General features: G+C 39.5%; 94 protein-coding genes and 3 riboswitches. Of the genes, 8 read left to right on the plus strand and 86 right to left on the minus strand.

The features are described 5' to 3' along the window. Nucleotides 1-30: 30 nt before the first annotated feature. The 16 genes from tagD to HMPREF0877_RS01950 all read right to left on the minus strand — a co-directional run bounded on the left by tagD (nt 31) and on the right by HMPREF0877_RS01950 (nt 15,525). A complete protein-coding gene (tagD, locus tag HMPREF0877_RS01875; protein ID WP_040760268.1) occupies nt 31-477 on the minus strand; it encodes a glycerol-3-phosphate cytidylyltransferase in 447 nt (148 codons plus the stop codon). 25 nt (nt 478-502) lie between these two features. Next, a complete protein-coding gene (locus HMPREF0877_RS09800; RefSeq protein WP_050755303.1) occupies nt 503-4,492 on the minus strand; it encodes a CDP-glycerol glycerophosphotransferase family protein in 3,990 nt (1,329 codons plus the stop codon). 19 nt (nt 4,493-4,511) lie between these two features. Further along, complete coding sequence (locus HMPREF0877_RS01885; RefSeq protein ID WP_002827474.1) at nt 4,512-5,249, minus strand: hypothetical protein; 738 nt, start codon at nt 5,247-5,249, stop codon at nt 4,512-4,514. Between the two features lie 57 nt (nt 5,250-5,306). Continuing rightward, complete coding sequence (locus tag HMPREF0877_RS01890) at nt 5,307-5,693, minus strand: hypothetical protein (RefSeq protein WP_002827475.1); 387 nt, start codon at nt 5,691-5,693, stop codon at nt 5,307-5,309. Between the two features lie 11 nt (nt 5,694-5,704). Further along, nucleotides 5,705-6,529 (minus strand): ABC transporter permease, encoded by an 825-nt coding sequence (locus HMPREF0877_RS01895; protein ID WP_002827476.1) that lies wholly within the window; start codon nt 6,527-6,529, stop codon nt 5,705-5,707. A gap of 5 nt (nt 6,530-6,534) precedes the next feature. After that, nucleotides 6,535-7,815: an ATP-binding cassette domain-containing protein gene (locus tag HMPREF0877_RS01900; RefSeq protein WP_002827477.1), complete on the minus strand. Its 1,281-nt coding sequence runs from the start codon at nt 7,813-7,815 to the stop codon at nt 6,535-6,537. 15 nt (nt 7,816-7,830) lie between these two features. Further along, nucleotides 7,831-8,700, minus strand: coding sequence for a hypothetical protein (locus HMPREF0877_RS01905; RefSeq protein WP_002827478.1), 870 nt, complete (start codon nt 8,698-8,700; stop codon nt 7,831-7,833). Continuing rightward, on the minus strand, nt 8,693-9,526 hold the full coding sequence (locus HMPREF0877_RS01910; RefSeq protein WP_040760271.1) for a LicD family protein: 834 nt from the start codon (nt 9,524-9,526) through the stop codon (nt 8,693-8,695). The genes HMPREF0877_RS01905 and HMPREF0877_RS01910 overlap by 8 nt, the downstream gene beginning before the upstream one ends. 263 nt (nt 9,527-9,789) lie before the next feature. Beyond that, complete coding sequence (locus HMPREF0877_RS01915; protein ID WP_002827480.1) at nt 9,790-10,125, minus strand: heavy metal-binding domain-containing protein; 336 nt, start codon at nt 10,123-10,125, stop codon at nt 9,790-9,792. A gap of 29 nt (nt 10,126-10,154) precedes the next feature. Further along, a complete protein-coding gene (locus tag HMPREF0877_RS01920) occupies nt 10,155-11,108 on the minus strand; it encodes a hypothetical protein (protein ID WP_002827482.1) in 954 nt (317 codons plus the stop codon). 122 nt (nt 11,109-11,230) lie between these two features. After that, nucleotides 11,231-11,881 (minus strand): hypothetical protein, encoded by a 651-nt coding sequence (locus HMPREF0877_RS01925; protein ID WP_002827483.1) that lies wholly within the window; start codon nt 11,879-11,881, stop codon nt 11,231-11,233. Continuing rightward, entirely contained in the window at nt 11,833-12,696 is an 864-nt protein-coding gene (locus HMPREF0877_RS01930) for a helix-turn-helix domain-containing protein (protein ID WP_040760275.1), read from the minus strand. Before HMPREF0877_RS01930 ends, HMPREF0877_RS01925 begins: the two co-directional genes overlap by 49 nt. 101 nt (nt 12,697-12,797) lie before the next feature. After that, entirely contained in the window at nt 12,798-13,751 is a 954-nt protein-coding gene (locus tag HMPREF0877_RS01935; protein WP_002827485.1) for an NAD(P)-dependent oxidoreductase, read from the minus strand. Nucleotides 13,752-13,862: 111 nt separating this feature from the next. Next, a complete protein-coding gene (gene msrB / locus HMPREF0877_RS01940) occupies nt 13,863-14,300 on the minus strand; it encodes a peptide-methionine (R)-S-oxide reductase MsrB (RefSeq protein ID WP_002827486.1) in 438 nt (145 codons plus the stop codon). Beyond that, a complete protein-coding gene (msrA, locus tag HMPREF0877_RS01945) occupies nt 14,287-14,832 on the minus strand; it encodes a peptide-methionine (S)-S-oxide reductase MsrA (RefSeq protein ID WP_002827487.1) in 546 nt (181 codons plus the stop codon). The genes msrB and msrA overlap by 14 nt, the downstream gene beginning before the upstream one ends. A gap of 45 nt (nt 14,833-14,877) precedes the next feature. Next, nucleotides 14,878-15,525: a hypothetical protein gene (locus tag HMPREF0877_RS01950; protein ID WP_002827488.1), complete on the minus strand. Its 648-nt coding sequence runs from the start codon at nt 15,523-15,525 to the stop codon at nt 14,878-14,880. 158 nt (nt 15,526-15,683) lie between these two features. Between HMPREF0877_RS01950 and HMPREF0877_RS01955 the strand changes: the two genes are divergently transcribed. Continuing rightward, nucleotides 15,684-16,922 carry an aminopeptidase gene (locus HMPREF0877_RS01955; protein WP_040760277.1) on the plus strand — a complete coding sequence of 413 codons (1,239 nt, stop codon included), beginning with the start codon at nt 15,684-15,686 and terminating at the stop codon, nt 16,920-16,922. 61 nt (nt 16,923-16,983) lie between these two features. On the opposite strand, the gene HMPREF0877_RS09805 is transcribed toward HMPREF0877_RS01955, so the two are convergent. From HMPREF0877_RS09805 to HMPREF0877_RS02185, 46 genes are all read right to left on the minus strand, one after another. Then, on the minus strand, nt 16,984-18,090 hold the full coding sequence (locus HMPREF0877_RS09805; protein ID WP_002827490.1) for a CAP domain-containing protein: 1,107 nt from the start codon (nt 18,088-18,090) through the stop codon (nt 16,984-16,986). Nucleotides 18,091-18,237: 147 nt separating this feature from the next. After that, nucleotides 18,238-19,131, minus strand: a complete 894-nt coding sequence (locus HMPREF0877_RS01965; RefSeq protein ID WP_002827491.1) for an RluA family pseudouridine synthase — start codon at nt 19,129-19,131, stop codon at nt 18,238-18,240. A gap of 84 nt (nt 19,132-19,215) precedes the next feature. After that, nucleotides 19,216-19,416: a cold-shock protein gene (locus HMPREF0877_RS01970; protein ID WP_040760279.1), complete on the minus strand. Its 201-nt coding sequence runs from the start codon at nt 19,414-19,416 to the stop codon at nt 19,216-19,218. Nucleotides 19,417-19,675: 259 nt separating this feature from the next. Beyond that, a complete protein-coding gene (locus HMPREF0877_RS01975) occupies nt 19,676-20,428 on the minus strand; it encodes a DUF4811 domain-containing protein (protein WP_002827493.1) in 753 nt (250 codons plus the stop codon). Nucleotides 20,429-20,433: 5 nt separating this feature from the next. Next, on the minus strand, nt 20,434-21,981 hold the full coding sequence (locus HMPREF0877_RS01980) for an MDR family MFS transporter (protein WP_040760281.1): 1,548 nt from the start codon (nt 21,979-21,981) through the stop codon (nt 20,434-20,436). Nucleotides 21,982-22,289: 308 nt separating this feature from the next. Then, nucleotides 22,290-23,072 carry a LysM peptidoglycan-binding domain-containing protein gene (locus HMPREF0877_RS01985; RefSeq protein WP_002827495.1) on the minus strand — a complete coding sequence of 261 codons (783 nt, stop codon included), beginning with the start codon at nt 23,070-23,072 and terminating at the stop codon, nt 22,290-22,292. 369 nt (nt 23,073-23,441) lie between these two features. Next, nucleotides 23,442-24,386: a type I pantothenate kinase gene (gene coaA / locus HMPREF0877_RS01990; RefSeq protein WP_002827496.1), complete on the minus strand. Its 945-nt coding sequence runs from the start codon at nt 24,384-24,386 to the stop codon at nt 23,442-23,444. 6 nt (nt 24,387-24,392) lie between these two features. Continuing rightward, nucleotides 24,393-26,675: an RNA polymerase recycling motor HelD gene (gene helD, locus HMPREF0877_RS01995; RefSeq protein WP_002827497.1), complete on the minus strand. Its 2,283-nt coding sequence runs from the start codon at nt 26,673-26,675 to the stop codon at nt 24,393-24,395. Between the two features lie 126 nt (nt 26,676-26,801). Beyond that, entirely contained in the window at nt 26,802-27,947 is a 1,146-nt protein-coding gene (gene recA, locus HMPREF0877_RS02000; RefSeq protein ID WP_040760284.1) for a recombinase RecA, read from the minus strand. An 87-nt stretch (nt 27,948-28,034) separates the two neighbouring features. After that, nucleotides 28,035-28,508: a nicotinamide-nucleotide amidohydrolase family protein gene (locus HMPREF0877_RS02005; RefSeq protein ID WP_002827499.1), complete on the minus strand. Its 474-nt coding sequence runs from the start codon at nt 28,506-28,508 to the stop codon at nt 28,035-28,037. 142 nt (nt 28,509-28,650) lie between these two features. Further along, nucleotides 28,651-29,235 carry a CDP-diacylglycerol--glycerol-3-phosphate 3-phosphatidyltransferase gene (pgsA, locus tag HMPREF0877_RS02010; RefSeq protein ID WP_002827501.1) on the minus strand — a complete coding sequence of 195 codons (585 nt, stop codon included), beginning with the start codon at nt 29,233-29,235 and terminating at the stop codon, nt 28,651-28,653. A gap of 21 nt (nt 29,236-29,256) precedes the next feature. Beyond that, the gene (locus HMPREF0877_RS02015) at nt 29,257-30,207 is read right to left on the minus strand and encodes a helix-turn-helix domain-containing protein (protein WP_002827503.1); all 951 of its coding nucleotides are present in this window, start codon (nt 30,205-30,207) and stop codon (nt 29,257-29,259) included. Nucleotides 30,208-30,268: 61 nt separating this feature from the next. Then, nucleotides 30,269-31,558, minus strand: a complete 1,290-nt coding sequence (gene yfmH, locus HMPREF0877_RS02020; protein WP_138075718.1) for an EF-P 5-aminopentanol modification-associated protein YfmH — start codon at nt 31,556-31,558, stop codon at nt 30,269-30,271. After that, nucleotides 31,548-32,813, minus strand: coding sequence for an EF-P 5-aminopentanol modification-associated protein YfmF (gene yfmF, locus HMPREF0877_RS02025; RefSeq protein ID WP_002827505.1), 1,266 nt, complete (start codon nt 32,811-32,813; stop codon nt 31,548-31,550). Before yfmF ends, yfmH begins: the two co-directional genes overlap by 11 nt. A gap of 231 nt (nt 32,814-33,044) precedes the next feature. Continuing rightward, nucleotides 33,045-34,547 carry a gluconate:H+ symporter gene (locus tag HMPREF0877_RS02030; protein WP_002827506.1) on the minus strand — a complete coding sequence of 501 codons (1,503 nt, stop codon included), beginning with the start codon at nt 34,545-34,547 and terminating at the stop codon, nt 33,045-33,047. A gap of 178 nt (nt 34,548-34,725) precedes the next feature. Continuing rightward, complete coding sequence (locus HMPREF0877_RS02035) at nt 34,726-36,480, minus strand: DUF2207 family protein (RefSeq protein WP_002827507.1); 1,755 nt, start codon at nt 36,478-36,480, stop codon at nt 34,726-34,728. Beyond that, nucleotides 36,462-37,019: a LemA family protein gene (locus tag HMPREF0877_RS02040; protein ID WP_002827508.1), complete on the minus strand. Its 558-nt coding sequence runs from the start codon at nt 37,017-37,019 to the stop codon at nt 36,462-36,464. The genes HMPREF0877_RS02035 and HMPREF0877_RS02040 overlap by 19 nt, the downstream gene beginning before the upstream one ends. Nucleotides 37,020-37,110: 91 nt before the next feature. Beyond that, nucleotides 37,111-38,556, minus strand: a complete 1,446-nt coding sequence (locus HMPREF0877_RS02045; protein ID WP_040760287.1) for a PH domain-containing protein — start codon at nt 38,554-38,556, stop codon at nt 37,111-37,113. Then, on the minus strand, nt 38,546-39,013 hold the full coding sequence (locus tag HMPREF0877_RS02050) for a PH domain-containing protein (protein ID WP_002827511.1): 468 nt from the start codon (nt 39,011-39,013) through the stop codon (nt 38,546-38,548). The genes HMPREF0877_RS02045 and HMPREF0877_RS02050 overlap by 11 nt, the downstream gene beginning before the upstream one ends. A 143-nt stretch (nt 39,014-39,156) precedes the next feature. Further along, nucleotides 39,157-40,689, minus strand: coding sequence for a gluconokinase (gntK, locus tag HMPREF0877_RS02055; RefSeq protein WP_002827512.1), 1,533 nt, complete (start codon nt 40,687-40,689; stop codon nt 39,157-39,159). Between the two features lie 97 nt (nt 40,690-40,786). Further along, the gene (locus tag HMPREF0877_RS02060; RefSeq protein ID WP_002827513.1) at nt 40,787-41,755 is read right to left on the minus strand and encodes a 3'-5' exoribonuclease YhaM family protein; all 969 of its coding nucleotides are present in this window, start codon (nt 41,753-41,755) and stop codon (nt 40,787-40,789) included. 9 nt (nt 41,756-41,764) lie between these two features. Next, nucleotides 41,765-44,101: an ATP-binding protein gene (locus tag HMPREF0877_RS02065; protein WP_040760289.1), complete on the minus strand. Its 2,337-nt coding sequence runs from the start codon at nt 44,099-44,101 to the stop codon at nt 41,765-41,767. Next, complete coding sequence (locus HMPREF0877_RS02070) at nt 44,091-45,284, minus strand: metallophosphoesterase family protein (RefSeq protein ID WP_002827515.1); 1,194 nt, start codon at nt 45,282-45,284, stop codon at nt 44,091-44,093. The genes HMPREF0877_RS02065 and HMPREF0877_RS02070 overlap by 11 nt, the downstream gene beginning before the upstream one ends. A gap of 321 nt (nt 45,285-45,605) precedes the next feature. After that, a complete protein-coding gene (locus tag HMPREF0877_RS02075; protein ID WP_002827516.1) occupies nt 45,606-45,950 on the minus strand; it encodes a YlbF family regulator in 345 nt (114 codons plus the stop codon). Nucleotides 45,951-46,002: 52 nt separating this feature from the next. After that, complete coding sequence (locus HMPREF0877_RS02080) at nt 46,003-48,195, minus strand: transglycosylase domain-containing protein (protein ID WP_002827517.1); 2,193 nt, start codon at nt 48,193-48,195, stop codon at nt 46,003-46,005. 1 nt (nt 48,196) lies between these two features. Next, entirely contained in the window at nt 48,197-48,664 is a 468-nt protein-coding gene (locus HMPREF0877_RS02085) for an arginine repressor (protein ID WP_002827518.1), read from the minus strand. 349 nt (nt 48,665-49,013) lie between these two features. Beyond that, a complete protein-coding gene (gene argS / locus HMPREF0877_RS02090; RefSeq protein WP_002827519.1) occupies nt 49,014-50,699 on the minus strand; it encodes an arginine--tRNA ligase in 1,686 nt (561 codons plus the stop codon). Next, nucleotides 50,699-51,001: a hypothetical protein gene (locus HMPREF0877_RS02095; RefSeq protein ID WP_002827520.1), complete on the minus strand. Its 303-nt coding sequence runs from the start codon at nt 50,999-51,001 to the stop codon at nt 50,699-50,701. Before HMPREF0877_RS02095 ends, argS begins: the two co-directional genes overlap by 1 nt. Nucleotides 51,002-51,104: 103 nt before the next feature. Then, on the minus strand, nt 51,105-52,631 hold the full coding sequence (locus tag HMPREF0877_RS02100) for a UDP-N-acetylmuramoyl-L-alanyl-D-glutamate--2,6-diaminopimelate ligase (RefSeq protein ID WP_040760290.1): 1,527 nt from the start codon (nt 52,629-52,631) through the stop codon (nt 51,105-51,107). 33 nt (nt 52,632-52,664) lie between these two features. Further along, complete coding sequence (locus tag HMPREF0877_RS02105; RefSeq protein ID WP_002827522.1) at nt 52,665-53,270, minus strand: non-canonical purine NTP pyrophosphatase; 606 nt, start codon at nt 53,268-53,270, stop codon at nt 52,665-52,667. A gap of 1 nt (nt 53,271) precedes the next feature. Next, nucleotides 53,272-54,570: a bifunctional folylpolyglutamate synthase/dihydrofolate synthase gene (locus HMPREF0877_RS02110; RefSeq protein ID WP_002827523.1), complete on the minus strand. Its 1,299-nt coding sequence runs from the start codon at nt 54,568-54,570 to the stop codon at nt 53,272-53,274. Between the two features lie 251 nt (nt 54,571-54,821). Continuing rightward, nucleotides 54,822-55,772: a diacylglycerol kinase gene (locus HMPREF0877_RS02115; protein WP_002827525.1), complete on the minus strand. Its 951-nt coding sequence runs from the start codon at nt 55,770-55,772 to the stop codon at nt 54,822-54,824. A gap of 96 nt (nt 55,773-55,868) precedes the next feature. Next, a complete protein-coding gene (gatB, locus tag HMPREF0877_RS02120; protein WP_002827526.1) occupies nt 55,869-57,314 on the minus strand; it encodes an Asp-tRNA(Asn)/Glu-tRNA(Gln) amidotransferase subunit GatB in 1,446 nt (481 codons plus the stop codon). Continuing rightward, on the minus strand, nt 57,314-58,771 hold the full coding sequence (gene gatA, locus HMPREF0877_RS02125) for an Asp-tRNA(Asn)/Glu-tRNA(Gln) amidotransferase subunit GatA (protein ID WP_002827527.1): 1,458 nt from the start codon (nt 58,769-58,771) through the stop codon (nt 57,314-57,316). The genes gatB and gatA overlap by 1 nt, the downstream gene beginning before the upstream one ends. Beyond that, on the minus strand, nt 58,771-59,082 hold the full coding sequence (gatC, locus tag HMPREF0877_RS02130; RefSeq protein ID WP_040760292.1) for an Asp-tRNA(Asn)/Glu-tRNA(Gln) amidotransferase subunit GatC: 312 nt from the start codon (nt 59,080-59,082) through the stop codon (nt 58,771-58,773). The genes gatA and gatC overlap by 1 nt, the downstream gene beginning before the upstream one ends. Nucleotides 59,083-59,133: 51 nt before the next feature. Beyond that, a complete protein-coding gene (locus HMPREF0877_RS02135; RefSeq protein WP_002827529.1) occupies nt 59,134-60,534 on the minus strand; it encodes an RsmF rRNA methyltransferase first C-terminal domain-containing protein in 1,401 nt (466 codons plus the stop codon). A 179-nt stretch (nt 60,535-60,713) separates the two neighbouring features. Then, the gene (locus tag HMPREF0877_RS02140) at nt 60,714-61,532 is read right to left on the minus strand and encodes a Cof-type HAD-IIB family hydrolase (RefSeq protein ID WP_002827531.1); all 819 of its coding nucleotides are present in this window, start codon (nt 61,530-61,532) and stop codon (nt 60,714-60,716) included. 42 nt (nt 61,533-61,574) lie between these two features. Continuing rightward, nucleotides 61,575-63,941: a Xaa-Pro dipeptidyl-peptidase gene (locus tag HMPREF0877_RS02145; protein ID WP_002827532.1), complete on the minus strand. Its 2,367-nt coding sequence runs from the start codon at nt 63,939-63,941 to the stop codon at nt 61,575-61,577. 178 nt (nt 63,942-64,119) lie between these two features. Then, nucleotides 64,120-64,929, minus strand: a complete 810-nt coding sequence (locus HMPREF0877_RS02150) for a DUF4097 family beta strand repeat-containing protein (RefSeq protein ID WP_002827533.1) — start codon at nt 64,927-64,929, stop codon at nt 64,120-64,122. A gap of 1 nt (nt 64,930) precedes the next feature. Beyond that, the gene (locus HMPREF0877_RS02155) at nt 64,931-65,548 is read right to left on the minus strand and encodes a DUF1700 domain-containing protein (protein WP_002827534.1); all 618 of its coding nucleotides are present in this window, start codon (nt 65,546-65,548) and stop codon (nt 64,931-64,933) included. Then, nucleotides 65,541-65,855 (minus strand): PadR family transcriptional regulator, encoded by a 315-nt coding sequence (locus tag HMPREF0877_RS02160; protein WP_002827535.1) that lies wholly within the window; start codon nt 65,853-65,855, stop codon nt 65,541-65,543. The genes HMPREF0877_RS02155 and HMPREF0877_RS02160 overlap by 8 nt, the downstream gene beginning before the upstream one ends. A 188-nt stretch (nt 65,856-66,043) precedes the next feature. Further along, complete coding sequence (locus tag HMPREF0877_RS02165; RefSeq protein WP_002827536.1) at nt 66,044-67,438, minus strand: Nramp family divalent metal transporter; 1,395 nt, start codon at nt 67,436-67,438, stop codon at nt 66,044-66,046. 448 nt (nt 67,439-67,886) lie between these two features. Then, nucleotides 67,887-68,375 (minus strand): DUF1456 family protein, encoded by a 489-nt coding sequence (locus tag HMPREF0877_RS02170; protein ID WP_002827538.1) that lies wholly within the window; start codon nt 68,373-68,375, stop codon nt 67,887-67,889. Between the two features lie 2 nt (nt 68,376-68,377). Further along, nucleotides 68,378-69,301 carry a ribokinase gene (gene rbsK, locus HMPREF0877_RS02175; protein ID WP_002827539.1) on the minus strand — a complete coding sequence of 308 codons (924 nt, stop codon included), beginning with the start codon at nt 69,299-69,301 and terminating at the stop codon, nt 68,378-68,380. A gap of 93 nt (nt 69,302-69,394) precedes the next feature. Further along, nucleotides 69,395-70,384, minus strand: coding sequence for an aldo/keto reductase (locus HMPREF0877_RS02180; protein ID WP_002827540.1), 990 nt, complete (start codon nt 70,382-70,384; stop codon nt 69,395-69,397). A gap of 33 nt (nt 70,385-70,417) precedes the next feature. Beyond that, nucleotides 70,418-71,389 (minus strand): ribose-phosphate diphosphokinase, encoded by a 972-nt coding sequence (locus HMPREF0877_RS02185; protein ID WP_040760293.1) that lies wholly within the window; start codon nt 71,387-71,389, stop codon nt 70,418-70,420. A 172-nt stretch (nt 71,390-71,561) separates the two neighbouring features. Continuing rightward, a riboswitch (TPP riboswitch) is annotated at nt 71,562-71,653 on the plus strand. Between the two features lie 119 nt (nt 71,654-71,772). Between HMPREF0877_RS02185 and HMPREF0877_RS02190 the strand changes: the two genes are divergently transcribed. Genes HMPREF0877_RS02190 through HMPREF0877_RS02200 form a run of 3 tightly spaced genes read left to right on the plus strand, consistent with a single transcriptional unit; the run spans nt 71,773 to nt 74,417 of the window. After that, nucleotides 71,773-72,336 (plus strand): ECF transporter S component, encoded by a 564-nt coding sequence (locus HMPREF0877_RS02190; RefSeq protein ID WP_040760294.1) that lies wholly within the window; start codon nt 71,773-71,775, stop codon nt 72,334-72,336. 4 nt (nt 72,337-72,340) lie between these two features. Next, nucleotides 72,341-73,756 (plus strand): ABC transporter ATP-binding protein, encoded by a 1,416-nt coding sequence (locus HMPREF0877_RS02195; protein ID WP_002827543.1) that lies wholly within the window; start codon nt 72,341-72,343, stop codon nt 73,754-73,756. Next, on the plus strand, nt 73,749-74,417 hold the full coding sequence (locus HMPREF0877_RS02200) for an energy-coupling factor transporter transmembrane component T family protein (RefSeq protein WP_002827544.1): 669 nt from the start codon (nt 73,749-73,751) through the stop codon (nt 74,415-74,417). Before HMPREF0877_RS02195 ends, HMPREF0877_RS02200 begins: the two co-directional genes overlap by 8 nt. Before the next feature lie 77 nt (nt 74,418-74,494). Here the strand turns inward: HMPREF0877_RS02200 and HMPREF0877_RS02205 are convergent, their stop codons facing one another. The 12 genes from HMPREF0877_RS02205 to HMPREF0877_RS02260 form a co-directional block, all read right to left on the minus strand. Next, nucleotides 74,495-75,658 (minus strand): metal-dependent hydrolase family protein, encoded by a 1,164-nt coding sequence (locus HMPREF0877_RS02205; RefSeq protein ID WP_002827546.1) that lies wholly within the window; start codon nt 75,656-75,658, stop codon nt 74,495-74,497. A gap of 15 nt (nt 75,659-75,673) precedes the next feature. After that, entirely contained in the window at nt 75,674-77,281 is a 1,608-nt protein-coding gene (locus HMPREF0877_RS02210; RefSeq protein WP_002827547.1) for a peptide ABC transporter substrate-binding protein, read from the minus strand. A gap of 335 nt (nt 77,282-77,616) precedes the next feature. Next, nucleotides 77,617-78,315, minus strand: coding sequence for a hypothetical protein (locus tag HMPREF0877_RS02215; protein ID WP_002827548.1), 699 nt, complete (start codon nt 78,313-78,315; stop codon nt 77,617-77,619). Continuing rightward, nucleotides 78,308-79,039, minus strand: a complete 732-nt coding sequence (aroD, locus tag HMPREF0877_RS02220) for a type I 3-dehydroquinate dehydratase (RefSeq protein ID WP_002827549.1) — start codon at nt 79,037-79,039, stop codon at nt 78,308-78,310. The genes HMPREF0877_RS02215 and aroD overlap by 8 nt, the downstream gene beginning before the upstream one ends. Further along, the gene (locus tag HMPREF0877_RS02225; RefSeq protein ID WP_002827550.1) at nt 79,014-79,541 is read right to left on the minus strand and encodes a shikimate kinase; all 528 of its coding nucleotides are present in this window, start codon (nt 79,539-79,541) and stop codon (nt 79,014-79,016) included. Before HMPREF0877_RS02225 ends, aroD begins: the two co-directional genes overlap by 26 nt. A 1-nt stretch (nt 79,542) precedes the next feature. Beyond that, complete coding sequence (gene aroA, locus HMPREF0877_RS02230; protein WP_002827551.1) at nt 79,543-80,835, minus strand: 3-phosphoshikimate 1-carboxyvinyltransferase; 1,293 nt, start codon at nt 80,833-80,835, stop codon at nt 79,543-79,545. 25 nt (nt 80,836-80,860) lie between these two features. Next, nucleotides 80,861-82,039, minus strand: coding sequence for a chorismate synthase (aroC, locus tag HMPREF0877_RS02235; RefSeq protein WP_002827552.1), 1,179 nt, complete (start codon nt 82,037-82,039; stop codon nt 80,861-80,863). 3 nt (nt 82,040-82,042) lie between these two features. Further along, nucleotides 82,043-83,107, minus strand: coding sequence for a 3-dehydroquinate synthase (gene aroB, locus HMPREF0877_RS02240; protein ID WP_002827553.1), 1,065 nt, complete (start codon nt 83,105-83,107; stop codon nt 82,043-82,045). Between the two features lie 9 nt (nt 83,108-83,116). Continuing rightward, entirely contained in the window at nt 83,117-84,097 is a 981-nt protein-coding gene (gene aroF / locus HMPREF0877_RS02245) for a 3-deoxy-7-phosphoheptulonate synthase (protein WP_002827554.1), read from the minus strand. A gap of 1 nt (nt 84,098) precedes the next feature. Next, nucleotides 84,099-84,911, minus strand: a complete 813-nt coding sequence (gene aroE, locus HMPREF0877_RS02250; protein WP_002827555.1) for a shikimate dehydrogenase — start codon at nt 84,909-84,911, stop codon at nt 84,099-84,101. Between the two features lie 168 nt (nt 84,912-85,079). Continuing rightward, entirely contained in the window at nt 85,080-85,694 is a 615-nt protein-coding gene (locus HMPREF0877_RS02255) for an ECF transporter S component (RefSeq protein WP_002827556.1), read from the minus strand. 196 nt (nt 85,695-85,890) lie between these two features. Then, a complete protein-coding gene (locus HMPREF0877_RS02260) occupies nt 85,891-87,084 on the minus strand; it encodes an aminotransferase class I/II-fold pyridoxal phosphate-dependent enzyme (protein WP_002827557.1) in 1,194 nt (397 codons plus the stop codon). Between the two features lie 235 nt (nt 87,085-87,319). Here HMPREF0877_RS02260 and HMPREF0877_RS02265 point away from each other — a divergent pair, with 235 nt between their 5' ends. Next, complete coding sequence (locus tag HMPREF0877_RS02265; protein ID WP_002827558.1) at nt 87,320-88,057, plus strand: M15 family metallopeptidase; 738 nt, start codon at nt 87,320-87,322, stop codon at nt 88,055-88,057. 271 nt (nt 88,058-88,328) lie between these two features. Here the strand turns inward: HMPREF0877_RS02265 and HMPREF0877_RS09810 are convergent, their stop codons facing one another. From HMPREF0877_RS09810 to alr, 9 genes are all read right to left on the minus strand, one after another. Then, complete coding sequence (locus HMPREF0877_RS09810) at nt 88,329-89,117, minus strand: hypothetical protein (protein ID WP_002827559.1); 789 nt, start codon at nt 89,115-89,117, stop codon at nt 88,329-88,331. Nucleotides 89,118-89,599: 482 nt separating this feature from the next. After that, nucleotides 89,600-90,670, minus strand: a complete 1,071-nt coding sequence (locus HMPREF0877_RS02275; protein ID WP_002827560.1) for an aspartate-semialdehyde dehydrogenase — start codon at nt 90,668-90,670, stop codon at nt 89,600-89,602. A gap of 29 nt (nt 90,671-90,699) precedes the next feature. After that, nucleotides 90,700-91,881, minus strand: coding sequence for an aminotransferase class I/II-fold pyridoxal phosphate-dependent enzyme (locus HMPREF0877_RS02280; protein ID WP_002827561.1), 1,182 nt, complete (start codon nt 91,879-91,881; stop codon nt 90,700-90,702). 38 nt (nt 91,882-91,919) lie between these two features. After that, on the minus strand, nt 91,920-92,660 hold the full coding sequence (gene dapB / locus HMPREF0877_RS02285; protein WP_002827562.1) for a 4-hydroxy-tetrahydrodipicolinate reductase: 741 nt from the start codon (nt 92,658-92,660) through the stop codon (nt 91,920-91,922). 4 nt (nt 92,661-92,664) lie between these two features. Further along, a complete protein-coding gene (gene dapA, locus HMPREF0877_RS02290; protein ID WP_002827563.1) occupies nt 92,665-93,540 on the minus strand; it encodes a 4-hydroxy-tetrahydrodipicolinate synthase in 876 nt (291 codons plus the stop codon). Nucleotides 93,541-93,554: 14 nt separating this feature from the next. Next, nucleotides 93,555-94,706: an N-acetyldiaminopimelate deacetylase gene (locus HMPREF0877_RS02295; RefSeq protein ID WP_002827564.1), complete on the minus strand. Its 1,152-nt coding sequence runs from the start codon at nt 94,704-94,706 to the stop codon at nt 93,555-93,557. A gap of 11 nt (nt 94,707-94,717) precedes the next feature. Continuing rightward, complete coding sequence (gene dapD, locus HMPREF0877_RS02300; protein ID WP_002827565.1) at nt 94,718-95,428, minus strand: 2,3,4,5-tetrahydropyridine-2,6-dicarboxylate N-acetyltransferase; 711 nt, start codon at nt 95,426-95,428, stop codon at nt 94,718-94,720. Between the two features lie 30 nt (nt 95,429-95,458). After that, nucleotides 95,459-96,745, minus strand: a complete 1,287-nt coding sequence (gene lysA, locus HMPREF0877_RS02305) for a diaminopimelate decarboxylase (protein WP_040760301.1) — start codon at nt 96,743-96,745, stop codon at nt 95,459-95,461. Nucleotides 96,746-96,764: 19 nt separating this feature from the next. Further along, entirely contained in the window at nt 96,765-97,880 is a 1,116-nt protein-coding gene (gene alr, locus HMPREF0877_RS02310; RefSeq protein ID WP_040760303.1) for an alanine racemase, read from the minus strand. Nucleotides 97,881-97,973: 93 nt separating this feature from the next. Beyond that, nucleotides 97,974-98,146: riboswitch (Lysine riboswitch) on the minus strand. Nucleotides 98,147-98,255: 109 nt separating this feature from the next. On the opposite strand from alr, the gene HMPREF0877_RS02315 reads away from it, so the two are divergent. Next, on the plus strand, nt 98,256-99,611 hold the full coding sequence (locus HMPREF0877_RS02315) for an aspartate kinase (protein WP_002827568.1): 1,356 nt from the start codon (nt 98,256-98,258) through the stop codon (nt 99,609-99,611). Between the two features lie 239 nt (nt 99,612-99,850). Here HMPREF0877_RS02315 and HMPREF0877_RS02320 read toward each other — a convergent pair whose 3' ends face one another. Both HMPREF0877_RS02320 and rbsR read right to left on the minus strand, forming a co-directional pair. Beyond that, nucleotides 99,851-100,873, minus strand: coding sequence for a DUF3114 domain-containing protein (locus HMPREF0877_RS02320; RefSeq protein ID WP_002827571.1), 1,023 nt, complete (start codon nt 100,871-100,873; stop codon nt 99,851-99,853). Between the two features lie 38 nt (nt 100,874-100,911). Then, nucleotides 100,912-101,904, minus strand: coding sequence for a ribose utilization transcriptional repressor RbsR (gene rbsR, locus HMPREF0877_RS02325; RefSeq protein ID WP_002827572.1), 993 nt, complete (start codon nt 101,902-101,904; stop codon nt 100,912-100,914). Between the two features lie 220 nt (nt 101,905-102,124). Continuing rightward, nucleotides 102,125-102,217: riboswitch (THF riboswitch) on the plus strand. A gap of 38 nt (nt 102,218-102,255) precedes the next feature. On the opposite strand from rbsR, the gene HMPREF0877_RS02330 reads away from it, so the two are divergent. Continuing rightward, a complete protein-coding gene (locus HMPREF0877_RS02330) occupies nt 102,256-102,795 on the plus strand; it encodes a folate family ECF transporter S component (RefSeq protein ID WP_002827574.1) in 540 nt (179 codons plus the stop codon). A gap of 144 nt (nt 102,796-102,939) precedes the next feature. On the opposite strand, the gene HMPREF0877_RS02335 is transcribed toward HMPREF0877_RS02330, so the two are convergent. Then, nucleotides 102,940-103,239: a hypothetical protein gene (locus tag HMPREF0877_RS02335; RefSeq protein WP_002827575.1), complete on the minus strand. Its 300-nt coding sequence runs from the start codon at nt 103,237-103,239 to the stop codon at nt 102,940-102,942. Nucleotides 103,240-103,441: 202 nt separating this feature from the next. On the opposite strand from HMPREF0877_RS02335, the gene HMPREF0877_RS02340 reads away from it, so the two are divergent. Next, complete coding sequence (locus tag HMPREF0877_RS02340) at nt 103,442-104,098, plus strand: metal-dependent transcriptional regulator (RefSeq protein WP_002827576.1); 657 nt, start codon at nt 103,442-103,444, stop codon at nt 104,096-104,098. Nucleotides 104,099-104,140: the final 42 nt, after the last annotated feature.

Genomic DNA, 104,140 nt, shown 5'->3' on the forward strand with positions numbered 1-104,140 from the left:
ATAGTCCCCATCTCTGGTTAGTCTTAATAATTAGTTTCCGGATACATCAATTTTAGATGTATCAACATCTGTAGATAACTTTTTCTTATTCAAATCATTTTTAATCTGTGAAGTTGAGATTTCTGGCGTCCGTGGCAGATAGACAACTTCTGTTTCTGTTTGTTCTTCAATAAAGTCAAACTTACCAGACCAATCATCTCCCATAACTAAAGTATCTACATGGTACTCTTTCATATCAGAAATTTTTTGATCCCAACTGTTCTCAGGAATAACTAAATCAACGTAACGAATAGCTTCGAGCAATTGCTTACGCTTCTCATATGAGAAATACGTTTTCTTCTGCTTGGATTCCCAATTAAATTCATCCGATGACAAAACAACGATTAAATAATCACCCAATTGCTTTGCCCGACGCAATAAATTTATGTGACCGTAGTGCAACATATCAAATGTTCCGTAAGTAATAACTCTCTTCATAATTCCCGACTCCTCTTGATATTTATTATTTAAGTATAGCATGGAACGCCCGGCGTGCATGTTTTTGGTATGTCTCAATGTTAAATTTTGCTAAGTTAGTTTGTTTTTCCATGACAAACAACATTAATCGTTCAAATGCTCGTGATGTCACATCTTTAGTTACTAACCCATATTCTTGGTTTCCTAACACGCCAATATTTGCGGCAATGTTGGTCGCAATAATCAAACGTTGTTGCATTAGTGCCTCTAGCAAAACCATTGGTTGACCTTCATATAGTGACGGATGTACAAAGACATCTGCTAGCGCAACATAATCAGCCGGATTGTCAACTTGTCCGGTAAACAACACAACATTAGCAATTCCTAGAGCAACAGCTTTGTTTTCTAATTCATCACGGCTAACCCCATCGCCAACAATAATTAACTCCGCTTCTGGATGCTTCACATAAACTTTTGCAAAAGCATCTAACAGCATTGTTTGATTTTTTTCTGGTGATAGACGGCCAACAGCCACGAAAACAAAATGATCATAGGTTGCCCATTGACGACCATTACGATACAGTAATGTATCTGAAGCTGCCTGTTGCACATCAGAGGCTAATGTTGATTCACCCGTATTAGTTAGTAAGGTGGTTTGTCCATTTTGGCGCTGAAGTTGTGTGTAATGTTTGCCTGCTTCATGGACTGAAACTTTTCGTGTAATCCAAGGTTGATTAATTTTTACAACTGGTTGGATATCATTCACTGGCAAAGTGTCTGCCTCTAATTGCACACCTGAATGTTCATCTGGCAGAATATTTTCTTGCACCACTAATTGCTTTACATGATCACTGGTCAATACTGATTCATCAAACCAACCAAATTTATTAACGAAGTACCCATAAATCATGAACGATTGTGTTTGCCAATTCCAGACACGGGCTAATTCAACTAAGGAATCTTTAATGTTAATTTGTTGTGATTGTTGACTTAACAGCATACTTTGATAAGTTATTGTTGTTTCACGACTGATAGCATAAACTTCATTAAAATGTGATGTATCTAATACAATGACATCATTTACCGAAACCATCATTGATTCACCAAATTTTGCCGAATATAACTGGTAAACAGACTGATTATCGATAAAATTAGCATTACTGTACCCTGCAATTATCATCAAATCATCTGGTAATGTGCCAAGTTGTGTACGAACAAGCTGCTCACTATGTTGATTGAATATTAACGACTGGTTCAAAGGTACTTCTAAATAGTCACTCAAATTAATTTGGTAATTATCAGATAGTGGCACATTAATTATCTGTTTATTAATGTCATGTTCATCAATCCACCACTGTTTCTGACCGATTTGAATTCTGAAATAATTTCCCGTAAGCGTTTGCGCAAATGCAGTTGCTATATAGAGTTTATTGACCGTTTTTAGCTGGCGTTGTTTTAGACCTCGTTTGCTTAAGCCTAATGGCTGGTTGGTCAAAACAACTTCATGTGTAATCGTAAATAATTGCTTGATCCCGACATGATAAGCTTGTTCAGTAACCTTATTTGACAAGCAATTCCATAACCATTGATACATGGCAAAGTGCGGTGAAACTTGCATTGGTAAAATACTTGATGCTTTTATCCAAGCATCTTGCTGACTTTTTGGTAATTTTACCTGATAGTAACGACCATCCCCAGTTTCAGCTTGCGCAACAATTTTTACAAATGTATGATTGAGCCATTTTGCCTGCCCTATCACATCACTTGCATCATTACCTTTCAGGTAAGGTGTTTGGAATAAACGACGTTTATTGTTATAAACCCAGCCAATTTGATGCACTGGTGCTTGATACAACAATTCATTCACTTCATAAACTTCAACCGACTTCGCCGCAACCCAACTGCTTGGTAAATCATTAACTGCAAGCTTGTAAAAGGTGGAATGATTAATTTGGGCACGTCCAAGGACACGAACATGTTCATTAGCACTTATCTCTTTGGTAACAGCTTTGCCGTGTACTATGTCCGTCAGAGACATAAACATTTCAACCGTTTGTTGACGCATACTTGCAGCTGCTTGATAATCTTCAATTACAGGTGAGTCAGCCAACTCTTCATCTATGCCAGTAGGTACGGTCAATGAATTTGGCACAGCAACCATCTGCTCTGGTCTAATATATTTCGCTAACTTTGTCTCATTAATTTGCTTCAGAGTTTCCGAAACGGAAATGATTTTATCGAAAACTTGATAGAGTGTGAATAGAGCTCCAAGTTTCTTGGCATGCACTTGCTTCCCCTTAATGATTTTCTGTGAGTCTGCGTACAAATCATTATGTTGATATACAATTAATTGCTTTCTCGGCATGACTGCAAATAATTTTGACCCATTAAATGAATAACCGGAAAAATCAATCAAATCATCAAATTGCACACTATTGAATAAGCGATCTGCCTCTCGTTGATAGCCAGTTTTTGGAATGTTGGTATCAGACCATGATTTGATACCATGTTCACTAATATAACGGTCTTGTTTGTGTTCTGGTCTTGTCAGTGCGGTGACACCAAAACGGTATATTACACGCACACGATCATCTAGTTGATCGACATTATGAACAATTTCTTCATTATCGCTATCCCATAACAAATAGGTCACATCGTACTTATCATAATCAAGATTTCGACTAAGATTAATCGCACTGGTGGTAATACCGTTATTACCCATACCTCCTGGATAAATTAATAGTTTCGTTTTAGCTGAATCATTCGCCTTTAAATGCTTAATACCAGGTACTAATTGTTGATCAAAAATCGTTTGCACAATGCGTTCAGTGACTTGACCATCATCATAGGCAACAATCTTTTCTTTTAACTGCTGATATTTTTGCTGATATTGTGTGTGAACTTGATCAATAACTTGTAAAGTCCGCCCAACTGTCATAATATCCTCTATAATTGGACCGGGTAGCTCGTCATCGTCAAAATACATTCCCCGATAACTACTATATAGTTCATGATCCCATGCGTAGAAAATAATTGGCTTGTCAGTTACTAAATAATCAAAGAAGATACTTGAATAATCAGTAATTAAAATATCTGTGACGCCTAAGATTAAATTAGCATCCATTTCATCGGGAACCAGATATTGATGCAATTTCTCATGTCGCTTGGCTAATTGATAAGCATATGGATGTACTTTTACAAGGATGTTTTTATCTGGATTTAATTGCTTCAAACACTTAATTTCTTCGAATATTTGATTAATACTACCTGACGGATTGGTGATTGAAGTTCCCTTCCAGGTAGGTGTGTACATGACGATTGGTTTGTCCCTATCTATTCGTACACCACTTTGTAATAAATAAGCAATGGTTTGTGCTTGATCATGACCATACGTCAAATCAATTCGTGGATACCCACTTTCAAGGACTTCTCCCTGATATAAACCATTTAGTTTATAGCGATCTAAAAACACATAGGATGTATGTGCATTCGGTGAAATAATATAATCCGCCATCAATAAATTACGCTGCACATTTTTTAAAGAGGTTTTCGAACCTGGTATATCATAGCCCATGTATTTTAAGGGTGTCCCATGCCAAGTGTTCACATAAATTTGGTCAGGCTTTTTATGCCAAAATGACTGAAAGGTTGAATTGGTAATCAGAAACTTGGCCTTTAATAACCACTTTGCATACGCAATCGTATTACGTTTGACCCAAATAATATTATCCTGCATGTTACTGGGTATATTAGCAACCATTCGAGCTAAGTTTTCTGGACTATTATCAGTCACAACCCACACGTGTTTTAAATGCTGATATCGTTCATGGTTGTTTAAATATCGAAAAATTGCTAGTGGTGAATCTGTCATTGACTGACCATCACGAGCTTCATACAAAATGGTCTGTTCATCAATGGTTGACTGATCATAATGGCGAATATAGTACTCCCGCGTCTTCTTCAAAGCAGAATACTTATAAGTCATCGCCACTTCAGAAATATGTGCCAGGCGTTTTACTTTTTTCTTTAAATCCATATCAATTGCCACCTAGTTACTACATCAGAAAGACTTTTGTTACGTCGTGCTTATCTTCAAACAAGACATCATAATGGCGATTTAGGCTAATCACATAGTCATCTGGCTGAATTACCCGATTAAACCATTGTTCATACAAATCAACTTCGCTATAGACAACTGGCTCATCCCAACCAACTAACTGATAATCTGCACGCAATCCACGCTCATCAAAGTGGACCAGCATTTGTGTATTTAAATCAGTGTCTAGATATTCATCTAACACTGGCAAATGTGTTTTCTCATCAAAATGACGAAGTACTTGAATATTGCCAGAAGAATTCACAGATACCCGTTGATGTGGTCTTTTTTGACCTGGTTTCGCAAAGTCAACCGCTGTCACTTTTCCAGCTTGGTTTGTGATAATGGCAATTCTGACTTCACCATTTTGCATGAAGAGCCGTTGGCTGTCTTTCTTCTCAACCGTAAATTTCTGATCACCAATGTAGTCTGTCGTAAACTGATTGACGTTGTCACGTCGCTCACTTTGTAAATATTGTGAAACATAAAAGCTATTGATTTGTACATCAGGAAAATCAACTGCAAGTTGTTCATAGCTATTAATCAACTGATTATAGTCACCCTTATAACGTGGATCCAAAATTGTTAATGATAAGTCGGAACCAATTAGTTGACGCAGATTGGCAACATATTGCTTAATCCTATTAATTTCAGAAGCATCTAACTTATCAATTATGACTTTTACATGATTTTCCATATGAATGTCCCTCTATTTTTTATATGTATCCAGAACAACAAGTCTGGTTTTAGTAAGTTAGTTAGCATATATAATAAAATCCGAATTATGATCTGGTTTCCCATTTATAATTGGACTTACCTGCCATCCCTCTTTAATTTTTGTAACATAATATGCCCAAGCCCTTGTACCACTTCTTTTACCCGTGATAACTAAGCGTCCGTTCTTCCTATTAGTATATCTATTATCAACGATAACACTCTCATTTGCCTCAGATTTAAAATTATTATTATTCAATGTTATTTTCTTCCATGCATTTGTACTAGTTGTTTTATAAGTCCCGTTCGGAATAATTGGAGTGTTATCCGCATAACCAAACACATGACTCCGTTCAGCAAATGCACCAATCATGATTCCAATAATTAAAATCGCTAATACTTGAATAATGCCTAATTTCTTTTTCATTTTGTCTTCCTTTATACAAAGTCCATGAAACGATTGCGAAAACGCATGTGGATATGTGCACCGATGATTAGTAGGATGATTACAATCCCCCAGAATACCATGTTAGCAGTTATATTATGCCAAAACCAGATTGGCCTTTCCATCAAGGTTTCTCTAAAACCTTGGATAATATAATATAATGGATTAATTTTTAAAATATTCGATAATAACACTGGAAAACTGGGACTATCTACTGGAATAATTACACCAGAAACCCACATACTAACCCGTAATACTGCTACATATGCATTATAGAAATCGGGTACTAATACTGTAACCGTTGAAGTTACTAACGATAGCGTATATAAAAATATGATCATCGCAAAAAAATAGTAAAAGAATTGTAGCCAATAAATGGATGGTTTAACATTCACAAACAATAGTGCAAAAAATGCCATTCCTAACATCACAAAATAACGTCGTAACTCAGTCACAATTTCAGTCATGGGAATTGCTGACAATGAAAATTTCATGCGTGATAACATATTAATCTGTGATTGAATACTCTTTGCGGACTTCTGCATCGCTGACTGCATGAAAAAATAAGTGACCATTCCTAAAGCAATCCAGGCAATATAACCTGCAAGGCCTGTTGCATGTGGATTACTCTTATCACCACCACCACGAACCGCAAACATGAGAATCATGACACCAATTTGCAATGCTGGATCAGCAAAGTGCCAAAAATCCCCCAGATAATTTTGACGGTAAACTTGGTCATTATTGTAACGAGCAATTCGTTGAACCACTGGCCAACTCTTTACTAGTTCTTTAAAAATTTTCCAAATATCTTTCACAATAACTACCTCTCAACCGGCAAAATAATTACTTGCCCTGGATTAACCACTTGATCTGTCATATGATTTGCTTGCATGATGGCTTCAACCGAAATATTTGCTTTTTCAGCAATCCCAACGAGGGTTTCCCCATCTTTTACAGTGTACGTATTTTGCGTTGCAGTATAGACTGGCGTCTCAGCTGGTTTAGGTGACCCCGTCCGACCATGTCGCTGATCAAGTTGCGCCAATTTTGATGGTGCAAAATTCGTAATTAAATGCGTTGGGTGTGCCATTACATTTGCCCATGACATATTTAACAACTGTTTGTTCATCAAGCCGACTGTTAATATCGTAATCACTAGCAAAAAGGCCCGTGTGAACCAGCCCATCTTTTCACTACCCTCAGTAAAGGCATGCTCATCTTCTTTTTGTCGCTTTAAAGCGGTCGAAGGATCAAGCAACATCTGACGATTACGTTCCAATTGCTTTAAGTGTGCCAACGTAAATGTTTTTTGCGCATCCTTATAACGCTTTTGATAAGCTAAGCGCTCATTTTCTGAAAAACGATTAAACCGCTTCAAGAAACGTTCATACTCTGGCATAACTTTATCAAAAGGACCATCCATCCGAATATCACCATAATGCATCCAAATCACACGATCTGCCATTTGCCGCATTTGTGCCGCCGAATGTGACACGAAGAAAATCGTCTTGCCTTCTTCTTTAAAACGCTTTGTCCGTTCCATTGACTTTTGCGTAAAAGTTGGATCACCAACTGATAAAGCCTCATCAATAATGACAATATCAGCATCTGAATACACTGAAATCGCAAAGCCTAATTTTGACTTCATACCTGATGAATAAGATTTCACGGGTTGATCAATAAAATCACCTAATTCAGAAAACTCAATGATGTCATCCATCTTGGCGTCAATTTCTTTTTCTGTCATCCCCTGCATCAAGGCTTTTAAACGAATGTTTGCGCGACCCGTTAATTGCGGACGCATTCCTGCCCCAATCGCAATAATTGATGTCGAACCATTAATGGTCATGTGACCACTAGTTGGTTGAGTCAAACCAGCCACCATTTCTAGCAGTGTTGATTTACCCGATCCATTCGTTCCAATCACACCAATCGTTTCACCGGCATGTGCTTCAAAAGAGACCCCTTTTACTGCCCAGAAATTAGGAATGCCTTTGCCCCAAAACTTGAAGACAGCTTTTACTTTATCTGATTGTCGTTCAGCCAAATCAAATCGTTTTGTGACGTGATTTGCTGCAACGGTTACTTTTTTTTCAACCATTTTTCTAACCTATCTTCATTGTGCTGTATTACTACTATCACCAGTTGCATCCGATGTACTTGTTGATTCTCCAGTGCCACTCGTTGAATCACTTCCTTGAGTACCAGTATCAGCTGAACCATCACCGGTCGTTGTACCCGCCCCGGTTGCTGGTGTCGTGGTCGTTGTCCCTGATGAAGTATCTGGTGTCCAAGTTGGTGTGTAGTCATACGATGGTGTGACATCAGTCGTTGTTGTATCGGTCGCAGCACTATCAGCTAAGGCAGGATCGACAACGGTTTCTTCTGTGCTTGTTTCTTCAGACACTGCCGAATCGTCCACAACTGGCTCACTAGATGTTTCTTCTACAACTTCACTCGATGAGGAACTTGTACTAGTTGATGCCGTCACCTTTTTATGATTGTCTTTACTTACCGTAATATGCTTGATAATCCGATTTTGCCCTCGTGTCGCTTTTACCGTGTACTTACCTGGCATGACAAAAGTGATTTTGATATCTTTTTTACTATTATTAGGCTTATACTCTAAGTCATGCAGTTGTTCATGATTACTGTATATCTTCACCGCTGTATTTTTTGACACATGAATAGTTACTTTGGCTTCGCCATCTTTAATAGTTACTTTTTTAGCACTCAAATGAATCAATTCAGCATCATAAATTTGTTCTGCTTGAATTCTTTTTTGATGGTCTTCAGCTGCTTGATGAGCTTCTTTTTCTTTATTGATTGAAAAGCCCGCAAATAAAGCGACAATCACACCAAAAGTCAGAAAAAAATGACCCATGCGTTTTGAACGATCGATTTTTTTAACGTGTGCAAAAATAGTTACAAATAAGCCAAAGATGGCGACAATACTAGCGATGAGTAGTATGTATAAACTAATCATGTACTTCTACTCCTTTATAATAGAAACGGGCGTGCGTTTTTTGTTTATTTTTTGGTGGCAAAGCCTGCCAGTTATCATACATCTGTGTCAAATAGACCTGACTGGCTGCCGGTATGTATACAGTCAAATTTTCAAACGGTACTTGTTGCCGATGCTGATAAATGGCTAACGGAAAATTTTCCCTCGTCTTATTTAAGCCCTGAACAATATACAAGCTATATATATTCGAACGATCGACCTGCTGTTGGTTCATCTTTTGAGCCAATTTATCCATCCGTTGCACCCACCAACCAGTCGTATGGCGTTGTGCATATTTGATCAACAAGGGTTTCAGCCACCAACCGGGCTCTTGCTTTGAAATAGCAATTCGCCGGGTCGAATTACGCATAACGTCTAGATACTTCATGCGATAATAGGCCATTTTTTGTCCAGCCTTAGATTTGGGTACCGCGTCGATTGGAAAAACATCAACATAAACACCGTTATTAACCATTGCCCATTTACCACTGGCTTGGGTCTGTGTATCACTCACCCGGGCATATGCGTAAAGCCAATTTTCAGTATTATATGGTGTTAACAATTCATACTGCGAATTGCTTGGTCGATATTCACGAATAAACCGTTCGTACTCAACGCGTGGTAATGCAACATCCGCGTCATCATCCCACGGAATAAAACCATGATGACGAACCGCTCCTAATGCACTACCTCCGGTTAAGACATAGTGGTAATTATGTTCATTAAAATATTTAATCATGTCAGCCAAAATAGCTAACATGATTTTCTGCACCTCAGGTACAGTTAAATATTTTAATTGTTCGCCCATTTTTTTACCCCAATCTTTGCATCGATTAATGTTGATGCCCATCAACATTAATTATCTTTTGATCTCGAAAATTTTTACAATCGTGACAATACCCATAAAATAGGAAATAAATTGTAAAAATAAATAATAACGTTTTAAGTTTATCTCAATTTCATTTTATACGCAACTAGAAACCAGTGCCTGTTTACAAGGGTTTCGGCCATTTTTTCGCACTAAAAAACGCCAATGGCTTTAGTCACTGGTGTTGTCATATTCTTTACAAATTAATCAATATCTTTTTCAATTTTAACAGCTGTACCATATGCAGCGACGGAATCGCCAATAGCACCTGATGATGAATCAAAGCGCATCATCAAAACGGCATTCGCATCTACTTCGGCAGCGGCTGTCTTTAATCGATCAATGGCTTCATCACGGGCCGTATCTTGTAACTTGGTATAGCCTTTGATTTCACCACCAACAATGGTCTTTAATGATTGACCGACACTTGATACCACGTTACGTGAACGTGTGGTTAGCCCAAATACTTCACCCATTGTTTCCACAACATGGTAGCCCGCAATGGTTTCTGTGGTCACTACTAATACTTTTTCAGACATACACATTCCTCCGTATTTATCACTATTGACTACGCATCCAAGATATCATCACTTGTTGATGAGCTATCTGTTGATGAATTAAATTCATCAATTGTTGAACCAATTTGATCACTATAATAATCCAACATCTTGTCTTGCAACAATGCTGTCAGCTGTGACTCAGTTTTAATCAATGACTTTGCCGGCATTTTTACCTTCAAGTTATTGTCACGCTTTGTGTTGACTTTAAAGGTCAAACGTTCTTTGCGATTGTTTTCTTTTACCGAAAAATCAATTCCAAATGACTTGCCCTTGTCACCAACAGTTAATTTGAGCTTGAAGTTTTTCACTGGATCAAGTGATGATTTTGCTTCTTTCCATTCTGACTTTGAAAGTTCTTTACCTGACTTTGTCTTTGAAATCTTCGTCATCAAACTCTTCATATCAGCTTTATTCAAGTTAACTTGATAACCATTAGACACCTTTTTGAACTTACTACTATCTAAATCTTTAAACCATTCCGTAACACTGGTTGCATCTGACCGGACTTCTTTCGTCTTAATGGGACTATACGTGTCTTCTAATGACACACTATGTGAAGCATCCAGCCAATACTTATCCAATGACTTTGTCACTTTAGTCAGTCCTTTTGAACCATATGCCTTCACTGAACTGGTCAGGATATCTGCAGAAACATAAACATGTTTTTTATCCATTTTAATATTCATTGTTTCCGGCGTATTTTTATCATTTACTTTTAAATGTACCGCCAGATTATTTTCATTCTGCGCATCTGCCTTCAGTGTACCACTAGCACTGCCAGTATCATCCCCCGTGCCACTAGCTGTTACGCGAAAATCTGCAACATTATCATTGCTTTTGGTCATCTTTACGAGATTAGATGCAAACTGTCGTTTTGGCGTATGCAAAACGGCATATGTTCCCCCACCAGCGGCTGCCACGATAACCACAACGGCAGTGCCGACGACAACTGTTTTATTCATGATTTTCCCTCCTCTTGCAACTGCTCCATTGAAATCATCACACCATATCCCTCTTTAGATATAATGATTTAATACAATTGTAACAAAAGTGTGGATTAATCACCAATTATAATACTTATGTATTACAATTTGTAGAACCTACGAGTTGTTAGATCAATCATTTGTTGCCGTAATGCCAACTGTTCCGACCACTCTGGGATTGACTGCCAAGCAAAACCAGGTATTTTTTCACTGATCATCACATTAGAAAGGTAAAAATCTGTTTTCTTCGTCAATTGATTCGTAATGCGCAGATTCAATGTATCCCATTGTGCGACCATTTGGGTCAAATAATTCTCTAAGGCTGGCATGTCAATCAAATCTATTGTCACCGTGATTAATGGGAAAATTTCACGAACATCAAATACCTTAATAAAGGCGTTAAGCAAAGGGTTGAATAATATCGACATCAATTGTTGTTCATCATAATCAAAACGCCTCGTAAAAATGTGAACCACTTGCTTCGTAAATGCCGTATGAATCGGATATGTTTTCATCTGAAAATCGATATCTGGCAATGGTTGAATATCATATGGTGGAAAATAACATAAACGAATCAACGCTGGTCCCATTAAATCTTTGATTGCTTGTTTTTGCTCTTCCGGCAATTGTTTCATAAAGTAATGACCATAAGCTCGCCCAATTCGTTGAATTGCCCAATCAACTTTTTCTTGATTTTCATCGGTTAAATCAGATAGATAGTCTTGTGTATGCCAATGCCCAGCGCGTAACAAACGGCAACACCGTAACGTAATTCGTCCTCAACCCAATCATCTTCAGGATCTAATCGGAATTTTAAATAGGATGCAAATTTCCCCATTAAGTGCTTCGTTGGACACTGTAACTGTTCAGTTGGTCGAAGCAAGTTTTCATCGGTTGGTTGAATATGATGATGATTTGACACACGAGTATGCCACACACCAATCGTAATTTCCAACACACGTTTGATGGTTGCTCGTTTTGTGAGTAATGGAATGACATCATGCTGAACTTGTTTCACATAATTTAGGGTTGCCGCACTAAATGGTAACTGTTCATTTGCAAAAGCAATATAGATTTGTTCAACCATCATCGTGCGAATTTGGCGTTCATCGCCAACTAACTTATAATTATCGGCAATATTAATGCCTTGCAATAATAGTTGATCACGCACTTCTTCTTTCATTGTTCGCACAACCGTGGTACTAGATGAATGGCGGAAAGCAATGGTTTCATTAGAATGGACATCTTCTAAAAAAACATCCAGCAGGAGTTCAAATTTTAACGATTGTCGTAAATAATACCCCTTTAACGCACCCACACTGATTAACTGTAAATTATGCAAGGTCATTGTGCGATTGGCGTCAGCAATCGTAATGAAGGTTTGCGATGATTTGGTAATGGCTTGATAATCAACATTTAGCTGTTGCACAGCTTGCAAAACGAGATATCTAGACCAGTTCATTGCCTTTATCAAATCTTTAATCAGAAAAGTCTTACTATGATGTGTGATTAGATACTGATGTAGCGCCAATCGTTCCTCATCTTTTTTTGAAAGTAACCAATTCATTTTGTTCGCTCTCTCCATTTAGTTAGTCATAAGACAATCATACTTGATTTAAAAATTTAATTTCGCTAGTTTTTTACCTAACGAAAAAAATAAAGTCACTCTTAGTAGCCCTTGGTTAGATCCACCACATTCTCAATTAATGGCTCATGATTAAGATAAGCTGATAGATTGGTTGATAAAATGCGGAAAACATCCCCCGAGCGTCGTTCCGGATAAGTATGATTTGCCCAAGAAGTGTGTTGTGTCAAAATGAGATTACGTTGTTGCCAAAGCATCGAATCGGCAGGCACCGGTTCCACCTCCGTCACATCGAGTGCCGCATAACGAATTCGTCCTGACTGCAACGAAGCAATCAGTTCTTTTTCATCAACCGTACCACCTCGACCGACATTAACCAACAAAAAGAGTTCGCCCCAAATTTTATGATTTTGCGAATTAAAGTAATGATGGGTTGCTGGTGTATCAGGCAAGGTGTTGATAATGACTTGAATACCTTCTGGCCAGACAGACAATAAATCATTCAGCGCAAACACTTTGTCAAAACCAGGTACTTGTTTACCGGATGAGTTCACACCATAAATGGGCATACCATATGGTGATAAATAAGAGGCAATTTTTTGACCAATTTTACCTGTACCGAAAATGACTGTTGGTAACTCATCTAACGTATATTGATCTTCATATTCGTGCCAAAGATGTTGTTCCTGATAAACATGCAATCCTCGTGCAAAATGCATTAAATAACTCACCACGGTTTGGGCAATTTGTGGTGCTTTCACCCCACTGGCATTCGTCACCAAAATTTGTCGTTCCGCAAAGGCTGCTAATGGTAATAAATCAACCCCTGCTCCTTGATATTGGACCCAGCGAAGTTGATTATCTGATTCAGCCAAAATACGATTGCCGAGCTCTGGCGACCATCCATAACTAATGGTGACATTTTTTAATTGTTCGTATGTCACTAGTTCTGGGGTTACAATCTCAATGCCCTGATTAATCAAAATAGTTGATTCTTGTTCAGTCAATGGCTGAACAGCCAACAATAACTCTGTCATCTTTCAATCCCTCACTTCTCAAATTAATCACGAGTCAAAAACCACCTTCATGACGATACCCATGAAAGTGGTTTTAACACAGTTGCTCACTGTTTAACTGAATAATCATTCTTATTTGAATAACGATTCGTATTCGCCATATCCTTGCGCTGCCAAGTCAGCAACCGGAATAAATTTTAACGCAGCCGAGTTGATACAATAGCGTAACCCACCTGCTGCAATCGGTCCATCGGTAAACACATGCCCCAAATGTGAGTCGGCATCAGTTGACTTGACCTCTGTTCGATACATACCATGCGAGGTGTCGAGATGCCGCTTCACAGATTTTTTATCAATTGGCTTAGTAAATGACGGCCAACCACAACCAGCATCATATTTGTCTAAGGAGCTAAACAGTGGTTCACCGCTGACGATATCGACATAGATACCGTCTTCAAACCAATCATCATACTGATTATTGAACGGTGCTTCCGTTGCCGCTTCTTGTGTGACCGCATATTGCTCTGATGTTAATCGATCACGTAAATCTGTCTCATTAGGCTTTGCCATGGCTGGTGTCCTCCTTATCTGACCAATACTTGTGCTGATACTTTTTTCTCGGTATCATCATTAACATTTCACGTAATGGATTTTTCTTATAAAATTGTTGATGCTCTTCTTCAGCATCATAAAATGGTTTGGCATCTTCAATCGTTGTCACAATTGGTTGATCAAAACGACCTGATGCTGCTAACGCTTGTTTAGAAGCAGTCGCAATTTGGCGTTGGCCATCATCTTTCACAAAAATAACCGGGCGATAGGTATCACCACGATCAGCGAACTGTCCCATCGCATCAGTTGGATCGGCTAATTGCCAATAAAGTTCAACCAAAGATTCATATGAAACAATATCATCATCAAACCAAATTTTGACTGCTTCTGTGTGACCTGTCATGTGGGCAGCTACTTCATCGTAGGTTGGATTAGCAACTGTACCCCCTGTATAGCCTGAGCGAACTTTTTCAATACCTGGTAGATTTTCAAATGGTTCAACCATACACCAAAAACATCCACCGGCAAAAATAGCTGTTTGCATTGTCATTTATCATACCCCCTTAATTATAGGATACACCGTTAACCCCATTTTTTACTTTTCATCGTCTTTACTACTTGAACTTGATGACGACTTCTTCGCATCATCAGCTGCTTTTTGTGAAGCAGATGCTGCCGATGAGGCTTGTTTGTTCGCAGAATCTGCCGTTGCCTTCGCATCAGCAATTGCTTGAGAAGCTGAACTCTGGGCTGCCAGAGCTGAAGCTGTTGACTCACTCATTTGTTTCTGTAATGCCTTGAGTTCACTATCCTTTTTATCAACAGATTTTTGCAAGGATGAGGCCGATGCTTGATACTTACCAGTATCTTGCTTGGCTGTCACAAAACGTTGATTTGTTTTAGCGGCCTTTTTTAATAGGGCAACCCCACCATCGGTATCAATTGCCCGCTGATACAAACTTTGGGCTGATTGCCAATTTTGCTTTTTTATAGCTGCATCTGCCCGTTCTAAATCAGTTAATTGTTCACTAGCAGTTCGATTTTCAACCGAAACACGAACCTTACGTGATGCTTGATAATGCTTTCTAGCTGTCTCCCAATCTTGGACGGCAACTGCATCCCGGGCTTTATTTAATTCTCGCGAATAAGTTTGATCATCGCTAAACCACATCATGGCCGCGTAACCAGCAATAATGAGCACGACGAGCCCAAACACAGATAACATTATTCTTTTTCGACTCATGTTATACTCCTTCAATAAGTATTTGTTGCATTATATCATGATTTACAATTGACCAACAATTCATTCCGTTAACATTGCTTACAATTATTAAGTTACGGTTTCACGAAATCGTTATTTCCTGTAAAATGAAGCTTATCTTAGAAAACGGAGAAAAAATTATGGCAATTAAAAATTTCGATCAATTATTAAGTAAGTACGCTGATTTAATTACCAGTGTCGGTGTCAATGTTAAGCCAGGTCAGGATATCATTATCTATGCTGAAATCGACCAGGCTGAACTGGTTCACCGTATCATGGAGGCAGCTTATCAGTTAGGTGCTAACCAAGTAATCGTCGAATGGCAAGATACAATGCTAAAGCGTGAATTTTTGAAACATGCCAGTGAGGCAACCCTAACGAACATTCCAGCTTGGGTATCTGTACGTGCTGAATCTTTGATGGCTAATCAAACATCACGCATCTCAATTGTATCTAGTGATCCTGATGGGTTCAGTGATGTGCCTAGCGATCGTGTTTCATTGTATGAACAAGCCTATCAAAAAGCCAATGTTGCCGTTCGTCAAGCAACCATGAATAATGATGTCGCTTGGTTAGTTGTTTCAGCAGCTGGTAAGGAATGGTCACAAAAAGTCTTTCCAGATGCAACATCTGATGAAGCGCAAGACAAACTCTGGCAAGAAATCTTTAAAATCAACCGCATCGCCTTAGATAATGATGTGATTGCTGACTGGCAACAACATATTAATACACTAAATGAAAAGGCAGCCTGGTTAAATGAGCAAAATTTCAAAGCTTTGCAATATCATTCAGCAAAAACCGACTTAACCATTGGCTTAGCGGAAGATCATGTCTGGGAAGCCGCTGAATCGTTCAACAAAGCTGGTAACCGTTTTGTTCCAAACATGCCGACTGAAGAAGTCTTTACATCACCCGACTACCGCCATATTGATGGCACGGTGCAATCAACCAAGCCATTATCATATGCGGGCGTCTTAATTACAGACATCAAGCTGACATTCGCTGATGGTCAGGTAGTTGCTGCTGAAGCAACCTCTGGTCAGGATGTTTTACAACAATTGATTCAAACTGATGCAGGCGCTGCCTCACTTGGCGAAGTATCACTCGTACCCGATAATTCACCGATTTCTAACTCAGACATTGTTTTCTATACGACTTTAATTGATGAAAATGCTTCTGACCACTTAGCACTTGGCGCTGCCTACCCTTCAAATATTAAAAACGGTACGCAACTGTCAGTTCCTGAGCGACAAGCGAAAGGTCAAAATGATTCAATCGTGCACGTTGATTTCATGATTGGCTCTGCTGACATGACAATTGACGGCGTCACCCAAGACGGTCAACTTGTACCAGTTTTCCGTCAAGGAAACTGGGCATAAACGTCATATGACTAAAAAACGAGATTTGGATGTTAAAGTCCAAATCTCGTTTTATTTTTCACTAATCAGAAATACCAACAATAACATTACCAACTTGGGCAAAACCAAAGTGGGTTGAGCTTGCACGCATCTCCCAGTCGCGATGACCAGTTCCTGATGCCGTCGTCATGTTCGTTTCATTATACCAAGCGTTAACAACTGATGAACCGGCACCAAAACCAATTGAAATAACTTCATTGGCATTGCTCCAGTGTTCACTAGGAATTGAACCACCATTGTTAGCAATTTGTTGTGCGCGTGCTTGGGCTTGAGCAGCCAAATCAGATGACCATTCAGTTGTCATACCACTACGCAAAGATTTCAATGCATTCAAAGTTGCATTATCAACATTACCAGCTGTTGATGAAGTAGCCGTTGTCGCAGTTTGTGATGATTGTTGGTTAGCCGTTACTTGACTGGCAGCGTTTGCCTGTGATGAGGCAACTGCAGCAGCACTAGCAGCTGCTACTGATGATGATACGGAAGCAGCAGATTGCGCAGCCGCACTTGATTGTGCTGCAGCAGCAAGCGCTTGTGATTCTGCAGCTTTAGCAGCAGCTTCACTAGCAGCAGTTGCATGAGACTCTGCAGCTGCCATTGAAGCAACGGCAGCTTGTGATGAAGCAACGCTGGCAGCAACTGAGGCAGCATACGCTTCAGACGCTGCTTGTGATGAGGCAGCTGCTTGACTTGCAGCCGCTTCAGATGCCGCTGCATCGTTTTCAGCAGATGTGGCTGAATCGCTTGCTGCTGGTGTATAAGCCGTTTGCGTTGGGGCAGCCGCAGATGCTGATGTTGCTGTGGCTGCAGTCGCACCATTAAATGATTGACCAGCAATAATTAAATCTGGGTTGACAATACCGTTGACAGATGCAAAATGAGCAACTGAATCATTGGTTGCCATAGCTAGTGCCCAAACAGTATCACCATTTTGAATTTGGTAATTATTAATCCCACCGTTTGCTGATACCTGTGCTGCAACTTGATCAACAGGGTTAGCTTGCCATACATCTGCAGAAGCAGACTCATTAGCAGCGACGAAGGCAACACCTGCTGCAGTAGTTGCTACTGCAACTGATACCCATTGCTTACCTGCCTTATACATTTTCTTGTGTGACTTGATTTCCATTGAAGAAGTTTCCCCTTAATCCGTTACGCTTTTATGCGCATTTAATTTCCGTTTAATTTACAACGTTTCTTAATAATAACAGAACTTCTTAACAAATTCATTACAAATTAAAGGTAAATTTTGAAATTTCTTAATAAATTCGGGCAATTACTTAAGATTTACTGGGAAACTAGCTGGCAACGGGGCACCAATCGATTTTATTTCACTTGAAAATGGCATTGGTAATTGCACACTAGCAGAATGTAATAATAATCCGTCTGCATACGCCGATTGTTGATTATACAAATCATCCCCCACCAACGGATGACCAATTGCGGCCATGTGAAGACGGATTTGATGCGTGCGCCCTGTCTCTAACTGCAAACGTACTAACGTTTGCTGATAGACTGATTTAATCTTTGTCCAGTGTGTGATGGCTGGCTTTGCATTGGCACCGTCGATCTGTCGCAACCGAGAATTAGTGGGATGATCTCCAATGGCTAACGTAATCGCCCCCGTCGAATCTGTTAAATGCCCATCAACCCATGCTAAATAAGTGCGTTTGATTGTTTTATCATGTAGCATCTGATTCAGGATTGGCACAACATAAGGTACCTTCGCAATGATGAGCGCGCCAGTCGTTTGCCCGTCTAAGCGATGAACCATGTAAGCCCGTTTATCTTGTTTCATTAAATATGCTTGAGCAAAATTCATCATTGTGCCATTCTCACCTGGTGAATTAGGATGTGTTTTCACCCCTTTGCGTTTATTAACAACCATTAACTCATCATTTTCGTATAAGACTTGCAATGATTGCGAATCATCAGGAACATACTGTGAATCCGGTGTCATAAAGTCTTCGGGCAACCAATTCAAAGTCAGGACATCATATGGTTTTAGAATTGTTGAAGTCGGTTGATATTGACCATTAAGATAGATACGCCGTGCCATTCGAAAATTTCCCCGTACCCGCCGCGGAATGCGCCAATCTGTCAGTTGTTCTTTAATTGAAACTGCTGGCTGATCTGCTGGTAATTTTATTTTCTTTGTCCATCCTGCCATTGCGCTCACTCCATAAATATGTACCAAAATAAAAGAGTCTAGGAAATTTCCCAGACTCTTTTATTGTTTTAAAGTTGTCTAATATTACAACTTTGAAACGTTAGCAGCTTGCAAACCGCGGTCACCTTGTTGTACTTCGAATGATACAGCTTGACCTTCTTCTAATGACTTGAAGCCATCAGTTTGGATTGCTGAGAAGTGTACGAATACATCGTCACCTGACTCGCGTGAAATAAATCCGTAACCCTTGTCTGCGTTAAACCACTTTACTGTTCCTTGTTCCATGTCTGAAACCTCCTGGCATCTTGCCATAAAAATTAATAATCCAAAACGAAGATGCCCTTATTTCTTAGAAACATAAAACAAAATCTTTCAAACTATGTTTTAAGTATAACACGTGTCCGTACTGAATGATACAAACATTTTAATTGATAGCTAAATTATTATCAAATGTTTGTCTATTATACCAGTCATACCAAGCAATAAAATTAATAATAAAAAAACATTTACTAAGCAGTAATCGCTTAATAAATGTTTTCCATAATTACTTTAACATTTGTTTCATAGCACTTGCTGTCATTTCAGCAGTTGCTTCTTTAGAGTAATTTGCAATGTCGTTTGCACTAGCCTTAGGGTTCGCCTTAATGTAGGCAGCGACCTTGGCTTGAGCGGCATCACGCATCTGCTTTTGTTGCGCAGCTGCCGCCGCTTTGTTTTGACTAGCAGCCTTTTGCTTTGCTGTCACTTGTTTTGCTTGCTGTGCACTCAAAACGACCCAAGTCTTCTTAGGTACTGTAACAGTCGTGGTTTGCTTTGCTAACGAGTGTCCCTCACCACCAAATTCTAGCAACCACTTAAAGAAATCGTTTTTCCATTCCCAACGTGTTGTAACTGTCTTAACAGTCGCTTTTTTAACATCAGCAGTCCTATAAGTTGCCCGCTTATGGATCGCTTCTGTTATTTTCTTCTTATTAGGAACAAAATGTGCTTTGGCTTTGCTATCTTCACGATCGGCATAAATCATTACATAATTATCAGCCTTCGTACCCAAACGCTGTGTGATCAACATACCCGCTGGTGACTTTGAACCACCGGCTGAGTAAATTGTTTTTTCTGTTGATGTGGTAACTTTCTTCATACCATAGTGGGAATTCATATTGACTGTCAATAACAAGACAGCTGCTGCAAGTAACACAAATGAAATCAGACCTGCCACAATTCTAGTTGATAACTTTTCAATATTAATCCATGACACATAAGTCAGGATAGCTAGTATTACTATAACAATAATAATCATCGTGTCTAGTCCTCCTTTTCATTTTTAATTGCAACATGATTAGTTGTGCCATATGCTTCAACACGACCACTGCGCATGAATAATGACAAAATAATTCCAATGATTGAGAAAGCAAATCCAATGGCGAATGAGACATGGAATCCCTTCATTGATGCATTCAAAATATCTGATCCGTATTGTAGTGGATTAGCAGCCTGCAATGCCTTACTTGGTTCATTATTGTTCATAATGTTTTGGGTAACTGATGTCAGAAGTGCCACAACAACTGATGAAGCCACTTGACGGGCTGTGTTGTTAGATGCCGTTGCATGGGCGGCTTCATTTGGTGGCAAAACCGACATTGACATTGTCATTAACGGCATCATTGCCATAACAACACCAAACATTCTCAAGGCATATAATGTCGTAATAAATGAACTAGGCGTTGATGTAGAAATAAATATAAATGGCAAAGTACCTAATGCCAAAATACTGAAGCCGACAATTGACAAACGCTTAGCGCCAATCCGATCGTATGCACGACCAGTAATTGGGGCCAAGATACCCATCATCAAAGCCCCTGGCAATAGTACCAACCCTGAATCCAAGGTCGTCATGCCATGAACATTTTGTAGATAAGTTGGCAACATCATCTCAACACCCATCATCGCCATCATTGTCATCATGACGGCAAGCGTTGTAATTGTGAATTGATGATTCTTAAAGACACTAACATCCATAAATGGTACTTTCATCTTCAATTGTCGCCAAATAAAGACGAGAATAACAATTAGTCCAATTGCAATTGGTGTCATCACTGACTTCACGTCTCCCCAACCATCTGTCGCAACGTTGGTGAATCCCCATAGGAAGACACCAAATCCAGCAATTGCCAAAACAAATGATAAAATATCCAATTTAATTTTCTTAGTCGGCAAAACATTTTTAACCAAGAAGAAAGACAGAATAAAAGCAATCACAATCACGATCAATGGCAAAATAAAGATCGTACGCCACGAATTAGAAATTGTTAAACCTAAGAATGAATGATCTTTTTCCAAAATCCATCCCGAAAGGCTAGGACCAATAGCTGGGGCTAATCCGATAACAATACCATTTAATCCCATAGCTGCCCCACGTTCTTCTGCTGGGAAGATATTGATCATGACCACTTGCATCAAAGGCATTGTGACACCAACCGCGATGGCCGTGATAATACGACCGGCTAAAAACATCCACCACATATTTGAATCTGCGGGAGTAAAGGCTGTCGTTGCCATTCCCAAGGTTAAAAGTGCATAAGCAATATTATAAAGTGTTTTTGATTTAATACGTGTTGATAAGAAAGCCGAAACAGGCATCATCACCCCATTCGCTAGTAGGAACCAGGTGGTTGCTTGTTGCGCTGTCGCAAATGAAATATCAAAATCTTTCATTAAGGTTGGAATAGCAGTTCCCAGTGATGTTTGCATTAACACACCAGCAAAAGTTCCAATTAATAATACGGCAACCATGGCAGAACGGTTAAATGGCTTACCATTCACATCGAAGGCCACGCTTTTATTTTGTGCCATTTGTTTTCCTCCATTTTTTATGTAATCACAATTTTTAATTGTAAAACTCGCAACCAATTTAATCAAGCTTTTTTGTTAAGTAATTTAACAAAGATTGTAGTCATGTTCACAATAAGTTAGGCAAGTACTAATATTAATTAATTGTTTTTTGACTTCCTAATGTAAGCATATAAATAATGAGACCCCTTACATAAATATAGTATTTATCACTATTCTACTTGTGATGAGTTCACAAATTTTTACCATAAAAAAAGATTGAGACACATGATGTGCTCAATCTTTTTCTGTTATTAATCATTAAGTGTTTTTTACCACCAACCGTGAGCTTGACGGAAAGCCGTTGCGTTCTGAACTGAACCGTAACGTGATGTTGCATAGTTAACCATACCTGCAGTTTGGCTAGCAACACTACCTGTTCCCCAACCTTCTTTGGTTTGACCAAGACCTTGGTAACCATTTGGTGAAACAGCATTAGGATTTCCACCAGATTCTGGCATAACAACTGAATCCCACAAAGCTTCAGTACCACCATTAGCTAAGAATTGTGCCTTAACTGAACCACCAGCAGCTGAGGCGCTTGCTGATGATGAAGAAGTTGATGCAACTGAAGTCGTTGCTGAGGCAGCTTGTTGTGTTGATGCTGTCGTTGTTGAAGTTGCAGCAGCTGATACGGCAGCTTCACTTGCAGCAGCCTTTTGAGCAGCAGCTTGTGATGCAGCAGCAGAGCTAGCAGCGGCAGCTGATGATGCGGCAGCAGCAGAACTTGCAGCAGCTGATGAGGCAGCTTGTGACATTGCTAATGATGCAGCATCGTTAGCAGCAGAATCAGAAGATGCATCCACGTCAGTTTCAGCAACACTTTGTGAATCTGGCACTTCAATCTTTTGATCAACGAAGATCATGTTGGCATCTTTCAAGTTGTTTGACTTTACCAAGTCATCAACTGTCATGTTAAATTTATTGGCAACTTCTGATAACGTATCGCCTTCTTTAACTGTATAAGTTGAGGCAGCGTTTACGATAGACGTACCAGCAACGAAGACTGATGCAACACCGGCGACTGCTAAGGCTGTTTGTTTCACTTTACTCATAAAAATTAATAACACTCCTACTGGATAAGTTTGAATTCTATATTTAATACCTGTGACTACTCAGGTTGATTACTTGGGCATTACCCAACGACAATTAATAGTTTACCAATTTCAGTGTTTGGCAAATTACATTAACATTACATGAATTTGAATTGTTCAATCAATATCGCTAATTTAAGAAACATTTTTGTAACATAAGCGTTTCTACCCCTATAAAACAGGCATTTATAAAGGAATTATTAAGATAGTTAACTAGATAAATAATTACTAAAATTATCCTTAAAATAAAAAAATAAAGACGTTGAACGTTGTTGTTCCCCGTCTTTATCGCTTTTTGTTACATAAACGTCACTTTGAAAAGTAACATTTCTAAAATTTTCGTAACCATATCGTGTCTATCTCATGATTGGCTTGCTTATGCAAAACTAAGTCAGCACGCTCACGAGTTGGCAAAATATATTCATTTAAGTTTGGTAAGTTGACTTGATGCCAGACATCAACCGCAGATGCCACAGCTTCTTCAACAGGTATTTTTGTGTACTCAGCAAAAAAGCTATTGTCATCTGGATTTTCTTTTGCGGCAGTCAGCAAAGCACGAAATCGTTCAACATACCATTGTTCAATCAAATCCGTTTTGGCATCAACGTAAATAGATAAATCGAAGAAGTCTGACACATACACTGGTGTATTAGCCCCACTTTGTAGTGTGTTGATACCCTCGATAATAAAAATATCCGGGTTATCAAATTCATCATATTCACCTGCTAGCACATCGGACATTTCATGAGAATACTTTGGTGAGCGAACTTTATTCTTTCCTTCTTTCAAAGCATTCATAAAAGATAGCAACTCTACCATATTATAAGATTCTGGAAAGCCTTTACGATCAAAAATGCCAGCTGCCCTTAGCTTATCATTAGAAAGTAAAAAACCATCCGTCGTCGTTAAAGCGATCTCCTTTTCAGGGAACGCAGATTGCAACATATATTGTAATAATCGGGCGGTCGTTGACTTCCCAACAGCAACTGAACCCGCAATCCCAATAATAAACGGTCCCCGTGATGCTGGTCGCCCAAGAAAGGCTGCCCGCTCAGCAATGTCATGCCGATATTGGTCATACCGTAATTTAATATAGGTAACTAATGGTCCGTAAATATTAAATACATCCGCCATTACAATGCGATCATTATAAGCCTTAATGTTTTGTAATGTCTGCGGTGTCATATCAATTTTTTCTGGCACCACATACTGACTGGCTAATTTTTGCCAATCCTCTCTATTAAAAACAGCAAAATTTAACGGTGCTGTCGCCATGCCCCTCTACCTCATCTCGTATAAGTTATCAGCCACATTTGCTAACAGTGGCGTCAATTCTTGAACGGCAAATATCGTTAGTTGATGCATTGCACGAGATGCAATGGTGTAAACAAGTTGTCGTTCATCATCTCCATGATACACCTTTGTAGCAGCATCCCACATAATAACCGCATCAAATTCCAATCCCTTTGCTAAGTAAGCTGGCACAATAATTGTACCAGGGACTAATCGCTGGTTTTCTGTTCGGATAATGGTAACATCCGCCTGATCACGTAATGCAGCATAAGCGACTTCCGCTTCAGCCAAAGTTTTCGTAATGATGGCGGTTGTCTCAGCTGCCGCTTGATTGCTGGCTAATTGTTGGACGATACCAGTGACCATCGCCTCTGTCGTTGGCACTACGGAGATAGTTGGCAAAGCACCCTTCCGTTCAAACGCATCAATTTGGGCACCTTGGATCAAGATATCTTTTGAGAAATCGGTGATTTGCTGTGTTGAACGATAGGTTTGCGTTAGCTCAATATACTCTGACTTTTCAGGATCAAACAACTGTGATAATTCATCTTGCAAACTCACTGCGTTTTCTTTCGTAAAAATTGCCTGATTTAAATCACCTAACATGGTAAACCGTGCCTTTGGGAAACTAAACTTCAAGAAAGCCAGTTGGAACGGTGTATAGTCTTGGATTTCATCAATAAATACAAAACGAATATCACGTTCGCCACGACTACCCTTGATTAAATCGAACAACATCATATATGGTGTCATATCTGACATTGGTAAAATACCTTGACGCATTTGTTCAATCGTATGTTTGACACCCGCTTGCCATTCAGCATCACTGATACCATAATCAGCCAAATTTATTAACTGTGGTACTGTTTTTAAGAAGTGAACAAATTGTTCATTGATATTAATAAAGTGGTTACGATTTACGCCACGAATAACCGGCGTAAAGGCGCGCATCACTAATTGTTTTGCAATGAACTTGTACTCTGCTTCGTCTGAATCAAACTCACGTGGATTATCACGTAGCATCGTATCGTACTGTTCCTTACTCAAATTTTGCACTTCATTTTCTACCCAATCAGCGTGAACCTCATTCCCTGATTTTCCTTGCAAAATCTTCATCAACTGTTCTTTTGTTGCATGCAGACGGTTTCCAAGTTGATAGTTATCATTAAATGAATAGTAGATATCCGCAATTTTATCTTTGCTAATTATTTCATGGCCCCGGAATTTAACACTGCGCAATTTGATATTGGCGTGATTTAATGACTGCGCATACTTTTGCATCGCTTTAAAGTACACACTCGTCCCCTTTAAATCAATCACCTTCTTTGCAGCACCCGTTGGCTGTGATTCGAATCGTTCTTGTAACGTTTCTAATTGTAACTTAGGTAAACGGCGTGATGCATATTGATAAAATGTCATCTGAACCATATTCTGTTCACCTAGTTCTGGTAACACTTGATCAATATAATCATTAAATAATTGATTTGGTGAGAATAGCACGACCTGCCCCGAGGTTAGATGACCACGGTAACGATATAGTAAATAAGCAACTCGTTGCAAAACAGCTGATGTTTTACCAGAACCTGCGGCTCCTTGTACAAATAATAAATCAGCCGCTGTATTACGGATAATCTTATTTTGTTCTTTTTGAATCGTTGTCACAATCGACTTCATCTTTGTCGTTGACTCACCAGATACGGCGTTGAGCAACATTTGATCGCCAACTGCTTCGTCAGTATCAAAGATTGTCACAATTTTGCCGTCTTCAATCTGAAATTGACGCTTCAAAGAAACCTCGGCATCTTGTTTACCATCTGGGGTTTCATAAGTGACTTTACCTAACCCACCATCATAGTAGATTGAAGAAATTGGGGCACGCCAATCGTAAATCAAAAAATTATCTGGGCCATCTGAAAATGATGCTAAGCCAATATAAATTTGATCAACTTTTTCGGTCCCTTTTTCTTGAACATCAATGCGGGCAAAATAAGGACGTTCTGTTAAACGATCCAATACCACAGCTTGATGTTCTGCTGAGTTCATCGCCAACTCACGTTCTTGCAACATTTGTTGTTGTTGACGAACAGACATTGCGGTCTCAAATAAGCTACTATATGTTGATGATTTAAACCGAACGTCTTTCCAGCCCGATTCTACGTCAGCTTTCTTTTCAACTGCGCTGGCTTGTTGCATTTTATTTTTTGCCTTAGCATCCTGGATTTTTTCCAATACAGTATCTAGGCGTTTTTGTTCTGAGTCGTACGGCGTCATGTTACGTTCCCCCGATAAAAATTAGTGCTTCTATGTTACACCACTTTGAGCTGTTTAGCCAGTTATTTTTCACAGACAAAAACCAGGACAAGCATTTTGCCCCAGTTTTCGTCTACTAATTATAAATTAATTATCTTCAATATCCAATGGTATTTCATCAGTAGCTTCATCTTGGGCAGCCTCCGGTGCATCAGCTGAACCGTCATGACTACCAATGTAAGCCATCCGAACCTGATCATAAATCTCATCGTAGATTGCTTTGTGTTCTGGTTCCTCTAACCAGCGAATAACATTGACCTTTCCTTGACCAATCTTTTCACCCTTGTAAGAGAACCATGAACCTGCTTTAATGATGATTTCTTTATCAGCAGCTAAATCAATCATTTCACCAGTCTTTGAAATTCCCTTTCCGAAGAGGATTTCAACTTCAACTTCACGGAATGGTGCAGCAACCTTATTCTTAACAACCTTAATACGGGTCAAGTTACCAACAGATTTGATATTATCACCATCTGCCTTTGTGGCATCAATGCCACCTTTACGGCGAACATCCAAACGTACTGATGAATAGAACTTCAAAGCACGTCCACCAGGTGTTGTCTCAGGGTTACCAAACATCACACCAATCTTTTCACGTAATTGATTGATAAAGATTGCTGTTGTTCCTGTCTTTAAAATTGCCCCCGACATTTTACGCAAGGCTTGTGACATCATACGTGCTTGCAAACCAACTGATGAATCACCAATTTCACCATCAATTTCTGCCTTTGGTGTCAAAGCAGCGACAGAATCGATAACTACCATATCAATAGCACCAGAAGCAATCAAGGCATCAGCAATAGCTAATCCCTGCTCACCAGTATCTGGCTGTGACAATAATAGTTCATCAACATCAACACCTAATGCTTTAGCATATTCAACATCCATGGCATTTTCGGCATCAATATAGGCAACAATACCACCATTTTTTTGAGCTTCCGCAACGGCATGTAAAGCTAAGGTCGTCTTTCCAGATGATTCAGGTCCGTATATTTCAATGACACGTCCCTTTGGATAACCACCAATTCCTAGCGCAACGTCTAGCTTCAATGAACCTGTTGGCGTCGATTCAACCTTGGTAAACCGGCTGTCCCCAAGCTTCATAACAGATCCCTTACCGAAAGACTTTTCGATCTTCTTCAAAGCGTCGTTCAATGCTGTTTGACGTTCTTTTGGATCAGTAATTTTACCTTCTAGTTTTTTGTTTGGATTAATATTCTTTCCTGTAGCCATAATATTTGGGCCTCCACTCATTAACTTTAACTTAACGCAGTTCTAGTGTAACCTAATCAACACTTTTTTTCAACACATCTGACAAAATTAAGATTCTTCCGACAATAAAACTGCTAACCAATCAAACCCCGCTGCAACACTTGCTTCACGAACAGCTTGTCGATCACCTTGAAACTGATATCGCTGGGCCAATGTTTTGCCTGATGGGGTGGCAACACCAATATAAACCGTTCCTGCTGGATGACCTTCTAAAGCATCAGGACCAGCAACACCAGTGAAACTAATCGCCCAATCAGTTGCTAATTTTTCTTGGGCCCCACGAGCCATTGCCCGTGCTACTTGATCAGATACAACACCATATGTCGTAATTAATTCTGCTGGTACACCCACTAATTTCGTTTTTGCTGCCGCTGCATAGGTGACAAAGGCGCCAGGTAACACCGCTGATATTCCACTAACTTCTGCTAAGGTTGCCACAAACAATCCAGCTGTTAAAGATTCAGCCGATGTAATCGTTTGATGACGGGCAATTAAACTTTGACCAACCTGCTGTTGTTGCATGACGATTCTCCTTCCTTATTAATAAAGAGGCAAACTATTGTATAAGTGTTTTTTATTTTAAAAGGCTGACACAAAAGAAAATGTGCCAGCCTTTTTGTGTTAAAGATTTATTGATTATAAGCCTTTAATTTTGGAACGCTCTCTACTTAAACCCATCAGAGAACACATCACGATTCTTGTAGAAGTAATCAATTCCTGAGTAAATCGTTGCAATTAATGCAATCCACATCATAATCATCGCAAATGGTACATTGATCATGGCAAAGAAAATATCATGTAGTAGGAAGAAAGAAATTGACACCATTTGTGAAGCTGTCTTAATCTTTCCAGGCATAGCGGCTGCCAATACCTTACCGTTATTTTCCACAATCAATGTACGCAAACCAGTAATGGCTAATTCACGGATAACAATAATTGCGACCATCCAACCTGGTACCCAGTCAAATTGAACAAAGTAAATCAAAGCGGTCATAACTAACAACTTATCAGCTAGTGGATCCGCAAATTTACCAAAGTTTGTCACCAGGTGGTGTTTACGGGCGATTTTACCATCTGCAAGATCAGTTAACGAAGCCCCAATAAATATAATTGCGGCAACTAAGTGCGTGACTGGTAGTGTTGCACCACCAACTGCCAAAGTTCCCCAATCTGGTGAAAGAGACAATACTAACATAAACACTGGAATCAAAATCATACGAAACACAGTTAGTTTATTAGGTAAATTCATTTTTTATCTGCTCCTACATTCTTATCGTGTAAAGGTCATACCCAAGTGCCAAACACTTGCATTACTTGACTGTAAATCAACTGCTTTATTATTTAGTGACACCTTAGTTGCCAAGGCATTTCCAATTGAAACTGATACACCAGTAGCTGTTGTTGGAATATCAACTTCTTGTGTCTTACCATCTGCCACTGTACCATTCCATAATACAGTACCCGCTGCATCACTAACTTGCATCCATGAAGAACCATTCTCAGCCTTCAATTGCATCTTCATTGTCTTGTTAGGAGCTTTCACTGAGTTATAAGTAACGGTCGTACCACTAACTGTACCTTGTCCTAAGTCAACTTTATCAGCCTTGGCTGTTTTCTTTTCAGAAGATGACTTTGATGATGCCTTGCTTGAGCTACTTGCCGATGACGACTTTGACTCACTTGAAGCAGTCGTTGATGTCGCAGACTTCTTTGAAGAGGCTTTTTTGCTAGCCACTTGCGATGTGGTCACTGATACCGTTGATTGGTTCTTTGATTCTTGCTTGGCTGAACCAGCAAATGATGAGACCACTACCCAAATAATCGCGATAATTGCAACGATGACGACACCAATAATAATTTTAGGCATCATACTACGTGTCTTATCAGCAACTGTTTCTTCAGTTTGGTGCATCCCTGCACGGGTCACATTATCAGCATCGACACGAGCCGCACTTAAATCAGGCGCAACTGTTTCGGTGTCTTCATTTTCATATTTTTGCATGAAGGCAACGGCATCTAGGCCAACTGCAGTTGCATATTGACGTACAAACGCACGTTCATAAAAAGCACCTGGTAATTGATCAAATTGGCCACTTTCAATCGCCGCTAAGTAGCGTTTTTGAATTTTCGTTGATTGTTGAATATCATCAAGTGATAGACCCTTATCAAGTCGAGCTTGTTGGAGCTCTTGTCCGATGGCGCTATTGCGTTCCTCATTCATAAATCTCTCATCCTAACTTTTAAAATTTAGCATAATAAATATAATTGCATTCTATTTCATTTTAACATAATTCCGACATATCAGAACGAGCGATTACACTTGCTACTGAACTAACTGTTGTCTCAGTTAACACCGTCATCATATCATTGACTGTTAATGCTTGTAAAATGGCAATTTCGTCTTGTAGTGTGGCCTCATCAAAAGTTTGTCCTTCAAATCGAATGGCAATTTCCTCTAATTGATTTAACTTATTGATCAAGCGACTGAGTGCATCGTTTTTCACTAAATGAAAACTATCCTTAAGCTGATTGACCTGTGCTGGCAAGTCAGTAAGCATTTTTGAAACTTCTGCAATCACAAGTTCAGGATCTGCCGTTTCAGCAGCAATTGTTAAGTATGCAAAATTACGTTCTGCATCAAATTCTGCACTAAAGTTATCATCAATCAAACCATCATTATACCAATCCATATAAGCTGGTGAAAATTCACCAAAGATTAAATCGATTGCTAGGCTACCAATAATCGTCACGCGTAAAATATCACGGCGCGAAAGCTTGTTGAAGTCGATTTCCCAGCGCTGCCCTAACACCACTTTATTGCGAACGACGTTTAACGATACTTCTAACGGTGTTGTGATAACTGGCTCAAGTTCTGGTATCAATTTAACAACTGATTTCGTTGCTGCACGTTGTCCTGCAGGTGAATTTTTAACCAAAGCTAGCATTTCCTGCTCATCAAACGAACCAGTAATTACAACGTCCATATTATCTGGTTGATAAAACGCTGAAAATGCCAAATGAAGTTGTTCTGGCGTAATTTGATGGACAGAAGTTGCTGTTCCTGCAATGTCTTGTCCCAACGGATCTCCTGGATATAAACGTGTCAAAATCAGCCGATATAATCTCGAGTTAATATCATCCTCATACATATCAATTTCTTGCGTGATGATATCTTGTTCCCGTTGCACAGTCTCTAAGTCAAAATATGGTTCTTGTGTGAATGTTAATAATTCCTGTAAGGCTGCTTGATTACCAACCGCTGTAGAAACATAGTAGCTTGTGCGTGTCTGAGTGGTAAACGCATTGGCATTTGCCCCTAATTCACTCAATCGGGAGAAAGCATCATAATCTGGTTGTGCAAATAAACGATGTTCCACAAAATGGGCGACACCAGCAGGTTGTGATACAAGCTGCCCATGATTCATGAATAGACGATCACGCGCACCATAGTCGACTGTCACCATCCCCACCACTTGATGAAAATCTGGTCGAGGTAGTAAATGAACACGCAACCCATTATCCAATGTGACATGCTTTTCCGCTGGAAAAAAATTCTGCGATTTAGTCAACATTTGCGTCTCCTCCAACCATTTCATACTGTAATTGCAAAACTGCTCGTTGCGCTAAAGCTTGCACCTGCTCAGCCGTCACTGCATCGATTTTAGCCAACCATGCGTCGTCAGTTAACTCTTGGTGCAAAACTTGCTGATTGTACAAACGATCGGCCAAATAAAGCGGTTGATCTAATGTCATCGTATATGACGTTTTCAATAATTGCTTAACAATGGCTAACTCTTCTTCAGACACCAATGTCTGTTGCAGATGCTGTAATTCTTCATTAATTTTAGTTATCGTGATTGCTAAATTGATTTGATCAACCCCAGCTTCTACCAACAACAAGCCAGTGTATGGATTGTAATCTGACGAGATACCATAGACAAGACCGGCTGACTCGCGAATATTTAAGAACAACCTTGAAATTGCCAGACCACCAAAAAGACCATTAAATACATTAGCAATAAACCGTTCACCACTATTTGACATTAATGAATAGCCCAAAACTAATCGTGCTTGGGTCACTTCATCCTGTGATTTGACCTGTTTAACTTGTGGCAACAAATCCTGATGATAAGTTGCCTGTAACAATTGCTGGCGTGGTGCAAAGTTAAACTGAGTGGTTGCCGCAATCACTTTATTGAAATCAACATCCCCCACTACCACAATATCAATACGATCGTGGGCAATACTATCTTGCCAAGCTTGCCATGCCTGTTGTGCCGTGGTGGCTTCCAGACCATCAATTGTCCCAAACGCTGGTAGTGCCTGGTCTGAAGCACCAAAATAGGCTTGCAAGGCTTCCCGTAACGCATAATATGGTTTGTCTTCACGTAAGCCAGCGACTTCATCTAGCGCCATTTCTTTTTGTCGGTTAAAAATAACTGATGCAAAACCCGCTATTTCATCCCCAATTGGATGATTGATTACTTCATTTAAAAAATCAAAACCATCGTTCAGAATATGACTGCCAGCAGTTGTAAAACGTTCATGAACTAAATTTAATTGCAGGCGAACGGTATGTAATTGACCAACTTTGAAAACTTCAGTACCGAAAGCCGCCCCTGTCATCTCACTCAATGCTTGTGCAAATTTAGTTTGTGAGGAATATTTTGCTGAGGCTGTTTCTAACATATTACTTGCTAGAACACGACCATTGAGTGTTTGTCGATTTAATTGTTGCGTAAAATTAACCGCGATGTGAGTTGTCGCAAATTGTTTTGTTGGTAAAACATGGACAAACACACCCGTTTGAATTTCTTTTGTTACCACAACTGTACCTTCTCTGATGAAAATATCGCTTGTATTTTCACTTTCATTTAAAATATGTGCTTAAAATTAGCAATTGCTTTTAAGTATAACCTTTCAACTGACGACTTACCACTCTTTCCAAATAGTGTTAATAGATTTTAAATAGTTATGCGATCAGGCAATTACCATATTAAAACAAATAAAAACTGGGACAGAAATATTCCATCCCAGTTTCTTATTGAAATTTATACTTTATGAAAAGAGTGCTGACAAAATCAAAATAACGATCAAACCAACAACAGAAATCAATGTCTCTAGCACCGTCCAAATCTTCAAAGTTTGTGGTACGTCCAAATCGAAGAACTCCTTGAACATCCAGAAACCAGCATCATTAACGTGTGAAACACCTAGCGAACCGGCACCAATTGCTAGCACAACAAAGGCTGGGTTAACAGCTGTTTGACTGGCAACTAATGGTGCAACAATTCCGGCTGTGGTTAAACCAGCAACTGTTGCTGAACCAACTGAAACACGCAAAATCAATGCAATGATCCAAGCAAAAATAATTGGTGACAATGATGTGTGTGAGAAAGCAGCAGCAATCGCATCAGAGATACCACCAGCAGTCAAGATTCCCTTGAAAGCTGCACCACCAGCAATAACCATCAACAAGTTGGCAATTGACTTCAAGGCATTACCCATTGAGTCACCCACTTCACTCATCGTACGCTTTTGCTTTGGACCCATTGACCAGATAGCGAAGGCCATCGCAATGACCATCGCAATCACTGGGTTTCCAAGCATCGCAATAATTTTATCTAAGACAGATGGATCTGTAATGTAACCTTTTTGGGTTGCATGTGACATGGCCTTCCAAGCTGCATCACCAATCGTACCTGAGTACACTTGCTTACCAGCGTTCACTGATAGCGTGTAAATCGTTGAGATAAGCATGAAGATAACTGGCATCAATGAAGTGAAAATTGCCAAACCAAATGATGGCGTGTCTTCTAGCTTAAATGTCTTAACTTCACCAATCGCATCTAACTTCTTAGTAATCTTAAATGCTTTTGGCTCAATTTTTTTGATCACACGCGTGAACAATGGTCCCGCAACGATCATCGCAATAATGGCAACAACAATACCGTACATCAAGACGATACCAATGTTAGCCCCCAAGATGTTTGTCACTGCGGTAGGTGATGGCTGTGGTGGCAAGAAACCTTGTGCTGCTGACAAAGCGGCAGCCATTGGAATACCCAAGTAAAGCAAAGGTACTTCAGCTTCAAGTGCAATTGTAAACACAATTGGAATCAAAACAACCAGACCAACTTCGAATAGCAATGAGATACCAATGATGAATGACGCACCGGCAACTGCCCACTGCAAACGCTTCTTACCAAACTTGTTGATCAGCGTTGTGGCAATACGATACGAACCACCAGCATCAGAAACTAAACGTCCGATCATTGATCCAAAGCCAAACACAATAATCAGCTCGCCCATGGTACCACCGATACCATCTTTTAGCGCACCGGCAATTCCTGCTGGATTCATACCCAATCCAAGGGCAACTAGAATTGATGTAATGATTAATGCCACGAAGGTATTAACATTTAACTTCAGGATGAAAAATAGCAACAAGGCAATCCCAAGCACTAAAATCAAAAATGGCCAAACGTTAAAATCGCTTAGCAACCATTGATATAGTCCTGTAGACTTGTCAATTGATAATCCTGTTAGCATTGTAAACATAATATACTAACCTCTACAATCAAAAAATAATTTCACTTACAACCGTGTAAGCGATTGCTCAACTTGATTATTGTACACCCTTTCACTAACTTTTTACAACCGGGCAAGACACAAAAAAAGTTTGAGACAACAATTGCTGTCCCAAACTTGGTACACACATATATATTATCTTCACGACTTATCGGAAGCCACCCCCACCGGAGCCACCACCGAAGCTACCACCACCAGAAAAGCTCGTCCCACCACCACTACCAGTACTTGTAGCCGTAGACATTGCCCCACTGCTAAAGTGTTGGACAGCAAAGAATGGATAAAGTGAGCCATAATAGTAAGCACTTTCTGCTTCATACCCTGGATAAGCAATCGTCAATTGCTCGGCGACCTCTTCAGCAATACCAAAGGCGGCAGCTGCTAACATCAGATCATCCCATAGCCCAACTTCTTGTGGCGTTCGTTCATCTAGTAAGGTAAATTCTTGCAAGTAATTCTTTAGCCGTGCTAAGTCCAGATCAACCGCTGTGGCTGCCGGTTTTTTTTGGAAACCTTGAAGCCATGATGCCGCACGATTTGCACGGTCACGTTTACGGTCCCCTGTTTTTACACGTTTTGAATCTTCAGAGAAGAAAAGGTCATTTGCCTCCCCATATTGTTGACTGTAATCACGAAAAGCCTTGGTTAGCGTTTCAAGTTTCTTGCTATGTTTACTTAAATACTGCCCAAATGCTTTTTGCGTAACCACACCATCTGTTGCCGCATTTTGAAGTAATTGATGCAACTTTTGAATTGGTTCAGGTGTGTCCTCGGCAAGTGCCTTATCAGACAACACAAACGTTATTTTCTTCTTATTGGGTTTCTTTTCACCATCTTTTGTCTGTATCGTCAGGTATTGATCACGTATCAATTGTAACAATCCCACTGACAAAAAATTATTTGTTGCTACATTAGATAGCATCGCACTAAATAGCAGATAGACATTATAAATACTACCAGTTGGTACTTCGCGATAATACTCCCCTTTTGTTTGTTTCTGTAGCGTACGAATCGTTGGATAATAGCGACGATAGTTTCGATACCAAAGGGTTACCCAAATGCCACCACCAAGGACTGACAAAATAACGATGGTCACGACAATTATCGCTAACCGACGACCTTGGTCATTTTTTACAGTTTCACCATTTTTATAATCTTGATAATTATAGTCGCTGCCTTTAAAGGCTTCTTTCATATATGAATCAAATGATCGTGATGTTGTATACAACGTACCATACGTGTGTCGAGGAATTTGAACAATCATCTTAACATAATTGTCCTCCGACAAATCCTTAGTACTTTGCATCATCACTTGGCCCTTGTCAAAGGCTGTTTTTCCTGCAAAACCAAAGCCCCAAACACCATAACCATTCTTCACCGAAAACTGATGATTAGGATCATGGAGCGTCACTTTCAAATGCTTTGGTGAAATGGCCACATCACTGTTCAAAAATTGCCAAGCAATCATTTGCTTTGTGGCTGTTTGCTCAACAAAGTTACTAATTTGATAGCGAATCGTGTATTGGTGCGTACCATATTTGGTAATTCCCCAATTTAACTCATTGCCATGCTGACCAAATTTGTACGCCTTCTGTTTACGATTGTCATCCGTCTGCCAGTTTAGCTGTCGATTAAACGGACGGCCATCCATACTGACCTGATAATTTGACAGTGCTTGTGGACCAACCAATTTCACAACTTTATAAATTTCACTACCTTCATCAGCGGTTACTGACCAATTTTCAGTGATTGTTGCCGTTCCTTGATCATTCAAAACAACATCAATATTCATGCGATTAACTGTTTGTTCAGCCGAAATACTCTGGCCATTTCCTAGCATGACAAACGAGGCAATACATGCCAGAAATAGTAACCAGAGTGGCTTTACTCTGATTTTTCCCATTGTGGCATCTCCTGTTTTCCTGGCGTATTTTCGAAATACTTTTCCTGATTAAAGCCCATCGACCCAGCAATCATAAAGTTAGGAAAGACTTGGATTGACCGATTTAACTTGGTCACTGAATCGTTATAAACCATTCGTGACAAACGGACCTTGTTCTCAAATTCATCGACCGCCGTCATTGTTTGTTGATAAACATGACTGGCTTTTAAATCTGGATATTGCTCAGCTAAGGCATTAACAACACCTAATACCCGATTGAATTGTTGTTCATCCGCATTAACATCAGCAACATCTGACCGTTCTGAAACGTTTTGACGAGCATTAACAATCTTCTCAAACGTTTGACTTTCATATGTTTGATATTTTTCTGTTGCTTGCATCAAATTGGTTAGCGCATCCCAACGGCTTTCAATTTGTGCGGCAATTTGCCCCATGGCATTACGTACATTCTCACGGAGTCTAACTAATTGATTGTAAATAGCAATTAACCAAACAACAATAATAACGATTACGACACCAATAATAATTCCCCATACCATATCAATCTCTCCTGTTCTATTTTGTTAGATTATCGAGATACTTCTACGTACTTTATAACATAAAATGAACTAAAAATCATTGCATAACCTCTCATTGCAAGTACGCTTGGCGATACCAAGCATAAACTGCTTTGGCATCTTGCTCTGGCAAGTAACGAATTTTAATTGATAACTCAGTATTGCCGCTTCGCAGACGAATTACCAAATGAACAAGTCCTGTCTGCCGCATCAAAATACTTTGGGACAATTGCATTGCTTGGATATTTTTCTTAGGCATATAATAGCGTTTTTTACCAAACAAACGACCAACCTGAGCCACCAAAATTTTCTCGCCAGTGACACCAATTTCTGTCTTTTTCCCCGTATAAATCCCTAAGCTCCATGCTACTGGCAATACAATCAGGGACAATAAACCAAACGGACGCAGAAAAACGCAAATCGGTACACAAATTAGCGCCGCAATTAATAAACGATTACGAATCAAGGCCCAACGGCCACGCGCGTTAGCTCGCCATCTTGATTTGCCTGTAACATCTTGTATTGGTAACCAATCGATAAAAGCGTGCATTTGCTGTTGCACGTCTTTTGATTGTACGACGGGCATAATAACTACACCGCCACTTTTTTCATCATCAGAAGCATTCGCAGCAACCAATGCTTGAACTGTTGTTAAATGTAATAATTGTCGTAACCAAGATTGGATATAGACAACACTTTGAATGCGATTGAGGCGGACGGTCACTCGACTAGTTTGAAAAAAGCCCTTATTTGTTGTTAACTGCGTACCATGTTGCACAATTTTAAAATGATAGTATCGTTGAATAATCAACAAATAGGAAATGACAACCGCTAGCAATATGACAAACACAATGTCAAAAATAATCACTGTTTCTGTCTGCTGACTAAACCGACTAACCAATTGGGTGAGATAGTGTTTTGGTAGAATATCATCTAGCCGATTATAAACAACACTTATTCCCAATAAGATTGGCACCATACTAAATGAAGTCACCGCATATAGATTTAAATCGCGCCACTTAATTTGATACTGCTGTTTCACTTCATCATCACGATGCACAGCATTCGTCGGTGACATCGGTTGATCGTTTATTTCTGAACGAGCATTCTGTTTTAATTGTTCCAGTTCGTGCACTTCTTTTAAAGAAATAATCGGCAAACTAGCATCTGCTTGATTATCAACATGTGCAGATGTTTCGATTTTTAAACTAACCAACTGGAAAGGTTTCATAAAAAACCATTGTTTTGTCTGAAACGTTTGAATCTTTGGATAAGTTAAGTGAAGTTGTTGTTTGTTGAATAAACCTTGCTTAATCATAATTTCATCGGCTGAAATAGTATAAGTTAGCGTGGCATAACGACTGACTATAAAAAAAACACCCACACAAACAGCTGCCACTAACCACCACCATAATTGATTAGCCACACCTAATAACAATAAAACCCACCAAGTCTTCACTTCTTCAACCAAAAAAATGACTAACGCTAATGGATGAAGGTGTTTTGCTTTAACTGTCATAAACATCCTCTTCCTTTGCTAAATCCATAATTTGATTTTTTAATTGCGTCGCCGTTGCTAAATCGACACCACCGATTTCATGGACAGCTGCTGCCGTATGAATCTTAACGGATTGTAATTTATTCAGTTGTAGCAACGGACCAGCTGACAGGGTAACATCTTGAATTCGTAAAATTGGTACCGCTGTTGTTTGACGAACGAAAAAGCCAGTGGTAATTTCAACATCGTGACCCGAAATCTGATACCGCCAAAATTGATAACGGTACGGAATCAAGCTAAATTCTACGCTCGAAAAAATCACACCAATAGCGGCTACCACCCATATCAACCATACTGGCCATGCAAAAAAATAATGACATACGACGACACCTATTACGATACCGACCGTAATTAATAAATTAACCGCCGCTTGCAAACGCCAAACTGTTTTAATCTTTTCAGGTAATTGTTGTCCCATTTTATAGAAATATCCATCCCTTCCCTTAATGAGTCTAAGCCTACCATAATCAGAATTTAGATTGCAAACAACTTCAGGAGAACGAAACAAAAAAGACCAGATCCTTTTAATAGGTTCTGATCTTTTTTACTAATACGTAATATTTATTTTTCAATATGTGTTCGTTGATAATCTGCAATTGCCTTATACTCTGTTTGCAATTGACGTGATAGACGAATGAAAATTGGTGTTAATTCACGATAAGCATCGTAGTTTTCAGGATTTGGTTGGTAAGTATTTGCCTCTCCAATCATATCACCAATAACTTCCAAATTATCAATTAGACCTAACGCCTTTTGTGCCATCACCGTTGCTGCCAATGCACCTGATTCAAATGCGGTTGGTACAGTAACTGGTTGCTCGAAAATATCCGCAGCCATTTGACGCCACAATGGTGAACGAGCGAAACCACCCGTTGCTTGAATGGCTGATAGGTCACCAACAACTTCTTCAAGTGCTAATGAAACCATATAGATGTTAAAGATGATTCCTTCTAGGACAGCACGAACCATGTGCGCACGCGTATGGTTATGTGTCAAACCGAAGAATGAACCACGCGCATTAGCATCCCAAATTGGTGCGCGTTCGCCACCCAAATATGGATGGAATAGCAAGCCATCAGCACCTGCCGGAATCTTTGATGCAATTTCAGTTAATAAGTCATATGAATCAATTCCTAATAACTCAGCTGTCGACTTTTCTGAATCGAACATGTTATCACGAGCCCAACGGAAAACATCACCACCGTTATTAACCGGTCCACCAACGACCCAGTGATCCTTATCCAAGGCATACGTAAATGTACGACCTTTTGGATCAATCTTTGGTGCATCTGTTACCACGCGAATAGCCCCTGATGTCCCGATTGTGACCGCTGCGACACCCGGTTGAATCGCATTAACCCCTAGGTTTGATAATGGACCATCACCAGCACCGTAGATGAATGGCGTGTCGACATCCAAGCCCATTTCTGCTGCATATTGTGGATCCATGCCTGTTTCAATCGTATATGGATCAACCGGTTCTGGCAATTGTTCCTTAGTGATGCCAGTTACTGACAATGCTTGCTCATCCCAGTCCAAGTTAAAGATATTAAATAGACCTGTTCCCGAAGCAATTGAGTAATCCATCTTATTGGCACCAAATAAACGATTAAACAAGAATTCCTTAATGCCAAGATAATGAACAGCATTATTATAGATATCAGTGTGTTCGTTTTTCAACCAAAGCAACTTTGACAAAGGTGCCATTGGGTGAATTGGTGTTCCTGTCTTACTGTAAATTTCTTGACCAATACCGTTTGACTTTAATTCTTCTGTATACTTAACAGCTCGTGCATCCGCCCAAGTAATCACACGTGTCAAAGGCTGCCAGTCAGCATCAAATGCAATTAATGAATGCATTGCTGAACTAAATGAAACACCTAAGATTTTGCCATCTTTTGCTGCACGTGTCACTTGTGCCATCGCATCAGTGAAAGCTTCCCAAATCTCATCTAGGTCTTCTTCGGCCATATCTGGTGCATCACGGTATAGTTTGTAACCTTTATTTGCACTTGCGATCACATGTCCCTTTGTATCAAACAAGACAACTTTTGTTGACGTTGTTCCCAAGTCAACTCCAATTAGGTAATCCATTAATAAAACCTCTCATATTTTATATTTTGTTCAAACGCTTACTTTAATTTTATGTAAAAAACTTACATTTTGCAAACAAAGACACGAAAATTTTTTTCTACCTTGTTTCATTTCCGGGATGACCCCCGGCTGGTCGATAAATACTGCGATTATCTAATGCCCATTGACGAGGTGAAAATTCGCCTGGATTAGTCTCGGCTAAAGCATTGTCAAAACTCTGCATACCAGCATCCAATTCATCAAGTTGATGCAACACATTGGCTTCTTTGATCATCGGACGTACCGGCGACCCATATTCTAATAAACCATGATGCGCCAAAACCGTGTGACGTAAAATAATCATGTCTTCACTTTTCAGATCGATCTGTAATTCTGTTGCTGCTAAAACAATTTCTTCATCAACTAACACAATATGGCCAATTAAATTACCAGCGGTTGTATATTGCGTTGCTACCGGTCCTGATAATTCAATCACTTTACCAATATCATGCAATAATGCGCCAGCATATAACAGACTAGCATCTAAATTATCATATTGCTTGACCACAGCTTGTGCCAAATGAACAATGGACAACGTATGAAAGGCTAACCCACCAGCAAACGCATGATGATTACTTTTCGCAGCGGGAAATTGTAGAAATTGCTCACGATATTTACCAAGAATATGACGAACAATTCGTTGCCAGTTAGCATTTGTTATCTGAAAAATAATTGCTGAAACTTCTTCAGCCATATATTGTTTTTTCATTGGTGCTGCCGCCACAAAATCTGCTGGATCTTGTGGTTCACCAATTTTACTTGGTCGAATCGACAAAACTTTTAGTTGTGGTTTATCTTGATACGCCTGACGCACTGCTTGGATGTAGACCACGATTCCTGCATGTAACTCATTGACCTCGGCATCGGTCGTATCCCACTTCATCCCCTTAATGTCCATTGAACGGTCAGCCAATTGTAAAGCTAAGTATCGTTTTCCCTGCTGTGTCACCCGTGCATCAACTTCTTTGAGTAATGCAAAGGTTTCAACACGTTCATCTAATTGATAATCCTTTAATTCTTTTGCCAAAATAGCCTCCTATTGTTGATGAGTCAATGTTAAGACATGTTTGCCCTGTGTCTTTTGGGCTGTAAAGTAGAAAATTTGTTGCTCAGATGATGCTAAATCTGCTAATAATGTCAACATCGTTTGTCGACGTTGCTCATCAAAATCAACAAAGGCATCATCAATCAACAATGGTAATTGCAAAGTGGCAGTGACGTTTTTAACAAAAGCTAAACGTAGCGCCACATACAATTGTTCTGCTGTCCCCTTTGATAATTGATTCACACCTAAAATCTTGCCATCATTTCGAACTACTTTTAACAAGGTCTTCGTCTGCTGAATCGTTTGATAATGATTATCAGTCAACTGCCTTAAAAATGTTCCTGCCTGAGCCAAAAGATTTGGTAAGCGATCAGCAATTGCCGCGTTTAGGGCTTGCTTAATCCATTCACTACCTAACCGATCAACAAAATATTGCGTTAATTGTTGATTAACAACAGCCACTTGATTGGCGACCACTTGCTGTTGATGTTCAATCGTATTATCAGTCTGCAAGTTTTGCAACTGCACATTGATTTCAGCTAGTTTTTGATTCAATTGATTTTTTTCATCCTGAATGCGTTGCAAAATGGTTTGTTGATCTGTCATTGCTGGCTTATCGTCCGTTGCAATTGCGGCTTGTGCGGCGAGTTCATGTAGGTCAGCCCCTTTTAGCTGTTCTTCAAGCATATTCGCCTCACGTTGTAAGTCATTAATATGACGTTGGGCATCACGGCGCTGTTGTAGCATGGCTACATCCTTCACCCCGAGTTTTTGATACAATTCTTGTAACGTTTGTTGTAGATTAGCCCGTTGTAACTGCTGTTGTCCCATGGTTTCTTGCTTGATATGAATATCTGCTAGTCGTTTACGGTATTCATCAACCGTCAATCCCTCACCCAGCCAATTTAAAGCCGCTCGCATCTTCACAAGTTCTGACATCATGGCTTGTTGGTCATGAATAATTTGATTATTTGACAACATCATGTCGTTAATCCGTTGGATATCTGTTTGTGCGGCAAAAATATCAGCTGTCGCCATTTGCTGGTAGGCAGCAGGCAAATCTTGTTGAGTGTTAGCTACCACATTTGTTTTCTGCTGACGACTGCCCCACCAACCAAGCAACAGACTAATTAGCGCTAATAGAATACCTATTGCAACATGACTAATCAACAATGCACCAATGATGATCAAACTACTAATGATTATCGCGATAATTAACCAGCTATTCTTAGTTGATTGTTGTCCCGTTTCCTTTTGGCCACCCAACTGACTTTTTTGCTGATCAGTTAATAACGGTGGTACTTGTGTCCAATGATATTTTTCTAGTAATGCTGTTTGCGCTTGAACCGCTTTGACTTGTTGTTCAGCTAAATTTTTTTGTTGATTTTCTAACTTCTCTAATTGCCTTAGTGCAACCGTTGCCGATTCAACCTGTTGTTTCGTTACTGCAGTCGTAACCATGACGTCATCTAAGGCCGTCAACTGTTGACGTACACGATCAGCTTTGTCGGCTGCCGTTAAATCTAATGGTTTACCAGTTGCTTTCACTTGCTGTTTAATTTGTTGCCAACGTCGATATACCGGTAACAAATGCACCTGGGCTTGTTGATGATTCATTTGACCTTGTAATTGGGCTTGTCGTTGCTCTAAACTCGCCACACGCTGGGTCAAATGTTGTGCCTCAGCTTGTAATTTATCCAATGATGGTTGTTGACGCAAATTATTTTGTAACTGTTGACGTTGCATTTGTAAATTCGCCAACGCTTGATTTAGTTCACGATGGGCCGTTTTTGTGCTACCAAATTTCGCAGTTGCTGTTTTATCCCAACGATTCGCAACTTCTAGCCAGTTCTGTGCACCTGGCGTAGCAAGTGTGCGTAAGTAGGCTGCAAAGTCATCCGGTTTCAATGAAAAGATATTCATTAAAGCTTCTTGATCAAAACTAAAAATTGCTAAATATAATTCACGATCAACTGGTCCCAATAGCTTTGTTAGCATGGCTTCTGGATCAGCAAATTGTTGACCACTGCCTACAGCAGTTAATGTCGTCACTGTCTGCGTCCTTCCCAGACGCTCGAGTTCATAAAGCTGGTGATCAACTTCAAACTGCATACTACCACCATATGGTCCCTTGTCTAGGGGTTCATAGGTGTTGATTTTACGTCCTTTAGCTTGTGGAAAACCAAATATCATATCAAATAAAAATTGATGTAACGTCGTTTTTCCGGCTTCGTTTAGTCCTTGAACCACTTGTAACCCTTGAACGAAATCAAATGTTTGCTGATTAAACTGACCAAATCCAACAATATGCACTTTTTTAATCCACATGATATTCATCCCCTATCTGTGACAAGTGTAATTGTGTTTTAACAGCTTCCTGTAAAGCTTGTAATGTCTGCGCATTTAAAAAATGATCGAGCACATCGACATCCGTAACTTGTTTTAATCCCATCTTCTGCAATTGTTCACGGGTGAACACATCGCCAATGGTTTCCGACCAATAGCGTTCATCAACTGCTGGTAATGGTAGGTGCTGCTCTTGTGTTTGTGCCTGGATTTCATAAATAAAAAACATATCGGTGGTTTGTGCTGCAGCAACAAACTGTGCTAATAGTTGTTGGTTCACAATTGCTGACAATACATTAGGATCCTCAGTTATCAGATTTAATGAAATTAATTCAAATTCATCCTTCATCGCAAACTGTCCTCGGACATATTGCACAACTGTGCTCAGGTCACGTTCAGTACGTACCTCGGCTGTTACCCAGGTTATTGGTGCAACCGGAGTAAATGTCGGCACTAATTCATTTCCCTCACTTTCCACCATGTAATATCCCTTAGCACCAGTTTCTGTTTTATCCAGTCCTTGAATACTACCAGAATACCCGATGAATGGCTTTTTTTGTAAGGTTTCACGTACATGAATATGACCAAGCGCCCAATAATCATAATGTTTCTGTTGCATCGCTTGCAAATTAAATGGCGCATAGTTTCCTGAACCAACCTCGCCCATAGATCCATGATAAATCCCAATATGCCAATCATCTTGAGTTGATTTAATAGGAAATTCAGCAACCTGATCTGTTGTTATATGCCGCTGTGTATATGAAAAGCCTGAAATGGCTACAGACTCATGATTTTTTGTCTGCATGTGGTATGTTGTCACGTCTTTTGGGAATAATGTGACATTTTTAGGAAATGTGGGTACCCGTTGCCAATCAAGAACGTAGTCATGGTTACCAAAGCCCACATAGACCGGAATATTTTCCGTTGCTAATCGCTCTAGCTCCCTGACTAAATCTAATTGTGCACGTGCATCAGGAGTAGTTGTATCGAACAAATCGCCAGCCAATACAACGAAATCTACCGCCGCAGTGATGGCATCATCCACTAATCGATGGACTGCCGTTTCAGTTGCAGCTTGTAACTGATCGGTTAACCAATCTGGTGTCATTGATAGACCACCAAATGGATTGCCAAGATGCAAATCACCAGCATGAATAAACTTCATTTTTCTAACCCCTTTTTTGTTTTATAAACGCGTTCCAAAACGACTTTTGTCTCGCTCTATCAATTTCATTATATTGGAGATTGTCTATAAAAAAAAGAGTGGCGCGTTGCGACACTCTTTTTTGAATTTGGTAGATTGATACCTACTAAAATTATCTTGATTATAAGCTTATAATTTTTATAGCATAAACGCGTTCCAAAAGTCTGAAGCCTTAATGTAACGAAATTTACGACATTCTTGTCCTTCGCTTTGCTACGGCCAAAAATGACGAAAATAACGTTACATACCAGCTTCAAAACAACTTTTGTCTCGCTCTCTCACTTAGTTTTGACCGTACAACTCCGCAATTGGCTTTGTAATAATGTCATTGATTTCCATCAACAATTGGTTCAAACCTTTTTCAGCTTCAAGCATCTTCTTTAGAGAATCATACTTTTCCATCTCATTGGCAACTTCTTGCCAAGCTTTGATTTGATCTTCTGCTGGTTCATTACCAGATTGAACTGCTTGGTTGATTTGCGTTTGTGCTTGTTGGAAACGAGCAAAGATAGCTTTTGCTTCTGGCTCACCCTCAACAGCCGCAATGGCATCACGCAAGGTCTTGTATTGTGCTGTTTCACGTAAATTTTCAGCAACTGCATTAACATTATCGTAAATATTAATCATAAATATATATTCCCCATCCCTTTTAATTATTCCATTATCTCATATTTTATTATCATTGTGGTAATAATGATTGAATTCCGGACCAAGCTTTTTTCGCACCATCTTTGACATTACTCCAAGCACTGGAAGCACCATTTTTAATATCATCACCAATACCAGAAATATTATTGGCAATACCATTTTTCTTATTTGAAGCAGCATCCTCAGTAGCCGACAACTTTGCACGGACACTTTTCACACTAAATTTCGTCTGTGCCGTATTCGGCAGTACTTGTTCAAGTGTTGTCTTCATCAATGGTCCAGCCGTCTGTGACAAATAAGCTGAAATCGTATGACTCGCATCCGTTTCATCATAACCAGTCCATGTTGTCACAACGACGTCTGGTGTATAGGCAATGGCCCATGAATCAGTCGCGTTGTCACTGGTTGAGTTAGTTCCCGAAACTTCAGTCGTTCCGGTCTTACCGGCAACATCATAGCCCGTTGGATCAGCTGCAACCCCGGTTCCATGAGTGTATACGCCAAGCATCATTGAGGTCATTTCATTAGCAACACGCTTCGACCATAGTCGCGTATGCTTTTCTTTGGCTTGGGCAATTGTCTTACCTGAAGCATCAACAATTTTTGTAATGAAATGACTACTACTCATCTCTCCACCATTTGCAAAGCTTGTGTAAGCTTGCGTCAATTGTAACGGTGTCACACCCTTTTTCAGACCACCAATAGCAAGTGCTAAATTCTTATCAGATTTTGTTAATGGCAAACCTGCCTTAACCGCAGCATTATAACCTGCATTCACACCCATTTGATCAAGTAACCAAACGGCTGGAATATTGTAAGAATTTTCCAACGCCTTGTACATTGGTATTTTCTCACTAGTGTAATTACCATAGTTTGATGGTGAATAACCATTCGTTCCAAAACTCATCGTACTATTCTTTAGTTCAGAGTCATACGAGAAACCACGCGATAATGATGGCCCATAATCAACAATCGGTTTGATCGTTGATCCTGGTGAACGATATGACTGTGTTGCACGATTAAAGCCTCTAAATACATGATCTCCACGACCACCAATAATTGCCCGTACACCACCAGTTTTTGCGTCCATTACTACCGAAGCTGCTTGTGAACCTTCACCGATTGGATTCAAGGTCGCATCAGCATAATCATTTTGTAAATTAGTTTGATCCTTTTGATTCAAAGTTGTATAAATCTTATACCCATCATCCAAAATATCTTGCTCTTTCAAGCCATATTTACTCATAGCCTCATTAATGACTGAATCAAAATAATACGGATAATTGTAATTTGAATTATCAACTTCATGGTTCGTTGCCCCTAAGGCAAGTTTTGCATTGTAATCGGCTTGTGCTTGTGTCAAATACTTTGTTGCCACCATATTTTGTAGCACTTGGTCACGACGTTGCTTAGCGGCATCTTTATAGGTTAGTGGATCATAACCATTTGGTGATTGTAACATACCAATTAACATAGCACTTTGTGAAACTGATAAGTTGGCCGCACTGACACCAAAATATTTCTCAGCGGCATCCTGAATTCCCCAAACACCATGACCAAAATAAGCATTATTTAAATACATGGCCAAAATATCATGTTTAGAGTATTCTTTTTCAACTTGAATTGACAAAAATAGTTCACGTGCCTTACGAGTAACGGTTTGATCTTGACTCAAAAAGGCATTTTTCACTAATTGTTGCGTCAAGGTTGACCCACCAACAGACACGCTACTACCACGTAAACGATACCAAATAGTTGTCAAAACACCACGTGTCATCCCACGAATTGAAAAACCATGTTCCTGATAAAAATGACGATCCTCAGTTGCAATCACCGCATTAACTGCATGTGGTGAAATATCACTGAATTTAACATACGTTCCCTTTTGACCAGACAAACTACCGGCTTTATTACCAGAAACATCATAAATTTCAGTAGTTGACTGAAGACGCTTTTTCAAATCAGAAACATCTGTCGTTTTGGCCTCAAAAGTTCCTAAAACGCTCACTACCAGAATAATCGATAGGAAAAGCGCAATTAACCATCGATTAATTTGAAACCTATGCCAGAACGGACCAAAGGTCTTTCTTATCCATGCATAGAACGGACGGAAAAATCGTTGATGCCATCTAATTAACGGTCCAAAAAATTTTCGTAACCAGTTAGTCACCGGTGTCATTTTTTGATGGCACCAATCTTTTAGTCCTTTAAAAAATTCTTTCATATTATTGCATCCAATTATTAAATTGTTCAACCAAAGCAACTGCTGCATCAGCTGTTGGCGTTGTGACATATATTGTATTATGACCAGCTAGTGTGCCAATCACGTTAGGCATTTCTGCAGCATCAATCATGGCAGCTAGCCGATTACCATTTCCCTGTGTTGTTTTTACCACAACCATAAAAGATACTGGGGTAATTTCTACGGCCATATCTGCAAAACCTTGTTCAATTTGATTTTTATCACTAACAGTTGTATTAGTTGCATCTGCCATCACTTGATATCTTGATTGACCAGTTGCATCGGGACGACGCACAATCCGCAATTCTTTGATATCACGCGATACCGTTGCTTGTGTGACCGCAATCCCTGCATGTTGTAAACGATGCAGAATCTCTTCTTGAGAATCAATCACATTATGTGCCAATATTTCAAGAATCATTGCTTGCCGTTCTTGCTTTTTCAAAGCCATGTTTCATTCCTCTTTTTTACTTAGTCATTATGACTGGTAATCTATCGCCGTCACTTATACTATTTTATCATAATCGGCTATTTCACTTAACTTTAGCTTATTTTTAGCACAAAGAGAGCGAGACAAAAGTCGTTTTGAAGCCGGTGTGTAACGTGATTTTCGTCATTTTTGGCCGTAGCAAAACGAAGGACACCCATGGCGTAAATTACGTTACATTGAGGCTTCAGACTTTTGGAACGCGTTTATGCTATCAAACTTACGGGCTGATAACTAATACATTTTTAATATAAAAAGGGTTGGAACAAAAATGTTCCAACCTCCTCTTTTGCTAAAATCTTTTAAATTTTAACTACATTTCCTTAGGAGCTTTTACCCCTAGCAAACGTAGTGATTCTGTCAACACATATGAAACAGCAGTCACTAGTGCTAGACGAGCATTTAGTTGATCATCTTCAACTAAAATCTTTGAGTTTGCATAGTACTTATTGAAGGCACGCGCCAAATTCAATGAGTATTTAGCAATGACTGATGGTTCACGATCACGCCATGCGCGGCGCACGATATCATTAAAGCTTGCCACTAACTTTTCAGTTTCCCAAACTTGTTCGTCATCAATTGACAAATTATTTAAGTCTAGTTCTGGCTTACCAGCCTTGCGCAAAATTGATTGTGCACGTGCGTTCGTATATTGTACGTATGGACCAGTATCACCTTCAAAACGCACAACTTCTTCCAATTTGAAATCGAAGTTTCCAAGACGCTCATTCATCAAGTCATGGAAGACTACCGCACCAGTTCCAACTTCATGGGCAACAACTTCTTTGTTAGCTAGATTTGGATTCTTCTCATCAATTTGAGCAGTTGCTAACTTAACAGAATCAGCCAAAACATCCTTCAACAAAATAATCCGACCTGAACGGGTTGATAGTTTCTTACCATCAACTGTGATCATACCAAATGGAATATGCTCAATGTCATCTGACCATTCGTAGCCCATCTTTTTCAAGACAGCCTTCATTTGCATAAAGTGCTCACGTTGTTCGCCACCAACAACATACAATGACTTAACGAAATTGTAGTTATTCTTACGGAAAATAGCAGCTGCTAAGTCACGCGTCATGTACAATGTTGCCCCATCTGTACGTTGAATCATGGCGACGTTCAAGCCTTCATCTTCCAAATCAACAACTTGTGCACCTTGTGATTCAACAAGTAAGTGCTTCTCTTTAAGCGTATCAATAACAGCGTCCATCTTGTCATTATAGAAGGCTTCACCATTAAATGAATCAAAGTCAATATCTAAGTCATTGTATAATTCCATGAATTCTTTTAGTGATTCTTCACGGAACCATGACCATAGTTCATGAGCTTCCTCATCGCCATCTTCCAGCTTTTTAAACCAGGCACGACCTTCGTCATTCAATTCAGGTTGCGTTTCAGCTTCTTTATGGAAACGAACATAATATTTCACTAACGTATTGATAGGATCAGCTTTAACTTCTTCTTCTGATCCCCAACGCTTGTAAGCTGACATCAACTTACCAAATTGCGTTCCCCAGTCACCCAAATGATTAATCTTAATTGGTTGATAACCATTTGCTTTCGCGATTTCAGCTAATGAATTTCCAATAACTGTTGAACGTAAGTGTCCCATTGACATTGGCTTAGCAATGTTAGGTGATGACATATCAATCGTAATATGACCCGCTTCACCATCAGTATTATGTCCATAATCTGTCTGACGTAGGACTTCTGCTAATGTATCAGCGCCAAATTGTGCTTGATCCAAAAAGAAATTGACATAGGGTCCTACGGCTTTAACTTCTTTAAAGCCATCGGTAGCAATTTCTGAAACGATATTTGTTGCAATTTGTTGTGGTGCCATACGACGTGCTTTAGCTAATAAAAATGTTGGAAAAGCGTAGTCACCCATGCTAGCATCCTTGGGCACCTCAATTTTTGAAAGAATCGTTGCATTATCCAATTCAGGGACGACTGCAGCAATTGTTTCTGCAATTTGATTCTTGTAGTCCATTAAGCGTTGTCTCCTTTAGCGTTATCATCTTCGGCATCATCCTCCGCTGAAGGACGTGGTGCAGGATTGTCCGTCTTAACTAAAATCTTAGTTTCTGACATACGTAATACTGCCCGATGATTGTATTCATTCACAGTTGCATCATCTTCAGGATTATTTTCAGTAATAACCACTAATAATGAATGCTCATAAATTTTTTCGACGATACCCTTAAAGTCGTGCTCAAAATTGGCAAACTTCTTACCGGCAACAAAATCGCCGACGTCGAATTCAGATGTATTTTCTACTGGTTCTTTAGCCATGATGGTTTCCCCTTTACTTTTATAACTGAGGTTTTTTAATTTATTATTAGTTAGCCGTAATAACGACAATTCTATAAATTATAACAAATTTCTAGCCTAAAAACTAGCGCTCTAGTTCGGAAACAATGCGATTGGCCACTGCCCAATCATTTTCATATGGTGTATCAACACCATCTATCTTTTGATATTCATCCAATCCTTTAGCTGCTAGCACCACAACATCGTCCGGTCCTGCTGCCAGGATAGCAGCAATAATCGCTTTGGTTCGATCAAGTTCGCGATAAATTGTCACCTTTGGATTAGTAATCGCTGCTTGGATTTCATCAGCAATTTTAGCTGGATCTTCATATTGTGGATCATCACTTGTTAGATAAACAACATCTGCTCCTTCACTAACAGCTTTTCCAATACCTGGTCGACGTGACACACCTTTATTACCAGGTGCACCAACAACAATGGCTAATTGATTGACTGATTCATTTTGGCGGACAAACTGTAATAAGGCCGCAATCGAAGCATAATTATGTGCATAGTCAACATATATCGTACCGTGCTTTTGCGTATTTAGAACCTGCATCCGTCCTGGTACTTTAACTGTTTCAAGTCCCTCAGCCATAGCTGGTGCATCCGCACCAACCAGACGGGTTGCAATCATTGCCGCTAAGGCGTTACTCTGATTGAAATCACCTGGCATATCTAATGTGTATTCACCCTTAATATGCAAATGTTCAGCTTGTTGACCAACCTCTCGTACCTTAAAGACACTACCATGCAAATTAGCATCGGTCGCTTCAAAATAGACATCTGCCTTTGGTGAATCAACATCTTCTTGACCATACAACCAAATACCATCACGATGAACCATTAGTTCAGCATGGGCAATCAACTCACCAAAATGATCAGAATCAACATTCAACACAATTTGTTCTGAATGATCAAACAGCATCATTTTATGTTGTAAATAGTCTTCAAAGGTTGGGTGTTCATTTTCACCAATGTGATCTGGACTGATATTTAAGAAGATACCAACATTGAAGTGAAGACCATAAACACGGCGCATTTTAAAGGCTTGTGATGATACCTCCATCACCATATGGGTCATCCCATTATCGACTGCCTCTCGCATCCAACGAAAAAGATCCACTGATTCAGGTGTCGTTAAATGGGCCCGGTAATGATATTGTGGTTCACTACCAGTAATCACTTGTAATGTTGATGACAAGGCAACTTTGTCATGGGTATACGCACGTAGAATTTCATATGCCATATATGCGGTCGATGTTTTTCCCTTTGTACCAGTGATACCAATTAGTGCCAAATTATTTTGGGGATATTGATAAAAAGCCATTGCAATAATACTCATTGCTGCAGGCACATCATCAGCGACCCAAGTAGGTAGCTTGGTTGCATGTTTAAAACTTGCTGGTGCAATGATTGCAGTGACCCCTTTTTCAATGGCATCGGTTAAATACTCTGCTTTAAAATTTCCCTTAATAAAGAGTAAGGTACCTGGCACAACATCATTGGAATTATAAGCTAAATGTTGTATCTCACCATCGAAATCTGGTGCTGATATTAATAAATCTTGATCAGCCAATAACGTTGTAATGTTATCTGCAGTGAGTGTCATTAAACTTAATCCTCTTTTCTGATTCTTCATTGATTATGCTAATTCGCCAGCTTGTTGTAGTTGGCTTTTCATTTTAATTGCTGCCCGACCACGATGTGCGTAATGCACACGCTCCGGCATATCGATTTCGGCCAAAGTCAACCCATTCTCAGTTTCTAACAACTCATCCAGCCCATTCCGATTACCGCGTGGTGTGTCTGCTAACACAACACCACCCTTACCTTCAGACGTATAAACAACATTTTGTGGTGTGACAACCACAAAATGTGCTAACAGGTAGGCATCACGAGGTGCTGCAGCTGGTAATTGTTGGAGGACATATTGGTTAATTTCATCATCCCCGCTCAAATGATGTGCCTTAAATTCACGCATGGTTGTGACACCAAAATGATCTGGAATTGCTGGAATAAATAATGCAGAATCATCAGCTAAAATATATTCATTAGGTAACAAATTATGAATGGTTTGTGCCTTGACCAATGCGTTGGTAGCCATATCATCTGTTGTTTCTGGTGGAAATGTGATTTCATCAATTAAATGACGATAATTGAGACCTTTTAGCCCTAGTACTGCTAAATAACGAACCATCTCATCGGTCTTATGCGTATTGTTTGAGGCAATAACAAAACGTGTCATCATGTTAAATTTTCTCCTCTCTTTCGATAGCTCGTAACGTATAAAATGATCCGGTCACCACGATTAATGCTTTTGATGACTCCCTAACTTGTCTGGCAAGAGAAATAGCGGCTGTTGAGTCATCAGCAATTTCAACATCAACATTGCTCATCATCACAATGTTTGCCGCTAGTTCATCAGCTGACATTGCATTCTTTGCATCAGGTGTCACGGCAATTACCGTTGACACATAAGGTAGTAATTCATCCAGCATGTCCATATGATTTTTACCTTTAATCAGTCCCAAAATAACAATGGGCTTAAAAGGTAAATGCCATGAACGAATAGCCGCCACCAAACTGGTGATACCATGTGGATTATGGGCACCATCATACAAAATATTGTTTTCACTATCATATTCCATACGACCCGTAATTTTAACATGAGCAAGGGCTTCCGCAACCGTCACATCGGACAATGCAATCCGCTTGTTCTTCAAAATTGTGACGACTTGTAAAACAGTGCTTAAATTATTTGCCTGATAAGCACCCGTTAATGACAATTTCAACCCTTCCAGCTGGTCTGCATTAACAACTAATCCCTTTGGCGATGAACGGATTAAAGTAATTTGTGGCTTTGGGTAAGGATTCCAAACTGCGCCAACTGTTTTGGCCTTATCACGAAGAATGTTAAAAACAGCAACATCTTGCCCCGGATAATTGACCACTAAACTTCCTGGCTTAATTGCACCAGCAACGTTCTCAGCAATTTTAATAATATCGTGGCCAAGCATTGTTGAATGGTCATCAGAAATTTTTGTGATAGCGACAACCAATGGCTTTTCAACAACATTTGTCGCATCGCCAGTACCACCCAAACCTGCTTCAATAATCGCAAACTGAACTTCTTGTTTTGCAAAATGACAAAGGGCAATCAAGGTCCACAGCTCGAATTTGGTGAGTGTTTTTTCATCACCACCATGATTTTTGATTTCAATCATAATTCTTTTATAGTGAAACATCACGTCTGCTTCGCTAATCATTTGTCCATTAATCGTGACAACTTCACGATCTGACAAAATTGCTGGGGTTGAAAAGTGACCGACCCGATAACCTGCCGTTGTCAAAATTTTACTCAACATCACGCCAGTCGATCCTTTACCATTTGAACCAACAATATGGATGACTGATAATCGTCGCTCAGGATGACCAATCCAATTCAAAATTTCTTTTAACATGCCTACACGACTATGTTTACTTGGTGATAATTGCCAATCATCACCCAAACTTGCTTCAAGTTGTCGATACGTTTCAACGGTGCCCATACGCAAACCAGTCCTTCATCTTTTTGTTCATCAAACGACTCTCTAAATTTTTATTTTATCATATATCATTCTTGCTTGGCGGAACATTCTGGATAATTATTTACGAATCATTCATATGATAAAAAAATCTGGGACAAAACTAGCCATTGTAGACTGAAAGGGGCAATAATCTACCTATTTGACTGCGGTAGATTATTGCCCCTTAAACGTGTTCCAAAAGACTGAAGCCGATTGTCACACTCTCTATAAAATTATTTTTCAAGTAACTTAATTGGTGCTGCAACTAACGTATCTGGTGAAATATCATCAACATTGGCAACGATTTTAATATGTTGCTTGTGGTTAGTGAATGTCACTGGTGCATCGCCACCATATTCCCCATCCAAATTAATCATAATCTTATCATTTTTAGTTGATGACACCTCAACTTTTTCAGATTTTACATAAATCAAATTTGGATTATTAATATGCTTACCCATTAGCACTTCCGTAATCAAGTTCAAAATCTCAGCGAACTTGGTTGTTTTCACAATAAGCAAAGTAAATTTACCATCATCTAATTTTGCATCTGGCACAATTTGTTCAAAACCACCCACAGAATTCGTCAATGCCAAAAAGAACATTGCTGACTTACCGTTAAATTCACCGTCATCATATTTGACATGGATATCCATCGGCTTGATGCTAGTCAACATTTCAGCACCTTTCACCACATATGCCAAGTAGCCATACATTGACTTTAATTTAGATGGCACAGAATAAGTGAGTTCTGATAAAGAACCACCAGCTGCGATGTTGATAAAGTATGAATCATTGGCTTGCCCAATATCCATCTTGGCTGCTTTTCCTTTTAGAATAACCTTCGCTGCTGCCAATGGGTCTTCACGCGGAATGCTCAATGCACGTGCGTAATCATTGGTTGTACCAGCAGGAATAATGGCTAACATTGGCCGTTTATCTAATGGTGCGATACCATTGACAACCTCATTGATTGTGCCATCGCCACCAGCGGCAACTAGCAATTCAAAGCCCGCTTCCGCAGCTCTTTTCGCTTCAGTCATGGCAGAATTTGGCTCAGGAGTTGTCGCAAAGGCGCTCGTTTCATAACCAGCTTCCTCATACACATCCAAAATATCGACTAAATCACGTCGAATGGCTTCACGACCAGAAGTTGGATTATAGATAATTCGTGCTCTTTTCATTCCGTCTTGCTCCTAATTTTTAATATATGTATGACATCAGAACAGATTACCTAATTCTGATGTCGATAGTGAGCCGTTTTGTCTCGCTCTGATATTTTATTCAGGCTTGCGTGCTTGCAAACCAGCTAACAATAACTTGTTAACGACTGCTGGGTTAGCACTACCCTTTGTTTGCTTCATAATTTGACCAACCAAGAAACCAACCGCACGATCTTTTCCATTGTGGAAATCAATAATTGATTGTTCATTCTTATCCAAAATTTCGTCAATCAATGGTGTCAATACTGCTGGATCAGATAGTTGCTTCAAGCCGTTCTTCTCGACGAATGCAACAGGATCGTCACCCTTAGTGATTGCCTTAAAGACTTTTTTGGCCATCTTTGTTGAAATTGTGCCATCATCGATCAACTTGATCATATCTGCTAAGTGAGCTGGTGTTAATGGTGTATCCTCCAAATCAGCTTGTTGCTCATTCAAGAAGGCATTAACATCTCCCATCAAGTAGTTAGCCGTACGCTTTGGATCAGCACCAAAACTAACCGTCTCATCAAAGAAGTTTGCCATTGCTAGCGTCTGAGTCAACACTTCTGAATCATAGACTTCCAAACCAAGCTCATCAACATAACGTGCTTTACGGACACTAGCTGTTTCTGGCAACTTTGCCTTCACTTCATTGACCCATTCGTCAGTAATATGCACTGGTGTCAAATCAGGCTCTGGGAAGTAACGGTAGTCATCTGCTGTTTCTTTAACACGCATCAATACAGTTTCACCCGTTGCTTCATCAAAACGACGAGTCTGTTGTTTGATGGTACCACCAGACATATAAATCTTTGCATGGCGATTTTCTTCAAATGCAAGTGCCTTACGGACATAATTAAATGAGTTCAAATTCTTCAACTCAACCTTTGTCCCATACTCACTTGAACCAACTGGGCGAATTGAAATATTCGCGTCAACACGCATTGATCCTTCTTGCATCTTCACATCAGAAATACCAGTAAATTGAATCGCTTGGCGCAATGCTTCTAGATAAGCATAAGCCTCATCCGGAGAAGCAATGTCAGGTGCACCAACGATTTCAATTAGGGGGGTTCCCTGACGATTCAAATCAACATAAGAATAACCATCAGTTCCGTGGGTATTCTTACCTGCATCTTCTTCAACGTGTAATTCAGTAATACCAACACGCTTCTTTTTACCTTCAAACTCAATTTCTAGCCAACCATTGCGACCAATTGGTTGTTGTTGTTGCGTAATTTGATAGGCTTTGGGATTATCAGGATAGAAGTAATTCTTACGATCCCAGTGTAAATCGCGAGTAATATCAGCATGTAGTGCTAATGATGCCATCATACCGTATTCTAAAGCACCCTTGTTTGCCTGTGGCAAAACACCAGGATATCCCCAGTCAATCACATTGGTGTTCGCATTAGGCTCAGCACCATATTGAACAGGAGAAGGTGACATCGCCTTCGAGTTAGTCTTTAACTCAACATGGACTTCTAGTCCAATCGTCGTTTCAAAATTTGGCACTGCCATTAATCCTTACCTCCTGGTACTTTTTCAAATAGACGTGTTGCTTGCTCAAATGCATAGGCAACACGGTAAATCGTTTCCTCTTGGTAGCGGTTTGCAATCAATTGCATACCAACTGGCAAGCCATCAACAAATCCAGCTGGTACTGACATACCTGGTAAGCCGGCCATATTGACAGGAATCGTCAAAACATCGTTCATGTAAGTCACTTCAGGGTCGTCCTGATTAGCACCAAAGTCATAAGCAACATTTGGTGTCGTTGGCGCAACGATTAAATCATAATCTGCAAAGACCTTTTGGAAATCATCATTCATCAATGTTCGTACTTGTGCAGCTTTCTTAAAGAAAGCATCGTATGAACCAGCTGAAAGTGAGTAAGTACCAAGCATAATACGACGCTTCACTTCATCACCGAATCCTTGGGTACGCGTTTGGACATACAAGTCTTCTAAGCTTTTAACGTTTTCTGGACGGAATCCATAACGAATACCATCAAAACGTTGCAAGTTTGATGATGCTTCAGCAGAAGCCAAGATATAATAAGCAGCAACCCCATACTTTGTATGTGGTAATGATACTTCATCTACCGTTGCACCGAGTTCGCGTAATTGATCGATGCCGGCACGAATGGTCTCTTTGATACTATCGTCAACTCCAGCGCCAAAGTATTCTGTTGGCACAGCAATCTTCAATCCAGAAATATCACCATCCAAGTGAGCTGTAAAATCAGGAACGGCTTGATCTGAAGAAGTTTGATCATGGTCATCATGACCTGCCATTGCAGCTAACACAGTCGCATTATCTTTGACACGACGCGTAAACACACCTACTTGATCAAGTGAAGATGCAAAGGCAATCACACCCCAACGAGATACACGACCATAAGTTGGCTTCATACCAACGATACCGTTGAAGGCTGCTGGTTGACGAATCGAACCACCAGTATCTGTTCCTAGTGCAAAAGGTACTTGGCCAGCAGCAACTGAGACCGCTGACCCACCTGATGAACCACCAGGTACCTTGGTTTGGTCCCAAGCGTTCTTGGTCTGCTTATAGTATGATGTTTCAGTCGTTGATCCCATGGCAAACTCGTCCATGTTTAACTTTCCAACGCCCACTGCACCTTGTTCACGTAAACGTGAGACAACAGTTGCATCATAAATCGGCTTAAAATCTTCCAAAATTTTTGATGCGGCAGTTGTTGGCACATCCTTGGTAATCAAGTTATCTTTGATACCATAAGGAATACCTGACAAGACATTATCTGGATCAATACCCGCTTCATCAATAGCAGCAGCTTCGGCCAATGCCTTTTCTGACATAGTTGCTAAGAATGCATCATATTTTGCATCAGTTTGCGCAATATTTGCTAACGTCTCTTTCACTAAGTCAACTGATGTGATTTCTTTATTTACAAGTTGCTCATGTAACTTTTCAATGTCTGTATGCAAAAAATTCATTAACCTTCAGCTCCCCCATCAAGAATTGCAGGCACTTTAATCAAAGTGTCTTGGTGTTCTGGTGCATTGTTTAGCAATGATTGTGATTGTTGTGCGTTAACCGCAACATCATCTCGTAATACTGTCTGCATCTCAGTCACAGAATATGTTGGCTTCACATTTTCTGTGTCCACCTCAGCTAATGTTGTCACAATATCAAATATTTTACCTAAATGATCTGTAAACATATCAGCTTCTGCATCTGTTAAAGCTAACTTTGCTAAGCTAGCCACATGTTCAACTTCTTCACGCGTAATTTGCTCGTTTGCCATGTTAATTCCTTTCATGCTTTAATATAGCTATTTTACCAAAAGATTTTATATTTAGTATATGTCATCTGCCAAATTCGTTTGATTCTCATGCACAATAAATCGCAAGCCCTTTGGATAAAAATTTTTCATTTGTCGATTGACTAACTTACCAAAGCCGACACCATTACCATTTAACTCTAGTAAATACCAGCCGTTTGTTAAATTTTCGACAGACGATGGTAGCATGAATGTGTCGCCATGGACATACTGACGCCATTCCTCATCATTTAATGTATAACGTTGTATAAACTGGTCTGAATGAAGAGCCAACGCCAACGCCAAGCTAGGTTCAAAACGTTTTTTCTTAAATGTGCCCAAATGTAATCCAGCTCGCAATACTTGTAACCCCTTTAAGTCCGGTGTGCCAGTTGGTACTGCATAAAGTTGGTCACCAAAAGCTAATAAAACACCTGGTTGATAGTTTGGCAATAATTGTTGTTGAAATTTTTCCCAATACTGTCGTTGTTCAGCTGTTAAATTCGTTTTGGCTAATTTTGGCTCCTTAGCCGGCACCACGTCAGTTGGCTGATACTGCAACTTTGCCATAAAATGGCCTTCACCAGCAACGGATTGTGGAAATAACCGTACTGTTTTAGCTAATTCTGGATTACCATCTGCCCATGCTGGACGACCATCTGACATACCGTCATGTTTTGGCACATCAACCAAGTGTAAGTCTGGATATTCGGCTAATAACCAAGCAATAATCTGTTCATCTTCTTCAGGAGCAAATGTACAAGTTGAATATACCAGTGTTCCGCCTGGTTTTAGCATTTTCATCGTTTCTACTAAAATTTCGCGCTGACGAGTCGCATTTTCTGCCGGATAATCCTTATGCCAATATTGCATTGCATCTGGATCTTTACGGAACATCCCCTCACCTGAACAGGGTGCATCTAAAACAATCCGGTCAAAATACTGCGGAAATTTTTTCGATAATTCTTGTGGGGAATGATTCGTTACCAAGGCATTTTGAACACCAAATCGTTCAATGTTTTCACTTAAAATTTGTGCACGCTTACGGAAAATCTCATTCGACACCAATAAACCTTGCTGATTCATGAAAGACGCTAGATGTGTTGATTTACCACCTGGTGCAGCTGCCAAGTCAAGCACTCGTTCTCCAGGCTGTGGTTGTGCTAATTCACCGACCAGTTGTGCAGATGGCTCTTGTGAATAAATCAGGCCCGTCGTGTGATCAACCGAATGACCTTTTGCGACGCCGAAATAACCCCACTTGCCCCATGGTACTTGACCATTTGTTGGCGTATCATACAGTTGCTGATTTGCTTTTAACGGGTTAATACGAAAAGCTTTCACAACTGGTTGATCAAATGCGGCAAAGAATTCATCTGCATCATCGTCCATTAATTGACGGTACTTTGTCTGATAATCTGTCGGTAACTCCGCCATTTCATAAACTCCTTGTCCTATATATAATAATTTTATTCTACACGTTTTTGCACTATTCAAAAAGTGTTTTTAATGAAGTTATAACTGTCCTGGCAGATTAATAACTACGATCACTGACAATGATAAAAAGGCGTTGACCTACCCCATCTAACTTGATAGATCGACGCCTCTTAAATGTTTTAAATAATTTGTTCTAAGTACTTTGCTAAGCCATCTTCATCATTTGTATATGATGTGATATCATTTGCAATTGCTTTTAAAGCTGGTTGACCATTCTTCATAACGACCCCATGTGTGGCATAGTCGATCATCTCGTAATCATTCATACCATCCCCAAAAGCATAGACATCATCCTTTTTAATATCAAACGCACGTTGCATGATTTGCAGCCCTGTATCCTTTGCAACACCTGCGGGTACAATTTCTAGTACTGGTGAATCTGCACCCCAAGTGTTAACAGTTACCCGATCAGAGCCATAACGATTAGTCACATAGTCTTGAATCAATGCCTGATGAGTACTATTTTGTGCTTCTATTAAAATTGAATTGATATTCGTTTTTAAATTTAATCGGTCTAACATATGGTAGGTGTCTGTCGATTGCGGAAAGAAAAATGCTTCATTCGGGTTTGTTGGTCCGATATGACTGTTTGTCCAGACATCTGCACGACTTTCCGCAACTACCGATTTGATTGCCATGTCTGCCGCGTTTTCAATTAAATCAAATGCAATCTCACGATCAACCTGGTATGAATAAGCATAATCCCACAGTTCATTTGGAATTTCACCAAGTGCCCCATTAAAATTGATCATTGGTGACTTTAGGCCAAGTTGTTGATAAATATCCATTGATAAACGCACTGGTCGACCAGTAATTATGGCAACAACATGCCCAGCTTGTTGCATTTTTTGAATAGCTTGCCGTGTTCTTTCAGAAACTTCCCCTGCATCATTCAAGGTTGTTCGATCTAAATCAATACCAATTAATTTACGTCCCATCGCTACGATCCTCTTTTACTCTCTCATTTCCCACAATGTTAATTATTCACTAGGCACAACTGGTACTAATAGCTGGCTATGCTTGGTATCAATTGTATAAGTGATTTTTTGATTGCCACGCACGGTCATTTCAAAATCAGTACCATAAATGACAATTCCTAATTGATGACCAGCCGTTAACTGATACAGAGTCGGCTGCAGTGTAAGTGTTAGATCAACATATTCGTCTGGACGTAAATCATTGACTCGCCAAGCATTTTCTCGATTTTGCATATTGATATGCCCAATCGTAATCATTTTATTGGGCGTTGTTTTGGCTTGTTGGAACTCAACTAAGGGGGTTGGCTGCCAATTGATGCCACGATCAATTTGACTGCCCTGTGGTACAGGTTTTGTTGTTAACCGACTAGCATCCCCATAGTCTACAAGCATTGCACTCACTAATCCCACATTAGTTGAAGATTTAATCCGCAATTGTAGTGATACCTCACCATCAATTAGCAAGTCTTGCTTTTGTTTTGGTTGTAAAAAGATAACCCGTGAATGATCCAATTCATGAGCATCACGGTCAATCATCAATGAACGCCAGTGATTATAATCTTGACTATATGATGTATAAGCTAATTTGGTTTGCTTATCTGTATAGCTAACTGGTGTTTGCACATTGGCCAATGAAATTTTTGTAGGCGTCGTTGTACCCCAACTCTGACGTGTTTCCCAAGTTTCCGGTGCTTGATTACTTTGCCAGGTTAAATCAGGCAACTGCTCACCCGCATGATTTTCTACATCATATAATTTATAACTTAACCATAAATTCATCTGGTCACTAAAATCTAATGACCGATTATTATTAATATAAATATGTTGTCCTTGATGCAAATAGAGCTTCTTCACCACATCTAGTTCTTGCAGCTTTTGATAAAGACGGAAAACTTGGCGTGGTTTAACATTCCAATCATTCAGACCATGAACCATCACAATATCTGCCTTAATATTTGATACATTTTTTAGATAATTACGGGCATCCCAATAAGTATTATAATTTCCGGTCGTGCGATCCATATCGATAACCGTTTGCTTTTGAAATTGCTCCCATTGTGTCTTGGTACGATGCCAATCACCTGCATCTTGCATACGAGAATAAACCAGCTCTGCCAGTACATCCATGTCTTCTCCTGGAAAACCACCTGGTGCAATCACAAGACCATTATCACGGTAATATTGATAATAATCAGAAATAGCTGCTTCTGAAATAACTGTTTCTAACCCTGCAACACCAGTGGTCGCTACTGCTGTTGCTAACGTTCCTAAATATGACTTACCAGTCATGGCAACCTTACCATTTGACCAATGTGCTTTAATCGTTACGCCACTTTTTCGGTTAACAAACGCGGTGCGGTTACCGGCCAACCATTCCACAACCGCTTGCATACTGATGACTTGTTCAGGTGAACCAGTATCTTGCATCCCATCTGAATAACGGGTGCCAACGCCAGACGAATAGGCTACTGCAAAACCACGTGATAAGAAATAATTATTTAAATCAACATGTGATGTTGGATAAAAAGTTTCTGTCGCTGTCGTCGCTTCACCTGTTTGTTCGTGTGCCGTTAACTTTTTGGGTGCAGCTGGTTGATACGCAATATCTTCATAGGTTAAATCATTTGGCACTTTCCGCTGTAATGGTACATTAACATCGTGCAATTTCTTATCACTCTGCACATCATTTGTCCCCTGATAATAAGGTGAAGCGGTAAACAAAGTGGGTACTTGTTGTGACGTTGTTGGTCGAATAATGTCAACACGAACCAAATCTTTGATGCCATCGTCATCCGTATCTAAATCCGTTTCCACATAGACAACTTCTTTAATTAATTGATTAGTATCAAATGTAGCCAAGGCTTTACCATTAAAAAACAGTGACTGATTCGTTGCTTTAAAATATTGATGACTGACTAACTCATCAATAAGTTGCAATCCGCCTTTCGTATGTGTCGTTAATAGATCATACCAAGCATTTAACACATCATCCGTGTCCCACTCACCAGGTTTATTGTGTAATGGTAGCCCAATTTTTGCCACCGCTTTTTCCGGATCAGCTAATGTATAATCAATCGATTCTAAAAAATTTAATAGTTGCAAGGCAAGCGCATCAAATTCACGTACTGTGACTTGTTGACCTGTTGCCAAAAAAGTTGCTAAATCTTGTTGTTCACTGACCATATAATCATCAAACTTTGTTGTTACAGTCGTTGATGTCGCTGCTTGTTCTAACAATTCTTGTAATAAAGGTACGCTCCCCTTTGAAATGGCCGCTTGAATTTTTTCATCATAAAAACCGATCGACGTCAGTTCATTTATCTTTTGTTCGAAAGTCGTTTCGATAACCCCAAATTGATTTATTTTCATATTTCACTCTCCATTTCAATGACTTCATTATAACAAAGATTAAAACATAATGAGAACATATAAAAAAGGTCGGAACACCAGAAAATGTTCCAACCTATTCAACTAAAAATATATTAATTATATGCTTGTAAGTTTGACAGCATAAACGTGTTTCAAAAGTCTGAAACGCTATAATTTTCTATTTAATGGTTACATCATTATTGGCACCATTAATTGTTAAGGCTTTGCTTTGGTCTCCCGTATGATAATCATTATCGGCTTGATCAGCACCGCCAGCATAGATACTGCTATCTTGGTTTGCCACATTAATACCTGGTACATGAATTGTGTGTAATTCGATTTGTTGATTATCGCCCTGCATTTGACTAGCTTGTTTCAACGTTAGATTATGGGCCTTAAAGTAGCCATCCCCACTATTGACGTGTAGCGTATCCGCCGTCACATTTTGCAGACGATAATTACCACTATCACCTTGCATATCAATTTTCTGGGCAGTCAATTGATTTAAACGCACACCACCATAATCATTACGCACCGTCAAATTTTTAGCAGAAATATCTTGTGTCGTTATCCCACTACCATCGGTTGTTAAGTTTAAGTTGTCCAAATTAACTTTGTAAGGTACGGTCACGACAACCGTTTGACTAGACTCCTCGATACCGAAAATTGGATTGTTTGATTCACGTAACGCTAACTTTAATTCATCATTCGTCGTGTTTAAATTCAATTTACTATCAAGATACTTGCCAGACACTCGCCACTGACTACCTCGTACAACTCGTACATACGAATTCGAACCACCATCAATGGTTATTTTTTTGAAATTCTTATTATTAAACTTTTGGTTAATCTTGTGTACCTTCACAATTTTTGGTCCATTATCCCAAGTAATCGTCGTTTTTGCTCCGGTTGATAATCCAGTAACAATCATGGCACCACCAATAACCATCACACTACCACCAGTAATGAGTGTTGCTTTTAATCCCATTTTACTGAGCCTCCTTTACACGGTTTTTACTCAAGAAACGATGACCAACCCACTTCACAAACATGACCAGCATCTCAAATAACCAACGTGTTAATCGCCAAACAATCGGTGCAAAGAAGATGACTGCACCTGTTAGCAGCAAGCCAGCTCCCATAAACAACAAACCAGTTGGTACAGACTGCCACAATAAAATGACCCCATTTACAAAGGCAAATAAGCCGCCTGCCAATACACCGATAATCCCTGCATAGATAGCAAATAATATTCCCAAGAAGGCAATAAATGCACCAGCTAGTAGACAGATTAGACCGATTGCAACAGGAATTAAAATTGGTGAGGCAAATAGTCCTAGAATGATTAACCAAATCAAATTAACCCGGTTCTTTGTTCGTTCACCAGTTGGAATATTTTCATCTGCCGTTTCATCATTTTCAATAAAATATTCAATTTTTAATGAACGAGCAAACTGCTTTGGGGTCCCATATTTTTCTTCAATTTCTTTAATCGTGTAACCTGCATCTAGCATTTGCTCTTCGTAAAATTGTAATAATTCTTCACGTTCATCAGCAGGAATATCTTTTAGATTTGATCTAACTGCTGCTAAATACTCTTTAATCATCGCTCTCCTCCAATAATGAATTCACGGCCACGCGGAATTCTGCCCAAGCTTGGCTGATTTCATTCAAATGTGCCCGACCTAAATCAGTCACGTGATAGTAACGTCGATTTCGACCTTCAAATGGTTTGTCGTATGTTTCTAAGTAGCCATCGCGCTTCAATCTTCTTAGAACGGGATACATCGTTGATTCGCTGACGCCCAATAATTCTTGCATCGCCTTCGTAATGATATAACCATATGTATCTTCCTTGGTTAATACGGCCAATACAGAACCATCGAGTACCACCGTCGGTACTTGAATATTCATGGCTATTCTCCTTATTTTTGTATATTATATCTTGTATATCATTATGTTATACGACGTATAATGATGTGTCAAGAATAAAGATTCCAACAATTTCTATCTAAAGCGAAAAAAAGAGACCGATTTTTTTAAATTCGGTCTCTTGATACATTTACTATTCAATTACACTCTAAAATGATTAACTTTATTAATTAACCAAATAACTGTCCAACAATTTGGACAACTAATTGGATATTTAGCCCTGTTAAAACAATAAAGACAATCCATGCTATCCAAGTCATCCATTTTGGATTAGCAAAATCTTCACCCATAACCTTCTTCGAAGATGTGAATGCAATTAATGGTGCCATTGCAAATGGCAAAGCAACTGACAAGAATACCTGTGAATAAACAAGTAACTGATCAAGCTTTCCTTCATTACCGCCATAAATTAACGTAAAGGCAACAACTGGAATTAAGGCTAAACCACGGGTAATCACACGACGTAACCACATTGGCACCTTTAAATGTAAGAAACCAGTCATTATAACTTCACCAGTTAAAGTTCCAGTAATGGTTGAATTTTGTCCTGATGCTAGCAATGCAACCGCAAATAGTGTTGATAGAATTGGTGAAGCAATGGCTCCCGCAATTGAACTATCACCTAACGCATTGTACATTTGTCCAAAAGTACCAACTTGATCACCATGTCCGAAAAACAATGATGCTCCCAAAATCAATAGAAATGAATTAACAATAAAAGCTAATGACAATTGAATATTTGAATCCCATGTCATAAACCGCACACCCTCTTTTAACTCTGCTTTGTTTTCACGGCTCACTTGGCGTGTTTGTGAAATTGATGAGTGTAAATACAAGTTGTGTGGCATAACTGTTGCCCCAATAATACCTAACGTCATTACTAATGGCGAATCTGCACCATGAATACCATGCGTACTAACTGTTTGTAATTGTGGTAAATAACCACCAAATAATGCGGTTAGATTAGGATTTGATGAAACTACTAGATATCCGAAAATAAATAGAATGGTTAAAATAAGTGTTACAACAATTGCTTCAATTTTTCGGAATCCAAAGCGCATTAATAACAATAGCAACACAACGTCCAACGCCGTCGTCAGTACAGACGCAATCATCGACCAGCCAAATAGCAAGTGTAACGCAATCGCACCACCGATAACTTCAGCAATATCTGTCGCCATCAAAGCTAACTCGGAAATAATCCAAAGTATAATGCCGCCTGTCTTATTTGTACGATTACGTGTAGCTTGTGCTAAGTCTTCATGCTTTACCATCCCCAACTTACCAGCCATGTATTGTAGCATCATTGCAATCAATGATGAAATCAAAACAACTGAAAGCAAAGTGTAATGATAAGTTGCTCCACCAGCCACCGAAGTGACCCAGTTACCAGGATCCATGTATCCAACGGCAACTAATGCACCAGGGCCTGAAAACGCCCACAATTTTCTCCAAAAAGAACCGCCTTTTGGCACAACTACAGAACCATTGATATCGCCTAAACTATCATCTGCAGCTGCGTCTTGAACCAGCGTTCTATTTTTTGCCATTTCTTTTCCAGACATGACAACCTCCCATGATACGTAAAATGTCGTAACAAGGCAGTCCCAGTGTACTATTTACTTTTGTATATAGTGCTAAATAGAATTCATAAAGATTTTCGTTCAACTTGGTTGTTGAAAGCTTATGACTTTTACTTAACCGGGGCTCTCCTTACCCGCAAATTGTATTTTACTCGTTTACAACAGTGGTTGCAACCATTTGTTTTGCGCGTTTTTACTTTTTTTTCACAAAAATATCAAAAAGTTTATTCAATGACGGTTTTAATTTTTATCGTTAACTAAAAATTAAAACGTTTTCACTTAAAACATTTGCTTAAAGTCGTACTTTAAGTAGCAATTTAGACTGCTAAAAAAGCCATCAACCTACCAAATTAATTGGTAAATTGATAGCTTTAAACGTATCAAACTGCGTTACACACTGGCTTCAAAACGATTTTTGTCTCGATCTTACTTAGCCACGTAAACTATTAGCCATACCCATTAGTAATTTACGCATGAATTGATCACCAACAACTAGATACTTAGGATGTGACTTGCGCCGCAACATGGCACCAACTTCACCTTTGGTGACTTTGAAATCTGCTGCTGCCCAAAAACCAAGTAAATCTTCAGTTGTATATGCCATGGCAATCTTGATTTTCTTAATTACTACGTTATTAATATCATTATCACGTTGCATGCTATAATCTGGCGCAACTATTGAACCATCGGGATTTGTTTTATGTCCTCGCTGAGAAATAATCAATCCATTCATGAACTTTTCTAAATCGTGTCGTGATAATTGTGCATCTCGTGCACTATCTTGATCTGGTTTAGCCATAATAGCTAGATATGTTTGCTTATCAAGTACCAGTCCACCTAGTTTGAAAATCGTCATCATATCTTTACTATTAATATTGAAAATATACTGTAGTCTTCGAACAATATCGTTATTATGCATAATTAATGCCGGACTTCCTTCATTTTTTCAAGAGTTGGAATCGATGGTTGTGCGCCAGCTCCTTGTACCGTCAGTGCAGATGCCGCACTAGCAAAACGAACACTTTCAACAATATTTTTCATATCTGGTGTTAATTTAGTCGCCAGTGCACCAATAAATGTATCCCCTGCAGCTGTCGTATCGACCGCCTTAACCTTTAAAGCAGGTTCAAAATCACGCTGGCCATTAGCCAGTTGATAGTAGGCACCGCGCTCACCAAGCGTAATGATCACATTTTTGGCACCCATTTCTTGCATTTTATTGGAAGCATTAATCATCGATAGGTCATCATTTACTGGAATACCAGTAATAATTTCTGCTTCGGTTTCGTTCGGCGTAATAAGATCAGTTAACTCCATTAACTCTTTTGGAATTGTTTTACGTCCGGGTGCTGGATTCAAAATTGTCATGACACCCGCTGATTTTGCAAGTTTAAATGCTTGTAACGTAGCGACGACTGGCGTTTCAAATTGTGCAACCAGTACATCCGAAGATTGAATAGTCTCTTTTGCTTCATCAACGTTTGTTTCACTAATGCATTGATTAGCGCCTCCTAGAATGAGAATTGTATTATGTGAATCGCTCTCTAATAAGATATATGCTGCCCCAGTACCGACATTAGCAAGCTGGGCAACATGGGTTGTATCCACACCATCTTCTTTTAGAGCATTCAGCAATAATTCACCATTCTGATCTTGCCCAACAGCACCGATAAAATGTACTTGAGTACCTAAACGCTGTGCTGCGACTGCTTGATTAGCCCCTTTACCACCAGGTGCAGTGGACGCATCAGACATCGCCATCGTTTCACCTTGTACAGGCAAATGATCAATATGTAAAATCGTATCAGAATTCAATGAACCCAATACTGTTACCTTTCTCGTCATTCCTCAATCCTCCTAACATGACTATTCACAAAAAAAATTGTTTATTTTCAGTCAATCTATCTAGAAAATAAACAATTCATTTACATCAAATTTTTAACCTTTTAAGATAGCATCAATCTTTGTTAATTCTTCAGCAGATAAGGTCATATTATCAGCAACTTTCACATTGTCTAATAAATGATCAACTGAAGAAGCACCAATAACAATTGATGGCACACGTTTATCCCGAAGTAACCAAGCCATGGCTAGCTGTGCTAAAGTTTGTCCACGATCGGCCGCTACTTTATTCAGAGCATTTAATTTGGCTACCGCACCTTCAGGATCGTCCTTGATAAACGCATTGGTACGGTGTAATGGCATGTCTGTTGGAAAACCATTTAAATAGCGATCCGTCAACAAGCCTTCAGCCAATGGCCCATATGCAATCAATCCCGCATGATGTTGATCTAAGGTTGCCAACATATCAGTGTCTTCTGCTTCACGATTAAACATATTGTATGACATCTGGTTACCAATGAATGGTGTATGTAACTCATCAAAGATTTTACTAATTTCTGCCACTTGCTCAGTCGTATAATTAGACACACCAACGTACAATGCTTTTCCCTGACGAACCATTAAGTCTAATGCTTCAGCAGTTTCACGCAAATTTGTATTTGGATCCCAACGATGCGCATAAAAAATATCCACATAATCTAAATGCATTCGCTGCAATGACAAGTCCAAAGCGGCTGCTAAGGTCTTTTTACCCGAAAACTGTCCTAGTGGTCCGGGCCACATGTGGTAGCCAGCCTTTGTTGTAATAATTAATTCATTACGGTAAGGATGTAAGTCTTGTTTATAAACGGCGCCAAATGTTTCTTCTGCTGTACCATCTGATGGGCCGTAATTTGAAGCATTATCAAATGAAAAAATACCATTATCAAAAGCTTTTAACATCACTTCTCTTGAATTAGCTAGTGGCTTTTGGTCTCCCAAATTACGCCACAATCCAAATGATAACGCTGGTAAAATCAATCCCGAATCTGCGACCCGGCGATATGGCATGACTTCATAACGATTTTCTGCTGCTGCATAGACCATTACGGTACCCCCTAAATTTCAATTTGATTAAGATTATAGATTTACTTCTGGTTTGTTATTTGAACGTAGTAGCACATCAATTTGTTTGTGCTCATGAATACGACGAATTGCCTCAGCAAACAAAGGCGCAACAGATAGTGTTGTAAATTTTGAACTCTGCTTTTCTTCAGGGATGCGTAAAGTATCTGTGAAAATCAGACGTTCGATATTCTTATCAGCCGCCAAATTTTCAGCTGCCTGTCCAGACAGAACTGGGTGAGTTGCTGCAACATAGACTTCAGTTGCACCATTAGCTAGTAGCGCCTTAGCTGTCATTTGCACACGATAACCAGTATCAACGATGTCATCAACAATAATGGCCCGATGCCCCTTCACGTCACCAACAATTGCATCAGCAGACGTTGGGTCAGACATGGCAACATTGTCATTGACAATTCCCCATGGTGCGCCAAGTAAATCAGCAAACTTACGTGCGCGACCAGCACCAGTATGGTCAGGAGAGACAACCACCAAGTCGTCTGTCAAATTGCGACTATAGAAATAATCTGTTAACAGTGGTGCCGCCTGCAAATGGTCAACTGGAATATCAAAAAAGCCTTGCAATTGTGCAGCATGTAGATCCATTGAAACAACCCGATCAACACCGTTCATTTCAATAAGTGAAGCAACCATTTTAGCAGTGATTGGCTCGCGTGATTTTGCTTTGCGATCTTGCCGAGCGTAACCCAAATAAGGAATAACCAGTGTGATTTGTCCCGCAGATGCACGTCTCAGCGCATCAACAACAATCATCATTTCCATAAATGCATCATTAACCTCTTCAGCAATCGGTGCGATGACATACACATCGTCGCCACGAATACTCTCTAATATTCGCTCATATATTTCACCATCCGCAAAGCGCTTGATATCTAGTTGCGTTAACGGCATATGTAATTCTTCTGCCACTGCATTTGCTAGTTCATGATTAGCAGTTAACCCTAACAACTTTATTTGAGATTCCACGAGTGAACTCCTCCATTTCTCACCATCAACTGTCGTCACATCTATTTTAACAAAATATAGTTCTTTACGATATCCTTTATACGATTATCTGCCCCTATTATGCATTGCATTATCGGTACAATATAATTTATTTGCAAATTTATAATATTACTATTATACTTGGATAAGCGAATCAAACAAGCTGGGGTGCCATAAAGCTGGCTGAGATAATACCCATAGAACCTGAGCAAGGTAATGTTGCTAGGGAGCTTGGTTTGTTTACCATGACAGTAAACGAACCCCAGTATCGGTGTGTACAAACACCATTGATACTGGGGCTTTTTTTGTTACCAAAGCTTCAGCGATTCGATAACATTTTATTTTTAAGGAGGTTTGCAATTATTATGCAAACAGTTAATGAATCAAAGGTTAAGTGGTCACTACGCGATGTGATTTTCTTAGCAATCATCGCAATTTTTTTCGGTGTTATTTTTGAATTATGGAGTGCGGCTTATTATGCGGTCGCTGCTACCCCGCTAAAACCCTACGCGAATGATTTAACTTTAGGTGTTTGGTTGATGGCTGGACCATTAGCAGGTGCGATTCTACAAAAAGTTGGTAGTTCAACAATTGGTGAGGTACTAGCCGCTGCTGTTGAAATGCTACTATTCTCAAGTTGGGGCGCTGCCAACTTAATTTCTGGCTTTGTACAAGGAATTGGGACAGAATTGGGATTTGCTGCAACTGGCTACAAGAACTGGGATAAACTAGGTCTTGCCCTTTCTGTATTGACCACAACAATTGTCACGTTCATTTGGGATCTATTTAATAGTGGTTATGCCGATTATAAGCCAGGAATGATGATTACCCTATTCATTATTCGTTTGATTTCTGCCGGTTTCTTTGGTGGTGTGTTAGTTTACTACATCAAAAAACTTGTGACAAAGTCTGGATTACTAAAACGTTAAGCTCATGACAAAACTACAAGTTGACAATTTAAGTTTTGCTTACGAGGCTGACCAACCTAATGTATTAAATCAGATAAATTGGATTCCTGAAGAAGGTTCATTTAATCTATTAATTGGTCCGTCAGGTTCAGGAAAATCAACATTGCTTAAGGCAATGGCTGGTCTATTACCAAAATTTGGTGGTGTCATCACTGCTGGTAACGTCTTTTTAAATGACGAACCGATTCAGCCGCTGGCCCCTTTTGAAAGAGCTAAGCGCATCGCCATGCTCTTTCAAAATCCGGACCGCCAATTTGCCATGCGCACTGCACGCTTGCAATTAGTGTTTGCTTTAGAAAATTTGCAGTTGCCAATTGATACAATTAATCAGCGCGTCGCTTTAGCAATTAACGCCTTACATCTCGAGCAAATTGCTGACCAAGATTTATTAACATTATCAGGTGGTGAAAAACAACGAGTTGCCCTAGCAATCATCCTAGCAATGGATAGTGATATCGTGTTACTTGATGAACCATTTGCTAGTGTTGATCCAACTGCACGTTTAGCCTTATTAACTGATTTAAAGAAAATGCAATTAGAGCAACATAAGACAATCATTATCTCTGATCACGACTTATCAGGTTATCAAGAATTGGTTGATCATCTATTTGCTATCGATACGGCTTCAGGTACATTGCATCAACAACCACTTTCAAAACTGTTTGATTTACCGGAGCAAACCCCTTTTTATGGTTTGCCCCATTCAAACGGTCCCTTAGGTTGGCAAGATTTAACACTAACCGTTGGCAAAAGTCGTCAATTGCTAAAAAATAGTAACTTTACATTACCAACTGGACAAATTGGTCTCTTATCAGGTGCAAATGGGATTGGAAAGTCAACGCTTTTCAAAGCACTAAGTCACCAGGTCAAATATACTGGGCAAGTGACTTGGCATAATGAGGATACAACCAAAATTAAACTAAAAAATTGGGCAAAAAAAGTTGCTTTGATTTTCCAATCAGCTAGTGATCAATTTGTTACAATGACCGTGCAAGAGGAAATCACGTTGTCACAGCAACATGGTTTAGCAGCGGCTTATTGGTCAGAAGAACAGATTCAATCAGCTTTAAAAAGCCTAAATTTAAACCATCTAACTGAACACGTTGTTTATCAATTATCTGGTGGTCAACAAAAAAAGTTACAGGTGCTTAGCATGCTTATCATGGGACAACCGATTCTATTATTGGACGAACCATTAGCAGGTCTTGATATTGATTCAGTACAAGCAGTTATGCAACTAATCAGTGATAGCATTCAAGCAACAAACCAGAGTGTTTTGATGATATCGCACCAACGTTCTGGTTTGGCTGATTTTATTGATTACGAGTTGGTTTTTAAAAATCAAGCTTTACACCTTGTTGGGGAGGCACCAAATGCTTAAATTAAATCCAACCATTCTCGTTGCAATTATGCTAGGAATTGGTATTGAAACATCATTCGTTCGTTCTGTCATTCTCAATGGCGTCGTTGCATTAATTAGCCTGATTTATCTATTAATACAACGACCAAATTTAAAGGTTATTGGTTTGATGTTACTAATTTCAATTCCGGTCGCCTTTGGAACCTGGTGGTCATTTATTGCCTTTGGTACTGGTGATACCCATCACCTCGCCCTTGTTTATGCCACTCGTTTATATGCCTACTTACTTTTGGGTGCAGCAGTCACTTTGACTGTCAAAGTTAAAGATCTACTTTTCAGCCTAAATCAACATGCAAAATTATCTAATACTTTTACATACGGCTTATTAGCTGCATTTAATTTAGTACCCCGTGTTAGACGACAGGTACAAATTATTCGGTACGCTGGTGCCTTACGTGGCATCACCTATCACTTATGGCAGCCACAAATTTACTTTAAAGCCATTCTGAGTGCATTACATTGGTCAGATGATTTAGCAATTGCCATGACCTCTCATGGTTTTTCAGAAGGTTTTCCAAGGACACAAACCTTCCAAGAACACTTACCAAAATGGCAATGGGGTCTTGCCTTTCTATTAGTGCTCGCCTACTTTATTGTCGCTATTGTGATAAAACCTTGGTAATAAAAAAATAGCTATACAAAATACGCACCATGCGACTGACTTTACAGTAACAAGGTGCGTATTTTTAGTCTTAAAAATCAGTTAATCAATTTTCCAAATTTATACACAGTTTTCGGATATTGCAGAACCTTTATATTCGCCAATGGATTTTCGTCCAAAACGATAAAATCAGCCATAAAACCAGGTGCTATTTTCCCAACATGGTCATCAATTCTCAAAGCTTTTGCAGCACTACTAGTTGCCGCCAAAAGAGCATCTCCAGAAGTTAATCCGAGTGACGTCATCTTTTCAAGTTCCTTTGTTGAGCCATCATCAAAATTATTAAAAGGCGTACCGGCATCAGTCCCCATCACAACTCTTACTCCCGCTTTTATGGCTTTTGCAATACTATGACGATGGGCTATCAATACATCTTCATTCTTGTCATACATCCATTTGACAATATCTTCCTTATGATCATGAATCGCATCTGGTGCAGAAAGGGTTGGGACAATTGGCGTATCTGTTTCTAACAGCATATCAATTGCCTCATCATCCAAGTAAATAGCGTGCTCGATTGAATCTACACCTGCTTTAATTGCGTTTTTTATCCCCTGATTACCTTGTGCATGTGCTGCTACAGGTATGCCATAGTTATGTGCTTCCTCGACAGCCGTTGCTAATTCACTAACACTAAATTGTACGTTTCCAGGTACCTCTTGATCATTGCTTGTAACCCCGCCAGTCGCCATCAACTTTATGTTTTTAGCACCTTGTTTTATTAACTGACGTGTAGCCTTACGTACCTCATCCATACCATCCACTTCTTTACCAATGACTCCTGCGCCATGCCCACCAGTGATTGTTAGCGCAGCACCACTGGCAATAATATTTGGTCCTTCTATAACATGCTGTTTAATCAATTTCGCTAATTTAATATCAATATTGTTTGCTGCCCCAACTTCTCTGATAGTCGTTACACCATCTGATAACAATTCATGTAAATGTTTTATAGCATAAATTGTTAATTCTGCTTCATTTGTAATGGTTGTCAGTTGTTTTTTATCATTTGCAGTTAAATCTGAAATATGTGTGTGGGCATTAATTAAACCAGGAATGACAAACTTACCAGATAAACTAACAACCTGAGAATAATTGTCATTAATTGTAAAGTAACCCGATTCTGTATCGACCGTAAAGTCTGCTTCTTTAAATTCACCTGCTATAAAAATCTCTCCATTAATAAACTTTACTTTTGTCATGTCTCATATCTCCCTTTATTTCTTATAAGCTTCTTTAAAGTCAAACGTTGCTCCATAAGTATTCACCAACAACCCTTTAATGTTCGGTCGAATCAATGCCGGTATCGACTGATGTCCTAATGTCACGACAGGTAATTCACTGTGAATTCTTTGTTCAGCTTGCAATAAATCTTGATAGCGCTTGTCTGGCTGATTCACATCATTCCCATTTGCTCGTGCGAGCGCTGAATCATATTTTTTATCGTTAAATTGAGAAATATTGATACCACTATCACTTTGAATCATATTAAGAAAACTCATTGGATCTGCGTATTCTCCACCCCATGAAGTCAACACAATGTCAAAGTCATGTGATAATTGCGCTTTAACCCTCGCTGCCTTTGGTTGAAACTTAACCGTTAATTCAACACCGGGTAAATTATTTTGTAACTGACTCTGTACATATTGTGCTTCGACCTTACTTTGATCGTCATTATCGGCTAGTAACGTTAATTTTATTTTTTTCACATTACTTTCAGCTAAACTATTTTTAGCATCTCGCTTATTAAATGTATATTTTTTGCTGTTGGCATCTTTACTAAAATCACGCTGGTTATCAGGATTTTTGATCGTATTCTCAGGCGTAAAGGCATTTCCACTACGTTCAATTCCATTGAGAACCTTATTTGTTAATCCCTTCGTATTAATGGCCTGTTTGATTGCAACACGTACTTTTTTATTTTGCAGATATCTATTCTTCAAATTCAATCCTAAAAAGTCAGTTCTACCATTCTTGATAGTATGGTATGCTTGATTATTCTCATTTGCTCGAACTTGATCAGCAGTTAGTGATGTATAGTCAGATTTACCTGCTTTATACAAATTATAACCAGTTGTATTATCAGTCACTGTTTGAATATTAATTTTATTTGTAGTAACTTCCCCTTTATCCTCATAATCATTATTTTTCACTAATTGATACGACTTATCTGATCCATTCCAATTTTTTAGTACAAATGGCCCATTCGACAATGATTTATCAGCTGATGTACCATATGCCTTACCAACTTTCATTACAAATTTTTTAGGTTGCGGATAGAACGCTGTCCCTGTCAGAATACTTTTAAATGCTGGATCAGGGTTATTCAAGGTAATTTTTAATGTTTGACTATCAAGTGCTTCGACACCGAGGTCAGAAGCAGGCTTCTTTCCATTTGTCACTGCTGTCGCATTTTTAATATTATTGGCTAACGTTGCCCCATTAGACTTATTTTTTGGATCAACAGTCTGCTGTATACCAAAGACATAATCACTTGCTGTCACTTTTTCATGATTAGACCACCTTAAATTATCTTTTAAATGAAAAACATATTCATGGCCACCCTTAGATACATCAACCGACTTAGCATCAGCTAATTGGGGTTGATTATGCTTCCCATATCGATATAACCCTTGCCCTGTTTGTGTGATGATTTCTGTACCAGTAGAATCATTCGCCTGTGATGGATTCATTGTTGTCAAATCTGCAGATTCTGTCCAGTTTATCGTTTGATTCGCATAGACTACTTTGTCTTGAAACAAACTTATACTAGTCGCAGTTGATAACCCCACCATCAATATAAACGATATTTTTTTAATTCTCATAGATATTCTCCATTAAATAATAATTAACTAAACAAAAAACGGCTAACCAGCACATTATGTGCTAACTAGCCGTTGTCTTTTTAAAAATGACAGGTTAATTTCTAGCGGCTAGCTATCGTTAATGCATAACTGATAGCTAGCCCACAACAAATAGCCAACTATCTCGCTGGCCACCACCATGAAATAGTTGCTGAGAGTACAACTTGATTAATTTCTGAATGAATTAATAACATTATGATTTCTCCTTGCATGTCTTACTAGAATTTATTTAATTATAACGCTGGTATGAGAAAAATCAATAAATAATTAAAATAAAATTAAAAAATGTTTATTTTTTAATTTTCAAAATCAGCAATCAGGACACGGCTACCAGCAGACTGATCTGCCGGATCTGCTTGACCAAATGCTGCCTGTGACAAATGGAGTTTCGCAACTTCGACACCAAAATAATCTTGAATTAAATCTTGCACAAACAATAGTAATGCTTGTGAATCAAGCTCTGTTTCATGGATTAATACTGGTCCCTTGTTTTTAAAAACTTCTGCATTGCGTAAATTGTCTACTTTTTGTTCTAGTGCTGGCAATCCGGCTACTAAATGATAAACCACATGGTTCTCATGAACCCATTTTGTTAAATGAACAACATGTCGTAAATCAGTTAATCCAATTGGTAAAATCAAATCAGCAGCGATTGCAGTTAACTGCATAGGTTCTTGGGCTTGCTTTTGAATGGCACTCGTTAGAGCGGTTGTATCTAAAGTAAAATGCCCATTATAATCAAGCATGGCCTGCCCTAGCAACATTTCGACACGAGTAACATATCCAATCCGGTCAAACTGTGGATTAGTCGCTAATTCTTGAGCCAAGTGCTGTTTAAAAATATCAGGTGCTCGCCAATCAAGGCGTAATTTTGCTTGATTTAGAGCAATATCATCACCGACCGCATGAAATGTAATCAACGTATACCCCATGGTGCCAGGTATCTTATCGATTACAGCCTGTCTATCTTCTGAAAAAAAACGACTATTATACATATGATTCTCCCCATTTATGTAACAGTGTTGCTAAAGGCATTTGACCTGGTGCTGATGCCTCATTAACAACTGCGAAAGTCAATTGTGAACCAAATCGATAACCAAGCTCACGTGACACCATCCCCAATTCACCCATTGACATCGTAATCAAAGGCACATCACTTTCGTTCGCAGCAGTTGCCGTTGCCTGCAGTAACCGTTCAACATCCGTGGCATCTTTTGGCATGACCGCAAGTTTCGCAATGTCGATTGGTAGCTTTGTCATCTGTGCTAGACATGCGTCTAAACGAGCAGGTGTTGTGCTAAAGTTATGCTTTGATCCGATAACCTTGACATCTTTAGGTATCAATTTCAATAGCTCTTGCTGATCTGCTAATAAAGTTACCTCAATATCAACGGCTTCAACACCAGCTTGTATCGCGTCATGATAGACACTTTGATAGCGATCATGATGATAGGTTAATTTTCCCCCTTCATCAACAGTTCGCCAAGTAAAAATCATCGGTTTATTTAATATTTCGTGCACCTGGCGAATGTTAGTCACTGTTAATTCAGATAAATCCAACAAGAAATCAATACGCCATTCCACAACATCTGCAGGTGTTTGACGCAATGTTTGTGCTGTCGATTTTATTTCAGCAATTGTTTTGTCAACCATTGGCACAGCCACTAGTGGTCGCCGTTCAGTGGCTACTGCACTACCTATTTTCAATCGTTTCATCATGATATGCTTTCATATACTGACTGACTTCTTCAGCAACCTGTTCAGCAGTTTTGTTATCGGTGTAAATGGTTTCAGTAGCAATTTCGGCATATTTATCTAGACGCTGTTCCCAAAGTTCAGCTAGTTCCAATAATGACTTGTTGCGAACAATTGGCCGTGAATTATCTTTGACTAATCGTTCAACAGTTTGGCCAAAAGAACCTGATAGATAAATAACTGGCACCGTACTATTTTTTAATAATTGCCGGTTTGCTGCCAATTCAATAATGCCGCCACCAGTCGCCATAACCCCCTGCTTAACTAGATTTTCTTGCAGAATGGTCTGCTCAAGTTGTCTAAACCCTAATTCACCAACCGTTGCAAAAATTTCACCGGGTGTTTGACCAGTACGTTGACTCACTAACTGATCCGTATCTAAAAATGCTAGGTTTGTTTTTTTGGCCAATAATTGACCCACCGTTGTCTTACCAGCTCCCATGAAGCCAATTAAAATTACTTTCATCCTATTTTACGACCTCATTTAAGTCTCTAAAAAAATCTGGGTATGAAATATTCACTGCTTCTGCATTTGCTAGTGAAACTTCTCCCGTTGTTATCAGGGCAGCAATCGTTAACATCATTCCCACGCGATGATCACCACAGGAATCGATTGTCGTTGGTTGATCAACATGTAATGGTGTCCCACCATGAATATAAAACCCATCTTCTCTAGGTTCAATATTGGCACCTAGCTTATTTAATTGTGTTGTTACCGTAGCGATGCGGTCACTTTCTTTCACATGTAGTTCACTAGCATCCGAAATAATTGTGTCCCCTTGTGCTTGTGTCGCAACTAACACGATCAACGGTATTTCATCAATCATTGCTGGCACATCGGTCGCTGTGATTATCGTACTGTTTAATGATTGTGAGTGTACTTGAATATCTGCCATTGGTTCACCATCACTTGATTCATTCTGATAGATAAACTGAGCCCCCATGCGCTGCAAAATCGTTAAGATACCTGTACGCGTTGGATTAATGCCGACTTGTTTAAGTGTTAATTGACTATTTGGTACAAGTAACCCGGCCACAAGCCAAAAAGCAGCCGAAGAAATATCACCAGGCACGCGAATCGTTGTTGCCTTCAAGTGTGTCTGAGGTGCAATTTTAATTTGATTGCCTTCACGTTTCACCATCACGCCAAACGCTGCTAACATCCGTTCAGTATGGTCACGAGTCGCAATCGGTTCAATAATTGTCGTTTGTGATTTAGCTTGTAATGCCGCTAAAATAATTGCACTTTTTACTTGTGCAGAGGCAACTGGTAATTCATAAACTAACCCTTCAAGATAACGGGTGCCAAGTTTTGTAACTGGCAGATGATCATTTTTACTAACATAGCTCACCCCCATGGCACGTAATGGCTTAATCACACGTGCAAATGGTCGCTTAGACAAGCTGTTATCACCACGAAATGTAATCGCAAATGGTTGATTTGCCAATAATCCCATTAATAGTCGGGCTGTTGTTCCTGAATTTCCCATATCCAACATCTGCTTTGGCTCAACAAGTTCATTCAAGGACTTGCCATGAATGATTAAATCGTGATTTTCGGTACTAAATGTCACCCCTAAATTCGACATTGCCGTCACAGTTCGACGTACATCTTCAGAATCTAAAAGATGTTGTACTCTTGTATCACCTGACGCAATACTTCCAAGCATAACTGCTCGATGTGAAATACTTTTATCACCAGGCATTGTTAAAGTTCCCCGCAGTTGTTTCCCCGCTGTTTGTAACTTCATTTTGCCCATTATTTAACCTACAATTCTTTTCCAATCAAAAATGCTTGATTTCTTCACGATATGCTGACACTTGCTCTTGCAATCGTGACAAGCTATCTGTATCAAATTTATCTAGTATCGCCTTTGCTAACTCAATAGCAACCATAGCCTCAGCAATGACTGCTGCAGCAGTTACTGCCGTTGTATCTGATCTTTCCGTTGACGCTCGGTGATTTTCATGCGTGTCAATATCAACACTTTGCATTGGTTGATATAATGTTGGGATTGGCTTAACAACCCCTCGAACAACAATCATTTCACCAGTGGTCATACCACCTTCGAAGCCACCCAAATGATTGGCACCACGATAAAAGCCTCGTTCAGCTGACCAATAAATTTCATCCATCAGCTCACTACCATATTTGGTCGCATTCGCAAAGCCACCACCAAATTCAACACCCTTAAAAGCATTAATACCAACAATAGCGCGGGCAATTTTAGCATCTAATTTTTCATCAGCTGACACATACGATCCTAAGCCAGCAGGGACACCCGTTGCCATCACTTGCACCGTTCCACCAACAGTATCACGCTGACGTTTGGTTTGATCAATCACTTCACGCATTGCTTCATCATCAGTAGCAGTCAATGTACGTGTGGGATAACTTTCAGTGATGGCACGTAATTCAGCTAACGTTTTATATTTGGTAAGTTGTGTCAAGTCTGAACTAGCTGGTCCAATATTGGTCACAAAGCCATGAACATCAATATCAAGTGCAGCTAATAATTTTTTAGCAACCGCCCCTACGGCAACTCGCATCACCGTTTCACGAGCAGATGAACGTTCTAAAACATTACGTAAATCCGCTTGATGACGATACTTCATACCACCAACTAGATCAGCGTGGCCTGGTCTAGGGCGCAAGACTTTACGCATGCTATTTTCAACGGTAGCTGGACTATTTGGATCCATAATTTTTGACCAATGATTATGGTCATCATTGTGGACGTTTAAAGCAATTGGTGATCCCAAAGTGACTTGGTGACGGACACCTGACATAATTGTTACAGTATCTGTTTCAATGACTTGGCGCTGACCGCGACCATAACCATGTTGACGTCGTGCAAGCTGTTCATTAATATCAGCAGCCGTAATTGTTAAACCAGCTGGAATACCTTCAATAATGGCAACCTCTTCTGGACCATGACTTTCTCCTGCTGTCATATATCGCATAAATTACGATGCTCCTTCAATAAATTCTGTCATCTCTGCTAATGATTTTTTGATAATTACTGGTTGGCCAGGTTCTTTAACCGCAACTAATTGTAAGATACCTGAAAGATTCTTCTTATCGTGTGCTAACTGCGCAATCATTGCTGGTTGGCTAACAAGAGCTGACGTAATTGGTAAGCCAACTACTCGTAACCGCTGGCTTAAGGCCTGTAAAAATTCAAATGAACTAACATTTTCGGCAACAAAGCGCTTGGTAATTGCAACCATACCTATTGACACTGCTTCGCCATGTCTTAAACCACCGGCAGCAAGTAATTCGATGGCGTGACCAATCGTATGACCAAAATTAAGATACTTACGAATACCTGTTTCACGCTCATCTTGCATCACGATTTTTGCTTTATATGTGACAGATTGTGTAATTAATTCTGACGCATTTGTTAAAATATCATTAACCGTCTGAATCCTACCTGTTAGTTGCCAGAATTCACCACCTGCTAATGCACTACTTTTAACCACTTCAGCATATCCTTCAACTAAATCTCGATTCGCTAAAGTTTTTAGATAGGTTGGATCGATCAGTACCAAATCAGGTTGATAAAATGTGCCCATAATATTCTTTGTTTGCCCTAAATTAATGGCCGTCTTACCACCAACACTCGAATCAACTTGTGCTGTCAATGATGTGGCAATTTGAATAAAGGCGATCCCACGCATATATGTTGCGGCTGTTAGTCCAGCTAGATCACCAATCACACCACCACCTAGCGCAATTACGCCATCCGCACGAGTAAAATATTTTTCAGCTAAACGCGCAATCGCCTTTTCAAGGCATGCCAATGATTTTGAGTGCTCACCCGCGGGTAAAACAAGGGTCGTTACTTGATAGCCAGCCGCTTGCAATTGGGTCACCGTATCAGATAAATAAAGTGCCGCAACATTTTCATCGGTCATCACTAATACCTGACGAGTTGACCATACCTGTTGAATTCTTTTGCCGATTTCATGACGCATGCCTTTTAAAATCTGAACTTGATAGGTTTTTTCAGGAACGGAAACTGTCACCATATTATCACCTCATAATTCATGAATTGCTTTTGCTTTTGTAAATAAAGTCATCATTTGATCTGGTGTGAGAGCTTGTTTGCCATCAACCCATGCTTTGGCTGGTTGATCGTGAATTTCAATCATCAATCCTTGTGCACCTGCTGCAACCGCTGCTAAGCCAATTGGTGTCACATGATCAGAAACACCTGCTGCATGTGATGGATCAGCCAACACTGGTAAGTGCGTTAATTTTTGTAATACTGGAATAACACTGACATCCATTGTGTTTCGTAAATATTTTTGGTCAAAGCTGCGGATACCACGCTCCATCAAAATAATTTGTTGATTACCTTCAGATGCAATATACTCTGCCGCACTTAAAAATTCATCAACAGTCGCACTCATCCCGCGTTTCAACAGTACTGGTTTATTTTGTCGACCCAATGCCTTTAATAAGGAAAAGTTTTGCATATTACGCGTGCCAACCTGAAAAATATCCGTATATTGACCAACCAACTCAACATCAGCTGGACTCATAATTTCAGTCATCATATCCATGCCTAATGTATCGGCTGCGGCGCGATGCCAAACTAACCCCTGCTCACCGAGGCCCTGAAAACTATAGGGACTTGTCCGTGGTTTATAAGAACCTCCACGTAAAATCGTTGCCCCTGCTGCCTTGGCAGCCTTTCCCATGGCTAAGACGTGCTCAGCAGACTCAATCGCATCTGGTCCCGCAATTAAGTTAAAATGCTGACCGCCAATTATTGAATGCTTGGTCTGAATAACCGTATCATCTGGTTGAAAAGTTCGACTAACTTGCATTGCGGCTGGATGATCCAAAATCACATCAACAACCTGTTGCTCATTAATAAATGGTGCCTCGCTCATACGCTTTAAGTTTGCGAATCCCACCCGATTTTTCCATGCATAAACATGTTCCAGGTGATTAGCCTTTGCTTGTGCTAACGTCGCTTGTGCTGCAGACACATCTGCCATGATAACGATCATTTCAATATCTTCCTTCTCTTAAAATTGCTGCCATCATTGCGTTTTGATCAGGTTTTATGCCTGTCCACTTTTCAAAACTCAATGCGCCTTGCCCTACTAACATGGCGAGACCATCGGTTGCTTGCCGATTGGCCTTTTTTGCAGCTGCTACAAATGGTGTATCGTTCAACTTATAAATAATATCGACAACTTGCACGTGATTTGGTGTTAATGCAAATTGTTTTGGCGAAAGCAACGATTGATTATTTTGCATACCCACATTTGTTGCATTAATAATCAAATCTGCTTTTAATAGAAATTGGTCGACATAGGCAATATTATGTAACGACTCTTGCAATAATGGTGCCAGTGTTCGTTCTTTTTCACGAAAAGCCGGTGTCATACGGTTAAAAACATGTACTTGACTTTCACTTGGTGCGCTGGCAATGATTGCCTGTGCTGCACCACCTGTTCCTAAGACAACGACATTTTTTGGTGTTTGTTTAATCGTTGACCAAAAGCCTTGTCCATCAGTAATGTCACCAAACGTACGACCATCTTTCACAACCACCGTATTAACGACCCCTAGTGTTTTTGATAACTCAGATAATTCGTCAAGATAAGGGATGATTGCTTGTTTAAACGGCATCGTCACATTAAAACCACGCATACCATTTGCAACTAATTCACTAAATTTTTCTCCAAGTTGATTTGGTTCAATGGCAAAAAGCTGATAATCAGCATCAATATTAGCCAGTCGAAACGCTTCATTTTGCATAACTGGTGATTTGGATTGCTGCACCGGATAACCAATTAGTCCATAATGATCTGTCATTAATATCTCCGGGAATTTATATTTTTAGCAATAAAAAAAGAGACCGAAAAGATACAGTCTCTCAACATTAACGATACTGCTAAACTCTTCTCTTCTTTTAGTGTACTAAAATCAGAAGAGTTTTCAATACCGGAATAGATTCTAAATTGTCGTTAACAGCCTTAATTTTTAAATACGGTTTTTAAAATAAGTCAATATTGGTAACCCAATCAGCGGTACCAATATCGCGCCCGCAATGATTTCAAAAATACCATTAAACCCAGCAATAGAAACAATCAACCACTGCGCCAAATTAGTACTTGGAATACCAGTGAAAGATGTATCCATGACTTTAAAACTCACCCATGTAATCAACAATACCAAAGTCGTGTTGATCAACGCTGAGAAACCGCCTAAAACAACTAGCCAAGGTCCTTGTTTTTTCAATTCGCGATGTTGTACAAATTTTTGATACAAATAACCAATCAAAAAACCAACCATGATTCTCGGAATAAGCGCAGTTATTGGATTACGAAAGATCAGCGCACCAATGCTGGGAACACTAGACCATGCATGCCATAGTGAATACGCACCCCACACAAATCCTAATAAGGCACCCGTTTTCGGTCCAAGAATCATTGCACCAATTGCTACCGTATAGGTGATAATGGTAACTGCCGCCCCAATTGCAAAAGCTCCTAAGGGCAACGTTCCTAACCATGGCACAATTGATTGTAGCAAAACAATTGCTATAAATAATGCTGTTAAGACCAGATGTCGACTTTTGTTTACACGCGTTTGCATCGCGTTCCTCCAAATTTATCGTACTTTAACACTAATAAATTTTTGTTAGCACATGACTAACAAACGTATAAAATTATTGCACACACTAACCTATTTTGTCTATTATATACCAAAAAGAGGGTGCTTTATTTTAAAAAGGCGCCAACCTTACCCATTTTGCTTGGTAAATTGACGTCCCTTCAATATGTTCTATTGACTATACGTTCACATTAGCTCTTTTTGCAGCAAAGAATGCTTGCATTCGGCGAACTGCTTCTTGCAAATCTTCATCTAATGCAGCATAAGAAATGCGAATATATTCAGGTGTATATTCTGAAAAGGCAGAACCTGGAATGACGGCAACATGGCCATTTTCTGCTAGATCCAAAGCAAAGGCCTCACTATCATGCCCCATATCATCAGGAATCTTCGCAAAAATGTAGAAGGCCCCTTCTGGATTAACTACTTCAAAGCCAAGTTCTTCTAAATGTGGCACCAACCAATCACGACGCTTCTTATAGACGTCACGCATGTCATCAGCAACATCGGCTGCCGTAGTCAAGGCAACCGTTGCCCCATCTTGAATAAACTTTGGTAAGGCAAACGTCAATGCTTGATGTACTTTCTGTGCTTCGTCAATAAATGCTTGATTGGCAATAATGAAACCGATTCGATAACCGGTCATCGCGTGTGACTTTGACAAACCAGTCATCAAAATTGATTGCTCTGGTAATAAACTACTCAAAGATATATGTGTTTGATCATACGTCAATTGGGCATAAATTTCATCAGAAATAACCCACAAATGATACTGCTTAAATACATCAGCCAAGGCTTGTAATTCTTCACGAGTATACGTAACCCCAGTTGGGTTTGATGGGTAATTAAATAAGATAGCTTTTACGGGTACATTTGCCTGTTCAACAGCTTCAGCCACTAGTTCTGGCGTCAATTTAAAGTCTGTTGGACGAGTATTGATTGTAATTTTCTTACCATGAGCCAAATCAAGTGAAGCAGTATATGGTGTGTAAGCTGGTTCAGGAATAATCAAACCTTCATTTTCATTTAATAACGTCATAAAAATAACATTGATTGCTTCTGATGCACCCACAGTCACAATGACATTATCTTCACTTTCAAATGGTAAATTATAACGAGAAGCATAATATTTTACGGCTGCTTGGCGTAAGTCACGTTCACCTTGCGCATCACTATAATGTGAATTATCATTCGCAATTGATGAAATGACGGCATCTTTGATTGCATCATCAACGTTGAAACCTGGCTCACCGAAAGTTAAGCGCAATAAGTCAGGAATATCACGAACTTTTTTTTGAAAGCCGATTAAACCGTCAGCTGCTAAACTTGTTACCTTTGGATTAAGTGGTTGTACAAATTCATTTTTCGTCATTTTAATTCACTCACATTTCTCTTTATTTTTTAATTGAATATCATTATAATATAAAATCCGATTTTCAGGAAAATATTTGGACTTTTTTGTATAATACCTACATTCTACACTGTTTGTGCCTTTTTTAACAACTGTGAACCGCTTTCATTATGCAAAATTCATGTTAAAATAGCCATAAGTCATACACATTAATTGACATAATTTTTTAATCATTTAATTAACAAGGAGGCATACGATGTTAGATTTTACTGACACGCCAATTGAAACACCAGTTACAAACTGGGACTGGTCTCCCATTCGTGAAGTACCTATTCGGGAAAATAACGAACCACTGATTTCATTAAGTTATTTACCAGAAAAAATGGTTGTTAGCCCACAATACTTCATTCAAAATTTACCTGGGTCATACCCTGAATTATATACACGTTTAGAAGTGCAAAATAAATTAATTAACGCCGCCCGCAAATTGCCCTACGGCTATAAGTTTGTGATTTTTGATACATGGCGCAGCATTCCAACGCAGCAAGCTTTATTTGATCAAATGAAACACTTTGTCCAACGTGATCATCCGGGTTACTCTGATGAACAAGTACAACAAGCAGCCCTTAGAATCGTTGCACTCCCATCAACGGATCCAACGAAGCCTTCTCCTCATAACACGGGTGGCTCAATTGATTTATCTATCATTGATGAAGACGGTCGTTTATTAGAAATGGGTAGTCCATTTGATGATATCAGCATGCGAGCGAAGACCACTTATTATGAAACAGAGGAGACCTCTGAAAAATACGATGTTGCTCGTCGCAACCGTCGCTTGCTGTATCATATAATGACACAGGCTGGCTTCACTAACTACAGTGAGGAATGGTGGCATTTTGATTATGGTAATCAAAACTGGGCTAGTCTGACCAACAACGGCTATGCCATATATGGTGCAACCAAACCCGTATTTCCATGGGTCGAAGCATATTAGTAAATTCAGATAAAAAATACTATCAATACAAACAATATAAAATATTTTTAGTACATGATAAAGCTATACAATTTGGAGAGGCTGTCATAAAATTCAACTAACTATGAACACAAAAACGAACTAAAATTCATCACTTTTACTAAAAAAGAGCAGGTAAGAAAAATCTACAGATTTCTCTTACCTGCTCTTCAATTTATCCCAAATTAGTTTACCCTAGTCTCTAAATCATTATTACCAATATTCACTTCGTATAACAAATAACTAGACCATTCTAATTTAATGATTCAGCAGTTTTTGTATTTAGTAGATATGTTCCGTCTTCTTGTTTTGCAAAAGTTAAATTAATGATTGCCGTAGACCCACTCGCTGTATTTGTCATCCAGGTGGTACTTCGCAAATTAAGACCAGCAACTTGTGTATCCATACTGGTTGTGGGATTACCATATTTTGCTATAACATCATCATAACTTACTCCTCCAACACCATTAAGTGGATTACCAACCACCAATGCATCAAAGTTTGCTTGTGTCCACGTACCATCACTATTTTCTGATGAAATACTTTCACTACTTAACGCATCAGTTGGGGTGTTGGAAGAACTATTAGCAGAACTAGTATTACTTTTTAGATAACGATATGCAATAGCTTCACTGCTATTATTTTTTACATTTCTAATTTGAACCGTATCTGAGTAAGTATGTTTAGTTTGAACTTGAAGACTAATATTGGTAAACTCATTTTTCTTATTAATATGAATTATTTGAGTTGTTTTACCTTTTTTGCCAACCTTTGCATCGGGCCAGTAAAGATCACGTTTTTTATCTATAATTTTTACTACAGAACCAGCCGGTGCTTCAATTTCAATACCAAATCCACCCTTTTCATTAGTTGCAGGATTACCAGTATCATTTTTGTAATAGTCCGTCACTTCTAAATTCACTTTTTTAGGTTGTGAAAAAAGAATTCCGCTAATAATTGCTACTACAACAATCACAATTCCCAATGTTACCCATACCCATATTTTCTTGTAAATTGGTTTCTTTTCTTTACTTTTTTCCATATTGACTAACTCCCTATAATTTTCACATAACTCTCATATTGCCCAAATTTATGAATTGATTTACTTTACCTAACAAAAAAATAAGATAGTAAAGCATTAAATTTTTTCTGTCAATTATTATTTTTTTATACTTGACAATTTAAATAATTTTCAAAATTTGAATAAATATATTAATAACAATATGATTTCGCCCATAGCCCAATAACTAAACTTGTAATTGTAAATTATTTAGTAACTCATATCATATATCCTTTCTCACCCATTTAATATACTTATTTATACCATATAGTAGCTAATATTTAAATAACCTTTAATACCTACTTTTTTATAATTTATGGCAAAAAAAAACAGGCTAGTTTTAACTAGTCTGTCACTCAAAAAGCTACCAACATTTATACTTTTTAATTAGCTGGTTTTACTTTCCGTAGTAAGTAGGCAAACAACCAAAACGGCTGAAACTATACTAGAACAAATAAATTCCATTACACCTGACTATGGATCAAGTCACGCTTGACCAACTCTTCAGCAATTTGAACTGTATTCCAGGCAGCACCCTTTAACAAGTTATCAGAAACTACCCACATATTGAAACTACCAGGGTTTTCAATGTCTGCACGGACACGTCCAACAAAGGTTTCGCGCTTTCCTTCTGCTTTGATTGGCTGTGGATAGAGTTGTTCATCTGGATTATCCTCTAAAACAACGCCCGGTGCACTTGCCAAAACACGCTGCACATCTTCTCTTGTTGCTGTTTCATCATCTACTGAGACATATACTGACTCACCATGACCAATTGGCACTGGCACGCGAACAGCCGTAGCGGTCACTTTCACTTCACTAGAATGTGGATCACCAAATAAAATTTTCTTGGTTTCTTGCATCATCTTTTGTTCTTCAAAAGTGTAACCATCTTCTTGGAAAACATCAATTTGTGGCAATAAGTTAAACGCCAACGGATAGTGTTTCTTATCTCCCTTGGTTGGCAAAATATCCGCTGTTTCTTCTTCACCGTCTAGGTGTTGTTGTGCTTGATGCAACAACTCATCCCAAGCACGTTGACCAGCACCTGAAGCTGCTTGATATGTCGAAACAATCACTTGATTCAAACCGTATGCCTGACGTAGTGGTTCCAACGCCACTACCATTTGAATAGTTGAACAATTAGGATTAGCAATAATTCCCTGGTGATCTGCTAAAGCTTCTGGGTTAACTTCTGGTACCACAAGTGGTACTTTTGGATCCATCCGCCAACGTGATGAGTTATCAACTGCTACTGCCCCACGTTTGACTGCTTCGGGAAGCAACGATCCTGCTAAGCTACCACCTGCAGATGCTAACACCAGATCAATCCCATCAAATGAATCTGGTGTTGCTTCTTCCACCACAATGTCTTGTCCTTTAAATTGACGCGTTTGTCCAGCTGAACGAACAGAAGCTAACAACTTTAATGATTTAACTGGAATCGTCGATTGTTCTAATTGTGCTAAAATACGTGTACCAACTGCTCCAGTTGCGCCCAAGATGGCCACATTATACCCTGCTTCGCTTGTCATTTTATCCCCCAATGTCTAAATGTATGAACTTATTTCCTCAAATCAACATAATGCTTTAAACGGGTAATCGCTGATTTCAAATTCTCCGTTGATGCAGCATAAGAAATACGAATATATCCTTCGCCCCCTGCACCAAAAATTGAACCCGGTGCCACACCTAATTTCACTGTATCTGCCAAATCATAGACAAATTCAGTATCATTTGTATTCAAAAAGTCCGGAATTTTTGCAAAAATGTAAAAGGCGCCACCAGGTTGTGCTGCTGTAAAGCCTGCTTCAGCCAAACCTGCCAAAACCAAGTCACGGCGTTCTTCATAGACCACGCGCATCTTTTCAGGATCTTCACGCCCATTTCGTAGCGCTTCTAACGCACCTGCCATCATCGGACCAGGTGCTGTCGCAACCATCGCTTGGTGTGCCTTACCAACTTGCTTCATTAATTCCGCTGGACCAACGACATAACCAATACGATAACCTGTCATCGCATGTGACTTTGACACACCACTGATCAGTACTGTTTGTTCAGGTAATAAACGAGCCATTGATGTATGCTTGGCATCATAGACTAACTCAGCATAAATTTCATCAGCAATCACAAATAATTGATGTTCGCGTAAAATCGCTACCAACGCTTTTAGCTCTGTCTCAGAATAAGTGACACCAGTTGGATTTGATGGATAATTAAGTAAAATGGCTTTTGCATTTGGGTGCGCAGTTAAGATAGCCGTTAATTTCGCAGGCGTCACGATAAAATCAGGTGCAGTATTTAAACCAATTACTTCAATGCCTAATGTTTGTGCGACCGATGCATATAACGGAAAAGTTGGTGTTGGCACAATCAATTCATCCCCTGGGTTAAATAATGCTTGGAATGTTGCACTGATTGCCTCAGCCGCACCAACCGTTACGCTCACCTCAGTAGCTGGATCATATCTTGGCGTATCAAACCGATCGACTAGATAATCAGAGATTGCTTCACGTAATGCTAAAACGCCCTGTGAAGATGAATAATGTGAATCATCTGCTTGCACATCTCGAATAATTGCTTGTTTAATATGCTCGGGTGCTGCAAAATCCGGCTCACCCAAAGTTAATTTTAAAATGCCATCAATCGTTGAGAACTTATCATCTACCACACGGATTGGTGAAGGCACCATCTTTGCCAATATATTATTATGTTGTCCTGCTAACGCTGCGCTTAATTCAACCATTTCTTAATCTCCCTGGCTCTTCGCCTATTTTTTAATACTTATAATACCTTGTCTAATCCAACTTGCAATCCTTGAATGGTATCGATTTGGCGAATAGCTAGTGCAACCCCACCCATGAAAGACTCACGGGTAAATGAGGTCTGCTTAATTCGCAATGTTTCCCCAGGTGCACCAAAGATAACTTCTTCTTCAGCGACATATCCTGGTAAACGCATTGCGTGAACCGTCACATTGTCAATTTGATCACCACGTGCCGGATCCTTAACATTTGTTTTTACTGGATCTGCTTGGCGGGACTTTGCAATTGCTTGAGCAGTCGCACGTGCCGTCCCAGAAGGTGCATCAACCTTCTTCGGATTATGAATCTCCAAAATTTCAGCATCTGGTAAATATTTCGCTGCTTGCGCTGCAAATTGCATCAATAGCACGCCCGACAATGAAAAGTTAGGCACGACCAAGGTTGCACGATTTTCTTTTTCACTCAATGTTTTTAAAGCCGCCAGTTGCTCTGCCTGTAAACCACTCGTACCAACCACTAATTGGAATCCATGAGTCAAAGCGTACTGTCCGTTAGCAAAAGCTGCCTCTGGTTGCGTCACATCAACCCAAACATCTGCCGTCACATCAATATCTGCTAATGATGTAAATACAGGTAACTCACTCTCATGTAGCGAACCCGATAAAATACCAACTAATTCTAAATCTGCTTCATTTTCTATCAGTTGTTGAATGGCGAGGCCCATTTTACCGAAACCACCTGCCAAAAATACAGTTGTCATCTAATTAATCCTCCCGATCAAGTTGGGCCAACACATCTGCCGACTCGCTTTCATCTAAAGGCAAAATAGGTAGGCGCGTTACATTCTGAACCTCACCTTGATGTGCAAGCACGGCTTTAACTGGTGCTGGGGATGGGTAACTGAATAATGCTAACATGCGTGGTGTTAACCAACGTTGTTTTTCACCAGCCTTGGCCACATCACCAGCAGCAAGTGCTTGGAACAAATCCGTCATTTCCTTACTATATAAATGAGCAGCAACTGAAATCGTACCAGCCGCACCGACTGCCTTGGCAGCTAGTGTTTGTGAATCTTCACCTGTGTACACCTTAAATCCCTCAGGCGCATGTGCAACTAGGTAGGCCAAGTCATCGATGCTGGTTACTTGCTTGACCGCATTGATATTTGGATGTTCAGCCAATGTCAAAACACTTTCGTTAGTCAATCCAACCACGGTACGACCAGGGATATTATAAATCATGACTGGCACATTTGAAGCATCTGCAATTGCTTGAAAATGAGCAATCATCCCCTTTTGATTAGGCTTACTATAATAAGGGGTCACTGCTAATACTGCATCAACACCTGTGATTGCACTAACTTCCTTGGCAAGTGCCACGGAATGAGCGGTATTATTATCACCAACGTTTGCAATTACTGGTCCACGATCACCCACTTTCGCCGCAAAGTAAGCATATAATGAAATTTTTTCATCATGCGTCAATGTTGGTGATTCACCTGTCGTGCCACCAATAACAAATCCCTGTGTACCTTCTGCGATTAACCGTTCAGTTAATGAATCTAACGCCTGGTAATCAATCGTATTTTCATCTGTAAATGGTGTAATAATTGCTGTAATTAAAGAAATATCTTCGTACATTTTATTCACACTTTCTATTCTGACATACGCCAAGACAGATATTTAATAATTGCCTTAACGCCGGTTTCAATTGCTGCTTCATCTGGGCTTAATCGACTATCATGTAGCGTATGCGCATCATCACCAACACCAAGCCAAAACATCGTGCCTGGAATTTGGTTAATTAAGTAACCAAAGTCTTCACCAGTCATGGCTGGCTCACAAGTTGTAAAATCAATCTCATCATCATTTGTCATATATTGAATAAACGCTTTAGTCGTGTCAGGGTCATTATTAACTGGCCAATAACCACCTTGAATCAATTGTAAATCAAATTGCACATTATACATTGTTTCCAATCCTTGTGCGATTTCTCGTACACGTTGTTGCATCATTTCCAAATCTGGTTGTTTAAACGCCCGAATAGTCCCAGCTAACTGTGCTTCATTCGGAATTACATTACCAATCGTACCTGCTTGTAACATACCAATCGTGACCACACCACCGTGAACCGGATCAACATTGCGTGAGACAATTGTCTGAACCTGCATCACAAATGCTGCTGCTGCAACAATTACATCATGTGCGCGATGTGGAAATGCCGCATGGCCACCTTTTCCTTTAATCGTCAAATGAATTTCAGTACTACCAGCAAACAAAGTTCCTTGACGAGTTGCAATCTGACCTGCTCGCATTGCAGGTTGATCATGCAAGGCATAAAATTCATCTGGGCGCCATTCATTAACAAACGTGCCTAATTCATACAGTTGCTTACCGCCAGCTTGTTCTTCTTCAGCTGGTTGAAACAAGAAGACCATGTTATCCTCTGGTTGCCGTTCTGCAAAATGCGCTAACACACCCAATGCGACTGTCATATGAATATCGTGACCACATGCATGCATGACTCCTGGTCGCTCCGATGAAAAAGGCAAACCCGTTTCTTCTGTAATTGGCAATGCATCAATATCGGCACGATACCCAATCGTCCGCTTCGGATGCTTACCTGCTAAGCGAACCAATAAAGCTGTTGGCAAAGCTGGAATTTCTCTGATAGTCAACCAAGGAGAGTGCCAAGACGTCACGATTTTTTTCAAATAAGCTTGTGTCTCAAATTCAGCCATTGACAGCTCTGGATGAGCATGAAGATGACGCCGAATATCAATTAGATTTAAATCTGTAATCGTCATGTCTACCTCGCTTACAATGATCGTAAGGCATCAACTAAAGCGGTTTTTGCCTGTGTTTGCTCATCAATTGTTTTGATAACTTTGGCTGGTACACCAGCAACAACCGTGTTTGCTGGTACATCTTTCGTTACAATTGCCCCCGCTGCAATAACGGCATTATCACCAACCTGTACGCCTTCGATGACAACGGCATTGGCACCAATCAACACATTGTCACCAATCGTCACAGGTGTCGCTGATGCTGGTTCTACAACACCCGCAAGAACGGCGCCAGCACCAACATGACTATGCTGACCAACAATCGCACGACCACCAAGAACCGCCCCCATATCAATCATCGTACCCGCACCAATTTCGGCACCAATATTAATCACAGCTCCCATCATGATAACGGCATTATCGCCGATTGACACCTGATCACGGATAATCGCTCCTGGTTCAATGCGGGCTGGAACATCTTCATAGTTTAACAATGGGACACCACTGTTACGAGCTAATAATTCAACATGGTAGTCTGATATTTGATTAGCTGCTGCCGCAATAATCGGTTGAATATCTTGGTAATCACCAATGACCGTACCCGTCTTTGTTTCAATAAAAGCCTGCACAGTTTTGGGCCATTCAATGTCAGCCAAATCGCCTGCCAGCGTCACACGAGCGGGGGTCTTCTTTGGGGCAGTTGCGATGTAATTAATAATTTCTTGGGCGTCTAAATTGTTCATTCTAGTTTATCTCCTACTCTCATTGTCTACTTATTGATAATGCTTATCTAAACGTAGCATATCAGCGTATGTTTCTCGTTCAACAACTAATTGTGATTGACCACCCTCAACAAAGACAACGGCTGGTCGTGGGTTACGATTATAATTTGAAGCCATTGAATAACCATAGGCACCTGTCGCCAAGACTGCCAAAACATCACCTGGTTTCGTTTTTGGTAAAGCTTGTTGCCAGACAAGGACATCACCTGACTCACAATATTTACCAGCAACTCGCACAACTTCTTCAGTTGGTGCTTGTGGGTTGTTCGCTAAAATTGCTTCATATTTGGCTTCATATAATGCAGGTCGAATATTGTCTCCCATACCACCATCAACAGATAAATATGTGCGAATACCTGGCACATCTTTCCTTGAACCAATTGTATAAAGATTATAACCAGCTGGACCAACAATGGCTCGCCCTGGTTCAATCCAAATGGCTGGCATTGTCATGCCATATAATGTTGTTTTTTCTGTGATCGTATCAATAATTGCTTCAACAAACTCAGTTGCTGGTAATGGTTTATCATCGGCTGTATAGCGAATACCAAAGCCACCACCAGTATTAATCACTTGTGGATCAAAGCCCCATTCATGAACTAAATCAACCAATTTTTCTGCGGCCATTTTAAAGCCAGTGACATCAAATATTTGTGAACCAATGTGTGCTGATACTCCCAGAACATTTAGATAGGGATCAGCGATTGCTTTTTGCAGGGCCGCATATGCTTGACCACTATTCACATCAAAGCCAAACTTACTGTCAGTTTGACCAGTAGAGATATAGTCATGAGTATGTGCCTCGACACCTGGTGTAATTCTTAATAAGACATCTTGTGTTTTATCACGTTCGCTTAACAAATCATGCAAAACTGACAATTCATAAAAGTTATCAAGAATAATCGTTCCTAACCCATTATCGATTGCCATTTCGAGTTCTTCGATTGATTTATTATTACCATTGAAAGATACCTGACTCATTGGATAATTTGCTGCAAGCGCTGTTTGAATCTCCCCACCTGAAACAACATCTAAATGAATCCCCTCTTGTGCTGCAACTTCATACATGGCAATCGTTGCGAAAGCTTTTGATGCATATGAAACAACATAATCAATTTGCCTATTCATAAATACTTCTTTAAAAGAACGCATTTGTTGACGAATGTGATTAACATCATACACATATAGTGGCGTTTGATATTGTTTTGCTAACTCTGTCGCCGTGACACCGCCAATTGTAAGTTCACCGTTTTGATTGACTTGATATGGTACTGACATATTTACTATTTCTCCCCTTTTAGTCGACAAGCACGCGCATGAGCCGATCCTGTAATCCTGTAGCAACCACCCAAGGTGCTAAGCCCACATGTTGCGCAACATCTTCAAGTGTATTTTCATATTGACCTTGCTTGCCAATGATTGTGACTACCGTACCAACTGGTAATTTCTCTGGTAAGGAAATCATCAGTTGATCCATTGCAATCTGTCCGATAATCGGTGCCTTTTGACCATTCACCAACACCTCAAATCCTTGGATTGGCCGTGGTAGACCATCAGCATATCCAATCGGTACCGTGCCAACCCACTCACCCTCGTGTGTATAGTACGTATGCCCGTAGCTAATCCCAACGTTTGCTGGCATTTGTTTTACAAATATGAGTTCCGTTTCTAATGTAAGCACTGGTTTTAGATAATTATCTGGTAATACTTCACCACGTGATGGTTCAATACCATAAACAACTGTTCCGGCACGAATGTAATCCGTTGGTATCTCATCCGCGTGATACATGGCTGCACCAGAATTTGCCAAATGAACCATTGGTGGCATTGGTAACCCATCCGTCAACCGGTGCCAATTTGACAATTGCTTCTGAAAATAATCGGTTGCTAAGGAATCAGATTCTGAAAAATGAGTCATGATACTTTGATATTTAAAAAATATTGGTTGTGATGCCAAGTATGTGATAGCTTCAGACAACGACTCACGATTGCGAAAGCCAATTCTTCCCATCCCAGTATCAACACCTAAGTTAACTTGTAACGTCGATTGAGAACCTGCCAGATTTTGCTGTGCTGCCTGCAGCCAATCCAAATCACTGACCGTTGCAATTAAATCATTATCAGCAATCAACTTAGCGTACTGCGGTAACGTGATTCCTAAGATAATAATCGGCACGGTGATCCCCGCCTGTCGTAATGCTAAGGCTTCATCTAAAACTGCAACTGCTAACCCATCTACCCCTGCTTTGATTGCCGCTTGAGCCATTGGTATCAAGCCAAATCCATAAGCGTTGGCCTTCACAGCTAAGAACATGAACTTTGCACCGCTCGCCTGACGAGTCACAGCCACATTATGTGTCACTGCCGCTTGTGATATTTTAATTCTTGTTGGTCTCGTTACTGCTACTACCATGATCAATGCCCCTTTAATTTTTGATTGCATAAAAAAACCGATTAACAGAGCACTATGGCACTGTCAATCGGACACATTTCTATTCCTTAAGACTGTGACAATAGCTCCCCGCTGATTCAGCGACAGTCTAATAGTTATTAGCTATTAGCCCAACAATACGGGTTACACAATCTGTATCATTTCGGCAACCGCCCCTTTTACTTAATCTCACCGTCTGTGTGGACTCTACTAAGTGACTCTTGTTGGTTGCAACCTCTATTAATCATTAACGTAACATTAGAATATATTAATTTTATATCTATGTCAACACTTGACATTCATCTTTTTTTCACTTTTAATTAGTGCCAATTAGGAATTTAATTGGAGGCATAAATAATGAAAGTTGTAAAATTTGGTGGTTCTTCACTAGCGACTGGTTCTCAGGTACAAAAGGTTTTAGACATTATTCAAGCAGATGAGGATCGTCGTATCGTTGTCGTATCAGCTCCTGGCAAGCGTTTTGATGGTGATATAAAAGTGACGGATTTATTAAAATCTTACGCTGATCAAACGATTGCTGGTGCTGACACAACTGAAATTTTAATGACTATTTTAGCCCGCTATCAAGAAATTGCTGCACATTTTTTGTTAGAAGATGATGTGATTATTTCACAGATTAAGCAACAACTTATTCATTTAAATCGTGTCCATTATCCATCATTCGACCATCTATACGCCGCTTTTATGGGTCATGGCGAATTACTAAATGCCCAATTAATTGCTGCTGTCATGCAAAAAAAAGGCTTGCCCGCCACTTTTGTATCACCAGCTGAATTAGGAATTACCGTGACAGGTTCGCCACGGTCTGCACGCCTTGATCAAGAAAGTTATCATGCCATTAGTAATTATCAAATTGATGACTCACGCCTCCTAATTATTCCTGGATTTATCGCCTATACCAATGACGGTTATGCTGCCACTTTTAGTCGTGGTGGTTCTGACATTACGGGTGCCATTTTAGCACGTGGTTTCCATGCAGATTTGTACGAAAACTTTACTGACGTATCAGCCATCTACACTGTTAATCCAAAGATTGTTCCTCATCCACAGTCTATTTCAGAAATGACCTATCGTGAGATGCGTGAATTGTCTTATGCAGGTTTCGCAGTTTTCCATGATGAAGCAATCATTCCTGTCATTGAAGCAAATATACCAATCAATGTTAAAAACACCAATGACCCCCAGACGCCAGGGACAATGATTATGCCTAATCATGCCGTTAATCCTAGCAATCCCGTCACTGGTATCGCAAATGATAATCGTTTTGCAGCACTTTACTTACACCGCTATTTGCTAAATCGTGAAGTTGGATTCACCTTGAAAATATTGCAAATTTTGGCAACTTACAATGTTAGTTATGAGCATATGCCATCTGGAATTGATGATATGACGATTATTTTTGATAAAGCACAACTAACCCCTGAAATTAAAGCCCATATTAGCCATGATATCTATGCAACTATTGCACCAGATGAACTAGAATGGTTAGATGATTATGCCATTATTATGATTGTTGGCGAAGGCATGCAACAACATATTGGTACCTTTAGCAAAATAACTGCCGCATTGTCTGAGGCTGGTATTAATCTGCCCATGATTAATCAAGGAGCTTCACAAATTTCAACCATGATTGGTGTTCCTGTTGATCGTATGAATGAAGCTGTGCATGTTATTTATCACGCCGTTTTTTAATAGCAATAGTATAAAGAAGAGGTTGGCACAAAAAATGTGCCAACCTCTTCTTGCTAAAACTGTATCAATTAATAAATTCGTACTTTTTACTTGTTACAGCATAAACGCATTCCAAAAGTCTGAAGCCTCAATGTAACACAATTTACGCAATCCCTGTCCTTCGCTTTGCTACGGCCAAAAATTACGCAAATCATGTTACACACCGGCTTCAAAACAACTTTTGTCTCGCTCTCTTCTTGCTAAAATTGATTCTTCGCGTAATTACGTAAATCTGATTCAAGGCCAGCATGCCGGTTTGCTGGCTTAACATCTAATGATTGATGAATTTGCCCACCAGCATTTGCATAATTTGTTGATTCCGTGTTAGCAATCATTTGTAATTCGGCTAATGAATAATCTTCAGGTGATTCAGAAAATTCAAGTACCCCACGTTCATTAACTGTCTGATGAGCCTCTAAAGCTTGCCACATCGATACAAGTTGACCCTGGTTATTGAAAATTAATTCTAAGTGATAACCCGGTAATGCTACCTTGACATTATCTTTGTTAACGACCCCGCGATTATGAAAGTCCACATTTGGATATGAAACAGGGGTTCCGGTTAACTGTAGAATTTCCTCAGCAACATCTGTCTGATGCCAGTGATTGCGTAAAATAAAATCAACAACTGGTTTACTTAAATAATATCGTAATTGATTATCCATAATCGTACTCAATTGACGACTTGTTTCATATTTCGAGCGGATACCATTCCAAGCATGATGTTTTAGTCGTACCATGAAAGCAATTTGTTTGATGAATTCAAAATAATCCTGCACATCAGTAATCGTCTCAAGATGAAAATAATATAAATCTTCATCTTTAATTTTATCTCTCGAGTACCAATCCCCTAAACGTGACATTCTCACAAAATTAGTTGAACTTACCGTCATCCCAAACAACTCGTACAACATCTCCAATCGATCAGCTGCTGGCACACCGCCGCGATGAAAGCCAGCTGTAAACATCGTCGTAAAAAGAGATGATCCAATTCGATGTGCTTCTATCCAATTTTCTGATAAAATGCGATTCATTGTTTGATCATTAAGTTGCTCATTATTAACAATCTCATCCACATAAGCAGCAATGGCTTTTGGCACCCAACCATCATTCATTAAATGTGTTACTTGGGTTGACAGTGCTGCTGACATAATAACCTGTCGCTTATCTACCCCTGTCGGCGATTTTATTAATTCACGTGTCCGTTTGAACAGTCCTGTCATTATAAAATGACCTCCTTGTTACGATTAGCTTACCATATTTATGATATTGATGCAGTTGACTCGCGCACAATTAATTTCGTATCAAATGCTGCGACCTGACGTTCAGCATCAGGGTGATTAATTCGCTCAATAACCGTCTGCAATGCCGTTTCAGCAATTAGCCATAGTGGCTGTTCAACGGTTGTTAGTGCTGGTCTAAAAAACTCAGCATAATCCGTATCATCATAACCAATGACTGACATATCTTCAGGTACCCGGATACCATGGGCATTCAAACCTGAAATTAATCCAATTGCTAACTCATCATTTAATGCAAACGCGGCTGTTGCCTGTGTGATAGACACTGCCATTGCCGCTGCCCGGCCAGCATGCTTCGTCAAATTACGAGTAGCAACCTCACTAACTTTGGCTCCAGCTGCTAACATGGTTTCTTTAAATGATGCTGTCCGATATTGCAAATTATCAGTATAAACTTGATTACCTAATAGAACAACATGTTTATGTCCCAATGCTAACAAGTGTTCAGCTACAAGACGACCACCCTTTTTATCAGAAGCATAAACCGCATCTGCATCAAGTAATTCGTCATGATTCTCGAGTACCACTAAAGCAATGCCACGTTTTTTTAAACTACTAGCTACGGCAACGGGTTTTGCTAATTGACTTGCCATGATAATACCATGAACGCCTGAATTAACTAAAGTCTCAACTGTTTGATCCGCCTGTCCTTGTCTTGCTGTCATAATCGATAATGAGATATTATCGGAAATATTTTCTTGCATATGTTGCACTAAATCGCCAAAAAATGGATTACGTAAACTAGGTACGACAACCCCAACTAAAATTCTAGCGCCTTGCTTTAAACTGCGTGCACTGGCGTTTGGAACATACCCAATTTCATCACGAGCTGCCAATACTTTGGCTTTTGTTTTTTCAGAAAACCTTGTGCCCTTACCGTTCAACACTTGTGACACTGTTGCAATTGACACACCCGCTAAGCTCGCAACATCTCTAATTGAAACTTTTCCCATATCCAACCTCTTTATCTACTACTTATTTTAACCCATTATCACTAAGTTTTTTTTATTGTTATCTTCCCAATGTTGACCCACGTCAAAACCCAGTCATCACCCTTATTAAAACATTTTACCAACTTTTTAAACTTTTTAAACCCCAAGCGGCTTGTTTTATTTTTTTAAAATTTCATTTTACTTTTATTTTTATTGCAGTATAATATAACACTGTTAGATGCACAGGGTAGATTGAGACGCGTTAAGTGCCATAGAAACGGAATGTGGGCTATGGACGAAGGATTACCGCGATGTCTTGATCACATTCACTGTAAGAAGTGAAACCCTCCAAAAAAAAGGAGGTGTTTTCAAATGAAAACATTAGAATATGGTTTACCACGTTTACGAACAAAGCAATTGACAATGCTAGGGATTTTAATCGCCTTACAATTAGTCATTAGTCGTTTCTCATTGGGTACCGCCACGGTAAAAGTTGGCTTTACTTTCTTAATTGTCGGCATCATTGCCAAATGGTATGGTCCTGCTTGGGGGATGCTAGTAGCAATCTTCACTGATGTGATTGGTAGTTTGATTAATGGCTATGGTTATTTCTGGGGATTCACCCTATCTGCTGTCTTAGGTGCTGCAATTTATGGTTTCTCTTTCTATAAGCAGCAGACAATATCTTGGTTGCGAGTAATCATTACCGTAAGTATTGTTTTGGTCGTTGTTAATGTGATTCTTAACACACTATGGGTTGCCATGATCGGTAATATTCATAATAGTGGCACAATTATTTCTCTATTGTGGATCCGTATTATTAAACAGCTTATCTTTTTACCTATTCAAAGTATTTTATTATATTTTTTGCTTAACAATCAGACGATTGAACAACTACACCAAAAAATATAAAACAAATGAAAAGCCAGTCATAATATTGACTGGCTTTTCTGGTATACCGGCTGTTAAAGAAATATCTCTGTTACTTAAATCATAAAAAGTGTTATCATCAAAATGACTAATTATAGAAATTAGAAAGTATTTTTTAACCTATCATTAGTAACTTCGATGAATGCGCAACCCGATTTTTCGACAAACAACCTCAAATGAACTAGCAAACTTATTACGGACATCTGGTGTGGCAAATGTTAATTTCGTTTCTGAACACACATCACCACATCCAATCCAGTAGACACAACTGTCGTATACTTGACCAACAAAAATTTCTTGCTGGCCAGCAACCATTGATTCCAATGATGCAATCAGCTGACAGACAGTCTGCTCTGGAATATCTCGTGAGCTTTGTAATAGTTGCCGAATTACAGCACATTGGACTAACTTGTTCTCTTGGCACATTTATACTTCTTGCATATCTAGCCTCCAAAACTTGTTTCTGACTTGTGTCAGTTACTATTTAATTTTCCATAATTATGATAACCTATCATAAATGTTTTAACAAACATATAATTTTGTTTTCCTGAAATAAAACATGACTACCTGTTTCAACATACAATTAACAGCCTTAACTACTACACAACAAACGAGGAATTTTCACATTATGACCGAATCGATTTCTAAAACCCAGTATTTACAAACAATCTTAGAATTAAGCGGCGGCGATGAGTCAACAAAAATTTCAAATAACCAAATTGCTGAGCATTTAAATGTAACCCCTTCATCAGTTTCAAACATGTTAGCAAAACTTCAAGAAGCGGGCGAAGTTGACGTGGTCCCTTATTATGGTGTCACATTAACGAAACCTGGACGTGAAACTGCCTTACGTTTAATCCGATCACATCGTTTGATCGAGACATTTGGTGCCACAAAACTAGGACTGTCAATTTCCGAAGCTCATTCTAATGCTGATCATCTTGACCATGATGCAAATGATCAATTCATCAATGCGCTAGATAAATATTTAGATTTCCCATCACTAAGTCCCCAAGGTCTTGTCATTCCTGATATTGACCACCACTACTCTCCAAAATCATTACGGACATTGCGTGAAGCAACTGATAATGAAACTGTTACTATTAACAGTTTTACTGAGGATTTAGAGTTACTACAATATACTGAAACTTTACATCTGGACCTAAACAGCACTTGGACAATCAAAGAACGCCTGCCATTTGATGGACCATTGGTGTTAGTTTCTGGCGATAGGACAATCCAAGTCACACAACATGCCGCAGATTTTATCTATATCAACGACTAAACTATCCCATTTATATACAAAAACACACAAAAAAACATTGAT

This window comes from Weissella paramesenteroides ATCC 33313, from assembly GCF_000160575.1.
Taxonomy (GTDB): Bacteria; Bacillota; Bacilli; order Lactobacillales; family Lactobacillaceae; genus Weissella; species Weissella paramesenteroides.

Coding starts and splice junctions, on each gene's coding strand:
- rbsK (WP_002827539.1), bottom strand. CDS start 69,301: ATGACGAGAAAGGTAACAGTATTGGGTTCATTGAATTCTGATACGATT.
- HMPREF0877_RS01885 (WP_002827474.1), bottom strand. CDS start 5,249: ATGGAAAATCATGTAAAAGTCATAATTGATAAGTTAGATGCTTCTGAA.
- coaA (WP_002827496.1), bottom strand. CDS start 24,386: ATGGCGACAGCACCGTTAAATTTTGCTGTTTTTAATAGAGAGGATTGG.
- HMPREF0877_RS01935 (WP_002827485.1), bottom strand. CDS start 13,751: ATGACAGAGTTATTGTTGGCTGTTCAGCCATTGACTGAACAAGAATCA.
- HMPREF0877_RS01950 (WP_002827488.1), bottom strand. CDS start 15,525: ATGAGTCGAAAAAGAATAATGTTATCTGTGTTTGGGCTCGTCGTGCTC.
- HMPREF0877_RS01975 (WP_002827493.1), bottom strand. CDS start 20,428: ATGATTATTATTGTTATAGTAATACTAGCTATCCTGACTTATGTGTCA.
- HMPREF0877_RS02190 (WP_040760294.1), top strand. CDS start 71,773: ATGCAAACAGTTAATGAATCAAAGGTTAAGTGGTCACTACGCGATGTG.
- rbsR (WP_002827572.1), bottom strand. CDS start 101,904: ATGGGAAAAGTTTCAATTAGAGATGTTGCGAGCTTAGCGGGTGTGTCA.
- HMPREF0877_RS02295 (WP_002827564.1), bottom strand. CDS start 94,706: ATGACGATTACAGATTTAAATCTAATTGATATTCGGCGTCATCTTCAT.
- HMPREF0877_RS02265 (WP_002827558.1), top strand. CDS start 87,320: ATGTTAGATTTTACTGACACGCCAATTGAAACACCAGTTACAAACTGG.
- HMPREF0877_RS01985 (WP_002827495.1), bottom strand. CDS start 23,072: ATGAGTAAAGTGAAACAAACAGCCTTAGCAGTCGCCGGTGTTGCATCA.
- HMPREF0877_RS09805 (WP_002827490.1), bottom strand. CDS start 18,090: ATGGAAATCAAGTCACACAAGAAAATGTATAAGGCAGGTAAGCAATGG.
- HMPREF0877_RS02005 (WP_002827499.1), bottom strand. CDS start 28,508: ATGCAACAACAGCAGGTTGGTCAAAGTTTAATTGCCCGTCATCAAACG.
- argS (WP_002827519.1), bottom strand. CDS start 50,699: ATGGACTACAAGAATCAAATTGCAGAAACAATTGCTGCAGTCGTCCCT.
- HMPREF0877_RS01910 (WP_040760271.1), bottom strand. CDS start 9,526: ATGGGCGAACAATTAAAATATTTAACTGTACCTGAGGTGCAGAAAATC.
- HMPREF0877_RS02180 (WP_002827540.1), bottom strand. CDS start 70,384: ATGGTCTATGCAGCAGCAGAAAATCGTTATGAAGTCATGCCATATCGC.
- HMPREF0877_RS02080 (WP_002827517.1), bottom strand. CDS start 48,195: ATGAAAGAATTTTTTAAAGGACTAAAAGATTGGTGCCATCAAAAAATG.
- aroE (WP_002827555.1), bottom strand. CDS start 84,911: ATGACAGATCATTATGGACTAATTGGTTATCCGGTGCAGCAATCCAAA.
- pgsA (WP_002827501.1), bottom strand. CDS start 29,235: ATGAATTTACCTAATAAACTAACTGTGTTTCGTATGATTTTGATTCCA.
- alr (WP_040760303.1), bottom strand. CDS start 97,880: ATGGTAGTAGCAGTAACGAGACCAACAAGAATTAAAATATCACAAGCG.
- HMPREF0877_RS02255 (WP_002827556.1), bottom strand. CDS start 85,694: ATGCAAACGCGTGTAAACAAAAGTCGACATCTGGTCTTAACAGCATTA.
- HMPREF0877_RS02215 (WP_002827548.1), bottom strand. CDS start 78,315: ATGTATAATAGTCGTTTTTTTTCAGAAGATAGACAGGCTGTAATCGAT.
- HMPREF0877_RS02170 (WP_002827538.1), bottom strand. CDS start 68,375: ATGCATAATAACGATATTGTTCGAAGACTACAGTATATTTTCAATATT.
- dapA (WP_002827563.1), bottom strand. CDS start 93,540: ATGTACGAAGATATTTCTTTAATTACAGCAATTATTACACCATTTACA.
- aroA (WP_002827551.1), bottom strand. CDS start 80,835: ATGGGCAAAATGAAGTTACAAACAGCGGGGAAACAACTGCGGGGAACT.
- HMPREF0877_RS01965 (WP_002827491.1), bottom strand. CDS start 19,131: ATGGCAGGATGGACAAAGAAAATAAAATTACCAGCAGATCAGCCAGCA.
- HMPREF0877_RS02050 (WP_002827511.1), bottom strand. CDS start 39,013: ATGGGACAACAATTACCTGAAAAGATTAAAACAGTTTGGCGTTTGCAA.
- HMPREF0877_RS02320 (WP_002827571.1), bottom strand. CDS start 100,873: ATGACAGGACTGTTCAAACGGACACGTGAATTAATAAAATCGCCGACA.
- HMPREF0877_RS02330 (WP_002827574.1), top strand. CDS start 102,256: ATGAAAACATTAGAATATGGTTTACCACGTTTACGAACAAAGCAATTG.
- gatB (WP_002827526.1), bottom strand. CDS start 57,314: ATGGCAGTGCCAAATTTTGAAACGACGATTGGACTAGAAGTCCATGTT.
- HMPREF0877_RS01920 (WP_002827482.1), bottom strand. CDS start 11,108: ATGAATAAAACAGTTGTCGTCGGCACTGCCGTTGTGGTTATCGTGGCA.
- HMPREF0877_RS02045 (WP_040760287.1), bottom strand. CDS start 38,556: ATGACAGTTAAAGCAAAACACCTTCATCCATTAGCGTTAGTCATTTTT.
- HMPREF0877_RS02095 (WP_002827520.1), bottom strand. CDS start 51,001: ATGGCTAAAGAACCAGTAGAAAATACATCTGAATTCGACGTCGGCGAT.
- HMPREF0877_RS02260 (WP_002827557.1), bottom strand. CDS start 87,084: ATGACGAAAAATGAATTTGTACAACCACTTAATCCAAAGGTAACAAGT.
- aroB (WP_002827553.1), bottom strand. CDS start 83,107: ATGGTGACAGTTTCCGTTCCTGAAAAAACCTATCAAGTTCAGATTTTA.
- gatC (WP_040760292.1), bottom strand. CDS start 59,082: ATGGCAAACGAGCAAATTACGCGTGAAGAAGTTGAACATGTGGCTAGC.
- HMPREF0877_RS01905 (WP_002827478.1), bottom strand. CDS start 8,700: ATGATTAGTTTATACATACTACTCATCGCTAGTATTGTCGCCATCTTT.
- msrA (WP_002827487.1), bottom strand. CDS start 14,832: ATGACAATGCAAACAGCTATTTTTGCCGGTGGATGTTTTTGGTGTATG.
- HMPREF0877_RS01930 (WP_040760275.1), bottom strand. CDS start 12,696: ATGAATTGGTTACTTTCAAAAAAAGATGAGGAACGATTGGCGCTACAT.
- HMPREF0877_RS02195 (WP_002827543.1), top strand. CDS start 72,341: ATGACAAAACTACAAGTTGACAATTTAAGTTTTGCTTACGAGGCTGAC.
- HMPREF0877_RS01980 (WP_040760281.1), bottom strand. CDS start 21,981: ATGGCACAAAATAAAAGCGTGGCCTTCGATGTGAATGGTAAGCCATTT.
- dapB (WP_002827562.1), bottom strand. CDS start 92,660: ATGACAACTGTATTTTTGGCAGGTGGTTTCGGTAAAATGGGCCTCGCC.
- aroC (WP_002827552.1), bottom strand. CDS start 82,039: ATGCGATATATGACAGCAGGAGAAAGTCATGGTCCAGAAGAGGTTGCC.
- HMPREF0877_RS09810 (WP_002827559.1), bottom strand. CDS start 89,117: ATGGAAAAAAGTAAAGAAAAGAAACCAATTTACAAGAAAATATGGGTA.
- HMPREF0877_RS02165 (WP_002827536.1), bottom strand. CDS start 67,438: ATGTCTGGAAAAGAAATGGCAAAAAATAGAACGCTGGTTCAAGACGCA.
- HMPREF0877_RS02115 (WP_002827525.1), bottom strand. CDS start 55,772: ATGAAAAGAGCACGAATTATCTATAATCCAACTTCTGGTCGTGAAGCC.
- HMPREF0877_RS02335 (WP_002827575.1), bottom strand. CDS start 103,239: ATGTGCCAAGAGAACAAGTTAGTCCAATGTGCTGTAATTCGGCAACTA.
- HMPREF0877_RS01915 (WP_002827480.1), bottom strand. CDS start 10,125: ATGTCTGAAAAAGTATTAGTAGTGACCACAGAAACCATTGCGGGCTAC.
- HMPREF0877_RS02105 (WP_002827522.1), bottom strand. CDS start 53,270: ATGATGACACGTTTTGTTATTGCCTCAAACAATACGCATAAGACCGAT.
- HMPREF0877_RS02160 (WP_002827535.1), bottom strand. CDS start 65,855: ATGAATATTCAAGTACCGACGGTGGTACTCGATGGTTCTGTATTGGCC.
- tagD (WP_040760268.1), bottom strand. CDS start 477: ATGAAGAGAGTTATTACTTACGGAACATTTGATATGTTGCACTACGGT.
- HMPREF0877_RS02340 (WP_002827576.1), top strand. CDS start 103,442: ATGACCGAATCGATTTCTAAAACCCAGTATTTACAAACAATCTTAGAA.
- aroF (WP_002827554.1), bottom strand. CDS start 84,097: ATGATCGTTATCATGGCAGATGTGTCTGCAGCACAAGCGACGTTAGCA.
- HMPREF0877_RS02200 (WP_002827544.1), top strand. CDS start 73,749: ATGCTTAAATTAAATCCAACCATTCTCGTTGCAATTATGCTAGGAATT.
- HMPREF0877_RS02135 (WP_002827529.1), bottom strand. CDS start 60,534: ATGGCGGAGTTACCGACAGATTATCAGACAAAGTACCGTCAATTAATG.
- helD (WP_002827497.1), bottom strand. CDS start 26,675: ATGACGCCGTACGACTCAGAACAAAAACGCCTAGATACTGTATTGGAA.
- HMPREF0877_RS02150 (WP_002827533.1), bottom strand. CDS start 64,929: ATGGGATTAAAAGCAACACTCATTACTGGTGGTAGTGTGATGGTTATT.
- dapD (WP_002827565.1), bottom strand. CDS start 95,428: ATGAACAATTTAGACGCCCAAGAAATTATTAATTACATCGCAACTGCC.
- gatA (WP_002827527.1), bottom strand. CDS start 58,771: ATGAATTTTTTGCATACAGACATTGAAAAGTTACATGAGCAACTTGTA.
- HMPREF0877_RS02065 (WP_040760289.1), bottom strand. CDS start 44,101: ATGTGGATTAAAAAAGTGCATATTGTTGGATTTGGTCAGTTTAATCAG.
- HMPREF0877_RS02315 (WP_002827568.1), top strand. CDS start 98,256: ATGAAAGTTGTAAAATTTGGTGGTTCTTCACTAGCGACTGGTTCTCAG.
- HMPREF0877_RS02070 (WP_002827515.1), bottom strand. CDS start 45,284: ATGAAGTTTATTCATGCTGGTGATTTGCATCTTGGCAATCCATTTGGT.
- gntK (WP_002827512.1), bottom strand. CDS start 40,689: ATGGATTACCTAATTGGAGTTGACTTGGGAACAACGTCAACAAAAGTT.
- HMPREF0877_RS02140 (WP_002827531.1), bottom strand. CDS start 61,532: ATGGGACGTAAATTAATTGGTATTGATTTAGATCGAACAACCTTGAAT.
- HMPREF0877_RS02110 (WP_002827523.1), bottom strand. CDS start 54,570: ATGGGCACCGTTGAAACGTATCGACAACTTGAAGCAAGTTTGGGTGAT.
- HMPREF0877_RS01900 (WP_002827477.1), bottom strand. CDS start 7,815: ATGGTTGAAAAAAAAGTAACCGTTGCAGCAAATCACGTCACAAAACGA.
- HMPREF0877_RS01890 (WP_002827475.1), bottom strand. CDS start 5,693: ATGAAAAAGAAATTAGGCATTATTCAAGTATTAGCGATTTTAATTATT.
- HMPREF0877_RS02280 (WP_002827561.1), bottom strand. CDS start 91,881: ATGGTTGAATTAAGCGCAGCGTTAGCAGGACAACATAATAATATATTG.
- HMPREF0877_RS01970 (WP_040760279.1), bottom strand. CDS start 19,416: ATGGAACAAGGAACAGTAAAGTGGTTTAACGCAGACAAGGGTTACGGA.
- HMPREF0877_RS02040 (WP_002827508.1), bottom strand. CDS start 37,019: ATGGTATGGGGAATTATTATTGGTGTCGTAATCGTTATTATTGTTGTT.
- recA (WP_040760284.1), bottom strand. CDS start 27,947: ATGGCTACAGGAAAGAATATTAATCCAAACAAAAAACTAGAAGGTAAA.
- HMPREF0877_RS02210 (WP_002827547.1), bottom strand. CDS start 77,281: ATGAGAATTAAAAAAATATCGTTTATATTGATGGTGGGGTTATCAACT.
- HMPREF0877_RS02015 (WP_002827503.1), bottom strand. CDS start 30,207: ATGAATGAGGAACGCAATAGCGCCATCGGACAAGAGCTCCAACAAGCT.
- msrB (WP_002827486.1), bottom strand. CDS start 14,300: ATGGCAAAGCCTAATGAGACAGATTTACGTGATCGATTAACATCAGAG.
- HMPREF0877_RS02030 (WP_002827506.1), bottom strand. CDS start 34,547: ATGTTTACAATGCTAACAGGATTATCAATTGACAAGTCTACAGGACTA.
- HMPREF0877_RS02085 (WP_002827518.1), bottom strand. CDS start 48,664: ATGGCTTTGAAAAAGCAAGAACGGCAAGCAATGATTCTTGAAATATTG.
- yfmH (WP_138075718.1), bottom strand. CDS start 31,558: ATGTTGACTAAATCGCAGAATTTTTTTCCAGCGGAAAAGCATGTCACA.
- HMPREF0877_RS09800 (WP_050755303.1), bottom strand. CDS start 4,492: ATGGATTTAAAGAAAAAAGTAAAACGCCTGGCACATATTTCTGAAGTG.
- HMPREF0877_RS02225 (WP_002827550.1), bottom strand. CDS start 79,541: ATGAAAGTAATTTTAATTGGCTTCATGGGAGCTGGTAAGACAACGGTG.
- HMPREF0877_RS02100 (WP_040760290.1), bottom strand. CDS start 52,631: ATGACACTCACTGCAGATAACATTACAACGTTATTGGCTGATCAAGAT.
- HMPREF0877_RS02205 (WP_002827546.1), bottom strand. CDS start 75,658: ATGACAAAAGTAAAGTTTATTAATGGAGAGATTTTTATAGCAGGTGAA.
- HMPREF0877_RS01955 (WP_040760277.1), top strand. CDS start 15,684: ATGGCAATTAAAAATTTCGATCAATTATTAAGTAAGTACGCTGATTTA.
- HMPREF0877_RS02035 (WP_002827507.1), bottom strand. CDS start 36,480: ATGGGAAAAATCAGAGTAAAGCCACTCTGGTTACTATTTCTGGCATGT.
- HMPREF0877_RS02275 (WP_002827560.1), bottom strand. CDS start 90,670: ATGACAAGCGAAGCAGGGTATAATGTGGCCATCTTGGGCGCAACTGGA.
- HMPREF0877_RS02155 (WP_002827534.1), bottom strand. CDS start 65,548: ATGATTAAAGAGTATTTAGCAGCAGTTAGATCAAATCTAAAAGATATT.
- lysA (WP_040760301.1), bottom strand. CDS start 96,745: ATGTCAGTACCATATCAAGTCAATCAAAACGGTGAACTTACAATTGGC.
- HMPREF0877_RS02145 (WP_002827532.1), bottom strand. CDS start 63,941: ATGAAAATAAATCAATTTGGGGTTATCGAAACGACTTTCGAACAAAAG.
- HMPREF0877_RS02075 (WP_002827516.1), bottom strand. CDS start 45,950: ATGATTAATATTTACGATAATGTTAATGCAGTTGCTGAAAATTTACGT.
- aroD (WP_002827549.1), bottom strand. CDS start 79,039: ATGATGAAACGATTGAAAATAGGTAGTGCAGTAGCCACTGAACGGCGA.